The organism is Streptomyces antnestii, assembly GCF_004005495.1.
Taxonomy (GTDB): domain Bacteria; phylum Actinomycetota; class Actinomycetes; order Streptomycetales; family Streptomycetaceae; genus Streptomyces; species Streptomyces antnestii.
In genome coordinates this window covers 115,344-230,686 of sequence record NZ_RZYA01000014.1, presented here as the reverse complement: position 1 = coordinate 230,686, position 115,343 = coordinate 115,344, and the positions used below count along the sequence as shown (strand labels likewise).

Annotated in this window: 99 protein-coding genes and 5 pseudogenes (2 of these 104 cut by a window edge); 42 read left to right on the top strand and 62 right to left on the bottom strand. The window is 69.0% G+C overall.

Annotation, left to right across the window (positions count from 1 at the left end):
• The 4 genes and pseudogenes from EOT10_RS26960 to EOT10_RS26945 all read left to right on the top strand — a co-directional run.
• Positions 1–372 carry the 3' portion of a tyrosine-type recombinase/integrase gene (locus EOT10_RS26960; RefSeq protein WP_127830919.1) on the top strand. 723 nt of this gene lie to the left of the window's left edge, so 372 of the gene's 1,095 nt are visible here — the last part of the coding sequence; the start codon falls outside the window, past its left edge; it ends in the stop codon at positions 370–372.
• Positions 300–680, top strand: coding sequence for a helix-turn-helix domain-containing protein (locus tag EOT10_RS26955; protein WP_127830944.1), 381 nt, complete (start codon positions 300–302; stop codon positions 678–680). The genes EOT10_RS26960 and EOT10_RS26955 overlap by 73 nt, the downstream gene beginning before the upstream one ends.
• A gap of 16 nt (positions 681–696) precedes the next feature.
• Complete coding sequence (locus EOT10_RS26950; RefSeq protein WP_127830918.1) at positions 697–948, top strand: hypothetical protein; 252 nt, start codon at positions 697–699, stop codon at positions 946–948.
• A pseudogene (locus tag EOT10_RS26945) lies at positions 938–1,684 on the top strand (hypothetical protein); the annotation flags it as partial. The gene EOT10_RS26950 and the pseudogene EOT10_RS26945, both read left to right, overlap by 11 nt.
• Positions 1,685–1,977: 293 nt before the next feature.
• On the opposite strand, the gene pip reads toward EOT10_RS26945, so the two are convergent.
• Positions 1,978–2,943 carry a prolyl aminopeptidase gene (gene pip, locus EOT10_RS26940; protein WP_127830917.1) on the bottom strand — a complete coding sequence of 322 codons (966 nt, stop codon included), beginning with the start codon at positions 2,941–2,943 and terminating at the stop codon, positions 1,978–1,980.
• 725 nt (positions 2,944–3,668) lie between these two features.
• Positions 3,669–4,511, bottom strand: a complete 843-nt coding sequence (locus tag EOT10_RS26935; RefSeq protein ID WP_127830916.1) for a DUF6461 domain-containing protein — start codon at positions 4,509–4,511, stop codon at positions 3,669–3,671.
• A gap of 136 nt (positions 4,512–4,647) precedes the next feature.
• On the opposite strand from EOT10_RS26935, the gene EOT10_RS26930 reads away from it, so the two are divergent.
• The gene (locus tag EOT10_RS26930; RefSeq protein WP_127830915.1) at positions 4,648–5,091 is read left to right on the top strand and encodes a hypothetical protein; all 444 of its coding nucleotides are present in this window, start codon (positions 4,648–4,650) and stop codon (positions 5,089–5,091) included.
• Positions 5,092–5,126: 35 nt separating this feature from the next.
• Here the strand turns inward: EOT10_RS26930 and EOT10_RS26925 are convergent, their stop codons facing one another.
• Positions 5,127–6,422: a NucA/NucB deoxyribonuclease domain-containing protein gene (locus EOT10_RS26925; protein WP_127830914.1), complete on the bottom strand. Its 1,296-nt coding sequence runs from the start codon at positions 6,420–6,422 to the stop codon at positions 5,127–5,129.
• Between the two features lie 726 nt (positions 6,423–7,148).
• Here EOT10_RS26925 and EOT10_RS26920 point away from each other — a divergent pair.
• Both EOT10_RS26920 and EOT10_RS26915 read left to right on the top strand, forming a co-directional pair.
• Positions 7,149–8,216 (top strand): tyrosine-type recombinase/integrase, encoded by a 1,068-nt coding sequence (locus EOT10_RS26920; protein WP_127830913.1) that lies wholly within the window; start codon positions 7,149–7,151, stop codon positions 8,214–8,216.
• 197 nt (positions 8,217–8,413) lie between these two features.
• Positions 8,414–8,902, top strand: a complete 489-nt coding sequence (locus EOT10_RS26915) for a carboxymuconolactone decarboxylase family protein (protein WP_127830912.1) — start codon at positions 8,414–8,416, stop codon at positions 8,900–8,902.
• Between the two features lie 134 nt (positions 8,903–9,036).
• On the opposite strand, the gene EOT10_RS26910 is transcribed toward EOT10_RS26915, so the two are convergent.
• From EOT10_RS26910 to EOT10_RS26865, 10 genes and pseudogenes are all read right to left on the bottom strand, one after another.
• On the bottom strand, positions 9,037–9,933 hold the full coding sequence (locus EOT10_RS26910) for a LysR family transcriptional regulator (RefSeq protein WP_223281222.1): 897 nt from the start codon (positions 9,931–9,933) through the stop codon (positions 9,037–9,039).
• 122 nt (positions 9,934–10,055) lie between these two features.
• On the bottom strand, positions 10,056–11,735 hold the full coding sequence (locus EOT10_RS26905; RefSeq protein WP_127830910.1) for an AMP-binding protein: 1,680 nt from the start codon (positions 11,733–11,735) through the stop codon (positions 10,056–10,058).
• The gene (locus EOT10_RS26900) at positions 11,732–13,564 is read right to left on the bottom strand and encodes an FAD/NAD(P)-binding protein (protein WP_189492121.1); all 1,833 of its coding nucleotides are present in this window, start codon (positions 13,562–13,564) and stop codon (positions 11,732–11,734) included. The genes EOT10_RS26905 and EOT10_RS26900 overlap by 4 nt, the downstream gene beginning before the upstream one ends.
• Positions 13,565–13,566: 2 nt before the next feature.
• A complete protein-coding gene (locus EOT10_RS26895) occupies positions 13,567–14,787 on the bottom strand; it encodes a methylaspartate mutase (protein WP_317617364.1) in 1,221 nt (406 codons plus the stop codon).
• Positions 14,788–14,864: 77 nt separating this feature from the next.
• Positions 14,865–15,335 carry a cobalamin B12-binding domain-containing protein gene (locus EOT10_RS26890; RefSeq protein ID WP_127830907.1) on the bottom strand — a complete coding sequence of 157 codons (471 nt, stop codon included), beginning with the start codon at positions 15,333–15,335 and terminating at the stop codon, positions 14,865–14,867.
• A 106-nt stretch (positions 15,336–15,441) separates the two neighbouring features.
• A complete protein-coding gene (locus EOT10_RS26885; protein ID WP_127830906.1) occupies positions 15,442–15,858 on the bottom strand; it encodes a cupin domain-containing protein in 417 nt (138 codons plus the stop codon).
• 35 nt (positions 15,859–15,893) lie between these two features.
• The gene (locus tag EOT10_RS26880; protein ID WP_127830905.1) at positions 15,894–17,384 is read right to left on the bottom strand and encodes a vanadium-dependent haloperoxidase; all 1,491 of its coding nucleotides are present in this window, start codon (positions 17,382–17,384) and stop codon (positions 15,894–15,896) included.
• A gap of 20 nt (positions 17,385–17,404) precedes the next feature.
• On the bottom strand, positions 17,405–18,043 hold the full coding sequence (locus EOT10_RS26875; protein ID WP_127830904.1) for an HD domain-containing protein: 639 nt from the start codon (positions 18,041–18,043) through the stop codon (positions 17,405–17,407).
• Between the two features lie 59 nt (positions 18,044–18,102).
• Entirely contained in the window at positions 18,103–18,714 is a 612-nt protein-coding gene (locus EOT10_RS26870; RefSeq protein WP_127830903.1) for an HPP family protein, read from the bottom strand.
• Positions 18,715–19,238: 524 nt separating this feature from the next.
• Positions 19,239–19,399: pseudogene (locus EOT10_RS26865) on the bottom strand (IS5/IS1182 family transposase); the annotation flags it as partial.
• A gap of 297 nt (positions 19,400–19,696) precedes the next feature.
• On the opposite strand from EOT10_RS26865, the gene EOT10_RS41405 reads away from it, so the two are divergent.
• The gene (locus tag EOT10_RS41405) at positions 19,697–19,888 is read left to right on the top strand and encodes a hypothetical protein (protein ID WP_189492118.1); all 192 of its coding nucleotides are present in this window, start codon (positions 19,697–19,699) and stop codon (positions 19,886–19,888) included.
• Between the two features lie 143 nt (positions 19,889–20,031).
• Here EOT10_RS41405 and EOT10_RS26855 read toward each other — a convergent pair whose 3' ends face one another.
• The gene (locus EOT10_RS26855) at positions 20,032–20,259 is read right to left on the bottom strand and encodes a hypothetical protein (RefSeq protein WP_127830901.1); all 228 of its coding nucleotides are present in this window, start codon (positions 20,257–20,259) and stop codon (positions 20,032–20,034) included.
• Positions 20,260–20,535: 276 nt separating this feature from the next.
• Between EOT10_RS26855 and EOT10_RS26850 the strand changes: the two genes are divergently transcribed.
• Complete coding sequence (locus EOT10_RS26850) at positions 20,536–21,486, top strand: esterase/lipase family protein (protein ID WP_223281221.1); 951 nt, start codon at positions 20,536–20,538, stop codon at positions 21,484–21,486.
• Positions 21,487–21,646: 160 nt separating this feature from the next.
• On the opposite strand, the gene EOT10_RS26845 is transcribed toward EOT10_RS26850, so the two are convergent.
• From EOT10_RS26845 to EOT10_RS26815, 8 genes are all read right to left on the bottom strand, one after another.
• Complete coding sequence (locus EOT10_RS26845) at positions 21,647–21,949, bottom strand: hypothetical protein (RefSeq protein ID WP_127830942.1); 303 nt, start codon at positions 21,947–21,949, stop codon at positions 21,647–21,649.
• Between the two features lie 8 nt (positions 21,950–21,957).
• Positions 21,958–22,113 carry a hypothetical protein gene (locus EOT10_RS41400; RefSeq protein ID WP_189492112.1) on the bottom strand — a complete coding sequence of 52 codons (156 nt, stop codon included), beginning with the start codon at positions 22,111–22,113 and terminating at the stop codon, positions 21,958–21,960.
• 339 nt (positions 22,114–22,452) lie between these two features.
• A complete protein-coding gene (locus EOT10_RS26840) occupies positions 22,453–22,827 on the bottom strand; it encodes a hypothetical protein (protein WP_127830900.1) in 375 nt (124 codons plus the stop codon).
• Between the two features lie 167 nt (positions 22,828–22,994).
• Positions 22,995–24,623 (bottom strand): hypothetical protein, encoded by a 1,629-nt coding sequence (locus tag EOT10_RS26835; protein ID WP_127830899.1) that lies wholly within the window; start codon positions 24,621–24,623, stop codon positions 22,995–22,997.
• Between the two features lie 55 nt (positions 24,624–24,678).
• Positions 24,679–29,331, bottom strand: a complete 4,653-nt coding sequence (locus tag EOT10_RS26830) for a hypothetical protein (protein ID WP_127830898.1) — start codon at positions 29,329–29,331, stop codon at positions 24,679–24,681.
• On the bottom strand, positions 29,328–32,024 hold the full coding sequence (locus EOT10_RS26825; RefSeq protein WP_127830897.1) for a hypothetical protein: 2,697 nt from the start codon (positions 32,022–32,024) through the stop codon (positions 29,328–29,330). The genes EOT10_RS26830 and EOT10_RS26825 overlap by 4 nt, the downstream gene beginning before the upstream one ends.
• Before the next feature lie 22 nt (positions 32,025–32,046).
• On the bottom strand, positions 32,047–35,400 hold the full coding sequence (locus EOT10_RS26820) for a DUF6603 domain-containing protein (RefSeq protein WP_127830896.1): 3,354 nt from the start codon (positions 35,398–35,400) through the stop codon (positions 32,047–32,049).
• Entirely contained in the window at positions 35,397–36,845 is a 1,449-nt protein-coding gene (locus EOT10_RS26815; protein ID WP_127830895.1) for a chymotrypsin family serine protease, read from the bottom strand. The genes EOT10_RS26820 and EOT10_RS26815 overlap by 4 nt, the downstream gene beginning before the upstream one ends.
• A 198-nt stretch (positions 36,846–37,043) precedes the next feature.
• Here EOT10_RS26815 and EOT10_RS26810 point away from each other — a divergent pair, with 198 nt between their 5' ends.
• Positions 37,044–37,259, top strand: coding sequence for a hypothetical protein (locus EOT10_RS26810; RefSeq protein ID WP_127830894.1), 216 nt, complete (start codon positions 37,044–37,046; stop codon positions 37,257–37,259).
• Positions 37,260–37,514: 255 nt separating this feature from the next.
• On the opposite strand, the gene EOT10_RS26805 is transcribed toward EOT10_RS26810, so the two are convergent.
• Complete coding sequence (locus EOT10_RS26805; protein WP_150135863.1) at positions 37,515–38,033, bottom strand: winged helix-turn-helix transcriptional regulator; 519 nt, start codon at positions 38,031–38,033, stop codon at positions 37,515–37,517.
• A 99-nt stretch (positions 38,034–38,132) separates the two neighbouring features.
• On the opposite strand from EOT10_RS26805, the gene EOT10_RS26800 reads away from it, so the two are divergent.
• The 3 genes from EOT10_RS26800 to EOT10_RS26790 all read left to right on the top strand — a co-directional run bounded on the left by EOT10_RS26800 (position 38,133) and on the right by EOT10_RS26790 (position 40,129).
• The gene (locus tag EOT10_RS26800; protein WP_127830893.1) at positions 38,133–38,918 is read left to right on the top strand and encodes an SDR family oxidoreductase; all 786 of its coding nucleotides are present in this window, start codon (positions 38,133–38,135) and stop codon (positions 38,916–38,918) included.
• A 25-nt stretch (positions 38,919–38,943) separates the two neighbouring features.
• The gene (locus EOT10_RS26795; RefSeq protein ID WP_127830892.1) at positions 38,944–39,303 is read left to right on the top strand and encodes a nuclear transport factor 2 family protein; all 360 of its coding nucleotides are present in this window, start codon (positions 38,944–38,946) and stop codon (positions 39,301–39,303) included.
• 358 nt (positions 39,304–39,661) lie between these two features.
• The gene (locus EOT10_RS26790; protein WP_127830941.1) at positions 39,662–40,129 is read left to right on the top strand and encodes an RICIN domain-containing protein; all 468 of its coding nucleotides are present in this window, start codon (positions 39,662–39,664) and stop codon (positions 40,127–40,129) included.
• Positions 40,130–40,202: 73 nt separating this feature from the next.
• Here the strand turns inward: EOT10_RS26790 and EOT10_RS26785 are convergent.
• Positions 40,203–40,347: pseudogene (locus tag EOT10_RS26785) on the bottom strand (IS5/IS1182 family transposase); the annotation flags it as partial.
• A 292-nt stretch (positions 40,348–40,639) separates the two neighbouring features.
• On the bottom strand, positions 40,640–41,059 hold the full coding sequence (locus EOT10_RS42145; protein ID WP_223281231.1) for a helix-turn-helix domain-containing protein: 420 nt from the start codon (positions 41,057–41,059) through the stop codon (positions 40,640–40,642).
• 217 nt (positions 41,060–41,276) lie between these two features.
• Between EOT10_RS42145 and EOT10_RS26770 the strand changes: the two genes are divergently transcribed.
• From EOT10_RS26770 to EOT10_RS26745, 5 genes are all read left to right on the top strand, one after another.
• The gene (locus EOT10_RS26770; protein WP_127830891.1) at positions 41,277–41,708 is read left to right on the top strand and encodes an ATP-binding protein; all 432 of its coding nucleotides are present in this window, start codon (positions 41,277–41,279) and stop codon (positions 41,706–41,708) included.
• Between the two features lie 612 nt (positions 41,709–42,320).
• Positions 42,321–42,782 (top strand): hypothetical protein, encoded by a 462-nt coding sequence (locus tag EOT10_RS26760; RefSeq protein WP_127830890.1) that lies wholly within the window; start codon positions 42,321–42,323, stop codon positions 42,780–42,782.
• Positions 42,783–42,868: 86 nt separating this feature from the next.
• Positions 42,869–43,165 (top strand): putative ATP-grasp-modified RiPP, encoded by a 297-nt coding sequence (gene tgmA, locus EOT10_RS26755; protein ID WP_127830889.1) that lies wholly within the window; start codon positions 42,869–42,871, stop codon positions 43,163–43,165.
• Positions 43,162–44,127: an ATP-grasp ribosomal peptide maturase gene (gene tgmB, locus EOT10_RS26750; protein WP_127830888.1), complete on the top strand. Its 966-nt coding sequence runs from the start codon at positions 43,162–43,164 to the stop codon at positions 44,125–44,127. Before tgmA ends, tgmB begins: the two co-directional genes overlap by 4 nt.
• The gene (locus EOT10_RS26745; RefSeq protein ID WP_127830887.1) at positions 44,124–45,308 is read left to right on the top strand and encodes a methyltransferase domain-containing protein; all 1,185 of its coding nucleotides are present in this window, start codon (positions 44,124–44,126) and stop codon (positions 45,306–45,308) included. The genes tgmB and EOT10_RS26745 overlap by 4 nt, the downstream gene beginning before the upstream one ends.
• A gap of 172 nt (positions 45,309–45,480) precedes the next feature.
• Here the strand turns inward: EOT10_RS26745 and EOT10_RS26740 are convergent, their stop codons facing one another.
• Entirely contained in the window at positions 45,481–45,897 is a 417-nt protein-coding gene (locus EOT10_RS26740; protein WP_127830886.1) for an ASCH domain-containing protein, read from the bottom strand.
• A gap of 631 nt (positions 45,898–46,528) precedes the next feature.
• Positions 46,529–47,089, bottom strand: coding sequence for a T9SS type B sorting domain-containing protein (locus EOT10_RS26730; protein WP_223281219.1), 561 nt, complete (start codon positions 47,087–47,089; stop codon positions 46,529–46,531).
• 207 nt (positions 47,090–47,296) lie between these two features.
• Here EOT10_RS26730 and EOT10_RS26725 point away from each other — a divergent pair, with 207 nt between their 5' ends.
• Positions 47,297–47,599, top strand: a complete 303-nt coding sequence (locus tag EOT10_RS26725) for a transposase (protein ID WP_127830884.1) — start codon at positions 47,297–47,299, stop codon at positions 47,597–47,599.
• Positions 47,600–47,987: 388 nt separating this feature from the next.
• Positions 47,988–49,097, top strand: coding sequence for a DUF6183 family protein (locus EOT10_RS26720; protein ID WP_127830883.1), 1,110 nt, complete (start codon positions 47,988–47,990; stop codon positions 49,095–49,097).
• Between the two features lie 111 nt (positions 49,098–49,208).
• Here EOT10_RS26720 and EOT10_RS26715 read toward each other — a convergent pair whose 3' ends face one another.
• Positions 49,209–49,406: a hypothetical protein gene (locus EOT10_RS26715; RefSeq protein ID WP_127830882.1), complete on the bottom strand. Its 198-nt coding sequence runs from the start codon at positions 49,404–49,406 to the stop codon at positions 49,209–49,211.
• 67 nt (positions 49,407–49,473) lie between these two features.
• On the opposite strand from EOT10_RS26715, the gene EOT10_RS26710 reads away from it, so the two are divergent.
• Positions 49,474–50,070, top strand: a complete 597-nt coding sequence (locus tag EOT10_RS26710) for a TetR/AcrR family transcriptional regulator (RefSeq protein ID WP_127830881.1) — start codon at positions 49,474–49,476, stop codon at positions 50,068–50,070.
• A 306-nt stretch (positions 50,071–50,376) separates the two neighbouring features.
• Here EOT10_RS26710 and EOT10_RS26705 read toward each other — a convergent pair whose 3' ends face one another.
• The 3 genes from EOT10_RS26705 to EOT10_RS26695 all read right to left on the bottom strand — a co-directional run bounded on the left by EOT10_RS26705 (position 50,377) and on the right by EOT10_RS26695 (position 53,563).
• Positions 50,377–51,021 carry a dihydrofolate reductase family protein gene (locus EOT10_RS26705; protein ID WP_127830880.1) on the bottom strand — a complete coding sequence of 215 codons (645 nt, stop codon included), beginning with the start codon at positions 51,019–51,021 and terminating at the stop codon, positions 50,377–50,379.
• Between the two features lie 135 nt (positions 51,022–51,156).
• Positions 51,157–52,779, bottom strand: coding sequence for a N,N-dimethylformamidase beta subunit family domain-containing protein (locus EOT10_RS26700; protein ID WP_223281218.1), 1,623 nt, complete (start codon positions 52,777–52,779; stop codon positions 51,157–51,159).
• Positions 52,780–53,089: 310 nt separating this feature from the next.
• Entirely contained in the window at positions 53,090–53,563 is a 474-nt protein-coding gene (locus EOT10_RS26695) for a MarR family winged helix-turn-helix transcriptional regulator (RefSeq protein WP_127830879.1), read from the bottom strand.
• A gap of 48 nt (positions 53,564–53,611) precedes the next feature.
• Here EOT10_RS26695 and EOT10_RS26690 point away from each other — a divergent pair, with 48 nt between their 5' ends.
• A complete protein-coding gene (locus tag EOT10_RS26690; RefSeq protein ID WP_127830878.1) occupies positions 53,612–54,076 on the top strand; it encodes a MarR family winged helix-turn-helix transcriptional regulator in 465 nt (154 codons plus the stop codon).
• Between the two features lie 13 nt (positions 54,077–54,089).
• Here the strand turns inward: EOT10_RS26690 and EOT10_RS26685 are convergent, their stop codons facing one another.
• Positions 54,090–54,731 (bottom strand): methyltransferase domain-containing protein, encoded by a 642-nt coding sequence (locus EOT10_RS26685; RefSeq protein WP_223281217.1) that lies wholly within the window; start codon positions 54,729–54,731, stop codon positions 54,090–54,092.
• 179 nt (positions 54,732–54,910) lie between these two features.
• On the opposite strand from EOT10_RS26685, the gene EOT10_RS43195 reads away from it, so the two are divergent.
• Positions 54,911–55,501 (top strand): transposase family protein, encoded by a 591-nt coding sequence (locus EOT10_RS43195; RefSeq protein ID WP_431313326.1) that lies wholly within the window; start codon positions 54,911–54,913, stop codon positions 55,499–55,501.
• Here the strand turns inward: EOT10_RS43195 and EOT10_RS26680 are convergent.
• Together EOT10_RS26680 and EOT10_RS26670 are read right to left on the bottom strand one after the other, a co-directional pair.
• On the bottom strand, positions 55,394–57,037 hold the full coding sequence (locus EOT10_RS26680) for a family 20 glycosylhydrolase (protein WP_127830877.1): 1,644 nt from the start codon (positions 57,035–57,037) through the stop codon (positions 55,394–55,396). The two genes, EOT10_RS43195 and EOT10_RS26680, sit on opposite strands and share 108 nt — an antisense overlap.
• Before the next feature lie 470 nt (positions 57,038–57,507).
• Positions 57,508–59,871 (bottom strand): hypothetical protein, encoded by a 2,364-nt coding sequence (locus tag EOT10_RS26670; RefSeq protein WP_127830875.1) that lies wholly within the window; start codon positions 59,869–59,871, stop codon positions 57,508–57,510.
• Between the two features lie 271 nt (positions 59,872–60,142).
• Between EOT10_RS26670 and EOT10_RS26665 the strand changes: the two are divergent.
• Positions 60,143–60,585: pseudogene (locus EOT10_RS26665) on the top strand (transposase); the annotation flags it as partial.
• Between the two features lie 38 nt (positions 60,586–60,623).
• Here EOT10_RS26665 and EOT10_RS26660 read toward each other — a convergent pair.
• The 6 genes from EOT10_RS26660 to EOT10_RS26635 all read right to left on the bottom strand — a co-directional run bounded on the left by EOT10_RS26660 (position 60,624) and on the right by EOT10_RS26635 (position 72,904).
• The gene (locus EOT10_RS26660) at positions 60,624–61,403 is read right to left on the bottom strand and encodes a FadR/GntR family transcriptional regulator (RefSeq protein WP_127830874.1); all 780 of its coding nucleotides are present in this window, start codon (positions 61,401–61,403) and stop codon (positions 60,624–60,626) included.
• Between the two features lie 299 nt (positions 61,404–61,702).
• Positions 61,703–65,284 (bottom strand): putative Ig domain-containing protein, encoded by a 3,582-nt coding sequence (locus tag EOT10_RS26655; RefSeq protein WP_223281216.1) that lies wholly within the window; start codon positions 65,282–65,284, stop codon positions 61,703–61,705.
• 276 nt (positions 65,285–65,560) lie between these two features.
• Positions 65,561–69,271, bottom strand: coding sequence for a discoidin domain-containing protein (locus EOT10_RS26650; RefSeq protein WP_189492109.1), 3,711 nt, complete (start codon positions 69,269–69,271; stop codon positions 65,561–65,563).
• Between the two features lie 412 nt (positions 69,272–69,683).
• Complete coding sequence (locus EOT10_RS26645) at positions 69,684–70,562, bottom strand: carbohydrate ABC transporter permease (protein ID WP_127830872.1); 879 nt, start codon at positions 70,560–70,562, stop codon at positions 69,684–69,686.
• Positions 70,559–71,512 (bottom strand): carbohydrate ABC transporter permease, encoded by a 954-nt coding sequence (locus EOT10_RS26640; RefSeq protein WP_127830871.1) that lies wholly within the window; start codon positions 71,510–71,512, stop codon positions 70,559–70,561. Before EOT10_RS26640 ends, EOT10_RS26645 begins: the two co-directional genes overlap by 4 nt.
• A gap of 78 nt (positions 71,513–71,590) precedes the next feature.
• Positions 71,591–72,904 (bottom strand): ABC transporter substrate-binding protein, encoded by a 1,314-nt coding sequence (locus EOT10_RS26635; RefSeq protein ID WP_223281215.1) that lies wholly within the window; start codon positions 72,902–72,904, stop codon positions 71,591–71,593.
• Positions 72,905–73,322: 418 nt separating this feature from the next.
• On the opposite strand from EOT10_RS26635, the gene EOT10_RS26630 reads away from it, so the two are divergent.
• Genes EOT10_RS26630 through EOT10_RS26620 form a run of 3 tightly spaced genes read left to right on the top strand, consistent with a single transcriptional unit; the run spans position 73,323 to position 76,910 of the window.
• Positions 73,323–73,991: a ThuA domain-containing protein gene (locus tag EOT10_RS26630; protein ID WP_127830870.1), complete on the top strand. Its 669-nt coding sequence runs from the start codon at positions 73,323–73,325 to the stop codon at positions 73,989–73,991.
• A complete protein-coding gene (locus EOT10_RS26625; RefSeq protein WP_127830869.1) occupies positions 73,976–75,085 on the top strand; it encodes a Gfo/Idh/MocA family protein in 1,110 nt (369 codons plus the stop codon). The genes EOT10_RS26630 and EOT10_RS26625 overlap by 16 nt, the downstream gene beginning before the upstream one ends.
• A gap of 55 nt (positions 75,086–75,140) precedes the next feature.
• The gene (locus EOT10_RS26620; protein WP_189492106.1) at positions 75,141–76,910 is read left to right on the top strand and encodes a glycoside hydrolase family 35 protein; all 1,770 of its coding nucleotides are present in this window, start codon (positions 75,141–75,143) and stop codon (positions 76,908–76,910) included.
• 62 nt (positions 76,911–76,972) lie between these two features.
• Here EOT10_RS26620 and EOT10_RS26615 read toward each other — a convergent pair whose 3' ends face one another.
• Entirely contained in the window at positions 76,973–78,142 is a 1,170-nt protein-coding gene (locus EOT10_RS26615; RefSeq protein ID WP_127830936.1) for a Gfo/Idh/MocA family protein, read from the bottom strand.
• 430 nt (positions 78,143–78,572) lie between these two features.
• Here EOT10_RS26615 and EOT10_RS26610 point away from each other — a divergent pair, with 430 nt between their 5' ends.
• The 3 genes from EOT10_RS26610 to EOT10_RS26600 are packed head-to-tail and all read left to right on the top strand — an operon-like array spanning position 78,573 to position 80,750.
• The gene (locus tag EOT10_RS26610; protein WP_127830868.1) at positions 78,573–79,337 is read left to right on the top strand and encodes a FadR/GntR family transcriptional regulator; all 765 of its coding nucleotides are present in this window, start codon (positions 78,573–78,575) and stop codon (positions 79,335–79,337) included.
• 30 nt (positions 79,338–79,367) lie between these two features.
• The gene (locus tag EOT10_RS26605) at positions 79,368–80,411 is read left to right on the top strand and encodes an enolase C-terminal domain-like protein (RefSeq protein ID WP_127830867.1); all 1,044 of its coding nucleotides are present in this window, start codon (positions 79,368–79,370) and stop codon (positions 80,409–80,411) included.
• Positions 80,412–80,420: 9 nt separating this feature from the next.
• Complete coding sequence (locus EOT10_RS26600; RefSeq protein ID WP_127830866.1) at positions 80,421–80,750, top strand: L-rhamnose mutarotase; 330 nt, start codon at positions 80,421–80,423, stop codon at positions 80,748–80,750.
• Positions 80,751–80,821: 71 nt separating this feature from the next.
• Here EOT10_RS26600 and EOT10_RS26595 read toward each other — a convergent pair whose 3' ends face one another.
• The 6 genes from EOT10_RS26595 to EOT10_RS26570 form a co-directional block, all read right to left on the bottom strand.
• Positions 80,822–81,664, bottom strand: a complete 843-nt coding sequence (locus tag EOT10_RS26595; RefSeq protein WP_127830865.1) for an amidohydrolase family protein — start codon at positions 81,662–81,664, stop codon at positions 80,822–80,824.
• The gene (locus tag EOT10_RS26590) at positions 81,661–82,680 is read right to left on the bottom strand and encodes an aldo/keto reductase (RefSeq protein WP_127830864.1); all 1,020 of its coding nucleotides are present in this window, start codon (positions 82,678–82,680) and stop codon (positions 81,661–81,663) included. Before EOT10_RS26590 ends, EOT10_RS26595 begins: the two co-directional genes overlap by 4 nt.
• 51 nt (positions 82,681–82,731) lie before the next feature.
• Positions 82,732–83,487 carry an SDR family NAD(P)-dependent oxidoreductase gene (locus EOT10_RS26585; RefSeq protein ID WP_127830863.1) on the bottom strand — a complete coding sequence of 252 codons (756 nt, stop codon included), beginning with the start codon at positions 83,485–83,487 and terminating at the stop codon, positions 82,732–82,734.
• 95 nt (positions 83,488–83,582) lie between these two features.
• A complete protein-coding gene (locus EOT10_RS26580; protein ID WP_127830862.1) occupies positions 83,583–84,419 on the bottom strand; it encodes a carbohydrate ABC transporter permease in 837 nt (278 codons plus the stop codon).
• Positions 84,416–85,414 carry a carbohydrate ABC transporter permease gene (locus EOT10_RS26575; protein ID WP_127830861.1) on the bottom strand — a complete coding sequence of 333 codons (999 nt, stop codon included), beginning with the start codon at positions 85,412–85,414 and terminating at the stop codon, positions 84,416–84,418. The genes EOT10_RS26580 and EOT10_RS26575 overlap by 4 nt, the downstream gene beginning before the upstream one ends.
• Complete coding sequence (locus EOT10_RS26570) at positions 85,414–86,652, bottom strand: ABC transporter substrate-binding protein (RefSeq protein ID WP_223281213.1); 1,239 nt, start codon at positions 86,650–86,652, stop codon at positions 85,414–85,416. Before EOT10_RS26570 ends, EOT10_RS26575 begins: the two co-directional genes overlap by 1 nt.
• Before the next feature lie 1,202 nt (positions 86,653–87,854).
• Between EOT10_RS26570 and EOT10_RS26560 the strand changes: the two genes are divergently transcribed.
• A complete protein-coding gene (locus EOT10_RS26560; RefSeq protein WP_223281229.1) occupies positions 87,855–88,121 on the top strand; it encodes a helix-turn-helix domain-containing protein in 267 nt (88 codons plus the stop codon).
• Between the two features lie 248 nt (positions 88,122–88,369).
• On the opposite strand, the gene EOT10_RS26555 is transcribed toward EOT10_RS26560, so the two are convergent.
• From EOT10_RS26555 to EOT10_RS26510, 10 genes are all read right to left on the bottom strand, one after another.
• Positions 88,370–89,146 (bottom strand): IclR family transcriptional regulator, encoded by a 777-nt coding sequence (locus EOT10_RS26555; RefSeq protein ID WP_127830859.1) that lies wholly within the window; start codon positions 89,144–89,146, stop codon positions 88,370–88,372.
• A gap of 288 nt (positions 89,147–89,434) precedes the next feature.
• The gene (locus tag EOT10_RS26550; protein WP_127830858.1) at positions 89,435–90,403 is read right to left on the bottom strand and encodes a PDR/VanB family oxidoreductase; all 969 of its coding nucleotides are present in this window, start codon (positions 90,401–90,403) and stop codon (positions 89,435–89,437) included.
• A gap of 57 nt (positions 90,404–90,460) precedes the next feature.
• Positions 90,461–90,691, bottom strand: a complete 231-nt coding sequence (locus tag EOT10_RS26545) for a hypothetical protein (protein WP_127830857.1) — start codon at positions 90,689–90,691, stop codon at positions 90,461–90,463.
• The gene (locus EOT10_RS26540) at positions 90,691–91,758 is read right to left on the bottom strand and encodes an aromatic ring-hydroxylating oxygenase subunit alpha (RefSeq protein ID WP_127830856.1); all 1,068 of its coding nucleotides are present in this window, start codon (positions 91,756–91,758) and stop codon (positions 90,691–90,693) included. Before EOT10_RS26540 ends, EOT10_RS26545 begins: the two co-directional genes overlap by 1 nt.
• Positions 91,759–91,972: 214 nt before the next feature.
• The gene (locus EOT10_RS26535; protein WP_223281212.1) at positions 91,973–92,800 is read right to left on the bottom strand and encodes an SDR family NAD(P)-dependent oxidoreductase; all 828 of its coding nucleotides are present in this window, start codon (positions 92,798–92,800) and stop codon (positions 91,973–91,975) included.
• Positions 92,797–93,165, bottom strand: a complete 369-nt coding sequence (locus tag EOT10_RS26530; protein WP_127830855.1) for a hypothetical protein — start codon at positions 93,163–93,165, stop codon at positions 92,797–92,799. Before EOT10_RS26530 ends, EOT10_RS26535 begins: the two co-directional genes overlap by 4 nt.
• Before the next feature lies 1 nt (position 93,166).
• Complete coding sequence (locus tag EOT10_RS26525) at positions 93,167–94,318, bottom strand: hypothetical protein (RefSeq protein WP_223281211.1); 1,152 nt, start codon at positions 94,316–94,318, stop codon at positions 93,167–93,169.
• Positions 94,315–95,037: a UGSC family (seleno)protein gene (locus EOT10_RS42650; protein ID WP_127830854.1), complete on the bottom strand. Its 723-nt coding sequence runs from the start codon at positions 95,035–95,037 to the stop codon at positions 94,315–94,317. Before EOT10_RS42650 ends, EOT10_RS26525 begins: the two co-directional genes overlap by 4 nt.
• Positions 95,038–95,280: 243 nt before the next feature.
• Positions 95,281–96,243 carry a PaaX family transcriptional regulator gene (locus tag EOT10_RS26515; protein WP_189492104.1) on the bottom strand — a complete coding sequence of 321 codons (963 nt, stop codon included), beginning with the start codon at positions 96,241–96,243 and terminating at the stop codon, positions 95,281–95,283.
• A gap of 125 nt (positions 96,244–96,368) precedes the next feature.
• A complete protein-coding gene (locus EOT10_RS26510; protein ID WP_127830852.1) occupies positions 96,369–97,661 on the bottom strand; it encodes a phenylacetate--CoA ligase family protein in 1,293 nt (430 codons plus the stop codon).
• A gap of 424 nt (positions 97,662–98,085) precedes the next feature.
• On the opposite strand from EOT10_RS26510, the gene EOT10_RS26505 reads away from it, so the two are divergent.
• The 6 genes and pseudogenes from EOT10_RS26505 to EOT10_RS26480 all read left to right on the top strand — a co-directional run.
• A complete protein-coding gene (locus EOT10_RS26505; protein ID WP_223281210.1) occupies positions 98,086–99,534 on the top strand; it encodes an MFS transporter in 1,449 nt (482 codons plus the stop codon).
• Between the two features lie 82 nt (positions 99,535–99,616).
• Positions 99,617–101,224, top strand: a complete 1,608-nt coding sequence (locus tag EOT10_RS26500; RefSeq protein ID WP_127830851.1) for a GMC family oxidoreductase — start codon at positions 99,617–99,619, stop codon at positions 101,222–101,224.
• Entirely contained in the window at positions 101,221–102,702 is a 1,482-nt protein-coding gene (locus tag EOT10_RS26495) for an aldehyde dehydrogenase family protein (RefSeq protein WP_127830850.1), read from the top strand. The genes EOT10_RS26500 and EOT10_RS26495 overlap by 4 nt, the downstream gene beginning before the upstream one ends.
• 16 nt (positions 102,703–102,718) lie before the next feature.
• Positions 102,719–103,837, top strand: coding sequence for a zinc-dependent alcohol dehydrogenase (locus EOT10_RS26490; RefSeq protein WP_127830849.1), 1,119 nt, complete (start codon positions 102,719–102,721; stop codon positions 103,835–103,837).
• Positions 103,838–103,932: 95 nt separating this feature from the next.
• Positions 103,933–104,967: an amidohydrolase family protein gene (locus EOT10_RS26485; protein ID WP_127830848.1), complete on the top strand. Its 1,035-nt coding sequence runs from the start codon at positions 103,933–103,935 to the stop codon at positions 104,965–104,967.
• Positions 104,964–105,635 (top strand): annotated as a pseudogene (locus EOT10_RS26480) (LLM class flavin-dependent oxidoreductase); the annotation flags it as partial. The gene EOT10_RS26485 and the pseudogene EOT10_RS26480, both read left to right, overlap by 4 nt.
• Here EOT10_RS26480 and EOT10_RS42125 read toward each other — a convergent pair.
• On the bottom strand, positions 105,599–106,516 hold the full coding sequence (locus EOT10_RS42125; RefSeq protein WP_262985443.1) for a PaaX family transcriptional regulator: 918 nt from the start codon (positions 106,514–106,516) through the stop codon (positions 105,599–105,601). The pseudogene EOT10_RS26480 and the gene EOT10_RS42125 sit on opposite strands and share 37 nt — an antisense overlap.
• 194 nt (positions 106,517–106,710) lie before the next feature.
• Here EOT10_RS42125 and EOT10_RS26470 point away from each other — a divergent pair, with 194 nt between their 5' ends.
• The 5 genes from EOT10_RS26470 (at position 106,711) to EOT10_RS26450 (ending at position 111,764) form a co-directional block, all read left to right on the top strand.
• Positions 106,711–107,613: an SDR family NAD(P)-dependent oxidoreductase gene (locus EOT10_RS26470; protein ID WP_127830845.1), complete on the top strand. Its 903-nt coding sequence runs from the start codon at positions 106,711–106,713 to the stop codon at positions 107,611–107,613.
• Between the two features lie 15 nt (positions 107,614–107,628).
• Positions 107,629–108,513 carry an amidohydrolase family protein gene (locus EOT10_RS26465; RefSeq protein WP_127830844.1) on the top strand — a complete coding sequence of 295 codons (885 nt, stop codon included), beginning with the start codon at positions 107,629–107,631 and terminating at the stop codon, positions 108,511–108,513.
• Positions 108,514–108,579: 66 nt separating this feature from the next.
• Positions 108,580–110,091: an acyl-CoA synthetase gene (locus EOT10_RS26460; RefSeq protein ID WP_127830843.1), complete on the top strand. Its 1,512-nt coding sequence runs from the start codon at positions 108,580–108,582 to the stop codon at positions 110,089–110,091.
• Positions 110,088–110,552 (top strand): MaoC family dehydratase, encoded by a 465-nt coding sequence (locus EOT10_RS26455; protein WP_127830842.1) that lies wholly within the window; start codon positions 110,088–110,090, stop codon positions 110,550–110,552. The genes EOT10_RS26460 and EOT10_RS26455 overlap by 4 nt, the downstream gene beginning before the upstream one ends.
• 72 nt (positions 110,553–110,624) lie before the next feature.
• On the top strand, positions 110,625–111,764 hold the full coding sequence (locus tag EOT10_RS26450; protein ID WP_127830841.1) for an acyl-CoA dehydrogenase family protein: 1,140 nt from the start codon (positions 110,625–110,627) through the stop codon (positions 111,762–111,764).
• Between the two features lie 59 nt (positions 111,765–111,823).
• Here EOT10_RS26450 and EOT10_RS26445 read toward each other — a convergent pair whose 3' ends face one another.
• The 4 genes from EOT10_RS26445 to EOT10_RS26430 all read right to left on the bottom strand — a co-directional run.
• A complete protein-coding gene (locus tag EOT10_RS26445; RefSeq protein ID WP_127830840.1) occupies positions 111,824–113,044 on the bottom strand; it encodes an RNA-guided endonuclease InsQ/TnpB family protein in 1,221 nt (406 codons plus the stop codon).
• Positions 113,045–113,352: 308 nt separating this feature from the next.
• A complete protein-coding gene (locus EOT10_RS26440) occupies positions 113,353–114,771 on the bottom strand; it encodes an MFS transporter (protein WP_127830839.1) in 1,419 nt (472 codons plus the stop codon).
• Positions 114,768–115,232, bottom strand: coding sequence for an aconitase X swivel domain-containing protein (locus tag EOT10_RS26435; RefSeq protein WP_127830838.1), 465 nt, complete (start codon positions 115,230–115,232; stop codon positions 114,768–114,770). The genes EOT10_RS26440 and EOT10_RS26435 overlap by 4 nt, the downstream gene beginning before the upstream one ends.
• Positions 115,229–115,343 carry the 3' end of an aconitase X gene (locus tag EOT10_RS26430; RefSeq protein WP_127830837.1) on the bottom strand. It continues 1,166 nt past the right edge of the window, so only the last 115 of its 1,281 coding nucleotides appear in the window; the start codon falls outside the window, past its right edge; it ends in the stop codon at positions 115,229–115,231. Before EOT10_RS26430 ends, EOT10_RS26435 begins: the two co-directional genes overlap by 4 nt.

Below are 115,343 nucleotides of genomic sequence, written 5' to 3'. Positions count from 1 at the left end.
TTCGACGACGACCACACCCGCCCCGGCGCCCCTCTGTTCCCCTCCGAGCGCAGGAACACCGACAGCTCCTCGCGCTGCGTCGGCGACGACGCCTTGCGCAACGGTTTGGCCACCGCGGCGAAAGCCCATCTGCCCGGCTGGGCCGACACGCTGACTCCGCACGTCCTGCGGCACTTCTGCGCGTCCGAGCTCTACCTCGGAAGTCTTGATCTGCTCGGGATCCAAGAAGTCCTCGGACACTCATGGATCGCCACCACGATGCGGTACATCCACGTCCAGCAGACGCGGGTCGAGGATGCCTGGGTGACCGGGCAGCAGCGGGCCGCGAAGCGGCTGGAAGGACTGATGGGAAGAAGTGGAACCTGCGGCTGACCGCCGCGAACAAGGGGATCTGGAAGGCCTCCGAGCTCCAGCGGAGCCTGGCCGAACACGGCTTGGTGATCTCGGCCGGGAAGATGTCCGGCCTGTGGTCGGGTCAGCCGGTCTCCCTCAAGCTGGAGGACCTGGACGTGATCTGTGTCGTGCTCGGCTGCGAGATCGGCGATCTGCTGATTCCCGAGCCAGGGAAAGTCACCCGCCCAGGTCAGCAGGCTGGAGTCCAGGAGGCCACGACTGGCTCGATGGTGGCCCCGGCCGTCGTGCCAAAGCGCCGCGACGCCCGTTCTCTGCCGCCGTTGTGACCTGGTCACCACCATCATGGGGAAGATCAGTGAGAACAAGTCGGCGGCCTCCTGCTCGGGCTGTTTCGCCTGGGGGCAGCTGCCCGGCCGGTTCTGCCGCGGCTGCTATACCTACGGCCAGCAACACGCCGTCGGCGAGTGCGTCGGCTGCCGGCGGCAGGTTCCGGTCGATGACAAGCACGGCTACTGCCGCCTTTGCCGGGTTCAGGCGACCTGGGCGATCAAGGCCAGCGGCAAGGCTTCGGTGATCGATCCGGGTTCTGGGTGACGAGTATGCGGGATTCCCCCTGATGTACCACTGGCGGGTTCTGCCTGACTCCCCTCCCGAAGGATTCACCGACGAGTTCGGGGGCCTGGAGGGGGCTGTCGCGCACTGGGAGGGATCACCCGCCGTTCGTGACCGGCTGGAGGCCATCGGTCAGGCCTCGTACAGCCTGGTGGTCTTCCTGGAGTACGTGCCGCACACACTCGCCGGATGGCTGGCCGACCACCGCAAAACCGCCGTTCCGGAAGGCGGGGACGGCTCGCCCTTCCGCTGGGTGGAGGAAGCCCTGATGAGCGGAGCTGCCTTCATGAGTTCTCGCGGACTTGTCCACTTCGATGCTCACTTCGACAACATCCTGACCGATGGACGCCAGCTCTACTTCGCTGACTTCGGACTTGCCCTGAGCTCCCGCTTCGACCTTTCGGCGGACGAGTCCAACTTCCTCTCGGACCACCTCACGTACGACCGCTGCTACACCGCGAGCCACCTGCTCCAGTACCACTTGCTCGACGGCGTGCGCGGTGACACGGAACGCGAAGCCTTCCTGCACGACTGGATCGAGGGCCGGCGACCTGGCGACATCCCGCCTGAGATCACGGCCATCATCGACCAGCACGCACGCCCTACCGTCGTCGTGGACTCCTTCTTCCGCCGTCTGCTCACCGAGAGCAAGCAGACGCCGTTCCCGGCCGCGGAGATCGAACGACGGTTGGGCGCTGGCGCCACAATTCCGAGCTGATCTACACCCTCGCCTCGACTGTCCGGCATCGGCTGCCACGGCCGCTGCCTACCGACGGGCATTTCGGCGCATCTTCCCGGGCTCTACGACCACCCGGCAGTAGCTCGGGTCACCGTGTAGCTGAGGCCTCGCTCTGCGGACTACGTGGGCCAGGCACTGTCACCGCAGCAGCACCGGCGCGAGGTTCGGCCAGTTGTCGTCCTCACCGGCGGCCCCGGCCGCGGCAGCAACGGCCACGCCTCAGCCGCCCCGACCTGGCGCGACCAGGAGAGCACAGCGCAGTGCGGTGCCAGTCACTGTCCGCTATTACCGAATCGCGCGATCGCTTCCAGGGCCGCGTCCTGCATCGCGGGACTGCCTGTGTGTCCGGAGTCGTCGATGACTTTCAGCTCCGCGTCTGGCCACGCTTTGGACAACTCCCACGCGGTCTTCAATGGGCTGCCGAGGTCGAGTCGGCCGTGGATCAGCACCGCCGGGATACCGGCCAGCCGGTGTGCGTCACGGAGCAGTTGTCCGTCCTCCAGCCAGGCGTCGTTCGCGAAGTAGTGCGCGCAGATCCGGACGAAGGCCATCAGTGCGTTGTCAGTCTTGTCACTGTAGGCGCCCGGATGACCGAGTGCCTCGTGGGCGATGACAGCGTCCTCCCAAGCGCACCAGGCCCGCGCCGCCTTCACCCTGACCGCCTCATCAGGGCTGTTCAGCAGCTGGTTGTAAGCGGCCACGAGATTGCTGCTCCGGTCCGCCTCCGGCAGTACGTCGCGGAATGTCTCCCAGGGGCCTGGTAGCAGGCGTCCGACGCCGTGGTAGAGCCAGTCGGTCTCCTCCGGCCGGGTCATGGTGACACCGACGATGACGACCTCGGAGACCCGCTCGGGATAGCGCTCAGCGTAGGCGAGGATCAGTGTTGAGCCCCAGGAGCCGCCGTAGAGGAGCCAGCGCTCGATGCCCAAGTGCTCGCGTAGCCGCTCGATATCGGCGATGAGGCGGTCGGTGGTGTTGTGATCGAGGCTGATGGACCGGTCGGAGGCGTGAGGCTGGGATTCACCGCAGCCACGCTGGTCGAACAGGACGATCCGGAAGACCTCGGGATCGAACATGTTGCGACTGCCGCGGCGCCCTCCGTTGCCGGGGCCGCCGTGCACGCACAGGGCCGCCTTCCCATCGGGGTTCCCACTTGTCTCCCAGTAGATCTGGTTTCCGTCGCCGACATCGAGGAGGCCGTGCGCGTACGGCTCGGTGGGCGGGAACGGCTGGGCCATGAGGTCTCCTCCTGAGGGCGCGAAGAACAACTTCGCGAGGCTAGTCGCCCACCGGAACGACGTCTCCTGATTTACCCTCAGCTCGCCCGGCGGGGTACGCGGCCCAGTCACGTCTGGCATAGCCGACCCAGCGGAGCGCGGTGTGGCGGTGCATCCCGGTCACGTCCGCGAGGATCGGGCTGGGGAGATCAGCACCGAGGTCGGCTGGCTCCCCGTCCTACTGCCGCCACGGCTTGCCTGCCCGGCCGCACTGCTTGCAGGTGTAGGCGGCGGCGAGCCCGACGCATGGTCCGCAGACCTCGGCGCCGTGGTCACCCCTCGCGATCAGTGGCTGGACCATGCCGCAGCGAGGGCACTCGGCTGGTGAGCGGAGCACGGCGGTGTAGCAAGTCACGCAGACCGGCCCAATAGGCCAAGGGGTGTTGACCGGCTTGGTCCAGCTACAGCGGGCGCACGGCTCGCCGGTGCGATGGCGCTGGTAGCAGGTGGCGCAGATCGGTTGGCCCTGTTCGTCGCTGCTGGCGCAGGAGCGGACCTGGCTGCAGATTGAACAGGTTGCGTCGGGACCCTGGTCGCATCCGTCGCAGAGGTCCGGCTGCCCGTCGCGCATCTGCTGGCGACGGCTCAAGAAGGCTGCCGGACCATGATCGCAGAAGCCTCCGTGGCGGCAAGTTCCCTTGTAGAGGGCGGCGAGTACGCCGGGGCGCCCTCCACACGCTCGCTCGCTACTCACCTGTCTCGTGCTCCGAACGATCCATGGCCGGCGGCTCGTTGTAGGTGATCACCACCGGCGCGTTCGCCTCCGCCCGTGCTCGGTCCGACGCCGTCGCGATCTCCTCGTAGGTCCATTCCCTGTGCAGGCGCTCCCCGTGGGCATCGGTGATGTCGATGACCACGCCGGTCCACTCCTCGGCGGGCTGTTCGGGGACGAGTCCCAGCTCGTACGTAGCGCCCTGGAGGAGGGATTCGGTGACGCGGATGCCGGTGAGTCTCTCGGCCAGAGCGAGGACCGCCGCCTTCCGGTCGATGTCCGGGGCGCTCTCGTCGTGCTCTCCCTCGGAGGTCAGAGGGAAGCCGACTTCCCGCAGCAGGGGGACCAGTTCATCGGGAGTGTTGCCGTCGCGCGACGAGGGGCCCTCGAACGTTGTACGGAGCTCACCGTCCTCGAACCAGTGGAAGAGGTGGATGGGCTTGCCGCCGTTGGTCGAGTGCGCCACGACCCGGCCGCCCTTCGACAGAGTCTCCACGCACGGCGCCGCTATCCCCAGGCCACCGTCGAAGCCGAGGACGAGTGTCCAGTCGCCGTCCTCGCCCGGAGCACTGAAGGCGCCCGCCACGTAGGACTCGTCCCAGTAGTCGTAATCCACCTCGGCGCGGTGAGCGTCGTCCGCCTCGATCAGCCCGGCCGTTCCCTCCCCGGTGCCGCGGGGTTCCGCCTCCATCGCGCGCAGCACCTCGCGCGGGGTCCGCCCCCGTATCAGTGTCAGGGTGTATCCGCTCGCCATCATGTGGCGGAAGAGCGGCGAGGTACGGATCCAGGCGTAGTCGTGCGCGGTCACCAAGTTCATACGGCGCAGTGTGCCTGATGTCTCTGACAACGCCCGGTGCGAGCCGGTTCTTACAGCTGGAGCTGTCGCGCCGCCGAGCCCATGTCAGCAAGGTGATCGTGTTACGAGCTCCAAGCCGTCACGCTAGATTGATCGCATGGAACCGGAAACGAACTCTCAGAGCAGCCTGTTCGGGAACACGGGGCCGTGGGACGTCGTGTACGACGACTTTGTCATCTCATACAGCCAGTTCTGGGTCGCCGCGCGTGATGGTGCGGACTTCACGACTGCGATCCCGGCAGGGGAAGAAGTGAAGGGGAACGGACAAGCAGTCGGCATTCCCGCTGCTTCCCAGGAGACGCGCGTGGAAGTTGCTCTCTCGTACTGGCAGAGCACGCCGCCTGATGGTGTCGGAAAGTACCTTGGGTCCGCCGTCCTCGATGTACCTAACCGCGAACTCCGGTGTCTCAACGTCGAGGGTCGAGAGGAACCAGCAGTTCTGGTGCTCCCCGATGATGGCTCACATGAAGTGAAGGTCTGGCGCAGGAACGACCTACCAGAGCAATACGACATCCGCGTCTCGGAGTGCCCCGACGACTAGAGCCGTCGGGGCACGAGGTAGCCAGGTTCTCTAATCTATCGGGCGATCGCCACGTAGAACCTATCGCGATGCAGGATGCGGTCTACCTTGTACCAGTTTCCGAGTGTGGCGCCCGCAGAACGGTTCTGCGAGGTAGAGAGGTACCTCACCGAGAAGTTGGGGCCGGCGGCCGGTCCTTCCCATGTGGACCCGAACGGATACTCGTCACAGTCCAGGTCGGTGGAAGGGTTCGGCTTGATCGGGGCGCAGGCCTTGTCCTTGGCGGAGACGTTCGCTGCGCGCTGGGCGCTGGCTTGCGCGTCCCAGTCCGGGTAGAGGCGCGAGAGGGGGTGACCCGACCCTTGGCCTCCCGGGATTATCTTTCCCGGAGTTGCGGGATCGGTGGTCTGCGGGAGCGTCTGGGCGGTTTCGATGTGATCGGCAACAGCACCGTGCGCAGTGGACGACAGGCTGTACGTCATTTCCGGGACGATGCGATCGAAGATGGCCCCACCTACGGTTCCTTCGAGATAGGACGCCGAGTCCTGACGTAGGCCATTCACGAAGATCTGGACGCTCGACTGGCTGCCGTTCGCTGTCGTGACGCGGGTGTTCGTGGCGAAGGAGCAGCGGGAGAGGAAGTCGCGACCGTACCCATCGGACTTCAGAGAGTCCACCACATGCACGGCGTACAGGTTCGTCGTCTCCCAGGTCTTGAGGTCCTTGGGATTGCCGGCGCTGGAAATGACGTTGCACGGCTTGTTAGTGCCGTCCGTCCCGTTGTATCCGCCAGTCGTGACGAACACTTCCAAGCCAGGGACATCGAACGTGGTCCCTTCGCGCTGGAAGCTCTCGAGGCTTGTCGTGAAGTAGTTGTTGCGCTCGTCGCCACCCGTCGAACCGACCGTGATCTGGTTCCATCCCACCCGGCCGACCTTGGTGCCACTTTGTATCACGTCGTAGTAGACGTAATACATGCTGCAGAACAGGAAGTGATTGACGACCTTGTCACCATACTGTCCGCCCAGCTGCTGCTTGCAGTCCTGGATCGGATCGTAGGCGGCCAGTTGCCCACCCGAACGCGGAAGGGTCTTTTCGACGTTGTCGGCCTCGACCGTGTAGGTCTTGCCCTCGCGCTGCGCCGTCGCGTCCCCGTGCTCTGTGAGCGCGGGAAGTTCCTTCGGGGCACTGCCCAGGGAACGCGCACGACCTATTTGCTCGTCCGTCAGCTTGGCACCGTTTTTCGGTCCCGGGTGGCGATTTTCAGCTACCTGCGGAGCCGTGGCGATTAATTCGCCACCAGCTCGCGCCACTGCAGACGGGGCTTGCAATGCCGAAAACACGATCAGCACCGCTGCAGCAACGGCGGTTCTTCGAAGCTTTAACACAGCTTTCCCTTCACTGAATCGATCCTTGCGCGTTGGGCAATGAAAATCACCCGGTGAATGCAGACTGCCATGTACACCCAAACATCAAGTCAGCAACAAGTAAAGCGGTTTCACATTACGGAAGAATCCAACACGCATAGGGGTAATTTCAGCCCTCATTGAGGATAAATCAGCGCGATCTCACGATATGCCCACCACGGATAGGCCAAATGAAGCCAGCTCGACCTGAAACGATCGGCACTTTATGGCCAATTACTCACCGGATATATTTATTGAATTTGCAAGCAGAGGCGCCCCTGACTGCGCCCTATGTACCACCGCCCCGGGGTGCAGTCATGTGCCCCGTCACCCAAGGCGGCGAGTCTCCGGCCTCGGTCTGTCGGCGTGAGCGAAGTTCGGCGCGGCGATGGCCGAGGCGAGCGCGCCACCGCCCACGAGGGCAGCGAGCTGCGCCAGTGGCCAGCACCCCTGCTTCAGGTCGTCGACTTCGGAGCACAATGCCCTGAGATGGCCACCGCAATCGCCACATCCCTGCGCCTGCGCCGCGATCACACCTTCGCTTAGGATCGCCCCTGACGAAGAATCGAACAGATCGAACAACTCCCCTCCCCCGCCTTCGCGTCGGGCAGCCAGCGCCTCTGATTCCCGATAAGGTCACATCTCACCAATGAGAATCGGGAGGGAAGTGACGTGAGAGAAGACGAGATCGTCGACGCCGAACTGGTCGACGACCGACCGCTGCCCGTCCCCGCCGCGCCGCACCGTCCCCCGCCACCCGCCGAGTTCGACGACGACCTGCGTGCCCGCCTCACCGCCCTGGACACCGCGTCCGACGAACACGCCGCCGAACAGCGCCCCGAGAACACCACCCGCTCCTACGCCTCGGACTGGAAGACGTGGACCGCGTTCTGCACCGGGCTCGCCATCCCGCCGACCGCCGCCACCCGCGGCACCCTGCGCGCGTTCGTCAAATGGCTGTGGGAGGAGGAGAAACGCGCGTACTCGACCGTCGACCGCAAGCTCGCCGGCGTGACCGTGACCCTGCGCCAGCAGTACAGCGTCATCGTCAACCCCGAAGCGACCCAAGCGGCAAGGGAGTTGCTGAAGGACTACAAGAAGAAGGCCGAGGCATCAGGAGAACCCACCCGAGGCCGGGGCAAGGCCCCCGCCATGCGCCTGGACGACCTGCGCCGCATCATCTCCCTGTGCGGCACGGACATCTTCGGGCTGCGGGACCATGCCATGCTGCTGCTCGGCTTCTCCATCGCGGCCCGCCGCTCCGAGCTCGCCGGTCTCCGGCTGCGCAACATCCGCGACGACGACAACGGGCTCCTGGTCCACGTCGCCGTGTCCAAGACCGCCCCGCGCACAGTGGCCGTCCCCTACGGCAGGAACACCGACACCTGTCCCGTACGCGCCTGGAAGGCGTGGCAGGACGCCGCGCAGATCCTCGAACCCGACCTGCACGCGTTCCGCCGCATCCATCACACCGGGTCCGTGCAGCCGCAGGGACTCTCCCCGCAGCGCGCCGGCGACCTCATCACCGCCGCGGGCCTGCGCGCCGGGTTCGAGGACCTGTTCACCGGTCACTCGGTGCGCTCCGGCCTGGCCACCGAGGCCCGCCGCGCCGGGAAGGACCGCAAAGCCATCGCCGCGATCACCGGGCACGCAGACGGCTCCAAGGTCCTGGACGGCTACATGCAGATCGTCGACCAGTGGGACGAGAAGGACAACGCCCTCATCGGGATCGGCCTTTGACCAACGACCAGCCCTGCGAACGCCCCGCCCCGTGACGAAGAAGGGCAGCATCTGCCGTCGGCAAACGCTGGGGAAGACAGCGTTGTTACCAGGTCCGAAGCACGCCCGAGAACTTTCCGGATTCCTGTCACATCTGCGTGCGACGTTCCGTCAGTGCTGTGAAGACGCCGACCAGGCCGATGCGAAGGAGAGCAGCCATGACGAACACCTCCATCTCCCGGATGCCCAACCCGGCCGAGTTCGTGCCCGAGCTGAACGACATCAGCGCCGCCCTCTTCCGGGCCACGGGCAACCACTCGGTGCCGCGCGCCACGATGAATCTCGTCCACCTGCGTGCCGGGCAGATCGTCGGCAACACCTACCTGACGATCCTGAACACGGGCTTCCTGCGCAAGGCCGGGGAGTCCGAGGAGCGCATCACGGCCGTCTCCTCCTGGATGGACGCCCCGTACTTCACCGACGCCGAGCGCGCCGCCCTCGCCTTGGTGGAGGCCACCCTCCAGCCCGCCCCGCACGGCGAGGAGCGCGTCTGTGACGAGCTGTACGCGGAGGTGGCGAAGCACTACGACGAGAAGGCGCTGGCCACCCTGACCATCGCGATCGGCCAGATCAACTTCTTCATCGCCCTGGCCGTCATCGGCAAGCCGCAGCCGGTCAGCTCCCTCGCGGACGAGCAGTGGGACTGACTGTCCGCCAGTCCCACGAGCACGGCGAACGCTGGCTCAGCTGATCGCCGAGCTCCCCGCCAACACGTCGGGAAAACTCTGGGCGGTCGACCCCGTACAACAACAGCAACAGGGACCAGCCCGGCAGGAAGATGCTAGGTCCACTGCTGGGCGCAGCGCAGCAGTTCGGTGTGCACCTGGGAGAGCCGGTAGTCCTGGAGCGCCCCGTTACGGACCGCCAGGTACAAGGTGTTGATCGGCGGCTCCTCGGGTTCCAGCAGCGTGACCAGTTCCCCGGTTGCCAGGGCTGTGGAGCACAGGCAGCGTGGCAGAACGGCGATTCCCGCGCCGGCCGCGACCGCAGCGAGGATGCCCCGCAGGTCGGGGATGACCGCGCCCACGTGGACATCGGGGTCGCTGTCGAAGACGTGCCGCCAGTATTGCCGTACCAGCGGCAGGGTTTCGGCGTAGGCGATCAGGGTGGTCTTCGCCAGCCGCTGCTCCGGATCATCCCCCAGCCCATCAGGGAAGACTTCCGCTGTCAGCTGTGGTGAGGCGACCAGGACCAGCTCCTCGTCACACAGCGGGGTTGCTTCGATGCCGCGCCTGCGGGGGCGGGTGGTGGAGATCACCACGTCCAGGAAGCCTTCGCCGAGGCGGGACAGCAGATCGTGGCTGATGCCGGTGAGGACCCGGACGTCGATGCCTGTGCTGACGAGGCTGGCCAGGGGTGGGATCACGCGGGTGCTGGCGAGTTCGGCGGTGGTGCCCAGGCGGAGCGGGCGGTCGGTGTCGGTCGGGGCGAAGTGCCGGTCGATCGCCGCGTTCAGCTCGCTCATGGATTCGCGGATGTCCTGCGCGAGGATCGTGCCGCGCGGTGTGGGCACTGTGCCCTTGGTGGAGCGTTCGAACAGTAGGTGACCGATCTCCACTTCCATGGTGCGGATCTGCTGGGTCACGGTGGGCTGGCTCACGCCGAGCTGACGTGCCGCCTTGGTGAACGATCCGGTGTGGTAGACGGCCATGAACGTTTGAAGCCAGGACAGTTGCATCGAGTAGCCGGCCCCCTGTCTCCGGCTGTTCGCACGACGCGCCGTTCGGCGTGGTCCGTGCCGTGTCCCTGGCGGGCAGGGCTCCCGGCGTTGCCGGGTCGGCCTGTCCGCCAGGGGGTGTCTCATGTCGCAGGTTCGAACTCGTGCCCCCCGGTGGCGGGTTGGTCGCGCAGCACGCTGCGCTGAACCTTCCCTGAAATGGTCGTCGGGAGGGCGTCTGTGAAGTGTATGGCCTTGATCATCTTCTCTGGAGGGAGAACGGTGGCCGCGTGCGCGAGAACACACCGCGCGGTCTCCTCGTCCGGCTCACAGCCGCCCGCGAGCACCACGAACGCCTTGGGGATGAACAGGCCCTCCTCGTGGGGGGCGGGGACCACGGCGGCCTGCGCGACCGCCGGGTGTCCGAGGAGTGCGGTCTCCAGTTCCAGCGGGGCGATGCGGTGATCGAACGACTTGAACATGTCGTCGTCGCGGCCCTGGTAGGAGAACGCCCCCGAGTCGGACTGGGTGACGAGATCGCCTGTGCGGTACAGGCCACCGGCGAACGCCTTGCCCGTCTGCTCGGGGTCGCCGAGGTATCCGGCCATCATCCCTGCCGGGCGGTCCGCCAGGTCGACGCACAGCACCCCCGGCGCCCCAGGCTTCGCGGGCCGGCCGGTGGTGTCGTCGATGACCCGCATCCGGTAGCCAGGCATCGGCCAGCCCATCATCCCCGGCTCCGGCACCCTGCCGGGCGGGTTGCCCACCTGGCAGGTCGTCTCGGTCTGCCCGTACCCGTCACGCACCCACACCCCCCACTCGGTGCGCACCGTGTCGATCAGCGACGCCTCCAACGGTTCACCCGCGGACGTCGCCTCCCGCAGCCCTGTGGGCCGTGGCCCCAACCCGGCGGCCAGCATTCCCCGCCACACCGTGGGCGGCGCGCAGAACGCCGTCACGCCTGAGGCACGCAGCGCGGTGAGAATCCACTCCGGGCGCGGGGTCGGGTCCCGGAACGCCAGCACGGTGGCTTCGGCGTTGAACGGGACGAAGAAGGAACTCCAGGCGTGCTTGGCCCATCCCGGTGCGGAGATGTTCAGGTGCAGGTCGCCGGGGCGCAGCCCGTTCCAGTACATGCCGGACAGGTGGCCGACGGGATAGCTGGTGTGGGTGTGCACCACCATCTTCGGCAGCGAGGTGGTACCGGAGGTGAAGTAGCAGAACAGCGGATCGTCCGCGCGAGTGCGCCCGTCGGGTTCGAAGCCGCGCCCCTGATCCTGGCGCGACGCCTCGTACGGGATCCACCCGCGGGGTGTGCGGCCTGTGCAGATCGGCGTCCACTTCTTCGGCGCCTGCCGGAATTTGGCCGTGAGGGACGGTTCGGTGATGACGTGCCGGACTTCCGCCCGGCGGATGCGGTCGGCCAGGTCGGGGGCCGGCGCCGACGGGTAGGTGGGGACGAGGACCGCGCCGAGTTTGATCCCGGCGAGGATCGTCTCCCACAGGGCGACGCCGTTGTGCAGGCAGATGAGGATACGGTCGCCACGCTGTACGCCCTGGCCGCGCAGCCAGGTGGCGACCTGGTCGGAGCGGACGGCCAGGTCCTGGAAGGAGATGCTTTCCTCGCCCTGCTCGGACAGGACCCGTACGGCGGGACGCGCGTTGTCCGAGGCGATGACGTCGAACCAGTCCAGCGCCCAGTTGAAGTGGGTGAGCTCGGGCCAGGTGAACAGGCGGTGCGCGTGGTCGAGTTCGGTACGGTTTTCCAGCAGGATGTCCCGCGCCGCCCGGAAAGCGGCCGTGGCTCTCGTGTCGTTGTTCACGCCGTCTTCTCCAGGATGTCGGCGTGGTCGAGCATCGCTTCGGCGATCGCGGCGGCGTCCTGTCTGAACAGGGTGTTCAGGCCGGGCTTACCGCTGCCTACCTGGGTGAACCAGCGGGTGTGCTCGGTGGGGATGCCCAGCGCGTACAGGTCGTCGTGGAAGGCGCCCTCGGCGTCGATGACGTGGAACGGGGAGCGAGTGATGTTCAGTCCGCCGGTGGGGTGGCTGTCGCCGAGCGGCCCGGTACGCCGGTACTCGGATATCACCCCGGACGCCAGCAGGGACCGCGTCAGCCGGGACGTGTCCCGCCGCAGGTCGGGGGTGGGGACACGGGCATCGATCAGCACGCGCGCCTGGCTCAGGGAGTCCGTCACGCGAGGAGAGGACACGGTGAACCGGCCGGACGTCTCACAGATGTCGAAGCGAGTGTCGGGGCCGGCGATCTCGACGGTGCCCTCCTCGATGAGCGCCACCAGCTGCTCGACCCGCTCGACCGGCGGACCGGCGGACAGCAGCGCGTTGCCGGGCAGGAATTCCCTCACGAACTCGTCGTGGTGGCTGGCGGGCAGCAGCCCGCCGTAGTCGACAGCCAGGCGGACGACGGCACGGGTGTCCCGCAGAACATCGAGCGCGGCCTTCAGCGGACCACGGGCGTTCCCCAGGTACGCCTGCTGAAGGTCGTCCCGCATCACCTCGAGCAGCCGCTCATGGAACGTGGCAGGTGAGGCAAACGCTTCACCGGTGAAGGGGCGTGCCAGGGCGTCGAGGTCCAGCGGCGGCAGCGGCTCCTGGCCGCCGCTGTCCCGGTGGGTTTCCTGGTAGACGAGGTCCAGTTCCTTCAGGATCAGCGGCAGCACGTGCCGGTTGAACGACAGCTGGCCGTGCCCATGGTCCCGCTGCTGTTCCTGCTGCGCCCCCAGGATCGTCTCCCTGGTCAGGAACACCGGAGCGTAGGTGTGGTCGGGTGCCTTCTGGTTCACACCGCGTGCGGGGATCGGCAGGGAGCTGCGTGACCCAGCGACGATCTTCGGCTCCTGCCCGGACGGCAGGTAGGTGAGAGTGCCGTCGGTGCCCCGCTTGAACTCGCCGCCCCGGCCGGTGGTGAGGGCCAGCATGACGTCATAGAACGACAGCCCGAGCCCCTTGACCGCGACCGTCGTACCGGCCGGGATCGTGTCGGTGCCCAGCGGCATGTCGGCAGCGGAGTCACCGTGAAGGTAGTGCACCCCGTCACGGGCGCCGGCGAAGTCGAGCATCCGCTGCTCGAACGGGTCTGGGGTGTTGACGGGGTGGCCGGTGGCGAGGAGGACCTGATCAGCGGCCACGAGGAACGGCATCTGGTCGAGCTCCACCAGCCAGCCGCCCACCGGCCGCCGCTCCAGGGCGATCACCCTGCGGTTCAGCGCGATCAGCTCCACGTGCGGGGGCAGGCTCTCCCTGATCGTCGCGAACACCGACTTCAGGTAGCGGCCGTACGTTTGGCGGCCTGCGTAGTCGTCCGGCCCCAGATCTGCCTCCCCCTCCGTGGCACACGCCCACTCATCCAGCGCGGGCCCTGCACCGGGGCGCCACGGGCCGCCGTCCGGGACACCGGAGTACATGGTGATCTGTCCGGCCACGGTGTTCATCGTGTACCAGTCGTCCTGGTCGGTACGCCACACCCGTCCGGCGCCGACCTCGGTGTCATCGATGGCGTAGATCCGCAACGGCTGGTCGGGGTCGCTGTGGGCGAGGCGGGCGGCCATGGCCTCCAGGACGGAGATGCCGCGCGGGCCGGTACCGATCACGCCGAGGGTGCACGGCAGGCAGCCGCCACGAGAGTTCGTCATCATCAAGCCTTCGAGGAGGAGGTGAGAGGGAAGCGCGCGCGGCTGTGGAGGACAGGTCCGTCGAAGCGGTGCTGTACGTGGGAAAGCATCGTGAGGAAGCCGTCGGCGGTCAGCCGGGAAGCGCCGGCCGGAGCGACGGCACGCACCGGCATCGCCCCGGCGGCCAGCCATTGCAGACGCCCGGTGGAGTCGACGTAGGCGCGGGTGTTCCCGGCGTTGTCGGCGTGCAGGCAGAACGGCACATCGAGCACCCCGCGGGCGAATGCCCCCAACAGCGCCCGGCCCATGTCGGTGTCGAGTTCGAGAACGGCTTCCACCAGGGCACGTGCTTCCTCGTACAGGCCGCTGTCGTCAGCCTGCGAGGCCTGGGCGGAGTCGGCAGTGCGCGCGGCCGCGGCGGCTTCCTCCAGGGCCTGGACGTTGTCGACGACGCTGGGGATACGGAACGCCTCGGCCGCCGTCTTCACGATCATCCGCTCGGTGCCCGTCACCTGCGCCAGCACGGCACTGGAGCGAAGCAGCGCCATCGCCCCGGCTTCGGTCTGCGGGAAGACGCCCATGTACGTGTACAGCACGACGTGCCACGCCACTCCGGTCAGGTACTCGCCGGCCAGGCGTCGCAGAGCAGCGAGCGCTTCACGGTCCTGCGGGAAGCTGGTCTGCTGCGCGTAGGACAGGGAGACGCTGGTCAGCCCGTGCTGTTTGAAGAAGATCCCTTCCAGGACGCTGATGGCGACGAGCAGGCTGGGCGGGCACATCTGCCCGAGCATGCAGCCCCCGAACGACTCCAGGTGCGCGCCCGGAACTTTCTCCGCCAGGAGTTCGCAGGAGCGGGCCCAGGCGTCGACGGCTTCGTTGAGGGGGGTGCGGCTGTAGGGCAGGCAGTAGGAGACGGGGCCGCCTTCGGTGGCGTCCAGTCCGGCATCGGCGAGGGCCTGCACGATCCCGAGCGGCAGGGGCGAGCCGTGCCGTACCTGGATCGCGAAACCCGGGTCGTCGAGTGCGCCGAGCATGCGGCGGGTGACTTCCGCGCCGTGCGCGACGATCGGGAACCCGTTGAGGTCGCTGCCGTCGGCGAGGGCTCTGCGGGCGGAGGCGTGATCGCCTACGCGGGTGTAGCTGTCCAGGGTGATGGTGCCCACCGTTGCCGCGCGGGCGGCGCGCACGGCGGCCAGCCCGGCTTGCATGTCGGCCACCAGCGGCATGCCCATGCGAGGCTGCACCACCAACTGTCCACGTGCGGCAGCAGCCGCCACAGCGGTCCCGAAACGCCCCTGCCGGGGCGCGGGTACGGAGGCGGTCACGCGGTGGCCTCCAGCTCCGCCGCATGCGGGGCCAACTCCAGGTAACTGCGGAACGGTTCGATGCCGGCGGAGTCCTCAAACACCGCATCGAACCCGGCGTCCATCAGGTGCCGGCCGAACACGGAGGAGCCACGGGTGCCGAGCTTCCCTCCGATCACGACAGGCATCCGGGCGAGATCCGGCTCGGCGCGCAGACGGCCGATCATCCGCTTGCCGTCGAGAAAGCCGTGACCGTTGACGCTGGAGATCACCACCACGTCCGGGCGGTGGCGGCGGCACTCGGCTATGAGGAGCTCATCGGGTACGCAGGCACCGATGTTGATGACCTGGTTGCCCATCTCTTCCAGCATCAGCTGAAGGAAGACCAGGTTCCAGGTGTGCGAGTCGGATGAGGTGCTGGAGACCAGCACCCGCTGTTTGCCGGTGTGGGCCGGGCGGCTACCCTGCGCGGGTGAGGGCAGAGCCATGATGTCACTCCCAAGGTGCGTGATCGGTTGTGCCTGTACCAAGGGGTGCGCCCCAGGTTGTCCAGGACCTGGGGCGCACCGTGTTTCCGCGACCGTGCGGGGGATGTCAGGCTGCGGCGTTCACCTCACGGATCGGCTTGGTCGGGGTGCGGGCCTCGGCCGGCTTCGTGCGGATCGCGAGGACCGTGCACCCGGACGACGACGACATGCGGTGCTCGGTGCCGGGGCCTTCGACCGCCAGGTCGCCCTTGAAGTAGGAGACGCCGTCGGAGTGGTCGAGCTGTCCGTCGAGGACCAGCATCAGTTCGTATCCGGTGTGCTCGTGGAAGTCGCCGTGCGCGGTCGGCGGGAACCGCAGCAGCAGGCCGACGGAGTCCTCGCCGTTCTCCGCGTCCGGTGCCCACAGCACGTGGTGCTCCACGCCGATCCGGCCCGGCTCGTCCCACGACGACCATTCGATGTCGGTCAGTTCGAAGCCGCTGCGGAACACGTTCTTGATGTACTGGATGGTGTCGGTGGCCATCGCCTTGTCACGCTCCTTCAAAAGGGGATGAGGGTTCAGCGGCCGTTGTGGTGGGTGCCGTTGAAGTAGGTCTGCGCCTCACGCCACACGTCGCGGGCCAGCTTGCGGCCCTGCTCGTCGGCCACGGTGTGGTCGAACTCCCAGTGCACGCCGCCGTACAGGCGGGAGTAACCGACCTGCTTGGCGGCGGCGCTGAAGGTGTTCCACTTCAGCGGGATGTCCCGGCTGGGCATGTTCGTCTCGATCTTCGAGCTGCCCGCCTTGATCAGGCCGGTGCCCCCGTAGGCGTCGGAGCCGGTGAACTGCTTGAGTATCTCGGCCCCGGCTGCGGTGAACCCGGTGTGCCCGGACCCGTACGCTGCAAACGCCGGCGTCTTCAGGTAGGGCTGCCAGGTGGCGCCGTCGATCGTCCGTGTGCCCTTGTTCGGTCCGGCGTACCCGCGGATCTGCTGGCCCGCGTAGGTGTAGCGGATCATCGTGACGGGCCGGCCGTAGTCGTAGGAGACCTTCGTCTGCCAGTCCGCGCGGGCCTCGTCACCTTCGGCGATGTTCAGCGCGAAGAACAGCTTCACGTCGTCGTCGAGGGTGTGGTGGTCGCGCCGGGAGACGAACGCTGCCCACTCCTGCGGGATGGACGAGGACGTGGTGGCCCCGTACTGCCAGTATTCGGCGAGCGCCTTCTGCTTCTCCGTCAGGTTGGCGTTGCGTTCCATCTGCTTCGCGATGGCTTCCTGTGATTCCTTGCTGCCGTACTTGGGCGGCGGCGGTGGCAGGTAGCTGTCGGTGTCCTTGATGAGGAACGGCGTCATGGAGGCGAACTGCGGGGTGAGGAAGTTGTGGACGCTCCCGTCCGGCATCCTCTGCGGCGCCCACCGGCTGGGGTCGACCAGCTTCGTCTTGTCGAAGTTGTTGATGTCCTGTGGCGGGTTCACCGGCGCGTAGTAGCCGTCCGGTACCGCATAGGGGGTGGGGCCCAGCTGGTTGGAACCATCTGTGTGGCGGACCTTGGTGATCGCCGCCACGGCCTGGACCGCCGCATCCACCGGGGAGCCCGGGGTGGGGCCGGCGGCTTCGGACGGGTCGTAGCCGAGCGCGGTCAGTTTCGCGTCGAACGCCGGCTTCTGCCGGGGGAACAGGTCGGTGAGGGCGAGCGCCGCTGCGAAGCTGATGGCCTTGCGCTTGTTGTCGTAGGTCCGCTCATCGGCGGGGCGGCGCAGCCCTGCACCGAGCTGCGTGCCGACAGCCTTGTTGTCGTAGGGGGCCCACGCGTCGTAGATCGCCTCGTGGACAACGGCGAGGGTGCGGCCACCGACCGGCGGCGGCGTGGGGTGCGGGGATCCCTCGTGGTTGACGGAGAGCGCGGTGGATATCTCCTTGTTCCACTGGAGGACCACGTTCTCCGTGTCGGCCTGGAGCTGCCGGTGGTGCGGGACGGAGCCGGAGGCCTGCGAGGGCAGCGTGACCGCCGTCAGGGCGACCGCGACAGCTGCGGTCAGCAGCGCCCGGCGGGAAGAGAGGGTGCTCATGATCGTTGGTGTCCTTGCTTCTATTCGGCCCAGGCGGAGTTCTTGATGACGTCCACGAAGTTCGGGCGGACGTAACCGTCGGTGTAGGCGGCGAGGACATCGGCCTTGACGTTGCCGAAGGTGGTGGCCGGCCGGCGTGTGATGCCGTCGTTGAACGCCTGGAGGATGTTGTTCTTGAAGTCCGGGCGGGGGTGCGCGGCGACCACCGCGGCACGGGTCTCGTCGGTGACGTCGTGGTAGCCGATGCCGAGGACATCGAGTTCCACTCCGGCGGTGACGAGGGCGATCTCCGGCGCCATGTGGGCGGGGATCTCCGGGGTGGTGTGCAGGGCGATCGCCTCCCACGCGATCCGCGCCTTGTCGCCGTCGACGCCGTGGGCGAGGAGGAACGTGCGGGCCTCGTCGGCACCGTCGATCTCGAAGCGCTGGGCGTTGTCGCGGTAGGCCTCGGTCAGGCCCAGGTCGTGGAAGAGCGCGGAGACGTACAGCAGTTCGGCGTCGAAGGTGAGGCCGCGGTTGGCGCCTTGGAGCGCACCCCACACGAACACGCGGCGGGAGTGGTGGAAGATCAGGTCGTCGGTGGCCTCGCGGATCAGCTCCGTCGCCTCGTTCGCGATCTTGCTGTCGGGGATCTTGATACCGGCGATCTCAGTAGCCATGACGGTGTCCTTTTCGAAGGGGTGAGAAATGGGGTGGGGGTGAAATGCGGTGCGGGGATTTACCACCAGTAGGCGGGGTATCGGGAACCGGCCGGGGTGCGCCCGGCGATGATGCCGAACAGAACCAGGACCACCGTGGCCAGAACCAGAAGCGGAAGGAAAACTGCTGCTTCCGGATTGGTCGCCACCACGATCACGGCGGTGGCGGCGGCCGGCGAATGCGGGGTGCGGGCCATCTGCATCACACCCAGAGCCAGGCCACCGGCCACGGCCGCACCCCACACCGAGCCGCCGGCGATCCACAGCACGACGAACCCGGTGAGAGCGGACAGGAACTGACCACCGATCACACTGCGCGGCTGGGACAGCGGCAGCCCGGGGGCGCCGTACACCAAGGCGGCGCTCGCCGCGAGCGGCGGGATCAGCACCACCCGGTCCATGCCCTCGCCTATCCCGGCCAGGGCCACGAGTCCGGCAACGGACACAAGGGTGGCGGTGACGATCACGCCCCAGGCGGGGCGCGGCGGTGCCTTGCTCGCCAGGGCTTTGGCCGGGGTCTTCGGCCGGGCCACGGTTTCTTGCTGTGTAGATGTCTCGGGCGTGGTGATGGCGTCTCCATTGGTATCTGCGGATACGGAGGAGAACACCCACCAGAAAGCGGCAGAGAACATTCCGGTATGGGCTACGGGAATGTAACGCCGGCGTGTGTGCGGGTGAAGACCTGCTGGGGTAAGTCCTCCGTTTTGCAGCGCCTTTCGGCAGTGATCCAAAACTACGTGATGGCTAATGAGCCTTCAAATAAATGTCTGCACGGGGGGGCATAGGCATGCATGTTCACAAAGGTTCTCTATGACCCCTGCAGATTTGCCTATGACCGCCCGGTAATAACGGCTGACCTGCACCGGAGCCGACTACGCCCACCGCTCTTTGCAGCGCGATCACACCGTCACGCGTCCACATACCGAACACTCACCCGCGCGTCACCTCCTTCAACCAGCAGGTAGGTGGAGCATTTTGGGGGCAGTCAGGTGTAGTGACACGGAGCCGAGTCGTGCGCCGGATGGCGTGACACCTGACGTGGTGTAGTTGGAACCGGAGTTGAGGGCCGGGCCCTTCAGGATCGTGACGGCGCCGTGGTCGGCGTGGCCGGTCGTGTCGCCCTCGCCGGGCCGGCTGGTCACGATTTCCGCCTGGCCGGGTATCCGCCGTCGGCGATGGCCGTCGTCGACCCGGCGGCGGCCTTCGCGCCGGGCTCCTCCCACGGCCTGCAGTCGTTACGGTTCCCGGTAGGAGCCTGCCGACCACAACGACGAGCCGAGTGTCGGCATCGATGACGACCTGGTGGTTGGTGGAATAGCTCGCTTTGACGGTCTGAGTTGGCTCCACTTTCCGGTTTGAGTTGGCCCCGCTGGTGGGGGCGTACGGGAGCATTCGGGGGTTGTTCCGGTCTGCTCTGGCCCCACCGGGCGGCGGGTGGTGGGCCACCGCGTGGGGGCGATGCCGGATGGAGTTGTCGAAGGAAGAGCTGTTCCTGCGGATCCGTCGTGACTCCTGGCAGGAGGGGTTGTCGATGCGGGCTTTGGCCCGCAAGTTCGGCGTTCACCGTCGGCTGGTACGGGAGGCACTCGCGTCGCCGGTGCCCAGCTCGACCGCGTGGCGCAGACTGCGGCGTCGCATGGCTATTCCGCGGCCGACATCAATCAGATCTACAACCAGCTGTTCGTCGAATCGCATCAGCTCGACGCGGGAATGCTGCGATTCGACGCTAATCCGCATATCGCCAGGGCCTGGGAACGCCTTCAGAACGGAAATCCGCATCCCAGCGATTTGATCACCCGACGGTGATCGCTCCACCGGCCCCACGAGTACCACCGCGAGGTAACAGCGACTCCAGCCGATCCCATTCCGCGTTTGTCAGATCACCACGACCCATACCGCCAGCCTGACCCCAACTCCCCACTCATGTCGGGAGATCCGCGAAACAGTGCCTAGACCTCTTCGAACTGGTGGGAGGTCAGCTCCTCCGGGGCGTGGTCTTCCCACTCCGAGACGGGCAGTTCAGCGGTGATCCCGAACCTGCTGTCGTACTCATCGAGTGGGCCTGCGTCTTGAGCCCGCTGCCACTTGTCGAGGGCGGCTGCTGTGATCGGGGTCAGTACTGGCCCCTGGAGCTCGATCTGCCAGGTCACCCAGCCTTCGGCGTCGAGACCGGACACTCGTCACGGTGAGGGTGCCTGTTACAGCCGCTTGGCGTCACCCGCGCTCTCGAGGTGAATTCCGCGCATATTGCTGGGGGCAAGGGGTCGCAGGTGTCGTAATTCGCAGGAGCGTGGCGATGTGGGCCTCGGACAAGGCGTGTCGGGGTGCCGTGCGAAGAGTCCGATTCGGCCATCTCGCTCGAACCGGTGTCGAACCGATCACCCCTATTGGATACTTCCTCTATCCAATCGACGGAGATGCTTCTCTAAGGGGGACTCGTGAGGCGAGCCGTCTTGCACATACCCAGATACGTCAGCGCCGTCTGTGCCGCCGCGGCGACGGTCTTGGCCACCTCCACCACCGCGGCAGCGGAGACCGGCCCCGAGCAGGACAATTTCCTTCCCGCCATGGTCCATTCCATCCTCCACCTCGACATCGATCCGCCGGGTGCCAACGACTGGAACTGCCGTCCCAGCGCCGCCCACCCGCGTCCGGTCGTCCTGGTCCACGGCACCTACGAGAACCGCTACAACAACTGGGCCCGGATGTCCCCCGAGTTGAAGGCCCAGGGCTACTGCGTCTACGCCCTCGACTACGGCGACACCGACGACGCCGCAGTGGCTCTCGCTCCCACCGTCAAGGGCTACGGAGACATCAAGGAGTCCTCCAAGGAGCTGGCCGCCTTCGTGGACAAGGTGCTCGCTGTCAGCGGCTCCGACCAGGTCGACCTGGTCGGCCACTCCCAGGGCGGGACCCTGGCCCGCTGGTATCTCAAGGCCGACGGCGGCGCGAACCCGGCCGCCCCCTCGAAGAACAAGGTCAAGAAGGTCATCCAGCTCGGCGCGACCAACCATGGCACCACCATGAGTGGCATCTCGACTCTCGCCGACAAGCTCGGGATTCTGGAACCCGGGCAGGTGTCCGTGGGAAAGGCAGGCGTCCAGCAGTACGAGAAGTCCGACTTCATCAAGGAGCTCAACGCCGACGGCGACACCGTTCCCGGGGTTGACTACACCGTGATCGCCACAAAGTACGACGAGATCACCACCCCCTGGCAGAGCACGTTCATGACGGCGGGCCCCGGAGCAACGGTGCAGAACATCACCTTGCAGGAGGGCTGCCCGGTCGACCTCTCCGCCCATCTGAGCATGTCGTACAGCCCGCGCGCGATCGGACTGGTCAAACGGGCCCTGGATCCCTCAGCCCCGGCAGCTCCCTGTGTGCTGAGGGCGCCGGCCTTCTGATTCCGGCCCCAATGTCCCTTAGCGAAACCTTCTCCCACGACCGCGTCGCCCTGCCCTCCATGCTCGGCGCCAGCGAGGACCAGTACGTGCATGTCCACTCGCTGGCGCCCCCGCCACTGACCGGACAGCGCAATACAGCGGGTGGACCCCGACGATGCGATCACTCGGGCCGAGCCGCGATCTGCCGACGGGCCGTGTCCCAGACCTCCTCGAATTGGTCGGAGGTCAGCTCCTCGGGGTCGTGGCCCTCCCACTCCGAGATGGGCAGTTCAGCTGTGATCCCGAAGCTGTTGTCGTACTCATCGAGGCAGCCTGCGTCGTAGGCCCGCTGCCACTCGGCGAGGGAGGCAGCCGCGATCGGGGTCAGCTCAGGCCCTTCGAGTTCAACCTGCCGGATCAACCGGCCTTCAGCATCGACTTCGAAGTAGAACCAGATGTCTTCTTCGCCCCAATGGCATCGCATCCACATCGTCACCGGCCCATGATGACCGTGCCCTGGTCCGGCTGGCCGCGGGCGCCGCCGCCGGACGCGGTCTTGAGGATCTGCGCCACCTGGCCGCGGTTGATGGGCCTTCCGTTCTCAATTAACCGAGCTGCAGGCGCACGCCCCAGGCCGAAATCAGCCACGCTGGGGCAGCACCTGGAAAGCGACCGCAGTCCAACGCTGCTCGATACAACTTCGCCTGGCGTTGCACGACACCCTGACCGAACACCCTACCGGGCCGCCCAGCCGTCACGGCGGGTGACCAACGCGACTGCAGGCTCGCGAACTTCGACCCGTCTTTGTGGCGGTGTTCGACGGGATCCGTGTGGAGCGGAAGGCGTCGCTGCCCTGGACGGCGAGTGTCACGACGGGCAGCACCAAGAACGCCTCGGCCAGCCAGTTGAACGCCGGCCGCCGGTAGCACTCGGGTTTCCGACTCCCCGGCCCCACCGCCCATGACCGAAGCAAGCATCACTACGCGCCTACGCCTGCGAGAGGATTTCCGCCCGCAGACGTTGGTACTCGGCACAGGCAGACGGCTCGTCATCGAAGTAGTCGTCCCAGAAACCTGGGCGTTGCCATTCCTTCGGTGCCAGCGTCAGCTGGCCGTCTCCCAACTCTGCGACCCAGCAGCCGGGCAGCCGGCTATCGACGACAGTGAACATCGCCGCATCCCACAAGCCAGGAGTGTCCCGCCCTGCCGTAACGTCGGGTCGCTCAGGGATCCGCAGCAGCACGCCGCGCACGGTCGTGATGACTTCGAGAACGGGGTACTCCACGCCGATCCGGATCCCCGGGTGATCACTGACCACCTCACGGCTCGTCGGGCTGATGATCTGAACACAGCGGACGATCATTCGGGCAGCCTACGCTCGCTCAAGCAGCACCCGCCGCGTCGCCTTGCACAGCACAGAGACACACCCCGCGGGCGGGGGCAGGCCCGTGCCCTCGGTGGCCCTCCGGCCGGGGCGCCGTCCCCGGATACACGGCTGGGCAGCCGTCATCAGGCCCACGGCTTGCCGGGTCACGGGGTCGGGGTCGGTGTGGGTGCCGGGGCGCGGCCGTCGGCCAGGACGTCGAAGCGCATGGTGGTGCCGGGCGGGTTGAGGGAGGGGGTGCGGCGGCGGGAGCGCCAGAGGAGGGGGCGGCCGAGGACGTCGCGGGCGAAGTGGTAGCGGCGTTCCAGGACGACACCGATGGACGGCAGGGTGGCCGGCGCGATCTCGTGGACGACCTCGGTCGCGCCCCCGCGCACCCGCAGCAGTTCCGCGGTCGGCGCGGGCAGCAACTCGGGTTGGGTACGGGAGAGATCAGCCATCCTGCGCTGGACGAAGCGGCGCCGCGGGACCCCGTCGGCCCCCGGCAGGTCGTCGATCTCGTACGGGTGCCAGTACGCGGTCTGGCCGCGGCCGGACACGTAGGTGAACCACTGGCGGTCGCCGGGTTCGCCGCTCCGGTCGGGCAGCGCGAACGTCGGGTTGGCGGCTTCCTCTGCCGGAGTGCGTTCGGGGCTGGCGAGAGTGTGCCCGGCGACTTGCTGCTCGACGGCCCATAGGACGTCGCTGTACTCGTCGAGGCCGAGCAGGACGTGCTCGATGACCGGTCCTTCCGAGGGCGTCAGGGTGCGCAGCCAGACCACCAGGGAGTGGTCGTCGAGGCCGGTGCTGCGGAACAACGACCAGTCGGCGGGCGGCGCCAGCGGGTAGGTGCGCCCGAACCCGTCGGTGACGGTGGGCTGGTGGACGGTGAGCAGGTGCCCGGCCTGGGCGGGGACGGGGAGGACGAACCAGTCGTCGCTGTGCGAGGCGATCAGGTCGATCAGCAGGGTGGTGGCGAAGTGGCTGGTGTCGGGCGGGTATCCGCCGATGTCGACGGCCGCGTCCTCGATCTCCCACCAGCGGGGCAGCGGCGCGCCCGGGTACTGGAGCTGAGTCGGGTAGCAGGTGATCGCTCGGGACACCGTGTCGGCTGCGGCGCCGCCCGCGGGTGGGGAGGTCTCGGCGTCGGCGGCGAACCAGTCGACCCGGCCGCCCCGGTGGCGGTGCAGCCGCAACTGCCGGCCGTCGGCGGGGTCGCCGACCGGGAATCCGGCTTCGTAGACCAGCTCGTCGCTCTGCCAGTGGTCCGCGGGCCGGGCGGCGGGGATGCCGAGCCCGGCGAAGTCGGCATCGGTGAGGCCGAGTTGGGTGCGGTCGCGCCAGAGGGCGTAGCCGTCGAAGCCGCCCGCAAGGCGGCCGTACGGCGGGGGAAGCCGGCGGCCGTAGTCGCCGTACGGGGGCGGCGGCCCGGCCAGCCGGTACTCGGGGCCGGTGTCGGCGAGGGTTGCCGCGGCCCGTGCGGCGACGGCCGCGCCCACGCGGATGCGGCGGCCGACCGTCCACCACTCGTCGGGTTCGGCCTCCACGATGGCCTCGGCCGGGACCGTTGTCGGGTCGCGGTCGGGGCTGCCGGGTTCGGGACGGATCGGCGTGTGGACGACGGTCAGGTCCACGGCGACCGGGGTGCTGGCGTTCTCCCCCTGGTGTTCGCCGAGTTGCCACTGCCGGGCGAGGAACCAGAGCGGGTCGTGCAGCGTGGCGGCGAAGCCGGCCGCGAAGGTCCGTGCGCGCGGGTCCGGTTCCAGGCGCCGGTAGGCGTCGAAGCGCTGGGCCATGGGCCGTTCCTCTCGGTCGGCGGAGCGGGGGCGGGAAGGGAGCGGGGCGCGGGGGCTAGTCGGGGAACGCGATGCCGGTGCCGAGCGGGACGGCGGTGCTGCCGGTGGCCGTGAGGGTGATCGTGGGGGCGACGGCCAGGTGGGCGCCGAGCGCGTCGGGTTCGACGGCCCGCGCGTGCGCCGACTCCCGTGTCTCCGCCAGCACTTCGACGAGTTCTTCCGTGTCCAGGGCGGCGCCGTACCCGCTGCCGAGGTCGGCAGGGACGGCCAGCAGGATCGCCTGCGGAGCGCGGGCGGCGGGGCCGTTGAAGCCGAAGGCGGCGGTGGTGACCTGGTCCGGGTCGGGCGCGGTGTCGCTCCAGGCGTCGATCAGCGCGGCGGCGACCCGCCGGCCGGTCTGCCAGCCGGGTGCCGCGGCGGTGTAAGCGGCGACGAAGCGCGGCATGGGCTCGCGTGACCGTCCCGGCTGCCGGCGAAGGTCCCGGAGGGCGGCCAGCGCAGCGGTCTGCCAGGGGTCGGCCGGCGCGCTGCTCCAGGCGGTGAATCCGGGGAAGCCGGACCATCCGTGGGACTCCGGGGATCCGGGAGATGCGGCCTCGGGACCGCCGGCGGCGGTCGCGGCGGCCAGTTGGAGGGCTTCGACGGTGGCCAGCCGCGGGTGCACCGAGGCGACGACGGTGAGCCACTCGGTGTCCAGGTCCGGCTCGGGAGCCGCGGTGTGCAGGCCCGCGATCCGTGCGAGGACGGCCGCGTCGATCCCGGTGAGGACGGCCAACCGCCCGCCGGGCGCGGCCAGTTCGGCGATGGCCTGGCCCAGCGGCTGGGTCGTGTCAGGCGGCGGGGCGGCCGCGAGGCGGGCGCGCATTGCCTCCTCGGCCCGCTGGGCCAGGCCGGCGGCCTGCGGCTCGGGGGCGGCGGCGCCCGGTGGGCTGGTCAGCAGCCGGAGCAGGGCCCGCGGATCGTCGTCGTCGGCGACCGGGGTGACGCCCCAGCGCAGTGCGCGGAACAGGGCCTGGCGCAGCAGGACGGGGTCGGCGGCCGTCCTGGCCGCGGCGAGCTCGTCGCTCATCCGCTGCGCGCCGGCGCGCAATGTGGCGTAGCGGGTGCGGAGTTCGGCGAGGATCTGCCCGTCCAGGGTGCGGACCTCGTCGGCCTGCGCCGGGGTGAGCGCGGTGGGTGCCACGTCGCGGAGGAACAGCGGCGTGCCGCCGAGGGCCTGCACGACGTCGCGGGCCAGCTCGTGGCGCTGGGTGCCGGTGCCGGTCAGCGCTGTGCCGGGGGCCGCGCCGAGGGCGGCGCGGGCCAGGTCCGACAGCAGGTCGGCGGAGAGCGACAGGGTGTCCGCGGGTTCCAGGCCGAGGCGGTCGAGGGTGACGGCGCTGCCGTCGGGCGCCTGCCAGGACCAGTCCGCGGCCGCGCCGGCCAGCGCGGGCAGAACGTCGGCCACCGAGGCGTCGGCGAGGCGGGCCGGCGGGACGGCCGGGTCGCCCGAGTCGGGACCGGTCGGGGCTGGCACGTAGGGGATCACGCTGACGGCGGCCGTGGTGAGCGCCTCGCCTGCCAGCGGGGTTTCGGTGAAGGCGAGCGTGGGCGGCCTGGCCAGTCCGGCGGCGGAGTCCATGGCGGCGCCGGCCCGGTCGGCCTGACCGCTGACGACCTGGTGGACGGCCTCGGCGACGAGTAGGTCCCCGTAGGCGTCCAGCACCGGCTGCAGTTCTCCGAGCCGGTCCCGCTGGGCGGGCGTCACGATGACCGGCGGCCCAGACGCGAGCAGGCCGGCCAGCGCGTCAGGCCCGTGGCAGACCCGGCCCCGGTCGTAGCGTCCGGTCGTCATCGGGTAGGTGCGCCGCAGGGTGTCGATGCGGCTACCGGCCTCCTGGGCCACCGTTCCCTGCACGGTGCGGACGCCGATGATCTGCTCGACGCGGCGGCCGAGGGCCTCGAAGACGTGGCTGCCGAGCCGCACTTCCTCGGCCAACTCCTCCGCGAGGCGGACGCGCTGGGACTCGAGCCGCATCGACCACCGGTCGGAGGCGCCCGAGGTCTCGGCGCTCTCGGTGACGTACTTGTCCCGCAGGATCGCGGCGGTCAGTGCCTGCGGATGCGACGGCGCGTGCAGCAGCCCGCCCTCGGTGGGGCCGGGCTGTCCGAGCAGCGGGCCGTCGAGCCAGCCGTATACGCCGAGGCGGAAGCGGCTCTCGGGCTGCTCGCGCAGGAACTCCAGGCGCCGGGCGGCGATGCCGGTCAGCCAGGGGTCGAGCCGGTGGGTGGCGGTGTCCAGGGTTGCCCGCAGGGCCCGTTCGATGTCGTTGAGGATGCCCGCTCTGGGCGGTGTGCCGGTGCCGGACGCCGCCTCGGCGATCGTCTTCCAGAGGTGGTTGACCCCTTCGAGGACCGATGCGCGGACGCGCCCGGCCGGGTGGTCGTGCGAGGAGTTGGGATCGTACTGGCTGCTCAGGGCCTGCAGCACGGTCGGCTGGGTGTCGTCGCCGATCAGGGGCTCGAGGATCGGTTCCGCCAGCCCCGCGTTGAACTGCGCGACGCCGGCCGCGCTGAGCGTGGCCGAGTGCAGCGCCAGGCGGACCAGCAGGCTGTCGGGCAGCACCCCGCGCCACTCCTCGTAGAGCTGGCCGGGCCGGTGGCCGTACCGCTCCACGTCGGTGAGCAGCCTGACCAGTCCGGCCTGTGGGGTCATCACCGGAACGGGGTTGCCGTCGGCGTCGGTGGTCACACTGCCGTCGGGGTTCTCGTAGAACCAGTACGGCCACCTGGTGGGGACGACCAGCGGGGTGGCGAGGGGCTCGACGTCACCGAAGGTGACGAGTTGCCGGATGCCGGGCGGGTCGTCGGGGCCGCGTCCCAGCAGGTCGTACAGCGGGGCGAAGGTCTCGTGCACCCACGCGTCGAAGAGCTGCTGGTCCAGCAGCTGCATGCTGCCGTACACCGCCGCCCACAACTCGACGGCCAGGAACGGGCGGTGGGCGTAGCCGGCGGATACCCCGTCGTGGGCGACGAGGTCGAGCAGGCGCTTGGTGCTCGCGCCGACCGAGGTGCCGGCGTCGCGTGCGGTCGCCGCCCACAGCGCGCGCATCGGCAGCAGGGCCGAGCGCAGCCGCCCGTCCTGCGCGGCGTCCGGGCCCTCGTCGGGCGCGGTCGCCCACTGCTCCAGCGCGGCGGTCGGCAGCAGTCCGTACGGCTGCGCGGCGATCCGCAGGGGCGGCAGCGGGCCCTCGGGGCGCAGGTGGCGGGTGGCCCACTCGGCGAGCACGTCCCCGTCCTCGGCGCAGCCCCACAGGTCGCGCAGCGTGTGCCCCCACAGGGCGGGCCACAGGGCCCGGACCAGGGTCTGGTCGAGTTCCTTGGGCCCGACGGCCCTGGGCAGGGGCGGCAGGTCGGCGCCGTCGCCGGCGAGGGACCGGGTGAGGTCGTCCTCCTCGGGGAGCGGGCTGCCCAGGGCGTGCAGCCTGGCCTGTGCGATCGGCAGCCATGTTCCGGGGTCGTCGCCGAGCGGGGCGGCCTGCCGACCGTCCACGGCGTTGGTGGGTGCGCCGAGCGCCAGGGTGGCGACCTCTCCGGCGTCGATCTGGGCCCGGAAGAGTTGCTCGGGGCTCTCGTCGCCGATCCCGACGAGGTAAAGGGTGCGCAGGTCGTCCGGGGAGCGGCCGGCGGGGAACGGGATCTCGACGCCGAGGCCGGCGTTCTTGGCGGCGGTCCAGTCGGCCCACCAGCGGGTGCGTTCGTCCTGGCCGCCCGCGCTGCCGTGGCCGGTGGCCCGGTCGGCGCCGATCACGTCGAAGACCAGTGCGTCCAGGTCGGGTTGGGTGGACGTCGCCGGCTCGGGGGCGTCGCCGCCGAAGGCCCACCACACGTCGAGGCGGGCGGGCAGTTGGCCGACGCGGTTGGCGGCCGGCGGCGTGTCGCAGACGCGGCTGGTGTCGATGGTGACGGTGCCGCCGGCGGCGGTGGGCGGGCAGGCGGTGGTGAGCCAGGCTGCCCGCGCGGCGCCGACGTGCGAGCAGAGCGCCGCGAACGCCTGGCGCCCGGCCGGCTTGTCGAGCCAGTCGTCGAAGCCGAGGGCCCGTTCGGCCGGGGTGAGGGCGGCGGCGGTCTCCTGCCACATCGCGGCGAGCCGGGACGCTTCCGCCGGCTTGGGGACGGGGTCGTCGCGCAGGATCGACGCCTCGTCCGGCACGATCCGCAGCCACAGCGTCCGGTCGTCCTCCGGCGGGATCATCGTCTCAAGGCGTACGGGGAGCAGCACTGCGACATCGCGTTCCAGGTAGGGGCGTTGGATCGCGGGGACGGCGAGCCACAGGCCGTGCACGACGCCGGCGAGCTCGTCGAACGCGTCGCTGCCCGCCGCGGCCCGCAGCGTGGCGACGTCCTCGAGCCCGATCCTGCCGCCCGCTGCCGCCCGCTGCCGTGCGGTGGTGACCAGTGCGGTGGCCGCCTGTGGGGTGATCAGGGGTGCGCGGCCGAGGGCGGTCAGCGCCGCGTCGCCCGTGAGCAGGTCGAGGAGCTGGGAGCCGTCGACGAGGTCGGGGCGCGCGAGGTGCGCAAGCAGCGCGAGGCAGCAGGCGCGATCGGTGAGGTCGCGTGCGGCGGCCTGCGCCAGTCGCTCCGCCTCCGCGAGGGCCTGCTGCGCGGCGGGTCCGTTCGTCTGGATGGCCTGGTTCAGCAGCGCCTTGCGGCGCTCCGCGATCGTCATGGCCGCAGCCCCAGCTCCTGGAGGTAGGGACCCGAGATGGCCACCCGGGTCTTCTGGTCGATGGTGGCGATGGCGTACTGGGCGGCGCTGGCAGCGGTGCCGCCGAGCGGCGTGCCGGTCTGTCCGTCGCGGGCCCGGAAGCGCAGTTCGGAGGGTGGTTCATCCAGCACCAGCCAGAACTGGGCGAGTTCGGCGGGGTCGACGTCGAACGCGAAGAAGACGACGTCGCGGCTGACGGCGCCCTGGAAGGTGGGGCCGATGAACACCCGGGCGTCGCGGCCGCCCGCGGGGAGGGCGAAGTCCGGGGTGGTGGAGAGCGTCGCGTCGTCGGCCGCGTCGGTGGCCTGGGCGCGGACCAGGTAGACCTGGGTCGCGGGATAGCGCCAGAACAGGTCGGATCGGAAGACGATGACGAGGTCCTCCTTGCCTGTGGTGTCGCCCGGCTGGCGCACCTGGTGCTGCACGTCGCCGAGTGCGGTGGCGGCGTCCCATGCGGCGACGGGCCGGATCTCGGCGACGCGCCGGCCCTGCGCGAAGTCGACGTGGCCCCAGAACATCAGCAGCGGCGTACCGGTGCGGTCCACGGGGACGTTGCGCCAGTGGAGTTCGCCCAGGAGTTGCTGGTTGAGGCCGGTGAGGTAGGCGTCGACGAAGCGAGGGTTGGTGCGCAGCGCGACGATGCTGTCGCGGGGCAGCCGTTCGAGGCCGGGCAGCAGCCACTGCTTGGCCTGGTCGCGCAGCAGGGTCCAGGTGGGGAAGTCCAGTCCGAGCGGCACCTCGGGCGGCCGCAGGTCGCCGATGGGGAGCCCGCCGATCCGGGATCCGACGCGGCGTCGCGCCGGTGCGTCGGCGCCGTGGGGGTCCACGGCCTGCGTCACCACGGCCGCCACCTCGTCGATGCCGACCGGCAGGCACGGGTCGGGCGGCGGCGCCGCCAGCATGCCGCCGACGGCCCCGCGCAGCCTGCCGATGTCCACCGGGTGATCGCCTACGGGCGGCGGGTCGGCGTTCGGCTCCCAGCCGGTGGCGAACAGGCAGGCGCGGGTGGCGGCGACCAGGAGTTCGCGGGTCGCCGTCTCGCCCATGTGGTCCTGGAGCAGCAGGACGTGCAGCCCGCAGCGGCCGTGCTCGGCCTCGATGGCGGCGGTCAGCTCCGCGAGGTCGGTGAAGAAGTCCTCGTCGATGGTGCGGCCGGTCAGGTCCTCGACGGCGCGTTCGGTGCCCCAGCCGAGCGGGCGCAGGTCGAGCACGGACGGGGCCTCGACGGGACCTTGGCCGAGTGCCTGGCCGAGCGTGTCGGCGTGCGGGAGCCCGCGCGGGAGCCGGGGCGGCCGCGGCGGGCAGCGGTTGGCGGCGGCGAGCAGCTCGTCGCGGCCGACCACACCGGAGGCGCTGTGCCGGACGGCGGCACGGCCCCGGTGCAGGGCGCGGCGGGCCGCGGACGAGAAGAGGGCGGGGTCGAGGGGGCTGTCCGGGCCGGTGACGGCGCCCATGGCGGTGCCGCCGGCGGTCCGCATCCGGCGCATCAGCGGGGCGAGCAGGTGCACTTGGCGGGCGGGTTCGGCCGGCAGCCGGCGGGTCCACAGCGACTGCGCGGCCAGCAGCCCGCAGGCCAGGCCCTCGATCAGGTGCGCGGCCGCGCGGACGCCGCCGAGCTGTGCCGTCGCCGCGTCCAGCAGTTCCTGCTGGCCCTCGATGCCCATCCAGGTGCCGAGGCCGGCCGTGCCGCGCAGGCGCGGGTCCGCGTTGAGTTCGCCGCCCCAGCCGGTGGCCTGGGGGTCGGCGGTCCAGGGCAGGCCGTAGCGGGGCGGCTGGACCACCTGGCGGTGCAGCGGGTCGGTGGCCGCGAGTGCCTGCACCGCCGCTTCGTAGGCGATCAGGTCGGCGCGGGCGGCCGCCTCGGCGGGACCGTCGGGGGCGCCGCCGAGTCCGGTGATGGCGCCGGGTACCTCCAGGTCCTCGGCGAGCGCGCCCCGGCGGTAGGCGAGCGGCGCCCGGCCGAGACCGGGCACGGCGGCGGGGGTGAGGGCGAAGGCGAGCGTCTCGAAGTCCCCGGCCGGGCCGGTCCAGAACCGCCAGGTGCGGAAGGCGGGGAGGCCGGCAGGGACCTGGCCCGCGGCGGGGTCCCAGGCGAAGCCGCCGCTCTCGTCGAAGGCGGGCACCAGGGCGGCCACGTAGGCGGTGTCCGGGAGGAGTTCACGCGGGGAGATGAGCCGGGACAGGGGCTCGGGGCGCTTGCCGTCGTCGTGCACGTGCGCCCACCGGTAGGCGTCGCCGGGCGGGTAGGCGTCGAAGACGCCGGGGCTGTCGATGCGCAGCAGCGGCCCGTCGATGCGTACCTCGTCGGTGGTGCCGACGAGCAGGGCCAGCCAGGGCGCGAGCCGGTCCCCGGCGGCCAGTTCGGGCGTGTAGCGCCAGGGCAGGTCCGGTTCCGCGAAGTCGACGTGCACCAGCTTGGTGGCCTCGACCTCGTGCGCCAGGTCGCCCGGCACCGTGCGCAGCACGGCTTCCCGCACCAGGCCGGCCACGTCCTGCGGGGCCATCAGGTGGAAGTCGACGCCACCGGTGGCGGTCTCGCCGGTGATGTCGTCGGCCAGCGTCAGCGGAAGGTGGCCCACGAGGCGTCCGTCGGTCAGCGCCGGGCTCGCTACCATGGCGAACATCGACGAGCGCTGCCAGCTCAGGAACCGCACGGCCGCAGCCTCCCCTTGCCGCTCACAGCGCGACTTCCGTGTCGGCTGAGGGAAAGGCGGTGCCGAGTCCGGAGCGGGCCAGCTGGAAGGCTTGGAACGGTGATTCGCCCAGCCGGCTCGGCGAGCCGTCCGCGGCGTACACGTCGGCGGTCTCGGCTGCGACCGTGACCTTCGGCGGGCCGGGGTCGATCCGGGGTGTCATGGTGCGGTCCTCCAGCGCGGAGTGCAGCGCCACCGTCAGATAGGGCTCGGCGAGGAACGGCAGCAGCCGCAGGCGGGTCGGGCGCTTCACGAGGTCGATCTTCTCCGTGTAGGTCTCGGCGGTGGACGTCCTGTCGGCTGCCGCGCCGAGCCGCAGCCCGGACGGCAGTTCCTCGAAGGCGGCGTTGTTGAGGGTCTGCGAGGACTGCAGGTCCAGTTCCGCGAACGTGCCGGGGCTGAACCAGTCCGTCTCGTCGCTCGCCTGCCAGCCGGCGGGTGGCACGAGCCGCACCTGGTGGGCGCCGTCCAGCGGCACGCCGCCGAGCCGCTGGATCAGGGTGTTCAACGGGATGCGCTTCTGCTCCCAGACCATGCGGCCCTTGGGCGCGATGAGGACCCCGGCCACCGCCGGCCGGTCCGGCGCCGGCAGCACCGACGGATCGCCGCCCTCGGCGCGCAGGTTGCGCACCTCCCCCAGCTCGGGCGCCAGTTCCTGGACAGGGCTGGTGATCGGGGCCGGGTGGTCGGCGTCGTGGCCGCCGAGTTCGAAGGTGGCGCTGCCGGAGACCTTGATGCCGAGCCGCCGGACGCTGCCTTGGGCGTGCACCACGACCGGGCCGGGCCCGCTGATCGTGCCCTTGACGTTGACGCTGGCGAAGGAGACGCCGAAGGCCTCGACGGAGAACCCGGCGCTGAAGTCCGCCTGGAAGTGGAACGGCCGGAACTGCAGCAGCGCGTCGAAGACGAAGTGGCCGCTCGCGCTGAGCGGTCCCAGTTCCAGCCCGGCCTCCACGCGGGCGCCGGTCTGCAGGGTGTTGGAGGTGAACGCGAGGTAGAACTCCAGCCGCACGTAGGCGTGGGCGACGACGTGGACGTCCAGCGCGGCGCCGACCCGGTCCAGCCGCGGCAGGTCCAGCGGCCCGGGGTCGAACCGCGGGTGGAAGCCCCCGACGGTGAACAGCACGTACGGGTTGTCGCCGTAGGCGAGCCGGAAGGCCATGGAGCCCGACAGGCGGAAGACGCCGAGGGCGTGCGAGCCGACCAGCGCGGCGTCCAGGGAGATCCGCCGGCCCGGCAGGTCGACGATGCCGAGGACGTCCATCCGCAGGTAGAGCAGCGCCGCGGTCTCGTCGGCGCCGATGAGCGCGCGGATCGAGCCGAGGATCACCACCCTGCACGGGCCGGGCAGCTCGATGATCAGGCCGAGGTCGATCCGGACGATCGGGGCCAGCCAGCCGATCTGCACGGTCGGGCCCACCAGGAAGCCGCCTTCGGCCGCCGGGAAGAGCGCGCCGAGATCGCCGAGCAGCGCGGGCGCGTTGCGCACCGGGTCCTCGCAGAACAGCACGTTGCCCGCGGTGCCGCCGGCCAGCCGCTCGCGCAGCAGGTCCACCTGCGCGCGGCGGTTCATGCCGACCAGCCCGCCGAGGCCGGTGAGCTCGAAGCCGAACCCGAGCTGGATGCCCGGGGTGAACCGGATGCCCAGCACGGCGACGAACGACGGGTGGTCGCCGGCCTGTTCGTAGATGCCGTAGGCGGTGGCCTCCAGGAACGCCAGCTTGAGGCGCAAGGCGCCCCCGAAGCGGTTGGCGGGCGGGTCGAAGAGCAGGTAGCCGCCGCCGGTCACCGGCCCCGCGTCCAGACTGGCGCCGATCCCGGTCGGCGCCTTGAAGCCGTACGTGACATCGAGCGGGCCGGCGTTGCCGCCGCCAGGGGGGAAGGCCAACTCGGCGGTGAGGCCGATGCGTTCGACGAGCAGGGCGAGGGGGCCGAACCTCGCGAGCAGGGTGGCGGACAGTTCCACCGGCAGGCCGCCGCCGGTGCCCGGCGTCAGCGCCACCGTGACGGTCTGCACGTCGACGGGACCGAGCGAGAGATGGACCGGCAGGTCGGCCTTGAGCGCGGCGCCCCCGCGGACGTAGATCCTCCCGTCGGACCAGCGGACGGCGAGATCGAGGTCGGCCTGGACGGCGTCCTTCTGGATCAGCGTCTTCAGCAGGCTGCTCGTGCCGCCGAGCTGGAGCACGAGCCGGCCGCCTTGGAGGGCGAGTTCCAGCGTCGGCGCGGCGTGGGCGGATCCGCCGGCCGCGTCCTTGACGAAGTCCGCGCGGGCGGACGCCGACACCGAGGCTGCTTCCAGCCGGGTCTGTCCGGCCTCGCCGAGCAGCACCACGGAGGTCTGCGGTGGCGCGGTGCCGATCACCGCCTCGGCGCTGACCGTGCCGGCCACCGGCGGGGCACCGGCCGGCGGGGTCAGCAGCAGCGCCCCCGGCGGGACGAGTCGCACCGCCAGCCCCGCGGGCAGGTCGGGTCCGGTGACCAACCGCACGTGTGCGCCCGGCAGTTCGATGGGCGGCTCGTAGGTGAGTCCCCCGGGAACCGCGAAGCGCAGGACGGCGCCGAGCCCCGGCGGACTCGTCGTCGTGTCGACGGTGACCGTGCCGCCGAGGAGGTCGAGCAGGGGGCCCGTCGGCGTGTCTGTGAGCACGGTGGGGAGGGCGGCGAGTTTGCCCGCCTCGGCCAGCGCCGACAGCAGCGCACGGCCGTCGAACGCGAGGGTGTTCCACCCGTAGAGGCTGGTCAGGTACGCGCCCGGGGAGCCGAGCAGGGGGCCCAGCCGGTCCAGGCGCAGGCGCCGCACGACGAACGCCGGCCGGGCCGGGTTGCCGGGCACGCCCGGGTCCTGGTGACGGTCGACCAGGCCGCAGAGGGTGAGCGCGTTGCACGCGCTGCGGTTCGCGCGCTCCAGATGGCTGATCGCCATCAACTCAAGTACTTGGGTGGGAAGTTGGGTGGCGAACGCGGTCACCTCGTCGGCTGTCACGCCCGTGATCGCCGGCGCGAGGGCGGTGAGCCGGTCGCCGACGGCGTTCAGCCGGCTGCGGAGCACGCCCACCCGCTCGACCAGTGCGGTGGTGCGCAGGACGACGCCTGCCGTGTCGTCGGCGGCGATCGCCGTACTCAACTGGTCTGTCAGATCGAACAGTTCGTCCGCCGTGTCCCGGGCGGCGCCGACCGCCGTCTGCCAGTCCGCGTCGTCGAGCACCTGCTGTGGCAGCCCGAGGCCGAGGCCGGCGACGAGCACGCCGACCTGCTCCGGAAGGAGGGCGACGCGGAGGGGTGCCAGCGCCCTGCCCAGGCCCCGGCAGAGCAGCGCGAGGGCGCTCGCGCTCACGGCGACGCCTCCAGTCCCGCCGCAAGACCCGCTTCGAGACCTGGTTCCAGGCCCGGTTCCAGGCCCGGTTCGATACCCGCGACGAGCTCCAGCACCTGGCCGTACGTGCGGCCGCCGAGCCCGGCCACGAGCGGCACGACCCGGTCCAGGTCACGGACGAGTCCGGGGCTGCCGAGGCCGCGCAGCGCTCCCGCGAGCGCCTCCACCCGGTCCGCCCACGAACGCCCCTCGACCTCGGCGGGCAGTGTCTCGGCCCGGCGTTCGGCCACCGCGGTGAGCGCGCGGACGAGGTCCGGGCCCCGCCCGCGGTGCCAGGCGACGACGAACGGGCGGCTGTCTTGCAGCAGGGCCCGGACCTCGGGCTCGTGCCGCCCGTACAGGTCGAGGAGTTCCCGCCCGAACGCCGTGCGCGCCAGGGCGTGGTGCGGTCCGGTCGGCGTCGGGGTGACGACCGGCCCCCAGGTGGACGGCGACGTGGCGGCGACGCGGATGTTCAGCTCCCGCTCCACTTCCCGGATGGGGACGGCCCAGGTGAAACCGATGTCGTCCGGGGTCTGCGCTCCTCCCCACAGGAGGCCGATCACCCGCCTCCTGCCGTCGATGATCGCGGCCCCGGAGTCACCGGGCTTCGAGAACGCCGACGCGTCCTTGCCCGTCGACGAAATGAGGATCGACGGCACGGTCACATGGGTCCAGGCGGGCACGAAGGCGACGTCGACACAACCGACGAGCCCCTGCGTCCACCCGGTCTCGGCTCCGTACTTGTGGACTTCATACGAAAGGTTCTTCAGTGCGGGCAGCACGTCGCCGGGCAGCGTGGACCAGTCGAGCAGCGGACTGACGTAGGCGACGCCGGCCAGCTTCACCCCGTCGATCTTTCCTTCGTCCACATCCCAGTCGTCGTTGATCGTCGCGATCGACGCGTCCACCTTCTTGACGCCGCGCAGCACCCGCCCGACGTCGGGCTCGCAGCACTCCGAGCAACTAACCTGCACGACCCGGCCGCCTGGCTGGTCTCCGAGCACGTGGCGGCACGAGAGCAGCACGTCGGGGCGCTTGCCGTCGGGCACGTTCGCGGTGCGGGCGGTGATGCCCAGGGTGCCCTGACCCACTTCCCGCTCCGGCTGGCCGGGGGCCGAGGCGGTGTACCCGCGGACCGAGCTGCCGCCGGCCACTCTCTTGCTCTGGAGCTCCGGCTCGCTCTTCTTCATCTCGACGACATGCGTCTTGACGCCATTGAACAGCGGGGGGACGACCTGTCTGATCGGGGGCAGCCCTGAGCCCGGCTGCGATCCCGCGATCACCCAGATGGCAAGCTCCCCGGTGGGGTGACCGTTCGCGTCCACGTTGCCGCCCAGGCCGACCCCGTAGATCCTCGTGTCCAGGTCAAACAGGGACACCTGCCCGTCCCGCTTGATGCGCAACGTCTCGTCGTCGCTGGGCACTGCACCTCCCGCCGGTGAGCAAGGTGCACCCAGGGTAATTGATAGCCTTTGTCCGTTTCCCTGCCTTGCCGGGGGAATCACCCGTTGGTGATGTCCGCCGGCGCACCGCCCCGCGGGCCGCCGCGTGGCTGCACGACGAGGCCGGCCCGTTCCTGCCGCTCGACGAGGCGCAGCGCGCCCGCATCGGCCGTATCGCTCGTGAGGCGGCCCGGCGTATCGAGCGGACGGTCGGAATCGAGCAGCGGCGCGCGTACCCCATGGACGACCGACCGTGCCCATGGTGCGGCGCCGCACGAGCTCGTCGCCCTCGAACAGGCCCTCGCCGCAGCCGAGCCGCGGCGCAAGCGGGCCGAGGCTCGGCGCCGGCAGCGCGCGGCCGCGAAGACCAGCACGAACGCGGACGCCGCGGCGTAGCCTCCACACGTCAGTGCCCCCACCGAGTCGGCTCGGCGGGGGGCACTGATGCGTACAGCTATCAGCCTGCGGCGGCCCTGATGGGGATTCTTGGAAACGACCGGTGTTACTCCTCGCCTCACTTGATCCAGTTCTCAACGGCTGGGGAGGGTTGGCAGGTATCACGCCGGCGACAAGCCGGTGCCGCGAGACCGGTCAGGTGCAGCCCGTGCTCGCGGCCCTGCTCAAGGCTGTACGAGGCTCTTCCGGGCGGACTTACGCCTCTTCCGCGGGAATGGCCGGCCGTGCCGCGTAGCGGCTGCGCATCGCGTCGCTGGCTGCGGGGCCCGCGGTGAAGACGTAGGCGGCGCTGTCGTCGAGTCGGCGGCCGGTTTTGGCGTCGACGACGACGGGCTCAACTTCCTCGCCGCTGTGCGCGTCGACGAGGATCATGCTGCGCTCCGTCGGCGTGAGGCGGGCATTGCCCCACGCGGCCAGGGCGACGATCACCGGGCGCAGCGAGCGCCCGAGTTCGGTCAGGACGTACTCGTGCCGGACAGGGCTGGTCTGGTAGGGCCGGCGCTCCAGCAGGCCATCCGCGACCAGGGTCTTCAGCCGGGTGGTGAGCATGCTGGAGGAGATGCCCAGGCTCTCCTGGAACTGGTCGAAGCGGGTGTAGCCGTCGAAGGCGTCGTGGAGGATCAGCAGTGTCCACCACTCGCCGACGTGTTCCACCGTTGTGGACAGCGGGCACTCCCGGTCCTCCAGCCTGATCCGGCTTGCCACGGCGACCATCCCCTCAGTTACTGCTAAAGTCGAAGTTAGTAGCTTCGATTTTAGCAGCCAAGACGGGGGCGGTGCCTCGCATACTCGCGCCCGGGAACGGAGCACAACGTGACCACATCCATCAGCGAATCCCTCGAAGGCCGACGCGCTCTGGTCACCGGCGGCACCAAGGGCACCGGAGCCGCGATCGCCCGACGGCTCGCCGAGGCCGGCGCGACCGTGCTGGTCACCGCCCGCAGCCGCCCCGACGACGTCGAGGAGAAGACGTTCATCGCCGCCGACCTGTCCACCGTCCAGGGCGCCGCCCACGTCGCCTCCGAGGTGGACGCCCGCGTGGGAGGCGTCGACATCCTGGTCAACACGCTCGGCGGCTCCGAGGCACCGGCAGGAGGATTCGCCGCGCTCGGCGAGGACGACTGGACCAGGGAGCTGAACACGAATCTGCTGGCCGCCGTCCGCCTGGACCGCGCCCTCCTCTCACACATGATCGCCAAAGGCAGAGGGGCGGTCGTACACGTCACCTCGATCCAGCGCCGCATGCCGCTGTGGAACGGAACTCTGGCCTACGCCGCCGCCAAGGCCGCCCTGACGACCTACAGCAAGGGCCTGGCCAACGAGGTCGCCCCCCACGGCGTCCGCGTCAACACCGTGTCACCCGGCTTCGTCCAGACCTCGGCCGCTGACAACCTCGTCGCCCGGATCGCCCACGACGCCGGTATCACCCAGGAAGCGGCGCTGGGCCGGCTCATGGACTCCCTGGGAGGCATCCCGCTCGGCCGTCCCAACCAGCCCGAGGAAGTCGCCGAGCTCGTCGCCTTCCTCGTTTCCGACCGCGCCTCGGCCATCGTCGGCGCCGAACACGTCATCGACGGCGGCACCACCCCCACCGTCTGAACCCGCCACCACCATCAGGAGCGTCATGCACGACAACCAGCCCCGGACCATCACCCCCGACGACCTGCCCGAGGTGATCACCCGCTACCTCACAGCCCACCGCGCCCACGACACCGCCACCGCGGTCACGACGTTCACCGACGACGCCACAGTGATCGACGACGGCAACACCTACCAGGGCAGCGCCGCGATCGAGCGGTGGCTGGACCGAGCCGCCACCGAATTCACCTACACCATCCACCTCACGAACGCTCAGGAGACCAGCAAGGCCCACTACATCGCCACACACCACCTCGAAGGCAACTTCCCCGGCGGCACCATTGATCTCCGCTATCGGTTCACGCTGCGCGACGACCTCATCGAACACCTCGCCATCGAACCCTGAGCCCGCTCCCACACCACCTGTTGCCCACGAGAAAGACCCCACCCACCCCAGACCGCCCCCTCCCAGCCCTCGCGCCCACCCAGCTACCCGACCAAGAACCAGCCTCAAGTTCGGCATCCACCCGCAGATCAGCACTTGCACGCCTGAGGAATCAAGGCGAGCAACTCCGGACCCATCCTCAGCACAGGGTGAGGAGATTCAAAGATCCCCATCAGAACGGCGCGACGTCCCGCCGGAAACCGCCTCCTCTCGGACCTTCAGGAGTCGTCAGCGCGTTTTCCCCATTTTTCAGGCATAGGCGGTGGTGTTCGGGGATCCTGTTGAGGTACCTCTGAAAACCACTGTGAGCAGACCCCCAGTGCGCGGCCCGCCCCGGAAAGCCTTCGCCGCCCTCATCGCCGCAGCCGGCCTCCCCCTCCTCACCCCCACACCCGCCTCGGCTGCCACCGCCACCAGCCGCTTCGCGAACTACCGCTACGGTGACTGCCTGCGCGAGACCGACGAAACCGGCCTCAAGGGCGACCGCTGCGACACAGGACGCGGCAGCCTCCTGTGGCAGTGGAACGGCCGCCTCAACACCAGCACCACCCTCAAGAACAACTTCTGGGGCCGCTGCCTCGACAGCAAGGACCGGGGCGACGTCTATCCCCTGCGCTGTAACGGCGGCTCATACCAGAAGTGGCGCACCGTCCAGCCCGCCGCCCGCAGCGCCATCATGCTCCAAAGCGTCGGCACGGGCCGCTGCCTCTGCCGGCAGGACAACGGCTACTACCGCACTGCCCGCTGCGACCGAGGCGCCCGGAACCAGCGCTTCACCATCGGCTGAACGGATCTCCCGACCGCTTCAAGATGCCGCCGGGCGAGCAGCTCTACTTTTACGCGAGGCCGGAAGGCGGTCCGTTGCCCGCGGTGGTGATGACCTTGAACGGGGTGCCCTTCCCGTCGCAGATCAGATGGTGTTTACTGCCCGTCTTCCCGCGGTCGACCGGTGACGGGCCGGTCGCCTCGCCCCCTTTTTTTCGCGCGGATGTGGGAGGCATCCACGAGTTCGGGCCGAGCTGCTTGCGCGCGGATCGGGTGAGGCTGAGGCCCTGCGCCGCGTTGCCTGAGTGCGCCTCGAACTGCGCGAGACTGCCCAACTGATAGGCAGCCAGCAACGGGTTACCCGCGCGTCGGGCCGCTTTGATCGACGAGCCGTACCACGTTCGGGCTGACCCGTTGTCACCCATGTCCCAGTGAAGCCACCCGGCGAGGCTCGCGACTTCGCTGCCGACGGCCGCGAGTCTCGCGCGCTCGTCTTCGCCCTCGGCATCCTGCGCGATCGTCTGCGTCAACTTCAGGTGCGACAGCACCGGTCGACGAGCTGCCGCGACGGCGTCGTACCGTCGAGGCGCCGAAATGCGGTCGTCGCCACGCGAAGCGTGGCCGCTTGTCCGGTCTCGGCTGCGTGCGCCCGCTGCGTGGGCGCCATGGAGAGCGCCGGCGCTGCGGCGACTGCCGCGACCCCTCCGAGGAAGCTGCGCCGTTCCACATCGGTTCCGTTTCCATCCCCCCGCCCAGCGTTCGCCGCTGTGTGGTCGGCTAAGCCGACGAGGTGCGGGGGAATCTGAAGATGGCTTGCCACCCGCGACAGTTGAGCCGTTTCGTACGATCCCGCGCCCCTTCCCTCAAGGCGCGAAACCGCGGACTGGCTCGTCCCGCAGCCCTCCCCGAGCTGCTCTTGCGAAAGGCCAGCTGCGACCCGGGCGAGTTTCACCACCCGGCCGTAGTCGCCTGCTCGTGCAGCGTCGCGGATTGCTTGCGCGGACCAGTTCACGGATTCCTTCTCCCCCTCTTGCTACGCGGCATCGGCCGAAAGTGGTGCACCGGTATGCGCCGCACGAATTGCCGTATGCAGTGTGCGGGTAGTTCGTGGCCTCTACAGGATGCAGCGGGGTTGAGTGATCGCACTACCCGTCACCAAGAGGACACTCATGGTCGACATGCGACAGGGCGCGCGACTCCTCGCCCCGAGGCTCGATCAGCGGCAAGAGTTGGTGTTGTCGGGCGAGCCTCGATCGGCTCGCGCGGCACGGCAGTTCGCCCGCGAGCACGTGATGCAGAGCGAGCCGGACGCCGCCGAGGATTACGTCGACGCGATCGTGTTGGTCACGAGCGAACTCGTCACCAACAGCATTCGCTACGGCACCGAGCCCGGCGATGCCCTCGCGCTCACGCTCCACAGTGGCAACGGCCGCACACGGATCGAAGTACGCGACCCGGTCCGCCGGCATCCCCAGCCGCGGCCCGAGTCGCACAAGCGAGACCGCGGCCGAGGGCTGCTGATCCTTGACGGGCTGTGCCAATGGGGCGTTGATGACGCCGCGTTCGGCAAGACCGTGTGGGCCGAGGTGATCGCGAAGTGACACCTACCGAGCAACTCGCCCCGGCCGTCCCGACCTCTGGCGTGATCGCGTCTCTGTCTGTCCGGCCGTGGGTCGACCGAATCGGCGATCGCGGGTTCGCGCCCATGCTGATCACGCACCCGATGCCGCGACGCGACGCCGACACCACAGCCGCGATCGAGTCCCGCATGCTCGGCTTTGCGCACGCCCTCGGCGCGGCCCCCGCTAGCGCCACGCTGCCCGACGTGGGCGAGCGGATCGCCGTGCATAACGGCGTCGTCCTGGTCCGCCTCGACGGCACCCCGCACGCGCTCACCACGCGCGCCGGGAACTGGGGGCGGGTGATCTGCGAGATCGGGCACGTGCTGCTCGCCGTCGGCCTCGCCCCCCCTGTCGACTACTGCGGTCGGCCCTGCGGTGAACGAGTACATCACCGCCTGGATCGCCGCGAACCGTTTGTACTTCGCGGCCGCAAGCGTCGCCGACTCGGCGCAGCGCATACATACCCGGGCGCTCCCCTAAGACAGGGTCGCTCGGCGGTCGAGTCCTCCCCCGTGGCTCCCGCCGAGCGGCCCGACTTCCCACCCCATGCGCACGCCCCCACGATTCCCGCCCCGCTGCGGAGGTGCCACGGTGCCCAGACGCTACGCCTACCGGTGCGAGTTACTCGCCCGCTCCCTCGACGGCACGTACGAGGCGATCCTCGCGACGTACCGCGCGACAACGCCCCGCCTCGCCGCCCGATGGGCCCGGCAGACGACCGGCCGGTACGCCGGGCTGCTCGCTCCCACACCGGCTACGCCGTACCTCTCCCGCGTGCCCCTGGTCAGGGCCCCTGCCTACGGCCCGCGGCCCGACGCCGTTCTGCGCGCGTGGGCAAACACCCCTGAACGGTACGAGCACGTGCTGCTCGCCCTCGCCGAGGGCCGCCCGTACGCGTTCACCGTCACCGACTACGGCGCTCGCTACGAGCTGCGCGTCGACCCGCTGCCGGCCCGACGGGCCCCGCAGATACCCGCGTTCACCGGTCGCACCCGGCCCTCGACGGACCGGGGCAGGCATCGGCGGCCGCGCTTGCTGCGGCCCGTCCCCTGATCTCCGCCCCCGCCGCTGTACGAGCTGCCGGCGGGGGCGGTTGCTCCATCGCACGATCCGACCGAACCACCAGCGAGAGGAACGCGATGTTCAACTACGCGGAACGCATCCCGACGGGAACCCCACTGCCGCAGGGCCACCGCACGCCCCGCCCGTGGGGAACCCGCCGCTTCGTCCCGTACCCGGCCGTCTACGGCGAGCAGACCCGCGTCGAGATCGACCCGGCGACGCAGACCGGCCGCTACTTCAACATGGCCGGCGTCCCGGTCGCGTCGCCCGGTCACGGCACGAGCAGCGGCACCAACCCGTCGACTGGCACCTCGCCCGACGGGCAGGGCGGCGGCAGCACCGACTCGGACACGGGTAACGACACCGACCAGTGACACACGCTGATGCGCGTCCGGTCGCGGTCGTCACGAACGATGACGACCCGACGGCCGACTTTGTGATTGCCGAGCTGCACGGCCGGGGCGTCCCGGTCGTGCGGTTCGACTCCGGTCACTTCCCCGCCACCCTGACGTGCTCCGCCCACATCGGCGGCGGCACGACACAGTGGCGGGGCAGTCTCGCGACCCCAACCCGCGTCTCCCAGCTCGACGGCGTGCGGGCGCTGTACTACCGGCGCCCGTCCGGGTTCGCTTTCCCTCACCTCGACGACCAGGACGCGCGCTTTGCCGCAGCGCAGGCCCGGTACGGGCTCGGCGGCGTGCTCGTGTCGCTGCCCGACTGCCTGTACGTGAACCACCCACACCGCATCGGCGACGCCGAGTACAAGCCGGCCGGGCTCGCCGCCGCGGCCGAGGCCGGGTTCGTTCTGCCGCCGACCCTGATCACGAACCGGCCCGACGACGCCCGCGCGTTCGTCAAGGAACACGGGGCCGTGATCTACAAGCCGCTTGCGACCCCGCTGTACCTCGTCGACGGGCAGGCGCAGACCGTACGCGTCGACGAGGTCACCGAGGACGAGATCGACGACGGTGTCGCCGGGACCATGCACCTGTTGCAGGCCCGTGTCGACAAGGTCGCCGACGTCCGCGTGACCGTGATCGGCGAGCAGGTGTTCGCCGTACGGATCGACTCGGGGCTGCTCGACTGGCGCACTGACTACACCACCCACACGTACACCCCGGTCGCCGCGCCGGCCGACGTCGAGCGCGCACTGTTCGCGTACCTGCGGCACTTCGGGCTCGTCTTCGGCTCGTTCGACTTCACTCTGTCCGACGACGGCACGTGGACGTTCATCGAGTGCAACCCTTCGGGACAGTGGGCATGGATGGAGCCCCCGACCGGGCTGCCCATGACTGCCGCGCTCGCCGATCTCCTGGAACGAGGCAACCACTCATGACCGAACCCGTTCTCGCGAACGAGCTGCGCCACCGGTTTGCCGAGCAGCTCGCCGCCGAGGGCAAGCTGCCGGCCGACTGGCGGGCCGCCGCCGAGACAGTGCCCCGACACCTGTTCACCACGAAGTTCTACGTGCCCACGGACTCGCCGACCGGCGTCACGCGGTACGTGCCCATCACGCGCGAGCTCGTCGGCACCGAGGAATGGCTGCGCCGGGTCTACAGCGACCGCACGCTGATCACGCAGTTCGACGGGCAAGACGTCGACTGGTCGGACCCGCAGCCGCTCGACGGGGGCGACCCGACGTCCTCCTCGACACTGCCCTCGCTCGTCGTGCAGATGCTCGACGCCCTCGACGGCGACGACGAGACGACCGTGACCGAGTACGGCACGGGCACCGGCTACTCGACCGCCCTCATGTGCCACCGCTTCGGCGATCACCGGGGCACCTCGGTCGAGACCGACCGCGGCGTCGCCGCCCGGGCCCGGGTCGCCCTCAACTACTGCGGCTACTCCCCGGGCCTCGTCGTCGGGAACGGCCTCGCCGGCGCCGGGCTGCGCACCCCGGCCGCGCGGACGATCGCGACCATGGGCGTGCGCGGCATCCCGTGGGCGTGGCTGCGCGAGACGACCCCGGGCGGGCTCGTCGTGGCCACCCTGCGTGGGTGGCTGCGCTCCCTCGGGCTCGTACGCCTTGAGGTTCAGGACGACGAGCACGCAGTCGGGCAGTTCATCGCGGCCGAGCCCGGGTTCATGATGGCGCGGCAGCAGCAGGCGCCGGCCAACCTCGGCATGCTGCCCGGCGACGACGACGGCAAGACCCGCGAAACCGAGGTCGGGCCCGAGACGCTGCACATGCCTGACAGCGGGTTCGTTGCACAGCTCGCCATTCCGAACGCCCGCAGCTTTTTCATGCCGGGCGACGGCGGCCGCATGCGGGCGTACGTCCTCGACGCGGCCAACGGATCGTTCGCCGTGCTGACCGAGGACGGCGACGGCTGGTCGGTCCGCGAGGGTGGCCCGGTGTCGCTGTGGGCCGAGGTCGAGCAGTCCCTCGCGCTGTGGCAGGCGGCGGGGTCGCCGCACGCGACCGAATTCGGGGTAAGCGTCGAGCCGGACCGACAGCGGGTGTGGCTCGACGACGCCGAGGACGGCCCGAGTTGGCGGCTGCCGGTCGCGTGACTCGCGCCCGCGCCGCCCCCGCGTCATGGGCCGGGGCGGTGTCGTTCGCCCGGCGAACACCCGCAGCGATCCGCGCAACTGCTGCTTCGGTCGAGAGATGTTGATCACGTACCCAATAGGGGAACCTTCCGTCGCCCTTGCGTTAACGACGTGGTGAGCGATAGGCGGATGGTCAATCGACAGGGTGAAGATCGGTGATGAGGCGGAAGCGTTCCAGAACCGCCAGCGTCGTGTCGTCCACGGCGAATTCGGGGTCCTCCAACCCCGCGCGCATCTCCTCGCTGTGCCAGGACCGCTCGTGGCCCGCCCGCCACTCGGCCACGCTGGTGTCCCCCTCCCCCTCGTCCACCACGTGAGCGAGATCCACCTGCGCCAGCGGGACGACACGCACGTAGGTGACCTCGATGACCGCGACCGGACGGTCATCCGAGTCGATGACCACCGAATGGCTCCCGACTTTCGGCAGGGGCTCCCCTTCATGCTCGTAGTCGACAAGGAGTCCTGTGGTGGAAGTCTTGGAACCGTTGAGCATCGCTGCGACGAGCTGGTCGCGCAGCGGGCCGGGGAAGGCGAACTCGGCCCTGGGCATCGATGCGAGGTTCGCGGGTGGGGTTGATGGCGATTCTTGAAAATGGCTCTGGCCGGAGTTCCGTGAAGCGCCAGGACGTCGGAGTGGAGGTAGTGGGGATCCAGCGGCCCACTTCGCAGGTCGCTACCCAGCAGCGACAACCGGGCCAGCCGTGACCTGAGGACGGTTGGGGAGCAGCGACGAGAGGCTATCCCGTACGAAGTCCGCCGCCCGGTTGATCGACTCTTCGGCCCCGGATTGGTCTTCAAAGACACTGGTAGAGACCATCACTCCGTCCCCGGCGTCCACCCAGTAGTAGGCCACGAAACCGGGGACTCGGCGGAGTAGAGGAACGAACCCCTCGTCCACTCGGCGTCCTGCCTCGGCGGAGTCAGTCACTCCTTCGTAACGCCGAATTACTGCGTACATAGCTGATCTCCTCATGGATCCCAAGGTCACCTTGCGCGAAATGAACTACCCCCACCGGGCATCTCTGACTCGGGGGGCGCCCGGACATGGCCCGGATAGGCGCACCGGTGATCCAACCCCGGGTCTGCTTTGGCTAGGGCTGGGCGAACCGGACTTCACGGAAGTTCGGTCAGAGCCTTGAAAATCCCCAGGCTTGCTCTTCGTTCCTCATTTCGTTGACCTGTCACCGTTGGGCCTGAGCCTCTTGCCTGGAACGGTCAGGCCCGTTCCTCGCTATCAAAAGCGTCCTCGGTGGCTCCGCCCTGGTGCCAGGCATGACGCGGACGGGGTCGAGGTGGAGTTCGTTGGGGCCCAGGCAATCGGCGGCCCAGGTGGCCAGGCGTGAGCCGCAGGCGCAGGCCAGGTTGGGGCCATGCGCCCCGGTGGAACCGCAGCACCCGGTCCAGTTGTCCCCACACGTGAAGGGGGCGAGGCGGGGCAGGACATCGTCTGGGTGGATGACGACGCTGTGGCGCTTGCCCGCGGAGACGGTGGCCCCGGTGTCGGGCCGCAGCAGCTCGCGTCCCGAACTGCGGGCGTGCTGGCGGAGTGCGGCGGCGGGGACGAAGGGCGCGCCCCACGGGTCGGGGTCGATGGCGTAGTGCCCGCGCGGGACGGTGGAGCGGGCCCGCCCGGTCTTCTTGTCCCGGCCGTCGTCGGGGTCGTCGACGTCCGGGACTGTGGGCAGGGCCACCAGTTCCCCGGTGAGCGCGGTCCCGCACTTGGCGCAGTAGAAGACAGTCACACGTCGGGTTCTACCGCCTGGCGGTCCGGCCCGTCACGCGGAAAATCGCCTGGCTGACGGGAGCGAGTCGGGAGAGCCGCCGTTGTGCCGCAGCTCAGCGTCCTGCAGGTGGGGAATCCGGGCGAGCAGGTCTGTCCCATCCCTGAGCAACGGGTGAGGATTTTCAACGAGCCCCATCAGGGTGGCGTCAGTCGTCATGCGGTCACGGTGACTGCCCATGCCGCGCGGACCGACAGGGTCGACGCCGGCTATCTGGGCCTGGCCAGAGACTTCCCCTACCAGGTCGAGGCGCCCCCGAAGAAACCGGGCAAGGACGCCACCCCCGAGGAATTGTCCGTCTGGGAGGAGGCCCGGCGCCAGCAGTCCTCGGAGCGGATCGGCGTCGTGCACGGCAACGCCGAGCACAAGCAGTGGCGCCCCCTGCAACGCTGGATGGGACGCCGCGATTACTACGACGAGACTCACTCGGCCATCGCTGGCCTGGTCTCCGACCGCGCCGCCGAGAGGTGACCACCCACTCGATGACTCGCCAGGCCAGCACGCCCCACCCTCAATCGCGAACCACGTTGTAAGCGCAGGTCAAGGGGGCGCGGTAGAGCCTGTTGCCATTCGGCGACATGCCCGTTACGTGCAGTGGGCATTAATTCACACATAAACTGTGTATGTCTTGAGCGTTCCGGGTGAAGGCCCGGGTCGAGCCGGGGTCGTGGCTTGACGCTCCACACGCGAGGCGCGCCACTCCGTCCAGATGACGGGGCCGCGACCCCATGCGACCCCCGGGCCCCGCCCCGGGGGCGGTACTTTCTTGGGCGGGCTGTGCGTTTGCGCAGGTAGGCGAGGGACCAGTTCCGGACAACGTAGGCCGCTGGGGTGTCCGCGGGGCATAGGCTGACAGACCGTGAAGGAAGCCAGGGACGATCTCGGCGATCTCGTATGGGGCCAGGCCGAAGAGCGCGCCGCGCAGGGCGACACTCTCTACGTGCGCGAGCTGGGGGCACAGTTGGCCGACCTGCATGCGACCGCTGTCGAACAGATACGGAACTACGAGCGCCATCTGGGACATGTGGTGCGCGTGCTCGCCCTGACCCCTGGTCGCGACAGCGTGGTGCAGCTGCTCCAACTCCTCGACGAAAAGCGACCTGCGGGGCCCGGCGCCCGGCCGCAGCTTGTCGCCTCGCTCCTGGCGGAGCATCAGCACGTCGCTGACCTGGCAACCACCCTCTTCGAGCGCAGCGAGCGGGATCGGCTGGACGAGCTGCGAGGCTGTCTCTTCCACGAGTTGGTGCTCCGCGGCGTGGACCTTGACGCGTTCCCGCAACTGCGTTCTTGGCCGCTCGTGCAGCCGAGTTGGCATGCCCTGGCCTGGCTGCCGGCGCACCTCAGTGACCTTGAGGCCCACGTCGACTTTCCGAGCCGCTCGATACGCGGCGCTTCCAGCGAGATGGATACCGAGCTGCCGGCCGAGGGCCGCATGGACCCGCCGACACCACGTACCGCAGTGCGGTCCGGGCTTTGCGACGTCGCGACCCTGGAGGTGCACGAGACCATTACCGCCGCCGTGGAGGCGGGTGGCTGGGGTGCTTGCGGTGCGTGGGTCTTCGTGCTGGACGAAGCCATCACGCCCAACCGTGTGCCTGCTCTGCTGCCGACCCTGCCCATGCGCTGTGTCGACGGGCTCGGTCCCACAGATCGCTTCGAGATCGCTCGCCGCCCGGTGGAGGAGATCTGGAGCCTGCTCTTCGCCACCGCGTCAAAGGGCGGCATGTACAGCTCGGGAGCTCACGGCGCGTTCGGCCGGCTGTCGGCATGGAAGTCGATGGCGGGACTGAGTAGCGCCCCGCCGGACGCGAACGCGCAGCAGGTGGAACGCCAGGCCCGGCAGAGCACATGGTTCCAGTTCGAGGCTGATGCGGACTGGTTCCACAACGAGATCTACGACTACGGCATAGCCGCCCTCTCGCCCGACCGCCGCCGGATCGCGGTCCTTGCAGCGACGGACACAGACTGAGGGCCGCCGATGCGTTCGTTCTCCGCCGTCAGGTCCGCACCCCGGGTGAAGCCCACATCCCAGGAGCCGAAGGGGCCGCTGCCCGGGGCGTATCGGCCGTACCGGCCGCCGCTATTCGCGGCTGCGGGGCGCGAGGAGCGCGTGCAGGGCCGTGCCGACAGCGAAGCCGATCGCCAGCACCACGAAGAACAGGCCGACGGTGACCGCGGTGCCCACCTGTGAGGGTGGAAAGAGGACTTGGCGAGCGACGTTGAGTCCGGCGATGACGACGACGTAGATCCACCATGGAGCCCAGCGAATGCTGGTCATGATCGGCCTCCTTTTTTGACACAGCCGTACTAGAAACAATGTAACACGCGTGTGTGATAATGGCTTGGTGCCAAAGGTCGTAGATCACGAAGGGCGTCGCGCAGAGCTGGCTGTCGCCTTGTGGCGCGTCGCGTTGCGCGACGGCTTCGACGCGGTGTCCGTCCGCTCGGTGGCCGAGGAATCCGATTGGTCGGCCGGAGCCCTGCGGCACTACTTCCCGAACAAGACCGAGATGGTGCTGTTCGCCATCGACTTCGTGGTGGAGTCCGTGCGGCAGCGGATCGGCCAGGCCGACGCCGCCGCGGACTCACGGTCGCCACAGCTGGTACAGGCCCACCTGGAGCAGTTGCTGCCGCTGGACGACGAGCGCCGACTGGAATCCGAAGCCTGGTTTGCATTGGTGGTGCTCGCCCACCGCGACGCGTCGGCCGCGCAGCGCCGTGGCGAGGTCGACGAGCTGATCCGTGGCGCGGTGGAGAGCGCCGTGGCCGCATTGGAGGAGCTCGGGGCGCTCGGCGCAGGACGCACCCGTGCGGCGGAAACAGCGCGGCTGCACGCCCTGCTGGACGGGATGGTCGTGCAGCTGCTGGCCCGGCCGGCGCGGCTGAGTCCGCAGCAGGCGCGGGACATGCTGGTCCAGCATCTGGCGGAACTCGGCGCCTGAGGCGAGGTTGGGTAAGTCGGCGCCGAGAAAACCGGTGCCGGCCGACGGTCCCGTGCCCCTTCTCCGTGAAGATGAATGCAGGACCTGTCCGCCCGGCCACCGCGTGCCGGTGCCAGTCTCGCCGCAGGATTCAGACCGGGTCAGCCCTTCGTGCCGTTGCCCCACCCAGGAATGCCGGGGGTGGCTGCAAGCCCTCTGCCACTGGTGGCTTTGACTGACTGCCCGCCCGGCACCCCGGCGCAACGTGTCGTCATCCTCTGCGGGCGCGGCGTCGGGGTGGCGGTGGCCGCGCGGCCCCCGCCGGCTTCAGTCGCCGCTTGCCATGCCGCGGTCGGGTGCGCTCATGTCCCCCGTGGCGGGCGTGCCGTCGGCGAGCCCGTAGCGCAGGTACACGATGCCGTTCGGAGAGGTCGCCGGGGGTTCGAGGAGCCTGACGTTGGTGGGCACCGCGCCGTCGTCGAACACCTTTTTCCCGACGCCGAGCACGATCGGGTGCACCCACAGGTCAAGACGGTCGAAGAGCTTCTCGCTCAGGAGGGTCTGGACGAGGTTCAGGCTCCCGACGACCTTGATGTTCTCGTGCCGTTCACGGATCTCGCACACCGCGTCGGCCAGGTTCGGGCCGAGCTGGCTGGACCCGTCCCATGACAGGTCGGGCCTGCCGCGCGAGGCGACGTACTTCGGGACGCGGTTGAAGAGCGTGGCGATCTCGTTGTCCTCGCCACCTTTCTGGTGAGGCCAGTAGGCCGCGAAGATGTCGTACGTCCGCCGTCCGAGCAGGAGCGCGTCCGTGCCTTCGTACGCGGCAAGAATCTCTGCCCCGGTGACCTCGTCGAGCAGGGGCGCCTGCCAGCCGCCGAACGGGAACCCCGACGGGTCCTCTTCGGGGCCGCCGGGCGCCTGCCCTACAAGGTCGAGGGTCGCGAACATCTCGATGTGGACGAGTCCCATGACTTCCTCCCGAAGGGTGGGTTCTGTCTCCGTCAAGAGTCAGACCCGCGGGAGCCCGCAGACTCATCGCCACGCTGGAACCCGGCCTCACCCAGTCGGCCGGAGCAACCGGGAAGCCCCCTCGCCCAGGTCCTCCTACCGATCGGTTTTCTCTGTTGTATGCCCGTTATGCCCGTAGACGCTGCGTACGTTGTCGCGCGCCGGCGGCATGCGTTTCGCGGCGGGGCCGGCCGCGAAGGCGCGGAGCACGTTCTCGGTCGCACGGGTGACGAAGGCGCCGGTACGTGCGTCCATGCCGTGGTTGCCGCCGTTCTCCCTCGTTCCGGCCATGAGGGCCTCCACCCACCGCATCGTCCCCGTGGCGAAGACGCCCGCGCCGCTCGGCACGGTGTAGTACGCGGAGTCGGAGTGGCTGCTCCGGCCCTTGCAGACCAGCGGGGAGTGGGCGACGATCTCCATCGGCCCGGGCGCGGGCGTCTGTGGCATGACGCGGTCGTACTCCACCCCGACGAGGTGGTCGAAGGAGTCCCTCCTCTTCACCCCTGTCCCCGCGAAGATCCAGTGGTCCGTGCCGTGGACGACGTACGGAGCGTCCGTCGGATAGCCCTCGTACAGAACTCCGGTCAGGGAGGATTCCGGCTGGGCCGCGGGCGGCGACCTGAAGTCGTTGGTCGGCATGGTGGGGTGGTTCACGAGGTACGGATCGTCTTTGTAGTCGGATTTGTAGCAGACAACTGTGCGGACGGAACCGGTCTCCAGCGGCTCCAGCCTGACCCGCCGGAAGCAGGTGTTGGCGCCCAGAAAGACCAGGTTGGTCCCCGCGTCGCGCGCCCGGGTGACGTACCGCCGCTGCTCCGGAGTCCAGTACTCGTCGTGGCCGAGCGAGACCACAGTGGTGGCGCCCCGCAGCACCGACGGGGCGCGGTGGATGTCCACACCCGTGGTGTACGCCAGGGGAATGCCGAGCCGCTCCGCGAGAACCACCGCGGCCCGCTCGTAGACCATGAACTTCTCCGCGCCGTTCTTGTCGTACGGCCGGTCGAAAGAGACGGCCAGCGAACGACTCCCGTAGCCTCCGTCCTTCCCCTCGTAGAGGCTGTAGTCGCCCCACCGGTTGTACGCCTGCCAGGTCGCCACGGCATGCACCAGCAGGGTCTTGCCCGAGGCGCTCGCGGAGCGGACGATCATCGGCACGTACCGCTGGTGTCCGCTCTCCGCGTCCAACCGCAGCAGATACGCGCCTTCCGGCCAGCCGCCGGTGGGCACCGCCGTTGTGCGTTCCCAGTCGGCCTGTACGGTCCGGGTGCCGCTTTTCAGTCGCGGCCGGTGCTGGTGTCGGCCCGCCACCCGGCCGGATCTCCAGACGAGCCGGGCCTGGGCACCGCCGTACCAGCCGATCCGATACGCCGAGGCGCGGAAGCCGGGCGCGGTGGTCGAGACATACAGCCCGAACGCCTCACCCGGCAGAACGCTCACCTTGTCGGCGTAGCCCTCGATCGCATCGGGCGGACCCTCGGACCGGATACGCCAGTCAGGGCTTCCGGTTCGGCGCCTCTCCCTGGCGGCCGACGGCTCGGATTCGGTGCGGCCGGGCTCGGCGCCAGGACGCACGCCCGTCGAGGAGTCGCAGCCGGTCACCCCGTAGGCAGCGAGCGAGAAGGCCCCTGCCGCCGTCACCCCGAGGAACCGCCTGCGGTCGAAGCCGTCCGCGGCAATGTCGCGCGCGGCGCGGTCACGGCCCTCCACATCGTCGTCCATCGACTCTCTCCCATGCTGCCCGCCGCGCTGCACGCCGCGTCGCCAGGACGATCCTGAAGCGGCGCCCGTCGACAGGCGACCGCAAGAGGGCCACTCGCGGGTACGCGCACACACTCCCGGGCCACCTTGCGCACCGACTCGGGGCACACCGGGTTGTCACCGGTTCGGCGATTCAGGACCAGTTCGGTCGGGCGAGAGCAAGGCCTGGCCCGGAGAGGATTCGCACACGATGCGGCGCCGGTGGGGTTCCCCTACCTGTCCACTACCTGTCCACGCAGATGCACCCTCAGTTCCAACCGGTCCTGGAAGCTCAATCGACGCCGGGGACCACTTGAGCGAAGGAGGTGACGAACGCGGTGATGAGTCGAGCGAACTCGGACCGGTCGGCGTCCGGCCAGTCCGCCATCACCCGCGTGAAGATCTCCTGCCGGAACCGGTGTGTGCGGTCGAGTTGTTCCCGCCCGGAGTCGGTCAGGGCGAGCAGCGTGCGCCTGGCGTCGGACGGGTCGGTCCTGCGGTCCAGCCACCCTTCCTCGACGGTGCGGAGCACCAGTCGGCTCGCCCTCGGTTGATCAACGCCCAGCGCGGTGGCGACGTCGGAGACGGAGCACGGTTTGTCGCGGTCCTCGATGACGTCCAACACGTTGAACAGCGTGGGGTCGATCGGCTTGCCGCCGTCGGGTGGCGCCAACCGCCCCAGCGATCGGCGGGTCTGGCTGCGGCGGATCGCCACCATCGCCCGTTCGACGTCGGCGATCGCCTTGTCCTGTTCCTTCTTCGACATACATGCTAGATTACAATAGTTGTCAAAAGGCATGCATTGGGGGTTGTCATGACCGACCTGACTCAGCTGCCCGACGTCCGCGAGCAGCGCCCGCTCGGCTACTGGTTGAAGCACATCGACGGGGCGATCGAGGAGAGCATGGGCCGGCTGTTCGCCACGGACGGCCTGAACCGGCGAGGGTGGCAGGTGTTGAACACCATCTCGTACGCCCCGATCACCATCGCCGAACTCGATGAGACCTTGGCCGCGTTCCTGTCCACCGACGAGCCGACCTTGCGCCCGTACGTCGACCGGTTCATCGAGCGCGGCTGGGCCCACGCGGCTGACGATGGCTCGGTGGCGCTGACCGGCGAGGGCCGGCGGGGGCACCAGCGGGTTTCCGAGCAGGTCGGAGCGTTGAGGGTTCGGATGATGGAGTGCCTCTCGTCCGAGGAGCACACGGTGCTGATGGAACTGCTCCAGCGGGTCGCCACCCACCTTGACGCCCTGCCGGTTGAAACGCCCTGCCAGTAGAGGTGCGGGTCGTTCAGTGACCACGGCGCAGGACAGCCCAGCTGCCCCAGCCGGCATCGGCCTCGACGGCCAGCCAGTCACCGGGCAGGGCGGCGGCAACCTCTGTGGCGGGCACGTACAGTGGCCCGTCCTCACCAAACTGGTTGATCCACAGCACCACGCCGTGGGGGGCCAGTACGCGGGCGGTTTCCGTGGGGAACAGCAGCATGTCGATGGCTGCCACGGCCGCGACCTGGGCGTCCGCCAGCGGAAGGCTGACGGCGTCGGCGCGCACGCGCAACGGCGAGCGTCCCGCGGCCTGCTGCAGCATCTGCTCAGAGAGGTCCACGCTGATCACGCGTGGGAAGACTCTGCGGAGCAGTGGGGTGAACAGGCCGGTTCCCGAGCCGAGTTCCAAGCACGGACCGTCAGGGAAGGGGCCGCCGCGTTCCAGGGCGTCGCGCAGAGGGTCGTCTCGACCGGTGGCACGGGTGGTGTCCCATTCGGCGGCTAGCTGGTCGAACTGGGCTGCGATGAAGCGGGCTGTCTCGGCGTCCCAGGAGCGGCGACCGGCAGCCAGGTCACGGGCGAAGGCGCGGAAGACCTCGGCCGTTCCTGTGGGCGGGAGCGGCTTGTTGTCGGGGCTGGGCCAGATGCGGGGCAACGCGGCAGTCACGGACTCATTTCAGCAGACGGGCTCCAAGGAGAGATCAATCCTGGGGTGGACAGCCAGACTCAACCCCGGGGTGGAGGAAAGGAGTTCGGACCAGCCGGGGAACTCACCCTGGCAGGCAGGGCCGTGTCCCATCGGGCAGGGGGACGGCCGCCGTTCGAGGGCACAATGCTCCCTGCGCCGTGGCCGTCGACGAGGGCTCTGGTCCACTTCGTGTGGTTGGGTACGCAGAGCGACTGTTGATCTTCGTGTGGCGGCGGTTAGGGTCGCCCGAAAATCGCCCGGCTGGATGGCGGTGCGGTCGACAGCCCTCCGTCGTGAGCGATGTACTGCCGCTGCTAGATGAGCTGCTGTTTTCCTCGGTCGAGGGCGTGTTGGTGGAGTCGGTCGAGGTGACCGACACGGTGGTCCGGGTCGAGGCTCGTGCGACCGCGGGACGGGCAGCCAGTCCGGAGTGCGGATACTGGTCGGGGCGAATACATGGTTCCTACCTGCGGTTTCCTCACGATCTGCCGACAGCGGGCAAGCTGGTCGTAGTGTCGCTGCGAGTGCGGCGGTTCGTCTGCGCGGAGGGCTCATGCCCGCGCACGACGTTCGCTGAGCAAGTCCCTGGGCTCACGCGCCGGTTCGGGCGACGGACCGAGCGGCTGCGATCGACGTGCGCGTCAGTCCCAGATGTGGATCACAGGCGCTGTTCCCACCCGTTCCGCGACCTTGACCCGGAATTCATCGAGTGTCGCAACCGGCTTGGGAGAGCCCCATGTCTGCTGTGAGAACACCTGCAGCCACTCCTGCAGCAACCGGGCCACCTCGTCCTGCCCCATAGACTGCGGTGAGTCGCACCATACGGACAGATGGGCGCCGAACACCGGTTGGTACTCCGGCAGGTGGTAGTCGCCCGCGCTGCCCGCGGCTCCCATGAACGTCCGTGGGGTCCAGCGCTCGTATATCCCCTTCGGGTTCTTGTAGGGCCCCGTCCCAAGACCGTTCGATGTGAGGATGAAGTACAGGTAGTCGCCATTGGAGTTGATGACCTCGTGTCCGGCGGCGACGTATTGCCCGGCGTTCGGTTTTGTCGGGTTCCAGCGTATCCAGACGTCGACCTGGGTCTGTGGGTCGACACGGTTCACCCCTTCTCCCGGGTAGACGTCGTCGTTGAACATACGTGCTGTCTTGCCCTTGGAGCGGACGAGGTCGGCGAGTTCATTCATGTAGAACTCGTATCCGTCGTGAGCGGTCGCCGACGGGTTTCCAGTCATGTCGCGTGCGTATTGCAGCAGTTGCGGAGCTGTACTGTCCGAGATGACATCGGGTCCCGTCCCCTGCCACGGGGCTGGGAAGAACTCGTCGCCGCCGAGGTGGAAGACGGGTCCGTCGAACAGGTCACACATCTCGCCGACGATCTCGTGGACGAGCCGCCGCGCGTCGGGCTTGCTGAAGTCCAGCGCACCATGCTGCCGAGTGCCGTTGGCGAGCACGAGTTGGCACTCGGGGTGGAAGGACAGGATGTGGTCCATGTGACCGGGAGTGTCCACATCCGCATTGACACGTACGTGGCATTTCTTAGCGAATGCCAGGATCTCGCGCACCTCCGTCTTCGTAAGGTGCTCCTCCGAGACGATCTCCGGATGCGTCTCGCATGCCACGCGGAAGCCGAGCCCCTCGGAAATGTGGAGTTGGAGCGTGTTCAACTTCAGGAACGACATCTCGCGGATGAGAGCCTTGATCCAGTCAGGCGTGAAGTACTTCCGGCCTATGTCGAGCATCAATGACCGTTCGCTCAGGGTCGGCCAGTCAACGATCCTGCCGACGGGCATGCCGCTGCGCAGCACCTGCACCAGCGTCCTGGTGCCCCAGAAGACACCGGCGGCGGTCGGTGCCGTGACGGTGACCGTCTGGTCGGTGACGATCGAGTAGGCCTCCGGATTGTCGACCTGGTCCACCGCGCCCAGTTTCAGAACGATGTCGTGCGGCTTTGTGTCCCGCGACAGGACCACCTGTGGAGCCCGAGACAGATGCCCCTCGGCCACCAGTTCCTCCGCCAACACCTCCGCTGCCGACCGCAGACTCGCTGCCGAGTCCGGGTGCAGAACGATGCGCGTCGCCGGAACGATTTCCTTCGCCACCGTTCCCGCGTCGAATCTCTGCACGGCCGGTAGGACCGTCGGCGGTGCCGCTACCGAGGTGGCAGGCCGCGCACTCCCGTCAGCAGCGGCATCTCCGAAGGCATTCGTCTGAAGTCCGGCCAGAATCGGAAGGGACAGCCCGGCGACCACAAAGCCCCGACGGCTGATTCTCGGTTGCTCCATCGTCCGTGTGCTCCTTTCGGTGGAACCTCGTCCGAGGCGTGGGCGACACTACCCACAACTGGTCTAGTCCACTAGGCCAGGGCCGATGCGTTTTCGCTCGACGAGATGCGCTGACCACGTGCGTACGCACCGGCCTGGTCAGGTTGCCCCTGCTGGAGACGGCGAACTCGGCCTGCATGACCGGTCCTCGACCCCGCATCGTCAGCCGACGCCAACCCAGGCCGACGTGGTCGCAAGGATCGAGTGCGTCGCACCCGGAAGTAACTCGCAGCCAGGACAGCGTTTGATAGCGCGACAAGCCCGCTCCGAAGGTGCCGGTGCCCTCCACCCCGGCCCGGCCCGGCGCACCGTCCCCCGCTTGCGATCCGCCTCCCGCGTCGTGATCGCTGGGTGGCCGGCAGAGGCATGGCGGGCGGTGTCCCTGATCACACCCGACGATCGACCCCGAGGTCGATGGCGGATCAGTCTTGCTATGTGACCTTGCCGTCGCTCGTGACGTTCACAGTGACCTCTCCGCCGGCCGGAACTTCGACTCGAGGCCACTCGAGGAATGCTGTGTAACCGAGAGGACGGGACGCTTGGCGAGCCGTTTCCGCCAGCACCGACACCCGTGCCGCATAAGGCGTGTCGTTCGTCAGGCGGAGCACGGTGGATCCGACGTTCCCGTCGATACGCTCAACCCTGACATGGTCAAACGTGAAGAGGATGTCTTCCCCGGGCCGGACGTAGATTCCGGGAAGTTCGAGCGCCATCAGGATGCCGTCAGTCTCGGTCCAGGAGTTTCTCGTCCAGATGAATTTTCCGATACTCTCCTTGCCCTCGGCATCGCTGGGCTGGATCCGTTCCATGCTCGAACCGATCAAGTAGTCGGTTGTGATGTGCCCCGGCATGTTGACGGCCTCGGCATGAGCGTGCTGGATATCGCTGATGAGCTCTGCGTACTTCTTCTGCCCGGTTGCTCGATACAGCTTGAACAGATGGTCGGCGGAAGAGGTGCAGACGCCCGGCGCAGCGTGCTTGTTCTGACTGCTTGCCCAGACGGCGCCGGCCATCCTTCCCTCCAGTCGCGCAATATCGCTGCCTGCCGGGAACTGCGGATCGTACGCAAGCGTCCAGGACGAGCAGAGTGCGGCTTGCACCTTCGCGCGGTCCAGCCAGACACTCTTCCTGGTGTACTGGTACAGCGCCATGAATGTCTCCAGGAGACCGAACGCCGTTTCGGAATCCGCGTCCTGCGAAATGTCCGCGCATCCGCCACCGGTGAAGCCACGGGACTTGACGTGACGCTCGTAGTAGAATTCGGCGGCTTCCTCGGCCACGGCCAACCAGCTCGGAGTCCGGAAGTATTCCGCCGCCAGAGCGAGTCCGGCCGGGACGATGGCTCCGGCGGTCGAGTTGTAGACGGCTATCTCACCCGTTTCGGGAACGATGTACTGCCCGAATTCGCCGCGCCCCCGCCAGGTTCGCGCGAAGGCCGCGGCCAGATCGCTAGCGGCCGATTCCCAGGCCTCTTTGATGGTCCCGCCATGCCCTTGCGCCTTCAAGATCATGAAATGCTTGATGAGCCAGAAGAGGACGTCGCCGTTCTTGCGCACCATCGCCTGTACGGCCGGGAAATCCGGGTGAGACTTCTCCGAACGGATCTTGCCGCCTGATTCGATGTAGCCGAAGAAGAATCCACTTCTTCCCTGCATACGAGAGCAGATGAAGTCGAGTTCCTCTGCGACCCTACCGCGCTCCTTCTCGTCGTTCAGGGCCAACATGGGGTAGGTGTTGATCATTCCGCTGACCCAGCCCAGCTGGAAGTCCATCGAGTTTTCCGGGAGGTAGTACTTTCCAGCCTGGGTCTCGGTGAAGTTTCCGCGGCAGATGTCGGTGCCGAGCTCCGCCAACTTGCTCATCGGAAGCAGGTTGCGGGGCACCGTGACCCCCGTCAGTGACTTTCGTACGTCCATGAATTCTTGCAGGTGTTCCGGGATGCCGTCGGCATCGAAAGTGAAAACCTGGAAGCGCATCGACACCGAGTCGTCGGCAGACCAGTTCGGCGCGCTGTCCCCACTCGGGCGAAAGTCGCCGAATCCGGCGGCCAGTCGGCGTACGACAGGTGCCGAAATGCTGAAGTTGCAGCTTTCCCTGCTCGCACTCTCCTCGACGGAGAGTCCGCTGTTTCCCAGTCGCGTGCCCTGCTCCGTGAGGACGATCCACCCCTTCTTGAATCTGGGCGAGAAGAAGCTCATCGACGGAGCAGCAGTCGAGCAGGTCTCCAACTCGATCCGTGAGGGCTCGGAGGCGTCCAGGGCGAGTCGCGGATTGTTCGATATCGTCGTCGCCACTCGCGGGTTGTAGTACATGTCCGCTGGATAGTCTGGATTGTATCCATTTCCGATGGCATGGTAACGATTGCCGCCATAAACTATTCCGGGAATCATCACGTAGTTCGCGGTCTCCCAGTTCTCGAACGGGAAATCGACCGAGATCGCGCTTTGCTGCGCTTCTCCCCGCCCCAGAGTGCACGTCAGGGTGACGTCCCAGCCCTGACGGCCGGGTATGCGTCGCACTTTCCACGCCAGCTGCCACTGCTGCTGGCCATCGATCAACGTGTCGCCGTCGAACTCCCGGGTCCGGCGCAGCGTGGTGCCCTCATACTTCCGAACTGACACCCGAAGAGAGCCGCGAAGCTCTCGCATAGATTTGAACAATCCAGCCGCCCGATCGCCGACACCCTCGGCCTCCGAGGGAATCGACTGAGCTCGCGCCGGGCTCGGCTCGAGAGCGAGCTTCGTACCGACGCCGGCAGCCGCCAGTAGGGAGATGTAGTGCCTCCGGTTGAGCATGTCACACCCGTCCTCACGTACCTGTCGTCTGGGACTGGAACCTGCTTCGAGGCCTGCACTGTGCCACGGCTGGCAAGGAGCGCACAAGAATAGATGCGAAATATTTGAGTCACCCCATGCGCACTGATGCTGACGCACCGGCGCATCAGCATCAGTGCGCTTCTTCGAGTTGGCCACCGAACGAGCGATGGGCCGTGAAGCGCAACAAGCGAGGCCCCCGGGCTGTTGACCGAGATGTCTGACGTCTCAATCACATTGCTCGGGGGCCTCGTTGGTCATCCATCCTGCCGTAGTCGACCTGCCGCATGCACTGGTGTACCTGCGCGAACACACCACTCTGGCAAAGATCGCCGCCGGGTTCGGGATCAGCGAGTCCACCGCCCATGCCTACACCAGCGCGTCGTCGACCTCGACGGCCGGACCGACTACTCTCACAAACACCGGCGCCACGGCGCGAACGTGCAGGTCGTCACCGATCCCGGCGGCCGGTTGCTGTGGCTCTCACCCGCCCTGCCGGGCCGCACCCACGACCTGACCTCCGCCCGTACCCACCGGATCATCCGGATCTGCGAGCGCCAGGGCGTCCCCAACCTGGCCGATCTCGCCTACCAACGGTGCGGCCCATGGTTGACCACCGGCACCAAGCGCAAGCCCCTGCAGGACCTCACCCCCACCGAAAAGACCCTCAACCAGGCACTGGCCGCAGCACGAGCGCTCACACTGGAGCGGCAACGCTGAAGAAGCTCAGAACGTCACATACGGGTGTCGTCGCCAGGAACGACGCGCCGCCAGATCTCCTGCTTGAACTGCTGGGCGGTCATGTCGATGTGTTCGGCCATGAGAGTTTCCGCACGGTCGGTCTCGCCGGCAGCGATCGCCTCAGCGATGGCAACGTGCTGCTGGGCGGCCACCTGCAAAGATCCACCTGCAACGCCGGCCAGGCCAATGGTCGTGACCTGGCGCTGCAAGCGCCTCATCGCGTCCACCGTAGAGGCGAAGAACATGTTGGCCGCAGCGGCCGCGATCCCCGTATGGAACGCCTCATCGGCAAGCGTGAAGGCGTCCAGGTCGCCGTGCTTCGCAGCTTCAGCGGACTCCTGTGCGGCTTCCCGGACCGCCTTGACCTGCGCCGGGGCAGCTCGCTGCGCCGCCAGCAGCGCCGTCGTGGTCTCCAGATGGCGCCGGAACTCGAAGAGCTCATCGACCTGCCGCAGGTCCGCAGGGAGAAAGTTGGCCAGTGACTGCTGCCAAGAGGACTGCTCGGGCATGGACACATAGATGCCCCGGCCCTTCTGCACGGACAGCCGCCCCAGCGCGGAGAGGATCTTTACCGCCTCCCGCACCACGGTCCGGCTCATCTGCACCTCGTCGGCCAGATCCTTCTCCGTGGGCAGACGGTCACCCAGCTGCAGGCCCGCCCTGACCACGTATTCGAGGATCCGTTCGGCCGCGACCTCGTATCCCGGGCGGTAACCACCCTCCGCACCCGTCGACTTGGACTCGGACACCGAGATCTTCTCTGAGCCGGTCAACAGCTCACCCTCGCTTCCTCCTTGAGGCCACCGGCCGGAAGCCGTCACCCCTCACGCAAGCCATGTTTCGGATATATCCTGCGGCTTGGGCCAGTGAACCACACTCACACGCCTGACGCCCAGAATTCTACAGTCCCACCCTCGCAATCCCAGGCTGCTTCGAGAGTGGAACGACTCATCGAGCACACGAAGACTGGGCGAGCACGGCCCCAGTAGCCGGGAAATGTATCAGATGCATCTTCGCTCTGCCGAGAGGCCACCGACACAGACGAGTCGGTGGCCCCCCTGTCAGACCGAGATCAGTCGCCCGCCGAGAAGGCTCGGACCTCCAACACATCGACCGGACTGCCGTTCTGTCCACCGCCGGGGAACGAGACCCTCACGTAACGAGCCTTCACGCTGGACCGGTCCGGATCGACCGGATAGTTGTAGTAGAGGCCTTCCTGTTCCCAGCCGTACAGCGTCGTGTCGCTCTGCGGAACGGCCCGCGTGTCCTTCGCCGTCGGCAGACCCGCGCCGGACAGGGTCGACGCCTCATGGCCCGTGGTCCACGTGGCGCCGTCTTCGCTGTACTCGATCTTCACCTTCTTCGGCACGTTGTAGTAGGTCACGTTGTCGGCGTTCGGCATGTGGTGGTTGAAGAAGACGTTGACGCGCGTCAGGTCATGCACCTTCCGCAGGTCGTAGGTGATGCTCGGAGCCTCGTCACCGGCCGGCGCGACCCACTTGTCGGCATTGCCTCCCGACGCGTCGTTGATGGTGCCGTCGGACAGCGTCTTCGCGTGCTTGCCGTCCGTGGACACCTTCGGCGTGATCCCCTGCGCGACGTTCGCATCGGGGGTGAGCGTCAGGAAGTTCCGGGTCGAGGTGTAGGTCTTTCCGTCCACCGTGATGTCGGCCCAGTAGCTGTACATGGTCGGCTTGGTGACCTTGCCGGTGAACTTCATCGTGTTGCCCTCGACGACGAACGGCGACTGGTCGGCCGGCACCTCGTCGACCACGATCTTGCCTGCGGCGTTGTCGCGCCTGCCGTCGACGGTCGCGTAGTGGTACTTGATCTTGGAGGCGTCGAGGATGTCGACCGCACCGCCCTTCTGCGTGAAGCCCTTGAAGGTCACGGGAAGGTCCTTGTCCGTCGCGAACTGCCCCCAGAATGACGCCCCTTGCGTGAACATGTTCACGCCGACCAGCGGGAGATCCGCCGCGATCGCGCCGCCCCGCACCTTGACCGGATACGTATCGGTCTTCACCTGAGGGGCGTTCACGCCGTCGTCGTAGGTTGCGGTCACCTTGATCGTCGCGCTTCCGTCGCCGACGGGAGTGACCCGGCCGGAGCCGCCCACCGTCGCCACCCGCTCGTTGTCGCTCGTGTACGTGAGCTTCGCCGGCGCGAAGACATTGGTGTAGCCGTTCATATAGCACTCGGCCCTGAGCTGCAGGGCCTTGGTCGAGGTCTGGCTGCTGAACAGCTTGACGCTCGACATCGTGTAGTCCCTGACCGGGCTCTTCGTCCTGATCTTGATGACCGTGTCGATGGGGTCCGCGGTCACCTTGGACGTGTCGATGTCGATGTAGTACTTGCCGTCGTCCCGCTCCGTGGTGAACGGCAGCGAGGTCCCCTTGTTCAGCCACTCCACCGCGTCGACCTTGTAGTCGAACGGGCCGATGCGCTTCATCTGGTCCTGGCCGCTGAAGCCCGACTTCGGCACGCCGGAGATCTGGTTCTTGACCATGTGCATGTACGTGTACTGGTCGCGCGCCATGGCATAGCCCCAGTCGGGACCCTGCCCGTGGGCGATGGCCTTCTGCGGATCGGTGTACCAGCCCGGCTTGCGCGTGTAGTCCATGGTGTACGGCGTGGTGCCGTACAGGGACTCGCGCAGATCGGGCCCTGATCCGTTGTCCATCCAGTGCACGATCGACCCGCGCATGTCCGAGAGCTGCTGGGAGGAGACCGGCACCATCGAGAAGATGTTGGTGTTGTCCAGGTTGCTGCTCAGGTTGTCCATGCCACGGGTCACGGTGATCGAGGAGTCATAGTTCATGACATAGCCGTGGCCGTACTGGTTAATCAGTTCCTTTGCCGCTTCGGACCAGTCATCCCGCTCGTTGCCGTTGGCGTAGATGGTCCAGACGTCCAGGGCCGTGGTGTAGGGGTCGTTCCATTCCTCGTGGGCGACCTTTCTGCCCTGCGGCAGGACTCCGTCGCCCCAACCTCCCTCGTTGTACGGTTCGCCGTTCCAGAACGGCCGCTCGTGCAGCGTGATGTCCTGGTCGCCGGTCTGCGCGTTCGGGTTCGCGTCGATGAGCACCCGGTCGTTGTAGTTGCGGGCCGAGCTCCACGCGACGTCGGTGTTGGAATAGGACTCGGGGCCGCCGTCGGCGAAGACGTACCACGGGTTGTAGCGCGCGACCAGGTTTTGGATGTCGCTCTCGAGGATGTCCGACCCCTCGTACAGCGACGAGAGATAGACACCGAACTTCAGGCCGTATCGCTCGGCCGCCTCCTTGGCCTGCTGTACACGGTCCTTCACGTGCCAGGTGCCGTCATCGGCCTTCTGCAGCGCGTTGTACTTGTACATCTTGTTGCTGTCGCTCGGCGTCAGGTTCGCGTTCGGCGACGGCCAGTAGTAGATGGTGTTCTGGATGCTCTCTGTCGAGAGCATCGTCATGCCCATCTCTTTGGCCCGCTGGGCCCATTCGTCATAGTTGAAGTTCGGGTCGTACAGGTTCGGCATGGTCCCTGTGGTGTGCGACAGGGCCGACATCTTCCCGTCGATGAACCAGTCGACCGGGTTCTTCTTGACTGTGATCGTGTACTGCTTCGTCGCGGTGGCGCCCTGCGCGTCGGTCACCTTCAGGGTGAAGGTGTAGTCCTTCTGCGTCTTGCCCTGCGCGCCGTCCGAGACCTTGCCTTCGATGTGGCCGTCGGCTGCCAGCTCGAGCCCGGGCGGGAGTTGGCCGTCGGCGACGGTCCACTTGTATCCGGGGGCTCCGCCGGCTGCCTGGAAGGTGAAAGGAGCGGCCTGCGGGGCGATACTCGATGTGTTGGGCTTGCCGTCGATCGTGGCGACCATCTTGACGTACGGGTTCTCGTCATAGGCGTACGGCAGGGTGTTGGACGGATAGTCGTTCGCCGGCGTGTTCGCGTTGCGCTTCTTGAACGCGTCGCGGTCGACGCTGAGACCCGTCGTGACGACGGAGAGCCGGTTGTCGGACGTGTTCGGTCCCGTCACGGAGTTCGTGAGGTCGGGGACGAGGTTCCCGTCGCCGTCGCACAGCCTCGTGTAGAAGCCGAGGAAGTTCTTGTTCTTGCCGGGGTTCTTGTGCTGAATCTCGATCAGCAGCTTGTTCCAGCCCTGCTTCAGCTGAACGGGATACTTCTTGCCGTTCTTGCTGACCCGGTTCGCGACGCTGTCCTGCCGGCCGACGGGAGCGTCGTTCGCGAACAGCCGGTAGACGCCGGAGCCGCCGACCTGCCACTGCACGTCCTGCGTTGTCGGGCTGTAGACGTAGCTCGCGGCCAGCACCCACTTGTCGGTGGTGGCTTGGCCCTGCTTGACGTCGAAGTAGCCCATCAGGTCGTTGTAGTCGTCGTAGTTCCGGTTGAAGATACGGTCGTCGAAGTACTGCCAGGTCGACTTCTCGTTGTTGCCCTGGTCCTCGAGAGAGGTGCCGATGGCGGGGACGACGGGTCTTGCGGACCCCTCGACGACCTGATCGGAATAGGGCCCTGCGACCGCCCATTGGTTCACGTACGGTGCTGTGCCTCCGGTTTGAGCTGCTTGGGCCTGCGGTCCGATGAGAGCGGAGCCGACCGCCGTGGCGAGCGCTATCGCAGTCGTTACGACGCAGCACTGGATCTTGCGCAATCTGTTCATGAAACCTCCTCGTACTTTTCGAAACAGCTGATGCCAAGCCGTCCTCAAGTCACGACAGAAGGGCCGGCCGGCGCTGTGCGCGGAAGCGGAGGGCAGAGCCGGACACGTCGACGCCCGACGGGCAGACAACACGAAGCAGCCTCAATGGCCAGTCGAGGAGTTATTGATCGACAGGTCCCTGCACAGGCTGAGGCGCTGGTACCGGCTCTCCTTCGTTGGCAACCGGTCAGCGTCGTGACTGTGAAAGACCACGACGCCGACCGACTACCGTGTCACCTACCTGGCATTGATGGCGACTTCGAGCAGGTCGGTAGTTGACCCGTTCGAGCCTCCGTCGAACACCAACTTCACGTACTGGGCCTGTGCGCTGAGCGGGTACTGGTCACTGAACCCGAAATAGGCAGTGCCCGTTGGGCCATTGACGGTGCCGGCATCATTCCAGGTCACCCCGTCGACACTGGTTTGGATCTTGATCGTCTTGGGCGTGTTGACGTATCGCTGCTCCAGCGTGTTGAAGTTGATGTCGAGGTTCGAGATATCAGACTTCGCGGGAAGCTTGAATTGAATCCAAGCCTTCTCGCTTCCTGGTACCGACCACTTCGACTGATCGAAGTGATCGCCGTCGATGAGCCTGCCGTCGGTGAGGTTCGACACCTCATCCTGACCCTGGCCGGCCGTGATCTCGGCACCCTTCGCAAGGTTCCGGTACGGCAGCAGGTCCATGAAGACCCTGTTTGTCGTGTAGGTCTTCCCGTCCAGCGTCACATCTGCCCAGACGACTCCTCTCGTGGATGCCTCGACCTGCGGAGTGATGACCTTGTTCCCCTTGAACGCGAACCCGTCTGTTTCCTTGATGGCGACCGGCTTGTACTTGTCACCGCCGGCCAGATCGACGACTCCGCCGTGCCATTTGACCTGTGCCGCGTCCAAGCCGATAGGCCCGCCTGTGGCCGACCTGCCTTCGAGCTTGTACGCGAGCCCGTCGTTCAGGCCGAACTCGCCGTACGCCTCTTTGCCCTCCACCATCAGCGATGCACTGATCATGTCGGCGGCATAGACGAGGCCATCCTTGACCGTCACCTTCAGTTCGCCTTGCTTGGTCACTCCTTCGTAAGTGCCATGAACCGTGATGCTCGTCGTGCCGTCCGACACCGGATGCACGATTCCGCTGGGGAGAACCTTCGCTATCCCAGGATTCGCGCTGCTGTAGGACACGCGCGAAAGCTTGGCCTTCAGGGCGGGATACGTCATGTAGCCCTCGGCATTGACCTTCAACACCTTCGGCGCCAGCTGCTCACCGGTCACGTCGACGTTGGTCAGCTTGTACTTGCGCTCAGGATTGTCGGTCACGATCTTGATGATCGTGTCGATCGGATCTTCCTGCACATCGGCCAGATCGATGGTCAGGCTGTCGCCGTCCTGCTTGAACGACGTGACCGGGAGGTCACTGTTCAGCCATTTCACCGATGTGACCCGATCCTTGACCGGGCGAATGGTCAGGGACTTACCGTCAATCGCGCCGAAACCCTTCTTGCCGTCCGGCCCCTTCATGATGTGAAGGTAGACGTTGTTGTCCCGGGCGGTCGCGTAACCCCATTGCGGGCCCGTCGTGCTGTTGGGGCGAGCGAACTTTTCGTAGTTTCCTCGTCCGTCGTCCTCGTAGCCGTAGCCGGCCAGGAAATACGGCGTCGTGCCTGTCGTGGACTCGTGCCGCTCCGGCTTACCCTTCGCCCCGAACCAGCTGGCCAGCCCTTCTCTTACATCGATGAACTCCTGTACAGCCTTCGGGTACCTCGTGGCGATTTCCTTGGGAGAGTCCCAGTTCGGCCCCCGGCTGTCGATAACACTTTGATCGTTGTTGTCGACAAGGCCTCGACCAGCGTTCATGAGCATTTCTTTGGTGACCTGCCTGAAGTCGTCGCGCTTTTCGTAGTACGGCGACAACATGTTCTTCGTGTGGATCATCTTCCACGGTTCCATGACCGTCCGCTTCAGAAGATGATTCTCATGCACCGGGGAGTAGATGCCTGACGCCTCGTCGGTTCGCAGGTCCGGATCGCCGTACTCGACGCCCCAGGCGTTCGAGTTCACGACGATCTCGTCGCTGTAGTTGCGAATGAGGCTGTACATCACGTCGTAATTGGCGTTGGGCATCGCCTGCGGACCGTCGAAGTACAGGTAGTCCGGAGAGTAGCGGTGGATGAGATCCTGCACGTTCTGCACGAGCACATCAGTGGAGAAATGCTGCAGACCGCCACCCTCGGTTGCGTAGTACAAGCCGAACTTCATGCCGTGCCGCTTTACCGCTCGCTCGTACTGCCTCAGTCCGTCCACTACCTTCCCGTTCTCATCCTTGGGAAGATACTCCGCCCTGATGTGCTTCGGGTCCGCGAACTTGGACGGCCAGAAATAGTTCTGCTGCAGCGATTCGACCGACACCAGCGAGTGCCCTTCACGCTTCGCTCTCTCTGCCCATCGGTCAACGGAGTAGTTCGGATCCACGAAGTAGTTGTACGTCGGGGTGGAATGGGTCAGTGCACCGACCCTGCCTTCTTCGAACCACTTGTTGGGGCGCTCCTTCACCGTGATGGTGAAGTCCTTCGAAGCAGTCTTCCCGTCCCTGTCGGCCACCTGGACGGTGAAGTGGTAGTCGCCCGGCTTGGTGTTGATACTGATGATGCCCTTGGTGCTGTTCAGATCGACTTTCCCGTCGACCAGTCCGGTCGTGATGGAGCCGTCAGGATCCAACTCCAGACCATCAGGCAACTTCCCGTTGACGACCTTCCACTTATAGTCCGGCGCGCCACCAGCGGCCATGAACTGGAAAGCCGAAGCGGAGACGCCGTACTTGTTGGAGGCCACTGACTTGTTCCAGACGTACGGCCATTCCTTGTAGCCGGTCGGCATGTTGCCCTGCGGAAGCGGAGTGTGGACCGCATCGTCGGTCGAGAGTCCTTGCGACACGATCTGCAGGCTTCCCGACGGCCCGGCCACAGAATCGACCAGATCATCGATCTTGTTGCCGTCCTGGTCCGTCACCCGGCCGTAGAACCCGAGATAGGCTACGTTCTGGTCCTTGGCGATCGGCACACCATTTGCATTCACGTCCTCCGTGTAGGTGTGCTTGATCTGAATCATCAGCTTGTTCCAGCCGGCATGCAGCTGAACAGCTTGCTTCGTCAGATCCTTCTGCACCTCCTTCGGAGTGCTTGGGGCCGTCAGACAGCTGTCGTTCGCATACAGCCGGTACGAACCGCTCGCCCCGACGTTGAAATATGCCTGCCGATCGACCGGGCTGTAGACGTACGTGTGCGCGTACACGTACTTGTTCCGCGTATCGACACCCTTCTTTACGGAGTAGTACCCGTAGAGATCCTGGTAGTCGTCGTAGGTCCGGTTGTAGATGCGGTCGTCGAAGTACTCCCACTTGGCGCTGTCGTCGCCGAAGCTCAACGACTCGCCCACCTTCGGGGTGATCTTCGTCTTCCCCTCGACCGGGGTGTAGCCGCCGCCGGACGGCAATCCCGCAGAGCCGTACAGGTTGACCTCGGCGGCCGCAGCGAAGGGTTGCCCGTTTTGCGAACTCAGGGCCCGCAGCCGCACGTGCTTGGCACTGACCGGTGGGAAGGTGACCGTCTTCATTTCGGTTCCGGCGTCGAACGTGCCAGTGGCTACCGGTGGGCCCCACGAGACGCCGTCGCTGCTGACCGACACCTCGTAGTTCGCGATGTTCCCGTTGGTGCCGCCGCCCTGCCGTGGCAGGTACGTCAGCTTGTCGACCACGTGCGGCTCGGTCAACGTGATGTCAATCCAGTGAGGCATGGGTGCGGCACCGTCGGAGTACGCGGTGTGCCAGATGGTCGATGGGTCACCGTCGACGGCGTTGGCCGCCGCGCCGTTCTCCGCCGCGGTCTCGGCACTGTCGGCGACAGCCGACCAACCGGGCTTCGGATCACCGGCTTCACAGTCGTACTGCTTGTCGACCACCGGCGAATCGAACGGGCCCGACACCAGCCACGAGTTGATGAACGGAGCGTTCCCTGTCACCTGTTGCGCAGATGCCTGATGTGTCGCCGATGCGCCAAATAGGAGTGACGCAACGATCATCACCCCTAGGGCGGATGCAATCTTTCTACGACCTTTTCTCACTGCCGAGTGATCCCCTCTTCATCAGTGATCATTCCGCGCCCCGCCATTGCAGGACGTGCGGGAGTGACAGGCGCGCGACGCGTCAGGAATGGCTCCCACCGTTGCGGAGGTGAGGTTGAACCTGTCGGCGTTCCTTCACTCAAAACACCGGCGACAGCGCCGGTGTCGTTGTTCAGCACCAGCCGGCTATCTCTGCTGTGAAGGGTCTGGCCTGCCATCGCCGCGGATTCCGTTCGGCCGGTCGTCGGTGTCACTTCACACTTCCCGCGGCCAGGCCGGAACGCCAGAAACGCTGGAGCGGAAGGAAAGCGATGACCAACAGGGTCAGTGACAGGACGGCGCCAGTGAGGGTGACGGTGTAGGGAATACCGTTCTCGAATCCGTTGCGCCAGCCGGCCAATCCCACGGTTACGGGCTGCAGTTTGTCGTCGTTGAGCATCAGCACCGGGAGAAGATAGTTGTTCCAGATGCCGACGAACTGGAACAGGAAAATGGTGACCAGTGCCGGTGACATGACCGGCATCGCGATCCGCCAGAAGATTCGGGCTTCACTGGCGCCGTCCACCCGCCCCGCCTCGAGCAGTTCGTAGGGCACCCCGTCCGCGGCGTAGATCCGGGCGAGGTAGACGCCGAACGGGCTGACGATGCAGGGAAGGAAGACAGCCCAATAGGTGTTCACCAGGCCGATCGAGCTGAACATCAGATACAGCGGAAGCGCGAACATCGACGCGGGAATCAGTACCGCGCCGAGGACGATGTTGAAGGCCAAGTCGCGTCCGCGGAAAGGGTACTTCGCCAGCGCATAGCCGGCCATCGCGGAGATGAGGGTCGCGACGAAGGCGCCACCGGCGCTGTACAGAACGCTGTTGAGGATCCACCGGCCGAAGATGCCGTCCTGCTGGTGGAAGACGGCACGGATGTTCGTCCACAGATCGAAATGAGAGAACCACAGCCCGCCGTCACCGAAGAGGTCGCCGCTGCTCTTGGTAGCGCTCACCAACAACCACCACAGCGGAATCAGCGTGTAGACCGAGAAGAGCAGCAGGACCAGGAAGACGCCGGAGCGGCTGGCCAGTGGCACCTTGCGTGCGGTCGTGCCGGACGAAGTGGCATACCTGGTGGTGGTCATGCGCCGAGTCCCCTGCGTTGAGTGAATTTCATGAATCCGAAAGATGCGACGAAAGTGAGGATCGCCAGGATCACGGATTCGGCTGCCGCCAGGCCGTAGTTGTTGATTCCGGCGGCGTACTGGGCGGCCATGATGGGCGTGTACGTGATGGTGACCGCGGGCGCGTCGTGCTGCAGGATGGCGGGCTCGGTGTACAGCTGCGCGGTGCCGATGATCGAGAAGACCGTCGTAAGGATCAGCGCGGGCCGCAGCAGCGGAACCTTCACGTGCCAGGCCAGGCGCCACCCGGAGCACCCGTCCATCTCGGCCGCCTCGGTCAGCTCCCCCGGAATCGCCTGCAGCGCGGAGTAGAGAATGAGCATGTTGTAGCCCGTGTACGCCCAGGTCATCATGTTGCCGATCGAGACCAGTGCCAGTCCGTCGGAGAGGAAGTCCACGTGCAGGCCGATGTGCTGGAACAAGGCCGTGAACGGGCTGAGGTTGCGGGCGTAGAGAAACGACCACATGATCGCCGCGATCGCGCCGGGCATGGCGAACGGCAGGAAGAAGACCACCTGGAAGATCCGCTTGAACCGCGCGGACCGGGAGTCGAGAAGCAGCGCCAGCAGTAGTGCGAGCCCGAGCATGACCGGCACCTGGACAACCCCGAGCAGCAGCACGCGCAGGATCGACATCAGGAAGTGGTTGTCGTGCAGTGCCGTCGCGTAGTTCGAGAAGCCGGCGAACATCTCGGTCGGCCGGGAAAGCCCGAGCCCCGAACGGTGCGTCGTGAAGAGGCTCTTGTACAGGGAGTAGCAGATCGGCGCCAGCATCATCGCCGCGAACAGCAGCCCGAACGGCAACAGGAAGAGCAGCGCCGAACGGGTGCGGCGTCGTCCTGCCGTCGACCGCTGGGCCGTGGCTGTGGGCTTCGTGGCCCGGAGGTCTGGCTCGACCATGTCGATCGTCATGTTGGTTCCTCGTCCGCGCCGGCCGGACGGAGCCCGACTCCGTCCGGCCGGCGTCCTATAGGGCGTCGTCGATCCGGCCTAGCCGACGGACAGGCCCTGGCTCTTCATCGCCTTGACCGTCTTGGACTGCACGGCCTCGGCGGCATCGGACATCGACGCCTTGCCCTGCGCCACCTTCTTCAGCTCGTCGATGAAGTCCGGCTCGACCTGGCTCATCGTCGGGCCCCACACCCAGTTCGGGTCGGTGTTCTCCGCCCCGGCCTTGAACACCTGATAGATGTTCTGTCCGCCGAAGTAGGGGGACTTCTGGTTCACGGCCGGCAGGTCCATACCGCTCTTGGCCGCCGGGTAGATGCCGGTGTTCTTGATCAGATTCGAGACGCTGTCCTTGTTCGTGCTGAACCAGGTCGCGAATTCGGTGGCCTGCTTGAGGTGTTTGCACCCCTTGAGCACCGCTGTGCTGGACCCGCCGTTGTTCCCCGCGGCCTGCTCTCCCGCGTTCCACTGCGGCATCGGCGCGACCGCCCATTTGCCGGACTGCTTCGGCAGCATCTGCTCGAACATCGGTGCCGCCCACGCGGCGGTGACCACCGAAGCCATGTGGTCGGCCTTCGCCTCCTTGAACCACGCTCCGTCGAGCGGCGCGACACCGGTCTTGAGCACCTTCTTGTCCAGCAGCCCCTGCCAGTACTGCGACACCTTCTGCGTCTGCGGGCCGTCGATCTTCACCTGCCACTGGTCATTCGCCGTGCCGAACCAGTGTCCGCCGGACTGCCAGGTGTAGACGGCCATCTCGTAGGAGTCCATCGGCGCGTTGATCAGGTAGTTCTCCGGGTCCGCGGCATGGAACTTCTCAGCGGCGGCGGAGAAGTCCTGCCATGTCTTCGGAGCGGGCAGGTGGTACTTGGCGAACAGGTCCTTGCGGTAGAACAAGGCCGTCGGGCCGGTGTCCACCGGGATGCCGAAGACCTTGCCCCCGAGGCCGGACTGCTTCCACGCCCACTCGACGAACTGGTCCTTGTCCGTGTTCGCGTACGAGGAGATGTCCTCCAGCGCGCCGGTCGTCACGAACGTCGACAAGGATTCGTAGCCCACCTGCGCGAGGCAGGGTGCGTTCCCCGCCTTCACCGCGGCCTGCATCTTTGTGTAACCGCCGCTGAGGCCGGACGGCACCTTGCTGAACTTGACCTTGACGTTCGGGTGGGTCTTGTTCCACAGCGCAACCGACTTGTCATAGCCCGGCGCCCACCCCCAGAAGTCGAGGCTCACCGGACCCGATGCACGGCTCCCGCTGTCGCTGACCTCCCCTCCGGAACTGCACGCGCTCATCGTCACCAGGGACGCGACCGCGAGGATCACCGCGCCGCCGCGCACCATCCGTCGTGGAGCCATGCGGATTCTCCTTTGTCTCATTGAGCCCGGCAACGTCAACTGGGCGACGGCGAACGGCCGTTGATTCCGGGCGGCACCCCTGTGCGGCAGTGGCTCGCATACGCGGGCCCCACGGAGCAGTTCCCCGCCGTCTACCGCCGAGCACGCTGAGTATGCGAGCCATGTTCACGGCACGTCAAGCGTTAGTTCTGATCTATCTGGGCGTTCATTCACGGAACATATACGCCAGTGCATCTGAGACATGGGGCAGCGAACCGGCGCGGCGCGCAGGAGAGACGGCACATTCACTGCACAGACCCACTGACCAGTAGTTCACATCTATCTCGTCACAGACGGCGTAATAGATCTCATCTGCAGTCTTGACGTGGGTGGTTCCCCGCCGCAGACTCGTGCCGCCCTGACAGATCGGAGATGCAACGTGAACATTTCGACCACAGACACCACCCGGCGGGCGCTCGTCGTCCGCGGCGGGTGGGAAGGGCACGAGCCTGTGGCGATCAGCGACAGGTTCGTGCCCTTCCTCAAGGACCACGGCTGCGCCGTCGATACGTCCGAGGATCTCGCGGTCTACGACGACGCCGAACGGCTGCTCGCGACCGACCTGGTCGTGCAGTGCTGGACCATGGGCACGATCACCCGCGAGCAGAGCGACAACCTCGCCGCCGCGGTCCGTGCCGGTACCGGACTGGCCGGCTGGCACGGCGGCATCATCGACTCCTTCTTCGACCACGGCTACCACCTGCTCACCGGCGGCCGGTTCGTGATGCACCCGCCGGGATACCTCGACCACACCGTGCATCTGCTGCCCGAGCGGGCCGAGCACCCGGTGATCGCGGGGCTGCAGGACTTCGACGTGCACACCGAGCAGTACTGGGTGCTCACCGACCCGCACATCGAGGTGCTGGCCACCACCACCTTCCCGCCCGACGAACTGCGGGACCGCCCCACGGTGATGCCCGCGGTCTGGACCCGGACCTGGGGTGCGGGGCGGGTCTTCGTCTCGGTTCTCGGGCACAAGCCCGACGACTTCGACGTACCGGAGGTCCGCGCGATGACCGAGAGGGGACTGCTGTGGGCCAGCCGCTGAGGGTCGGCATCGTGGGCGCGGGAAAGATCAGCGGCGCCTATCTCACCACGCTGAATCGCCTGACCTCCGTGTCGGTCACCGTGGTCACCGATCTCGACGTGGACCGCGCCCGTGTCCTCGCCCGGGACGCGGCGGCCGGAGGCCCGCGGAACGAGGTAGAGGTCGCTGTCGTCGGGTCCGTCGCCGAACTCGTGGCCCGGGACGACGTGGACGCCGTACTCAACCTGACCATCCCCGCCGCCCACGCGGACGTCGCCCTCACCGCGCTCGGCGCCGGCAAGCACGTCTACGGGGAGAAGCCGCTCGCGGCCGACCGCAAGGAGGCCGAGGCGGTGCTCGCCGCCGCCCGCGCGGCGGGACTGCGGGTGGCCTGCGCCCCCGACACCGTCCTCGGCACCGGCACCCAGACCGCCCGCAAGGCCGTCGACGACGGCCTGATCGGCCGGCCCATCGCCGCCACCGCCTTCTTGACCGTTCCCGGCCACGAGAGCTGGCACCCGGACCCCGAGTTCTACTACCGGCCGGGCGGTGGCCCGCTGCTCGACATGGGCCCCTACTACCTCTCCGCTCTGGTCCATCTCCTGGGCCCGGTGGTCAAGGTGACCGGCGCCTCGTCCCGGCCGCGCGACGAGCGCACCGTCGGCAGCGGCCCCCGTGCCGGACAGACCTTCCCGGTGGAGGTGGACACCCACATCACCGGTGTCCTGGAGCACGCCGGCGGCGCCCTCAGCACCCTGGTCATGAGCTTTGACGTCAGGGCCGCCCGCCTGCCTCGGATCGAGGTGCACGGCACCGAGGCCTCCCTGTCCGTGCCCGATCCCAACGGCTTCGACGGGCCCGTTGAGATCAACCGTGGAGCCGACTGGGAGACCCTGCCCGTGAGTGCGGGTCATCGGGACGCCGGGCGCGGTACCGGACTCGACGACCTGGCCCAGGCCCTGGCCGAGGGGCGCCCGCACCGCGCCTCCGCCGAACTCGCCGCCCACGTACTGGACATCATGCTGACCCTCCTGGAGTCCGCGGATCAGGCACGCACGCTCCCGGTCGCCGGCACCTGCGAGCGGCCCGCTCCGGTGACCGGCCCAGGCAACTGACCGCCTCCGAACGACCGTCACCGCCACCGCCACCGCCTGAACAACAGGAAGAGCTGTGACCACTCCCCATCGCGCCGACGAACTGACCGTCACCGAGCGAGGTTTCCTGCGCGCCGGGCGCCCGCACCAGATCATCTCCGCCGCCATCCACTACTTCCGTGTCCATCCCGAAATGTGGGAGGACCGGCTGCTGCGCCTGCGCGCGATGGGCGTCAACACCATCGAGACCTACATCGCCTGGAATCTGCACCAACCGACGCCCGGCCGGGCCGACTTCACCGGTCCCGCCGACGTCACCCGCTTCATCCGCACCGCCGCCCGGCTCGACCTGGACGTCATCGTGCGGCCGGGCCCCTACATCTGCGCCGAGTGGGAGTTCGGCGGACTCCCCGCGTGGCTGCTTGCCGAGCCCGGGCTGCGGCTGCGCCGCACCGACGAGGGCTATCTGGCCGCTGTGGACGCCTGGTTCGACCAACTGATACCCGTGCTGCGCCCGTTGCTGGCCAGTCAGGGCGGTCCGGTGATCGCCGTCCAGGTCGAGAACGAGTACGGCAGTTACGGCCACGACACCCCCTACCTCGACCATCTGCGGCAGGGCCTGATCCGACGCGGCGTGGACTGCCTGCTGTTCACCGCGGACGGCGCCAGCGACGGCGTACTGCGCGGAGGCGTACTGCCTGGCACCTTGGCCACCGCGACCTTCGGCTCACACCCCAAGGAGTCCCTCGCCACCCTGCGCCGCCACCAGCAGGACGGCCCGCTGATGTGCTCCGAGTACTGGCACGGGTGGTTCGACCACTGGGGCGAGCACCACCACGTACGGGACGCCGTCGAGGCCGCCGCGGACCTGGACTGGATGCTTGCCCAGGGCGCCTCGGTCAACATCTACATGGGCCACGGCGGAACCAACTTCGGCTGGTGGAACGGAGCCAACCACGACGAGACCGAGTACCAGCCCACCTGCACCAGCTACGACTACGACGCACCGGTCGGTGAGGCCGGGGACCTGACCGAGAAGTTCCACGCCTTCCGTACGGTGATCGAGCGGCACCGCGGCCCGGTCCCGTACCCGGTGCCCCCGGCCCCGCCCCGGCTCGCCCTGCAGACCGTGCGGCCGAGCGGTGCGGTGGCACTTGCGGACTGTCTGGACGTGCTCTCCACTCCTCACCAGCGCCTCTCCCCCGAGCCGATGGAGGCGCTCGGCCAGTCGCTGGGACTGATCCACTACCGCACCCGGATCCACGGCCCGTTCCCGGACTCGACTCTGCGCGTGCACGGACTCGCCGACCGGGCCCAGGTGTTCCTCGACGGCGAGCCGCTCGGCGTCCTGGAGCGGTCCGGACCGCTCGACGCGCTGCCGGTCAGCGTCCCCGAGGCAGGCGCCGAACTCGACCTGCTGGTGGAGAACATGGGGCGGGTCAACTACGGCCCGTGGCTGGAGGACCGCAAGGGCATCAGCGGCGGCGTCCGGATCGACACCCAGTACCAGTTCGGCTGGGAGATCCGTCCCCTCCCGCTGACCGATCTGACCGGCCTGCGGTTCGGAGCCGCCGAGGCAGTCGAGGGCCCGGCCTTTCACCGTGCGGAGGTGGAGATCACGGATCCGGCCGACGGGTTCCTCGCCCTGCCGGGCTGGACCAAGGGCCAGGTCTGGCTCAACGGCTTCGCACTCGGCCGCTACTGGGACCGCGGCCCGCAGCGCACCCTGTACGCGCCCGCCCCGGTGTGGCGGGCCGGCCGCAACGACCTCGTGATCCTGGAACTGCACGGACGGGGCGACCGGATCGAGATCCGCGACACCGCGGATCTCGGCGCCACGGGCTGACTTTCGGACTCCTCGCGGTGGCTCCGACCCCTTCTCGTGGGGCCGGAGCCATCGCGACGCAACTACTTCAGACCGTCGCCGAAGTACGCGGCCACCTCGGGATCCGTGCCCTCGACGTCCATGGCCCTTCCCCCGTCTCGCAGCGACATCGTGGCCGCGTAGCCGGCGGCCACCGCCTCGCGGGCCGCGACGGGCGAGGTGACCGTGGCCCCGCCGTCCCGTACGAACCGCAGGAACTCCGCGACCAGTAGCGGATCGGCGCCGCCGTGCGTGCCGGTCGGCGTGTGGACGGGCACCACGAGATCGGCCTCGACACGGCCGTCATGGCGGCGGTTCCACACCCGGATCTCCGCCCCTTCGGAGTCACCGAAGTTCTCCAAACGGCCCTCGGTGCCGATCACCGTGTAGTTGCGCCAGTAGTCCGGGGTGTAGTGACACTGCTGGTAGCTGGCGAACACCCCGTTGTCCAGCTGCATCTGCATCATGCTCAGGTCCTCCACGTCCACCACGGAATGGAGGCCGGTATGGCTGAGCGGCGGCCAGTTGTCCGTCGACAGCCAGTCGGTCATCCGCTGGCCGTCGCGGTCGCCGCGCGAGGTGATGTCCCCGTAGACGGTCAACCCGCCCATGGCGTTGACCCGCCGCGTGTAACCGCCTGCCAGCCAGTGGATGACATCTATGTCGTGGGCCCCCTTCTGCAGCAGCAGACCGGTGGTGAGGCGTCGGTCCGCATGCCAGTCCTTGAAGTAGAAGTCCCCGCCGTGGCCGACGAAATGGCGGCACCAGATGGCCTTGACCTCGCCGATAGCCCCGTTGACGATCAGTTCGCGCATGGCCGCGATGACGGGCATGTGCCGCATGTTGTGGCCCACGTACAGCGGGGTGCTGTGCTTGCGGGCAGCTGCGAGCAGCCGGTCGCAGCCCTCGGTGGTGATCGCCATCGGCTTGTCCAGGAAGACCGCCACACCGGCCGCCAGGAAGTCGAGACCGATCTGCTCGTGCGTGTGGTCCGGCGTCAGCACCACCACACCGTCGAGTCCGGCGTCGAGCAGGTCGTGGTGGTCCACGGAGGTCCGCACCTGCGTACCGAACCGCTCCTCGGCGCAAGCCAGCAGTCGTCGGTCGCGGTCGCAGGCGAACGCCACCACCGAGCCCGAGCCGGGCCGATGAGCCAGGTCGGCCAGGTCGCTGCGGTTGCCGAGACCGATGACGCCAAGCCTGATGTCGCCCAAGTCGTCCAAGTCGTCCAAGTCGTCCACAGTGCTGGCCCTTTCAGGAGTGTTCGACACAAGGTCGGGATGACTGAGAGATGGATCTGAGTTATGTCCGGTCCACGGGGGCATCATGTGCCGATCTCTAGGAGGTTGTGGTGGCAGTAGGGGTGGCTGACCACCCCTCCTCCCCGATGACGCCTCGGTCGGCGTGAGGAGGGAACTACCTCGGTGAAAGGCTGAGTTTGGCCACCGACTCGGAACGGAACGAGTCTGGGCTCGCCGCATCCTGGCGTCAAGGGTTTGCATATGATTCACTGAGCCCGGATGCCTTGATGTATCCGAAACATATGAGCACGGGGGCAGGCGGCTCACCGAACGGCCTCACATCCGACACGAACCGCCGTGACAACAACCGCCGAGACGTGAAACGCCGCAAAGGGGAGCGCCGTTGATCCGGGCAGAACACAACACCGCACCCATACCGGAGGCCCCGGGTTACCGTCCTGGCTACGAGGTCGCGGCCGAACGCATTCTGGAGCATCTCGTCCGGGCCGGCCTGGGGCCCGGCGCCCGACTGCCCACAGAGAAGGACCTGGCGGACCAGGTGGGGATGAGCCGGACCGTGGTCCGCGAGGCGGTGAAGATCCTCTCGGCGCTTGGCCGGCTGTCCGTGCACCGAGGCCGCGGCATCTACGTGGCCGAGCGCGACCTGTCCGCCTGGCAGGAGTCCCTGGCCCACTTCCTGCCCGCCGACCTGCACCAGGTCGACGAACTCTTCGAATTCCGCCGCCATTTGGAGACGACCACCGCCCACCTGGCAGCCCAGCGCGCCACCCCCGCCCAGGTCGGAGCCGTCCGCGAAGCCGCCCGGCGGAGCACCCGGGCGGCCCGGCGCGGCGACATCGACGACTTCACCCGGGCCGATGAAACCTTCCACACCGCCATCGCCGCCGCTGCCAGGAACACCTTCCTCACCGCCACCATCGACACCCTGCGCCGTTTGCAACGCCAGGTCACCGCCATCGGCCTGGCCGGCCTCGCCGGCGGCTCCCTGAGCGACGCCGCTGCCGAGCACGAAGCCATCGCCCACGCCATCGCCGACGGTGCACCCACTGACGCCCACACCCTCATGGCTCACCACATCGACCGAACCACCCATCAGTTCCAACGAGAGATCCGGCACCGCATCGCCCCCGGCCACCCTCACTCCTGAACCCCACACCACCACACTTGAAGGACACCCATGCGAATCACCGACGTGACTGTGGAACTGGTCGATCTGCCCGCTCAGCCGCCATTCCGGTGGCGGGCCGGGCTGCCCGGTTCGGAGCCGGCCGTGGTGGGCGGGATCCTGCGGATCCACACGGACGAAGGCCTGGTCGGCGAGGCGCACACGAGGCGCGGGCTCATCGTCGTCGACCTGGTGGACCGTCGCATACGTGGCGACCTGACCGGCCGCGACCCGCTGATGCGCGAGCTGCTGTGGCACCGCCTGTGGGAACTCGACCGGATCGAGGAGCTTCCCCTCTACGCCCTCGGCCTGGTCGACGTGGCGCTGTGGGACCTGGCGGGCAAGGCGGCCGGCATGCCGGTGCACCGTCTGCTGGGCCCGTATCGCGAGGCCATTCCCGCGTACGCGAGCACGGTCACCTTCGGCAGCGTGGAGGAGTACCTCGATGTGGCTGACCAGTGCCTGGAGTTGGGCTACCCCGCCATCAAGTTGCACGCCTGGGGTGACGCGCGGGCGGACGCGGAGCTGTGCCAGAAGCTGCGGGCCCACGTAGGTGACGACGTCCCGCTGATGTACGACGGCTCGGCCGGGTTCGACCTCGCGGACTCGGTGTACCTCGGCCGCGCGCTGTCCGAGGCGGACTACCTGTGGTACGAGGAGCCGATGCGCGAGTTCAGCGTGACCGCCCACCGGTGGCTGGCCGAACAGGTCGACGTTCCGCTGCTGGTCGCGGAGACCTCCGACGGCGCGCATTTCAACACCGGCGACTTCATCATGGCGGGCGCGGCGGGCCGGGTCCGCACCAGCGCGCAGCTCAAGGGCGGGATCACTGGAGCCCTGCGCATCGCGCACCTGGCCGACAGCTACAACCTGCGGGCCGAGGTGCACGGCAGCGGAGTGGTCAACGCCCATCTGTGCATGGCGATACCCAACACCACCTACTACGAGTCCCTCGTGTACACCAACCCTGTGCAGCGCGAGCCGGCGGTGGGTTCCGACGGGCTGGTGAAGGCTCCGACGGCCCCGGGCATCGGCTTCGACCAGCAGGGCTGGTGACCGCTCACCATGACGGTGCAGCGCTACGCCTCGGTCGTACGGCTTCGAGCGGACCTGGAGGCCGAGTACCGCGCCCTGCACGCGGCCGCCTGGCCCGAGGTTCTCGCGACCCTCAAGCGCGCCCACATCGGCAACTACTCGATCTTCCTGCGTGACGGGCTGCTCTTCAGCTACCTCGAGTACGCCGGTGAGGACTTCGCGGCAGACAGCGCGCGCATCGCCGAGTGCCCGGTCACCCGGGACTGGTGGGCCCGTACCGAGCCCTGTCAGCAGCCGCTGGACAGCGTCGGCGACGGGGAGCTGTGGGCACCGGCCGAAGAGGTCTTCCACCTTGAATGACAACGCGGCAGGCAATGGGAGGGGGCGGACGCATCTGCGTCCGCCCCCTCCCATTGCCTGCCCGCTTCGGGTCACACGCCGTACACCCGCGCAGCCGTGCCGCCGAACACCGCCGTCCGCTCGTCCTGCGACAGGTCCGCCACGAGCTCGCGGCTGGCGGACACCACCTGCGCGTACTCGCCCGCCAGCGTGCACACCGGCCAGTCCGAGCCGAACATGAGCCGCTCCGGGCCGAAGGCCTCCAGCGCGACCGCCACGAACGGCCGCAGCCGGTCGGGGCTCCAGGCGTACCGGTCGGCCTCGGTGAACAGCCCCGAGAGCTTGGCCACGGTGTTGGGGAGCCGGGCCAGGGTACGCAGCTCCGCGGCCCAGGTGTCCGGTCGGCGCGGGCGCACCGGCGGCTTGCCCAAGTGGTCGAGAACGAAGGTGAGTTGGGGCCTGGCGCGGGCCGCCACGACCGCCGACGGCAGCTGTTCGGGGCGCAGGACGAGGTCGTAGGCGAGGCCGGCGGATGCGACGGCGGACAGGCCGCGGCCCATGTCGGGGCGGAGCAGCCAGTCCGGGTCCGCCTCCCCCTGGACCTGGTGGCGGATGCCGACGAGGTGGTCACCGCCGGGCTGCGCGCGCAGTTCCGCCAGGGCGTCGGCGACCGCGGGCGAGGTGAGGTCGGTCCAGCCGACGACGCCGGCCACCAAGGGGTCGCGCGCGGCCAGCGCCAGGAACTCGGGAGTCTCCTCGGGAACGCAGATCGTCTGCACCAGCACGGTGGCGTCGACGTCGGCGGCCGCGGCCTGCGGGCGCAGGTCGTCGAGGGTGAAGTCGCGTCGCAGTGGCGCGAGTTCGGGGCCGGTGATCCAGTCCTGGTCGCGGACCGACAGATCCCAGACGTGCTGGTGGGCGTCGATGGTGGTCATGAGAGCTTCCCTTCCATGTGCCGGCGGATGCCTCGGACCGGTACCGGCACGTCCGGCTGCAGCAGGCCTCGGGAACGCAGCGCCCGCCACATCGCCGAGGGAACGGGGTGGCGGAGCATCGCGGCCGCGTCCGCCACCTCGGCGGCGCGGCGTGCCCCGAGCAGAACACCCGCGACCGCCGGATGCCCGTACGGGAACTGCAGGGCCGCGGCCCGCAGCGGGACGTCGAACTCGGCGCACACGGCGCGCAGTTCGAGGGCCCGCTCCAGAACCTGCGGTGCCGCGGGTGCGTAGTCGAAGTGGGCACCCGGCCGGGGATCGGCCAGGAGGCCCGAGTTGAACACCCCGCCGATCAGTACGGACACCCCGCGTCGCGCCGCCTGCGGCAGCAGTACGGCCAGAGCGCTCTGGTCGAGCAGGGAGTAGCGGCCGGCGAGCAGGACCACGTCGATGTCGGTGTCACGGACGAACCGTGCCGGCATCTCGGTCTGATTCATGCCGACACCGATCGCGCCGACCATGCCCTCCGCCCGCATTCGCTCCAGCTCGGGGTAGGCATGGTCGAAGGCCGCACGCACGTGGCCGTCCGGGTCGTGCAGGTAGACGGTGTCGACACGGTCGAGACCGAGTCGGGCAAGGCTCTCCTCGACGCTGCGGCGTACGCCGCCGGCGCTGAAGTCCCACACCCGTTCGTGGGTGGCGGGGACGGCGAAGCCGTTCGCCAGGTCGTCCCCGGGTAGTGGTCCCGTACGTCGGCGCAGCCTGCGGCCGACTTTGGTGGAGAGCGTGTACTGGGCACGCGGCCGGCTGCGCAGTGCGTCTCCAAGCCGGCGTTCGGACAGGCCGAGGCCGTAGTGCGGGGCGGTGTCGAAGGCGCGGATACCGCAGGCCCAGGCGGCCTCGACGGTGGCGGCCGCGTCCTCGTCGCTGATCGCGTGGAACAGGTTGCCCAGGGCGGCAGTGCCAAGTGACAGACCGTCAATGGCTGTGGTGCGCCCAGGTGTTGGGGAGTGCATGGGGTGAGGGATGCCTCTCATGGAAGGGGCACGGAACGAAGTGGATCGAGGTCAGCCCGCGGCGGGCCGGAGTCGCAGGCCGGCCATCCCGCCGTCGACGGCCAGCGCGGTGCCGGTCGTCGATCCCGCCAGCGGGCCGGCGAGGTAGGCGATCGCGGCGGCGACCTCCTGCGCGGTGACCAGTCGGCCGTGCGGTTGGCGGGCGTTGAGGGCGGCCAGCTCGGCCGTGGCGTCGGGAGAGCGGTCGAGGAGCCGGGTCACCCACGGTGTGTCCACGGTGCCGGGGGTGACGCAGGTGACGCGGATGCCCTCGTCCATGTGGTCGGCGGCCATGGCCAGGGTCAGCGCGTACACGGCGCCCTTGCTGGCCGAGTACAGCGCCCGTCGGGGCAGCCCCGCGGTCGCCGCGATCGAGCAGGTGTTGACGATCGCGGCGTGTGCCGAGCGGCGGAGGTGCGGGAGCGCGGCCCGGGTGGTGCGGACGACGCCGAGCACGTTGATGTCGAGCACCTGGTGCCACTGCTCGTCGGTGTTGTCCTCGACGGTGCCCGCCGCCCCGACCCCGGCGTTGTTGACGAGGATGTCCAGGCCGCCCAGCGCCGCGGCGGCCGCGTCGACGGCCCGTCGCACGCCGGTGTCGTCGCCCACGTCGGCCGTGAAGCCGATCAAGGGCGCCGGTACGTCGCCGGGGGTGAGGTCGAGCACGGCCACGGTGGCGCCGCGCCCGGCCAGCAGTTCGGCGGTGGCCAGGCCTATCCCGGAGGCACCGCCGGTGACGATGGCCCGCAGGCCCGCAAGTTCCGTCATGGTCTTCCTTCACGCTGCTGTGCGGATGTGCTGTCGGACCAGGTCGGCGCGGGGCAGGGGACGTCACTGGTCCCCCCCGCCCCGCGCCGGCCCGCTCAGCCCTTCGTCGCCCCGCCGGTGAGGCCCTTGACGAACTGCTTCTGGAAGGCCAGGTAGAAGATCAGGATGGGCAGCGTCGCCAGGAACATCAGGGCGAAGACGGAGCCGTAGTCGGCCTGGTGCTCGCCGATGGCGCGATAGATGCCGGCCGTCACCGTGGTGCCGTCGGCCGGCCCCAGGATGATCAGCGGGTTGAGGAAGTCGTTCCAGATCCACACGCCGAGGAAGATCAGCACGCTGGCCGACGCGGGGCGCATGAGCGGGAAGACCACCTGCCAGAACGCGCGGAACGCTCCGGCGCCGTCGATCGCCGCGGCCTCTTCGAGTTCCCGCGGGATCGTCTTGGCGAAGCCGGCGAAGACGAACACTCCGAACGGCATGTAGTAGCCGATGTACGCCAGCACAAGGCCGGGCACACTGCTCATCAGCCCGAGGGCCCGTAGCACTTCGGTGATCGGGGTGAGGATGACGGCGGGCGGCACCATGAGCCCGCACAGCAGCACGACCATGGCGGCCTTGGAGACGATGCCGGTCGTGCGGGCCAGATAGTGGCCGAGCATGGCGGAGATCGCGGTGATGATCAGGATGGAGATCACCGTGACCTCGGTGCTGTTGATCAGCCCGTACCAGAAGAGGTGGTCCGGGCGTGACAGTACGCTCTGGAGGTTGTCCAGGGTGGGCGGGCTCGGCAGACCGAGCGGGTCCGACACGATCGACGAACCGTCCTTGAACACGTTGACCAGGACGACGTAGATCGGCAGGAAGAAGAGGATGCCGGCGAGCAGCGCGCCGGCCGGACGGAGCCAGGTTCGGGCCTGATGGGGACGGTTCACGACGTCACCTCGCGCTTCTGCAGCAGCCCGAGCGCGACGACGGAGACGGCCGCGACCAGGACCAGCATCACCACGGCCATCGCGGAGGCGTAGCCGACGTGGTTGCCGTTGAACGCGGTCTGCACCACCTGGAAGGCAAGGGTGGATGTGGTGCCGGGACCCGGGCCGCCGTTGGTCAGGACCTGGATCTGGTCGTAGGCCTTGAAGCCGCCGATCAGCGACATGACCGTGTTGATCGTGACGGCGGGCGCCAGCATCGGCCAGGTGACCTTGCGGAACCGCATGAGCGGCCCGCAGCCGTCGATGGCCGCCGCCTCGTACAACTCCTGCGGGATTCCCTGGAGTCCGGCCAGATAGATCACCACGCAGAAGCCGAGCCCCTGCCAGGCGATGACCCAGGAGACCGTGTAAAGGGCGAGGCCCGGGTCGGAGAGCCAGCCCGGTGGATGGTGCACGCCCAGGTCCCGCAGCATGGAGTTGAGCAGGCCGTCGTCGACGAGGATCGACTGCCAGATGACGCTGACCACCACGGCGCTGAGCACGACCGGCACGAAGAACACGCTGCGCAGCGCGTTGTACAGCCAGCCACGCCGGTCGAGGAGCAGGGCGATCGCGAGCCCGCCCGCGTTGGTCACGAGCGTCACGATCACGGTGATGACGACGGTGTTCTGGAGCGCTTTGAGGAACTCGTCGTCGGAGAACAGCCCTGTCAGGTTGTCCAGACCCACCCACCGGGTCGGCGGGTTGAACGGGTTTCTGTTGGTGAGGCTGTAGCCGGTCGTCATCGCGATCGGCACCAGCACCAGGGCCAGGTAGACCACCAGTCCGGGAGCCGCGAAGACGGCGAAGCGGCTCAGCCCTCCTTTCGTGCGCGCGCGGCGCGGCGTCGGAGCGATCCGCTTCGCGTGCGTGTCCCGGCCTCGCTCCCCCGCGGCGCTTTGCTTCACGGGCGTGGCAGACGGGGCCTCCGGTCGATGTGGGGTACCCACGCGCATCACCGGGTGGCCTTGTCCCACTGCTCATCCATGTAGACGCCGAACTCCTTGGCCGTCATGCCGCCGCTGAGGAGTTTCTGCATGCCGATGGCCGCCTTGTCGGCGACGCCCGGCGGCAGGGAGCCGTCACCGGTCTCCTGGGAGAAGGAGTTGACGATTCCGTCGTCCTTCTGGGCCTGCCGGTATGCCTTCAACGTCTCTTTGTAGACGGGCCCCATGGTGGTCGGCGGGGTGTAGCCCTTGATGTCGATGATGAGCCCGTCGGCCTTGACGGAGGCGTCCAGGTTCTTCTGGTCCTCCATGAACGCCTTCGCCCACTTCTTGGCCAGCGGCACGTCGGGCGCCTTGGAGCTGACCGTCATGCCGCCGCCGAGGACGCTGGGCAGCGCCGGGGATCCCTGGTCGGTGGGCCAGGCGAACACGCCCGTGTCGAAACTCGGCTTCTTCGTGTCGGCCGAGGCGGAGAACCAGCTCCCCATCGGGTACATCGCACCCATGCCGTCACGGAACGCCTGCTCCGTGTCGGCGTAGGAACGGGACAGGCCCGCCCGGTCGATATAGCCCTTGCCGGCGAGGCCTGCGACCTTCTGGGCGGCGGTCACGAAGGCCTTGTCGGTGAACTTGACCTTGCCGTCGGCGCGTTGGGACAGCCAGTCGGGCGTCTTCTTGTAGACGTCGGTGGCCACCGTGCAGATCAGCGGGAACATGTCGGCCCAGGAGTCCTTGCCGCCACCGCCGACGACGAAGGGGTTGATGCCCTTCTTCTTCAACTTGACGCTGTCGTCGACCAGTTCACGGTAGGTGCGGGGCGGGGTGTCGATCCCGGCCGCGGCGAAGTCCTTCTTGTTGTAGTAGACGAGCGTCGTCTGCGCGGCATACGGCAACTGGTAGACCTTGCCGCCGTACGGGTTGGCGTGCGGGTCGCCGTAGGTGGCGAGTTCCTTGTCCGTCCAGGGCGCCAGCTTGCCCGCCTCGGCGAATCCGGCCGGGTTCAGGCCGATCATGACGTCCGGGAACTGGCCGGTGCTGTCGAGCTGCTTCGCGTATCCGGTGCGGTCGGCGCTGGGTGACACCAGCTTCTTGATCTTGACGCCGGGCACCTTCGCCGAGGCGCGGGCGATCGCCGCGTCCCAGTACTTCGCGTCGAGGTTCGGCGTTTCGAAGGTGAGAAAGGTCAGGGTGACCTTGTCGCCCTTGGACGCACTCGTACCGGAGCCGCCGGCCGTGCACCCCGCCAAGAGCAGAGCACCTGCGAGGGCGGCGGTTCTCGTGAGTATCGGATTGCGTGTCATGCGCTACTTCCCCTACCCGTCAATGTCGCGGGGCGGTGCTGAGTAGCTGTCTTGTCGTACCAAGACGAGAGGGGGAGTCCCGCTGCCAGCCGTCCGCCGAATCTGTCACATGGTTCAGACTCTTCTCAGAGTCCGGCTCATCTTGAGGACCACCGCTTCGTCTGGGCGTTCGTCCTCCAGCGCGCACTGAGTATCGAAGTCCGCGTGCACCCATGTCAAGAGATAAAGCAGAGCCATCACCCATTCCCGAGCTCAATGGATCCGATACATCCGATACATCTGGTGCAGCCTCCCGGGACTCCCACACTTGCCCTGCACGGGAAACGAGGCCGACGGCGTGTCGTTGCGCGCACCTGGCCGCAGGGCCGCCGATCTGCGCAGCATGCCCAGCAGCGAAATAGATGCCAACTAAGCCCTTGACGGGCCTTCCGGCTCCCTGCACGCTAGGTCGCACTTGCGCTGCGGCAGTGGATCCACGAGACGTAAGCGGCTCCTCCCCCCTGTCCGCAGAAGAATGCGAACTATCCAGCGGCATCGTTCGTCGCTCGCCCGCATGGCACCCCGCGCGGTCCCTTCGCCCGGAGCGGTTCACGGGCCTTGATCGGTCGGCACGCACTTCATCGAAAGTCGCTCCGCTCGCGGCCTGGCTCGCCGAGCGGCCCGGCATCGAGGTCATCTGCCGTGACCGCGCCCCCTTCTTCGCCGAAGGCGCCACCCGCGGAGCCCCGCAGGCCCTCCAGGTCACGGACCGATGGCACCTCGGGCACAACCTGGGAGAAGCTGCCGAGAAATGCGTCTACCAACACCGCGGCTGCTTGCGCCCCACTCCGACGCCGCCGGAGAAACCACAGGAAGAAGCGGAGCCGACTGAGCCGTCGCCCTGGCTGACAGGCCACCGGTTCGCCGAACGCACCCGCGCCAAGCACGCCACCGTCCATGCTCGGCATGACCCTCAACACCACCCTGCGCTTCTCCCGCGCCACCACCCCGGGGAGTCGACCGCCTGATCACCGGGCGGGTGGGCATGGACGTACTGGTGCGCAGCACGGCCGACCTCGCCGGCTGCCAGGTCGGCGTGCACGCGCCCGGTCGGGGCCTGTCGCTGCGCGCGGACGGCGACGCGGCCGACACGACGCCCGGGACAGCGCCTGCCCGGGCCGACGTCCGCGCCCTCGACCCGCTCGCCACGGAGCCACCACGGCGAAGACACCCTCTCCGCGCTCGACGCGCTGTGCGCGACCGGTTCGGCCCGCAAGGCCGCGGCCCTGTTGCACCGCCACCACAGCACCATGCCGGCGCGGCTGACCCGGGCCGAAGCCGTCCTCGGCTTCGAGGTCGGCTCCCCGGCCGGCCGGTTTCGGCTGCACCTCGCGCTCATGCTGAAACGGCTGCGGGACAACGCCGACCTCTGCTGACCGTCCACGGGGGACCTCAGCTTCCGCCACGCGACGATCGTCCGCCCGCGGATATCCCGGGGCTCCAGGCGCATCGCCCCGGCGTCCCGTCAGCCACCTGCTCGGCCGTCTCGACGGTGTACGGGCGCAGCCGCAGCCGGGCTGTTTCCATGCTGAACGATGTCACTGCCTCTCATTGTTCTCCCTGGCCGGGGTTGTTGCCCAGCTTGCTGGGCGGGTCGCCGTCGCCCTGGCCCGCCATGCGTCGGTCAGGCGACCGAGGACCTGAGCCGTGCCCCGAGGGACCGTGAGATCCCGCGTGCCGCGACCTGCACCAGCGGAGCGAGGGCATGCGGGGTCACGGCGTCGGCGTGGGCAACGACCGAGACGGCCGCGACGACGGTGTTGTCCGGCCCGTACACCGGGGCCGCGATCGACACGGCGTCCATCGTCACCTGCCGGTCGCTGGTGGCGACTCCGGTGCGGCGCACCTCGGCGAGGACGCGGCGTACCTCGTCCGAGGTGCACAGGGTTTTCTCCGTGTGCCGGACGAACGGCCGGGACAGCACCTGTTCCTGGACCTCCCGGGGTGCATGGGCGAGGAGGACGAGGCCGACGCCGGTGGGTGCGAGGTCGAACCGCCCGCCGACGCGGGTAAGGACTTTGACCGCGTCCCGGCCTGCTAGGCGCTCCACGTAGACGACGGACAGGTCCTCGCGGACGGCGAGCTGCACGTTCTCGCGGGTGATGTGCCCGAGGTCGGAGAGATACGGCAGTGCGGCCTCGCGCAGGCCGAGGCCGCGCGGGGCGAGGGAGGCGATCTCCCACAGCCGCAGGCCGATGCGGTAACCGCCGCTCGGCTCGCGTTCGAGCGCGCCCCAGCCGGCCAGTTCCCTCACCAGCCGGTGGGCGGTGGTGAGGGGCAGTCCGGTGTGGCGGGAGATGTCGGCGAGCCGCAGCACGGGCCGCTCCGGGGTGAAGGCTTCCAACACCTGCAGGGCCCTGGCCGTCACCGAGCAGCTGTCGGTCGGGGCTCGGCGCTGCATACGGACCTCCTCGTCCGGGCACCGGCCGCTCCACTGCGGACTCGGGCACGTCACCGAAAAATTAGGCAGATCCCTGACGGTCGTCAATGCTCTGGTGAGCAGTACCCGGTGCCGGGGCAATCGCGGCGAAGGCCCGGTCGATCAGCGCGGCGGGGTCCTGGGCACCGTCGCTGCCTGATCCCTGATCCCTGATCCCTGAAGCCGTCGCCGGTCCCCAGCCGTCGGCTGTCGAACCGGCGCGTCACGCCAGGCCAGCACCGCTCCGTCACGCCGGCCCTCGCGCGGCCGTCAGAGATCCAGGACGAGCCTGGGGCACGCAGCCCTGGAGACGCAGATCATCATCGTGTCGTGCGTCTCCTGTTCGGCGGGGGTGAGGAGGGAGTCGCGATGGTCGACCGTGCCCTCGAGCACGGCCGTCTCACAGGTGCCGCACGTGCCCTCCTGGCAGGAGGAGAGGACCTGCACCCCGGCCTCCTCGACCGCCTGCAGCACGGACTTGTCCGGCGGGACTGTCACCGTGATGCCGGTCTGCGCCAGCTCGACCTCGAACGCGCCGTCCCGCACGGGCGCCTGAAGCTCCTTCGGCGCGAACCGCTCGACGTGGAGGGTGCCGGGCGGCCAGTCGGCGCACCGCTCCTCGACGGCCTTGAGGAGCGGTTCCGGACCGCAGCAGTAGACGAGCGTGCCGGGCCGCGGCGTCCCCAGGAGCGCGTCGAGGTCGAGGAGCCCGTACGCGTCCTCGGGCCGGACCCTCACCCGCTCCCCGTACCGCGTGACGAGGGCGTCGCGGAAGGCCATCGACGCGAGGGTCCGCCCTCCGTACACCAACTCCCACGCGGATCCCTGCCGTTCGGCCTGCTTCAGCATCGGGACGATCGGGGTGATGCCGATGCCGCCGGCGATGAAGAGGTACCGTTCGGCGCGCTCCAGGGGGAAGTGGTTGCGCGGGCCGCGCACTTGGACCGGGTCGCCCTCGGCCAGCTTGTCGTGCACGTGGAGGGAGCCTCCGCGCCCGTCGTTCTCCCGCAGGACGGCGACGCGCCACACGTGGGCGTCCTCCGGCGAGGAGCACAGCGAGTACTGCCGTACGAGATCCGGGGCGAGCAGCAGGTCGATGTGTGCGCCGGGTGTCCAGGCGGGCAGGGGGGCGTCGTCGGCCCGGCGCAGGTCGAGGGAGACCACACCGTCGGCCTCGTCGGTGCGGCGGGCCACGACGAGGTCGAGTTCGGCCTGGGGTGCGGTGGTGCTTGTGGTCATCAGAGGGTCCTTGAGTACGCAAGTACGCCAGGTGCGCAAGTACGCGAGTACGCGCGGTCAGGCGCCGACGAGGTGGCGGGGGCGGGGCGCGGGACCCGGGGCGGGGGCGGTCCCCCGGCCCGGGTGCCCGTCGGGATGGGCGAGCAGCCACTCCCACAGCTCCACCGGGTCCTCGGACTCCCGGGACTCGCCGCACCAGCACCAGCCGCGCAGCCGGTCCGTGCCGGGAATCCACACGATCCGGTGGACCGTGTCCCCGTCGAGCATCGTCGTGGGCTGCGGGCCCATCAGACGGCCGCCACGGACTCGGCCGCGCCGGCCTCGACGAGCCGCTTGAGGATGCGGCGGGCGGCCAGCCCACCGGTGTCGATGTTGATGCTGAGCTCCTGCGTCCCGTCCGGCTCGGAGGCGATGACCTGCTCCAGCTTGTTCAGGGCGACGACGTCCTGGAGGACGACGGTGCGGTTGCTGTCGTACAGGAAGTCGGAGACCTCCTGGTCGTCCAGGGCGAAGTCGCGGGCCACGGCCCAGAAGTCGTGGGTGCTGTGCTCGGTTTCGGGGGTGATGGCGTAGACGACCTCGACGTGGAAGGCGTCCGGGTCGCTGCCGTCCGCGCGGGGGCCGGGTGCGCCGACAGGGGCGATGCGCGAGTGCAGGAGGTACAGGCAGGGGGCGTGGTACTCGATGTCCTGCCAGCGCGTGATGCGGCCGGTGACGCCGGTGGACCTGGCGTAGAACGGCGGGCAGGCCGCGTCGTCCATGTGCCGGCTGACGTACACGACGCCCGCCTTCTCGTCGGCCTCGGTGGTGATGGGGGTCTCGGCGACCTCGGGGGTCCCGATGTAGCCCCCGTGCAGGTACGTCTCGTGGGACAGGTCGAGCAGGTTGTCGACGAGGAGCCCGTAGCGGGCCGCGAGCGGTTCCATGCCGCGGACGGTGGTGTAGTCGGGCGAGTCCAGCCAGGGGGCGCGGGGGATCAGGGCCTCGTCGGCCTTGTCCTTCTCGCCGATCCACACCCACACGAAGGAGTCCTGCTCCTTGACGGGGTAGGAGGTGAGCCGGGCGGTGCGGGGCACGCGCTTCTGGCCGGGCACGCTCACGCACACGCCGTCGGCGCCGTAGGTGAAGCCGTGGTAGCCGCAGACGACCGTGTCGCCGTCCAGCCGGCTCGGGTTCTCGGAGAGCGGGAAACGGCGGTGTACGCAGCGGTCCGCCATAGCGGTGACCTCGCCCGCCTCGGTGCGCCAGAAAAGGATCGACTCGCCGCAGACGGTGCGGCTGAACAGCTCCCGCCCGATCTCGCTGCCGTAGGCGGCCACGTACCACTGGTTGCGCGCGAATGACGTCGTCGTCATCGTCAACTCCCTTGCGTTCGGGTGGGCCCGACGCATCGACGGATTGCGGACTGGGGACTGGGGGTGATGGGTTTCGGATTGCGGGTTTACGGGTTTCGGATGCCGGTTGCCCCGAGGGGCCGGGGGTGGAACGCCGACGGTTTCCAGAGTGCTGCGGACACGGGCCTGCGAACAGGGCGCCTTCCGTTGAGCGGAAGGCCGAGGCGGGCCCCGTTCAGCGGGGCGGGCGGCCCATGCCGCCGCCCTCGACGGTGAGGATGTGCCCGGAGATCCAGCGTGCCTTGTCGCTGGCCAGGAACAGGGCCGCGTACGCCGGGTCCCAGGGCGTCCCCTCCGTGCCGAGGACGATGGCGCGGCGGCGGGCCTCACGGGCCTCGGCGGGGATGTTGCGGGCCGCCATCGACGACCAGATTGCCCCGATCTGCACGCAGTTGACGCGAATACCGCGCGGGCCGAGCGTGCTCGCCACGCCCTTGGTGAGGTTCTCCAGGCCGGCCTTGGCGACGCTGTAGACCATGCCGGGGCCGGGCCTCTGGGCACCCACGGAGGAGATGTTGACGATCGCGGACCCCTTCCCCATCACCGGCTCCGCGTGCCGGGTCATCAGCCAGGCGCTCTTGAGGTTGACGTCCATGAGGTGGTCCCAGTCGTCCGTGCCGACCTCGAAGAGACCGGACCGTTCGCCGGAGGCCACGTTGTTGACCAGGACGTCCAGGTGTCCGCCGAAGCGCTGGGCGCAGGCGGTGACGGCGCGTCGGCAGTCCTCGTCGCGGGTGGCGTCGGCGTCGACGCGGAAGGCCTCGCCGCCGTCCTTCCCGATCGCCTCGACGGTGCGGTCGGCGGCTTCCGGGTCGCGGTCCAGGACGGCGACGGCGGCCCCGTGCCGGGCGAAGACACGGGCGATCGCATGGCCGACGCCGCCCTCGGGTCCGGTGAGTCCGGCCCCGGTGACGAGGGCGCCGCGGCCGCGCAGCCACTGGCCGTCGCCGGCGGGGTCTGCGGCGGCGATCGGGTCGTCCGGGGCGTCGAAGTCGGCGGTCACCTGGCGGTCTCCTCATGTGTGTCGGTCCGGCCGAAGGTGTCGTCCGGGCCGGGGATGTCGTTTGAGTCAAGGGTGTCGTCCGGACCGAGCGGGTCGTTCGAGCCGGGGGTGTCGCTCGGGCCGAGGGTGACGTTCGAGCCGAGGCTGTCGTTCGGATACGTCACGTCGACGGACTCCGCGGGGATGCCGAGGGCCCGCTGCAGGATCTGCCGTAGGACGTCCTTGGGGACGAGGCAGTCGCCGCAGGTCCCGGCGTCGGCGGTGACGGTGACGTGCAGCCGGTCGCCGTCCTTGCGGGCGTCGAGGTGGAAGCCGTCGGCCTCCAGGGTGCGGCGGACCTGCGCCAGCGCGTCGGTGTCGAGCATGTCAGGCCTCCTCGAGGTGATTCGGGTCCGGTTCGCTGCGGACGACGGGGACGGCGCTGCCCGACCAGGCGCCGAAGACCCGGCCGACCATGGACATGGCGGCCCCGTGGGCGCCCGCCACGAGGACGGGGATCGACTCGGGCGAGGGCAGGAACCGTACGAACTCCTCGCCGCCGGGGGCGTCGGGGGCGGTTCCGGTGGCGTACCGCACGCCGTTGTCCTCGCCGACCCCGTCCTTGCCGGCGCGGCGCAGGTCGGCGACGGTGCGCCCGGCGTGCTCGTACAGCCACCGCTGCACGTCGCGGCGGCCGTACCCGGCGTCCGCGAGCATGCGGGCGTGGTCGGGGCCGAGAATGAGGGCGCAGGCGGTGTGCCGGAAGATGATCGAGCCGGTGGCGGACATGGCGTCGGCGAGGTCCCACAGGACCTGTTCGGGGTCGGCGGTGTGCCGGTTGTCGACGTAGGCGCAGGTGCGCAGGAGGGTGGCGGTGACGGCGTCGGGGGTGCCGACTCCGAGGCCGGTGCTCGCGGCGAGCGGCTCCCAGGGGCTGTCCTCCTCGTTCTCGCCGACGCACAGGGTCCAGCGGCCCGGGACGCCCTGGGTGGACTGCTCGAGTCCGTGGGGGCGCAGCCCGAAGGCGTTGCGGACCATGAGGCCGAGGGCGCGGGCGACGGTGGCGTTGGCACGGAAACCGGGGCCGAGGGCGCCGCCGGTGGAGTTGAAGCCGAGCTCCTTGCGGATGGGGCCGTTGACGACGATCAGCGGGGAGGGACCCGAGGTGGACTGCCAGGCCCCGCCGCGCGCGGCCCGCTCGAGCATGAGCGCGTCCCAGGCGGCGAGGACGACCGGGAAGTGGGCGGGTTCGCAGCCGGCCATGGCCGCGTTGACGGCGGCGAGTTCGACGGTGCAGGCCCGGCCGAGATGCTCCATGCGGCCGATGACCTCGGCCGGGTCGCGGGGCGTCGTGGCAAGGAAGCGGTCGACGAGGGCGGGGGTGACGGGGACGAGCGGCAGCCCGTCGGACCACTCGCGCGCGTAGCCGTATTCGACGGCCTGTTGGGCGTGGTCGGCGTCGAAGGAGACCTCGATGCGGGGAGTGCGGGAGGTGCCGGGGGTGTGTGGAGTACCGGGAGGGTGGGGGGTGCGGTTCACCGGGCGCCTCCGGTCGCGGCGGCGTGGGCCGGGGTGGCTGCGGTGTCCTGGCCGGTGCCGGTGCCGGTTCCTGTGGCGGCGGTGGCTGCGGCGCCCTCGTCGGTACCGGTGCCAGCAGCGGCGGTGGTGCCCTCGCCGGTGCCGACGCCCCCTTGAGTGTCGGTCACCGCGTCGCGGGCGGCCCCGGTCAGCCGGGCCACGATCGCCGGCAGGAGCTGCCGGGCGCGCTCCCGCACCTGGTCGGGGGTGAGGGAGGCCACGGGATGAGAGGTGGTCAGGTACGGGAAGTCGCCGTCCCCGATGAGTTCGGCCATGGCGTCCGCGCTGGCGGTGAACGCGTCGGAGCAGATCACGGCCGTGGGCACGCCGTGGCGTTCGAGGAGGATGCCGTCGGCGACGGCGGAGCCGCTGCACGAGCCGCAGTCGCCGACGCCGGTGATCACGGCGTCGCAGCCGTCGGCGAGCTCGTGGAGGAGGCCGTCGGGCAGGGGCACGGCGAAGTTCCGCTTGGTGTACGGCACGACGGTGGCGGCGTGGTGCTCGGCGGTCAGCAGGGCGCCGAGTTCCTGCAGCAGGAGGGCCGCGTTGTGCTTGGTGTTCTCCAGCAGTCCGATGTGGGCCCCGCGCAGCCGGACGGCCGTCGAACGCGGGGCGGGTCGGCCGTCGTCGGGCGCGGCCGGGGAACTGGCTCCGGTGGGGTCAAGGATGGTGCTCGGCACCAGTACCTCCCTGGTCGGGGCGGGATGCTCGCCGGATCAACTTCTCATCAATAAGCGACACTTGCTGTGACGAGCGTGCATCAATTCACCGCCAATTGATCGGCGGCGTCAAGGGGTACGCGGCAGTGGTTCGGGGCCTTCGGCCGACCGCCCGTGCCACATGCAGGCATGCCGCCCGTGCCGCGTGCGGGCATGCCGACGACCCGCCCGGCACGCGGCACGGGCGGGTCGGACGCGCGCGGTCTACAGTTTCGCCAGGTCCGCCACGGTGTGGTGCGTCGCGAGCCCCGCGAGCTCCGCGTCGTGCAGCGCGATGAGCTGGCGCACCCGGAACTCGGCGAGCGGTCCCAGCGCGTCGTACACCGCGACGAAGACGGCGCGGGCCGCCGCGAGCGGCCAGTGCGGCGGCAGCAGCTGGGGTGGCAGCGCCGGGTCGTGCGTCATCAACACCCTCCACTCGGTGATGAGTTCGGTGCGGGCACGCAGCGCTTCCGAGGGGCTGACGCCGCCGTCCTCGGCGCGCTTGCGCCACACGCCCCACCGCCGGGTGAACCGCTCGAAGGCCGCGGCCTGCGCGTCGAGGTCCCAGGCCGAGAGCGGATCACCCGCGGCCGGCGAGAGCGCGGAGGGTGTGCCGGTGAACAATGTCGCGGTGGCCACGCCCAGTTCGGAGAGGACGTCGCGCACCTCCTCCTCGCGCGCGTGCGGCGAGATCCACACGCCGTCGTAGAGGGGGGCGTAGCCGAGCCAGCGGAGTTGTTCGCGCAGGGTGTGGCGGACGGCGCGCTGCTGTTCGGGCACCGAGAACGCGACGAGCGACCACTGGCCGTCCCACGTGCGCGGCGCGCCGTCGGCGCCGAAGGCAGCGATGCGCCCGCCGGTGTCGGTGAAGTGGCCGAGGGAGCGGGCACTGAGCCGGTAGTACGTGCGGCGGCCGCGCTTCTCGACGTCGAGGAGGCCGCGGCGGGACTGCCGGCTCAGCGCGGCGCGCGCGCCGACCTCACTCACCCCGAACTCGGCGAGGAGGGCGACCAGCGCGGCGGACGGCAGCGCCTCGGGGCGGTCGAACCAGTAGTCGCCGAGCAGCATCATGAGCAGGCGCTGAGGGCCGCGGGCGCGTCCCGAGAGGTCGTCCGGGGGTACCTCCGGCTCCGCCGCGTCGTCAGGACCCGTGTCGAAAACGTCGCTGTCGGCTGTCTCGGTCATGGTCATAACGTAGCTGTCCTCCTCGTCCGGTCGGCGGGCCCGGAGCTCCTGGTGCCCGCGCGGCAGCGGGCTCTCTGATGCAGATCCCGCGGTCAGCGGCCCCGGATGCTCCCGGCCCCACACAATCAACTGCCGTCGGCGACGTGTACGAGGCGGGTCTTCATCTCGGACCGCCCGAGGGAGCCGGGCGGGACGAGCCGGACTGAAGTGGGCACGGTCAGACGGGACTTGACCAGCTGTTCCACCTCGGCGGCGAGGGTGGCGTCCGTGCCGTGCGTGCCCTGCTCCACCTCGATCCGCAGCGGCGGTTCGACGCGCGGTCCCGGGTGGTCGAGGAGCATCCGCAGGGCTCCGGTGGTGCGCGGGTGGAGGGCCTGGACGATGTCGCGTACCGCGGAGGGGAAGACGTTGACGCCGAGGACGATGAGCATGTCGTCGGTGCGTCCGACGCAGCGGATCAGCGGGGCGCCATCGGTGTCGCGGCCGGTGACGGTGACCCGGTCGCGGGTGCGGAAGCGGACCAGCGGGCAGCTTTGGCGGTTCAGGGAGGTGTAGACGAGTTCGCCGCTCGCGCCGGGCTCGGCGGGGACGATCTCGCCGGTGTCGGGGTCGATGAGCTCGACGAGCACGATGTCCTGGGCGGTCAGCCGCATCCCGCCGGTGCCCGGCGACTCGGCGAAGATGATCGGCGCCATGTCGGCGTTGCCGAGCCCCTCGGTGACGACCGCGCCCCAGTCCGCCTCGACCTGGGCGCGGAAGGCCGGCTCGCCGCCTCCCGGCTCCCCGCCCACGATGATCTTCCGCAGGCCGAACGCCCGCGGGTCGTGGCCGCGTTCGCGCAGGTAGTCGGCGAGATAACGGGCGTACGAGGGGGTGGAGTGCAGCGCGGTGACGTGCATCGACTGGAGGGCGAGCAGCGCCTTCTCGGAGGCGCCGGTACCGAGCGGGATCAGGGTGGCGCCGATCCGCTCGACGGCGTCGCGGACGGGCAGGCCGCCGACGAAGAGGGTCAGCCCGGAACCGTGGATGACGATGTCGTCGCGGGTGAGCCCTTGGGTGCGCAGGGCGTGCGCGACAGCCTCGGTCCAGCCCTCGGCGTCGGAGCGGGTGACGCCGACCCAACTGGGGCGCCCGGTGGTGCCGGTGGAGGCGTGCAGCCGGATGACGTCGGCCATGGGAGCGGCCGCGTGCTGGCCGAGGGGCGGCGCTCCGGCCTGGCTGTCGCGGAGCATCTGCTTCTCGGTGAAGGGCAGCCGGGTCAGGTCGGCGGCGGTGCGCACGGCTGCGGGATCGGCGCCGTGGCGTTCCCAGAGGCGGGCGTAGAACGGTGAGTGGGCGGTGACGTAGGCGAGTTGGGCGCGCAGGGCCGCGTCGGTGCGGTCGGCGGCGGACTCGGGGATGAAGCCGGGGACGGTCATGGACGGCAGGTCCTTCCTCGCTGCGGGCGGGCGGTCCGATCCCGGGACGGATGCCGGGGCACGCGCGGTCGGCCGGTTGGAGAGCTGTGGTCGGAGTCGCGGGGCGGGAGTCGCGGTCGGACAGGCAGCGGGCGGCGGTCACAGCGCTGCCTTCGGCTCAACGCCCGGCCGTGTCACCGTTCTCTCCAGCTCAACGCCCGGACGCTTCCTCGTCCGGGAACCTATGCACATTCATGACAGCCGTCAACATAAAAGCATGACGAGCTCATTGACATCCGTCAGAGAAAACGTCTTCCATAAGCGTGGCGCAGGACACACGCTCCGCTGCGTCAAGCCGCTCTCGTCCTCGTCGGCGCCCCAACCCCCGTACTGCGCCGACCCTTTCGCAGCACGACCCGTCCATGCGTGAGAAGGGACATCTCCCGTGCCGATCAGCCCTGCCCGCTCCAGCGGCAGTTCGGAGCTCGTCGACCTCGTCAACGCGCGCATCGACCGAATGCCCCGCTGGGGCCTGGCCCGCGTCGCGTTCGTGATCCTGGGGCTCGCCTACTTCATCGACATCTACGACGTCACCATCGTGGGCTACACCCTCACGGCCATGACCGGCCACTTCCACCTGAGCACCACCGAGGTGACGGTCATGCTCACCGGCAACGCCATCACGACCGCACTGGGCGCCATCCTCTTCGGCACCCTCGGCGACGTCCTCGGCCGCCGCCGCACCTACATCGTCGGCATGGCGGCGCTCGGCCTCACCGCGCTGCTGTGCGCGCTCGCCTGGAACGCGCCGTCCCTCGTGGTCTTCCGCGTCCTCTCCGGTTTCGCCACCGGTGGCGGCCTGGCCGTCTGCACCTCGTACGTCCAGGAGTTCTCCCCCGCCAAGCGCCGCGGCCGCTACGTCTCCATCACCGTGCTGGCCTCCAGCGTCGGCGGCCTGGGCGCGGCCCTGCTGTCCGGCTGGCTGGTCCCGCTGAGCGCCGACGGATGGCGCTGGGTCTACGGCGTCGGCGCGCTCGCCTTCGTCCTCCTCATCGGCGCCCACCGCCGCATCCTCCCCGAGTCGGCGCGCTGGCTCGCCCTGAAGGGCCGTACGGCCGAGGCGTCCGCGATCGTCGACGCGATGGAGGAGCGGCTGCGCCGGGCCGGAGAGACCCTCACCGTGCCGGTGGTCGAGGCGTCCGAGCAGGCCCCCGAGCGCTTCCCGATCCGTGCATTGCTGCGTCCTCCGTATCTGCAGCGGCTGCTGGTCGCGGCCGCCTTCTGGTTCGGTGTGCAGTGGTCGGTCCGCGCCACGCTGACCTTCCAGCCCAGCATCCTTTCCGAGTACGGCATGTCGCTGACCACGGTGACGAGCATCACGAGCGTCGGGCAGGTCCTGGGAATCTGCGGCTATCTGCTGATGCCGATGGTCGTCGACAGGGTCGAACGGCGCACGCTGATCGTGACGGGTCTGCTGATCGCGACGGCCAGCGCGGTGGTGATCGCGGTCGGGCACGGCAGCTTCCCCGCCTACCTGATCGCGGCCGGCATGCTGCACGGCTTCGCACCCCTGATCTTCGTGCCGGGGTACAACTACGCGGCCGAGATCTTCCCGACCTACGCCCGCACCACCGGCGCCTCGCTGGCCGGAGGCCTCGGGCAGGTGGGCGGCATCATGCAGTCGCTGGTGCTGGTCTCGGTGATCGCAGCCGTCGGTCCGGGCACCTCCCAGCTGCTGCTGGGCTCCGGCTACGCCTTCGGTGCGCTCATCGTCTTCATCCTCGCCATCCCCACCACCGGGCGGGCACTCAGTGCGATCAGCGCCGACCCCTCAGCCGCCCGCAGCACCTCCCCGGCCGACCAGAAGCCGACGGCCGCCGCCGAATCCTCCTGAGCCTTCCGAAGCCTTCCGAGCCTGAGGCCTTCCGGACCTGAAGCCTTCCGAGCCTGCTGAGCCGACCCTGGAGCTGACGCACATGACCACCGCACCCCAGGACTACGACTACATCGTCGTCGGAGCCGGATCGGCGGGCGCCACGCTCGCCGGACGGCTCAGCGAGACCACCGACGCACAGGTGCTGCTGCTGGAGGCCGGTCCCGACCGGCGCACCGCGACGCTCCCGGAGGCGTTCCGCACCGTACGGCTGAACATGGACCCGAAGTCCCACCCCGAGTTCTGGTGGCAGAACGTCACCACGATCCGCAACCCGGCCCAGGCCGAGGGCCCCTACGGCCGCGGCCGCGGCGTCGGCGGCACCTCCAACGTCAACGCGATGTTCGCGATCCGCGGGGTGCCCGACGACTACGACCACTGGGCCCGGCTGGGCGCCGAGGGCTGGTCGTACGACGACGTGCTGCCGTACTTCGTGCGGCTCGAGGACGAACTCGACCACCCGGACCGGCCCTACCACGGCACGGGCGGCCCGATCCCGGTCGGCCGCACCCCGCAGGACGGCTGGGGCCCGCTCGACCTGGCCTTCACCGAGGCCGCCCAGGACTTCGGGTACGTCTGGTGCGCCGACCACAACGCGCCCGGCACCACCGGCATCGGCCCGTTCGCCCTGAACATGCGCGACCACCGCCGGGTCACCACCGCCGACGGCTACCTGGAGCCCAACCGGGGCCGCCCCAACCTGACCGTCCGCGGCCACGCCCAGGTCGCCACCGTCACCCTGGACCCGGCCACCGTCCCCCACTCTCGACTTCGCTCGAGCGGGGGGACCCCCATCGCCCGCGGCGTGGTCCTGGTCGGCGGCGAGGAGATCCGGCTCGCGCCCGGCGGCGAGGTGGTGCTGTGCGCGGGCGCCGTGCACTCCCCCGCGCTCCTCATGCGGTCCGGCATCGGCCCGGCCGCGCACCTGGCCGCGCTCGGCATCGAGGTTCTCGCCGATCTGCCCGTCGGCCGGAACCTGCAGGACCACGGCATGCTGATGGTGCCGATCCCGACCCGCGCCGACCTGCCCACCGACCCCGACCGGCCGGTCACCAACTGCATCCTGCGGTACTCCTCCGGGCTCGGCGGCGCCGGCGAGAACGACATGTTCATGGTGCCCAACAACGGCATGTACGACAGCCAGGGCCGCTCCCAGGGCCGGGGCATGCTCGTCGCCCAGCAGGAGCAGGTCTTCTCCCGCGGCGAGCTGACGCTGCGTTCGGCGGATCCGCTCACCGAACCCCGTATCGAGCAGCGGGTGTTCACCGACCGGCGCGACTTCGTGCGGATGGAGCAGTCGCTGGAGCTCATGGCTCGGTTCGCCGCCCACAAGGCCGTCCGGGCCCTCCTCGACGGCCCGGTCGAGCTCCCCGGCTCCGCCGACATCCTGCGGACCGCCACCGACAACCGGCACCTGTCCGGCACCTGCCGGATGGGCGCACCCGGCGACCCGGCCACCGTGGTCGACCCGGACCTGAAGGTGCTGGGCACCAGCGGCCTGCGAGTCGTCGACGCGTCGATCTTCCCGGACACCCCGCGCGCCAACCCGCACCTGTCCGTGGTCATGTCCGCGGAGCACGCGGCCGCCCGCATCACCGGCGCCCACGCCCCTGCCCGCAGGGCCACCCTCGCCACCGAAGGAGCACGATGACCACCACCGCGCCCGCCCCGCTCGACATCCCCGCACTGCTGTCCGACGGCACCCACCTCATCGGCGGCGAGTGGGTCCCGGCCCGCAGCAAGTCCACCCTCGACGTGGTGAACCCGGCCACCGGCGAGGTACTGGCCCGGGTCCCGCGCGGAGGCGCCGAGGACATCGACGACGCCGTACACGCCGCCGAGGCGGCCCTGCCGGCCTGGCGCGACACGAGCCCCTCCCGCCGCGCCGACCTGCTCTTCCGCTGGGCGCAGCTGATCCGCGAACACGAGGCGCAACTCGAGCAGTTGGAGGCCACCGAGGTCGGCCGCCCGGTCGGCCCCTCCCCGCTCGCCCCGCAGCTGACCTTCTTCGCCGGCCAGGCCGACAAGGTTCAGGGCCACACCCTGCCCTCGCACACCCCCGACGTCCTGGGGCTGACCCTGCGCGAGCCGTACGGCGTGGTCGGCATCATCATCCCCTGGAACGCGCCGGGCCCGATGACCGTCTTCAACGTCGGCCCTGCGATCGCCGCCGGGAACACCGTCGTCCTCAAGCCCGCCGAGGACGCCCCGCTCACGCCCCTGTACCTCGCCCGGCTCGCCCTGGAGGCGGGCATTCCACCGGGGGTGCTCAACGTCGTCACCGGGTACGGGAGGGAGGCCGGCGCCGCGCTGCCCGCCCACCCCGGGATCCGCCGGGTCAGCTTCACCGGCTCACCCGTCACCGGCTCGGCGGTGATGGAGGCCTGCGCCCGCAGTCTCGTGCCGCTCCACCTGGAGCTGGGCGGCAAGTCCCCGCAGATCGTGCTGGAGGACGCCGACCTCACCCGGGCCGTGCCGACGATCGTGCGCACCATCACCATGAACGGCGGCCAGGTGTGCGCCGCCGGTTCGCGAGTGCTGGTCGCCCCCTCCATGCACGACCGGCTGGTCGAGGCGCTCGCCGACGGATTCCGCTCGGTGCGGGTCGGCCCGTGGCACCAGCCGGTCGACATGGGCCCGCTGATCAGCGCCCGGCAGGAGCAGCGCGTGCTGGACTATCTCCGGATCGGCCGGGAGGAGGGCGCCGAGGTCGTGGTCGGCGGCGGCAAGCTGACCGGCGAGCCGTACGACGGCGGCTACTTCGTCGAGCCGACCGTCTTCGACCGGGTGCGCCCGGAGATGCTCATCGCCCAGGAGGAGATCTTCGGTCCGGTGCTGTCGGTGCTGACGTACGAGGACGAGGAGGAGGCCGTCTCCGTCGCCAACGGCACCCGCTACGGGCTGACGGCCACCGTCTGGACCCGGGACGTCGGCCGCGCGGTGCGGCTGGCCCGCCGGGTCGAGGCCGGACAGGTCTCCATCAACACGTTCGGTTCCGGCGGGCCCGTCGGCGCGATCGGTGCGCCCTTCGGCGGCTACAAGCACAGCGGCTTCGGTCGCTCCATGGGCGCCGACGCCGTCGAGGACTGGACGCAGGTCAAGGCCGTCGTCATCAACGCGGGGAACTGAAGGAGGCTGAGGGGAGATGAGCAGCGTGACACCGAACACCGTACGCGCGGCCGTGCAGACCGGGCCCGGCGCGATCGAGTTCCGTGACCTGCCCCGCCCGCGCACCGGCGCCGACGACGGGCTGCTGCGCATCGAGGCCAACGGCCTGTGCGGCAGCGACCTGGAGACCTTCCACGGGCGCGTGCCGATGCGCGGCGGCTACCCCGTCGTACCCGGGCACGAGCCGCTCGGGATCATCGAGGAGATCGGCGACGCGGCGGCCGAACGCTGGGGCGTGCAGGCGGGCGACCGGGTCGCACTGGAGGTCCTCGTCCCGTGCCGGGCCTGCCGGCTGTGCCTGTCGGGCCAGTACATGTCATGCAGGAACCGCAGGGCCACCCACGGCTACACGCCCCTCGACCGGGAACCGGGACTGTGGGGCGGTCTGGCCGAGTACGTCTATCTGCACCCGAACGTCGTCCTGCACAAGGTGAGCAGCGCACTGCCGCCCGAGATCGCGGTGATGTACAACCCGCTGGGCGCGGGGGTGCGCTGGACCGCGCACCTGGGGCAGGTCGGACTCGGTGACACCGTCCTCATCCTGGGCGCGGGGCAGCGCGGCATCATGGCCGCCGCCGCGGCGAAGGCGGCCGGCGCGGCCACGGTCATCGTGACGGGCCTCGCCGCGGACGCGCACAAGCTGGCGCTGGCCCGGGAGTTCGGCGCCGACCACACGATCGTCGTCGACAAGGAGAACGCTGAAGACACAGTCGCACGGGTCACCGAGATCACCGACGGCGAACTGGCCGACGTCGTCCTGGAGATGACCCCGATGGCCGCCCAGCCGCTGGACGACGCGCTGCGCGCCGCCCGGCACGGCGGCCGGATCGTCGTCGCCGGCCTCAAGGGCGGCACCAAGATCCCGCTGGACTCCGACCTGGTCGTCAACAAGGCGCTCACCCTGGTCGGGGCGTACGGGGTCGACTCGCGCGGCTACGCGGAGGCCATCCGGATCCTCGAGTCCGGCCGCTTCCCGTTCGCCAAGCTCCACACGCACACGTTCGAACTGGCCGACACCGTCAAGGCGCTGGACACGCTCGCCGGGGAGATCCCCGGCGAGCGGGCCGTTCACGTCGCGGTCCGCCCGGCCGGCTGACGCCCGTGCGTGGCCCGTGGACACCGTGCCGGTGCTCGGCGGCCACGGGCCACGCGAACAGGAAGACAACGCCCCGACCTCAGGAGCCTGACCCGTTGATCATCGACTCGCACGCCCACATCCTGCCGCCCGCGCTCCCGCAGCCGACCGCCGGCGCGGACCCGGACACCTGGCCCTGCATCGGCTCCGCCGAGGCCGACGGCTCCCGGCTGCTCACCGCGGGGGCCCTGCGCTACACCGCTCGCGACGTGTTCTTCAGCGCGGAGCGCCGCATCGAGGAGATGGAGAAGCTCGGCATCGACGCCGAGGTCCTCTCTCCCATGCCGCCGCTGCTGAACTACACGATCCCCGCGAAGGCGTCGCGCGACATCCACCGGGCGGTGAACGAGTTCCTCGCCTCCCTCGTCTCCCTCGCCCCGGCCCGCTTCCACGGGCTCGGGGCAGTGCCGCTCCAGGACCCCGATCTGGCCGCCAACGAACTCGCCGAGCTCAAGGAACTCGGCCTGCGGGGCGTGGAGATCGGCACCAACATCGCCGGCGCCTCTCTCGGCGACGCGCGCTTCCACGGCTTCTACGCCGAGGCGGAGCGGCTCGGCCTCGCGCTCTACGTCCACGCGCTCAGCCCCGCCCTCGGCGACCGGCTCCCGGCCTCGGCCACCGGCACGTACGGCTTCAACACGGAGTCGTCACTGGCCGCGGCCTCCCTGGTATCCACCGGTACCGCCGAGAAGTTCCCGGACCTGAGGATCGGCTTCAGCCACGGCGCGGGCGGCTTCCCGCTGATGCTGCCGCGCGCCCGCTTCTTCTGGGGCGGTACGTGGAACGAGGAGCCCCCGGTCCGCGAGGACCGTGCCGCGCTCTCCCCGCTCGACCTCGCGCGCCGCTTCTTCTACGACGCCCTGGTCTTCGACGCGCGCGCCCTGCGCTATCTGATCGACCTGTTCGGGCCACAACAGATCATGCTCGGCAGCGACTTCCCCGCCATGGACCGCGAGACACCGGCCGACCGCACCCTGCGCACCCTCGGCCTGACGGCCGAGGACCACGAGGCCGTCACGTGGGCGAGCTGCCACCGCTTCCTGGGTCTCGCGCCGCAACCCGGTCCCGGGAGTCCCCAGAGGGCCCGATGAGGCTCCGGATCCTGCTGGAGCCGCGCCACGGGGCCGACTATCACGCGTTCCTCGCGCTCGCGCTCGCAGCCGAACGGCTCGGCTTCGACGCCTTCTTCAGGTCCGATCACCTCCTCGGGGTTGACCCCGAGGACCCGCACACCGTGCCGAGCGACGCGTGGACCACCCTCGCCGGGCTGGCCCGCGACACCCGGCGCATCCGACTCGGCACCCTGCTGACCGCGGCGACGTTCCGCTCACCCGGTCTGCTGGCCGTGATCGCCGCCACCGTCGACACGATGAGCGGCGGGCGCGTCGAACTCGGCCTGGGCACCGGCTGGTACGAGCGCGAACACCGGGCCTTCGGCATCCCCTTCCCTGCCACCGGGGCCCGGTTCGACCGGCTCGAGGAGCAGCTGGCCATCGTCACCGGCCTGTGGAGCACCCCCGCCGGACAGCGGTTCTCCTTCGAGGGCAGCCACTACCGGATCGAAGACTGCCCTGCGCCGCCCCGCCCCTGCCGGTCCCCGCGTCCACCCCTGATCGTCGGCGGCGCGGGCACCAGGCCGCCCGCCTCGCGCAGCTCCGCGTACCGCGGGCACGGCGCGAGTACGTCGAGGCGGGGGCCGTCCACGGCGCCGGCCGGCATCCGTCACTCTCGCAGCGGCATCGTCTCCAGCAGCTCCTCCGCGAGCGCCCGGGACGCCGCGTCGACGCGGGCGTTGGCGCGGCGGAAGACGTCCTCCGCCACGGCGGCGGGCCAGTCGGCCGGGAGATGCTGGATCGGGAGGTGGGGGTCGGCGCGGACGATCTGGAGCCACTCCGTCAACAGGCTGAGTTTGACTGCGAGTTCGTCGACGTCGGACGCGCCGCGGCCGTCCGCGAACGCGGACCAGCGGTCGAGGAAGGCGGTGTGGCCGGCGGACAGAGTCGCGAGGTCCCAGGTCTCGTGCACCATGCGGGAGATGTCGGTGGCGGGGTCCGCGGTGGAGCGGAACACCCTGATGTGAGGGCCGAGTTCGGGGTCCTCCGCGATCGCGGTGACGTCCGCCCGACCCGGCGCGATCCACAGGCCGCCGATGAGCGGGCCGAAGCCCGCCCAGGTCAGCTGGGAGCGCAGGTCGTGGCGCTGCCGCTGGCTGGCCTCGGGCAGGGAGAAGGCGAGCAGCGTCCACGTACCGTCCCAGTCGTCGTTGACGGCGCCCTGCTTCCAGATGCGGTGCTCGCCGTCGCGGAGGATCGCCGCCGCCCGGTCGGTGAGGCCGAAGTACATGCGGCGGCCCTCGCGGCGGCGCTGCAGCAGGCCGCGGCCCACCATGCGGGTCAGGGTGGAACGGGTGGCGTGCTCGCCCACGCCCGTGCGGCCGAAGACCTCGATGATGCTGCCGGAGTAGACGCAGACGTCGCCGCCCAGCACGAAGTTGCCGAGGAACGTGAGCATGAGGGACTGGGGGCGCAGGGTCACCTCGGAGCCCGGCCCCGTTCGGAGTTCGTCCCCCGTGGCCTCGTACACCGCACCCTCGTCCCGCGCGGCGTCTCCGCCCGTCGCGCCGCTTCTGCCGCCTGCCATGCTGCCCTCCCGCATCACGCCACCGTCGTACGGCACCAATGTTACGCACTCTCTTGACCGTCGCAAGGAGAATGCCTAGCGTTGCGCGCAGATCGAACGAGCGGACAGGACCGGGCACACCCCGTGGAGCTGTGTCACCCCCGCCGCTTCCTCCTGCGCTCCCCCATCTCTCCGCCCCTCAAGGAGATACACCCATGGACCTTTCCGGCAAGGTTGCCGTCGTCACCGGCAGCGGGCGCGGCCTCGGCCTCGCCTACGCCCGCGCCCTCGCCGCCGCCGGCGCCTCGGTCGTCGTCAACGACGTGGACGCCGAGGCGGCCGAGGCGGCCGTCAAGCAGATCACCGAGGACGGAGGGCGCGCGGTCGCCGAGGTCGTCGCCGTCGGCACCAGCGAGGCCGCCGACGCCCTGGTGAACCGGGCCGTGGCCGAGTTCGGGCGGCTCGACGTCATGGTCACCAACGCGGGCGTGCTGCGCGACCGCGTCCTGTGGAAGATGTCCGACGACGACTTCGACACCGTCCAGCACGTGCACCTGCGCGGCACCTTCACCTGCGCCCGCGCCGCCGCGGTCCGGATGCGCGAGCAGGGCGAGGGCGGCCGCATCATCGTCGCCGGCTCCCCCGCCGGACAGCGCGGCAACTTCGGCCAGACCAACTACGCCGCCGCCAAGGCGGGCATCGCCGCGATGGTGCGTACGTGGGCCATGGAGCTGGCGAAGGCCGGCATCACCGCCAACGCCGTCGTCCCCAACGCGGCCACCGAGATGACGAAGACCATGCCGCTGTTCGCCCCCTACATCGAGGCGTACGCGAACGACGGCACGCCCTTCCCGGACTCCCTGCGCAAGGGCATCGCCTTCGGTACCGCCGAGGACTGCGCGGGTCTGGTCGTCTTCCTCGCCTCCGACGCGGCGAAGGACGTCACCGGCCAGTGCGTCGGCATCGGCGGTGACAAGCTTTCGCTGTGGTCGCACCCGCAGGAGGTCTCGGCCGCGTACGCCGACGGCGGCTGGTCGGCGGACGCGATCGCCGCCGCCTGGCCGACCTCGATGGGCCAGCGCCCGGAGACGTACGGCATCCCCGCCCCGCAGTTGTAAGGAGACGACCGCCAGATGACCGGCATCGACATCGACGCGATCACCGCGATCGACGTGCACACCCACGCCGAGGTCTCCTCGCGCGGACGGGGCTCGCTCTCCTCCGAGCTGGAGGAGGCGTCCAGCAAGTACTTCAAGGTGGAGGACGGCCACCGCAAGCCGACGCTCCCCGAGATCGCCGCGTACTACCGCGAGCGGAAGATGGCGTGCGTCGTCTTCACCGTCGACGCGGAGGCCGCGACCGGCGTCCCGGCCGTCCCCAACGAGGAGATCGCCGAGGCCGCCGCCGAGAACCCGGACGTCATCATCCCGTTCGCCTCGATCGACCCCGCCAAGGGACGGGCGGGAGCTCGGGAAGTCGGCCGCCTGGTACGGGACTTCGGGGTGCGCGGCTTCAAGTTCCACCCGAGCGTCCAGGCGTTCTACCCCAACGACCGGTCCGCGTACGTCCTGTACGAGGCGATCGAGGAGGCCGGTGCCGTCGCCGTCTTCCACACCGGCCAGACCGGCATCGGCGCGGGCGCACCCGGTGGCGGCGGCATCCGCCTGAAGTACTCCAACCCGCTGTACATCGACGACGTGGCCGCGGACTTCCCCGGCATGCCGATCATCATGGCCCACCCGTCCTTCCCCTGGCAGGACGAGGCGCTGTCGGTGGCCACGCACAAGCCGCAGGTCTACATCGACCTGTCGGGCTGGTCGCCGAAGTACTTCCCGCCGCAGCTCGTCCAGTACGCCAACAGCCTGCTCAAGGACAAGGTGCTGTTCGGGACCGACTACCCGCTCCTCACCCCCGACCGCTGGCTGAAGGACTTCGCCGCGCTGCCGATCAAGGACGAGGTCAGGCCGAAGATCCTCAAGGAGAACGCGGCCCGGCTGTTCGGCTTCGTCAAGGACTGACCCCGTCCGTCCCCGCAGCTCTCGGAGACGCACCCGCAGCTCTCAGGGACGCAAAGGAGCTCCCGCATGCGCAACCACGGCATCGGCTCCTGGACCGCACGACGCGCCCGCAAGAACCCCCACCGCCTCGCCGTCGTCCACCAGGGGTCCCGGTACACCTACGCCCAGCTGCACGACCGCACCACCCGCCTCGCCCACCACCTGCGCTCCCTCGGCATCCGCCGCGGAGACCGCGTCGCCTTCCTCGGCCCGAACCATCCCGCGTTCCTGGAGACCATGTTCGCGGCCGGCCAGCTGGGCGCCGTCTTCGTCCCGCTCAACATCCGCCTCGCGGACACCGAACTGAGGCACTGCCTCACCGACTCCGGTACGTCCGTGCTCGTCCACTCCCCCTCGTTCGGCGCGTTCGCGGCCGCCTCCGGCACCGGCCGGCTCGTCGCCGTCGACGACACGTACGAGAAGGCGCTGGCCCAGGCCCCGGACTCCCCCGTCGACGAGAGCGTCGCCCTCGACGACCTCGCGATGATCATGTACACCTCGGGGACCACGGGCCGCGCCAAGGGCGCCGTGCTCAGCCACTCCAACCTCACCTGGAACAGCATCAACACACTCGTCGACGCCGACTTCGCCTCCGACGAGGTGACCCTGCTGTCCGCACCCATGTTCCACACGGCGGCCCTCAACATGACCTGCCTGCCGACGTTCCTCAAGGGCGGCACCCTGATCCTCGAGGAGTCGTTCTCGCCCTCCCGCACCCTCGACCTGGTCGAGGAGCACGGCGTGACGGTCATGTTCGGCGTGCCGACCATGTTCCAGCAGATCGCCGCGGAGGAGCGGTTCGCCGCGGCCGACCTGTCGTCCGTGCGGAAGATGATGTGCGGCGGCGCACCGGTCCCCCGGGCGCTGATCGGCACGTACCAAAAACGCGGCCTGCGCTTTCTCCAGGGCTACGGCATGACCGAGGCCTCCCCCGGCGTGTGCCTGCTGGACGCGGAGAACGCCCTGGCCAAGGCGGGCAGCGCCGGCGTGCCGCACTTCTTCAACGACGTGCGGATCGCCGATCCCGCCGGGCACGACGCCGAACGCGGCGAGCGCGGCGAACTCCTCGTCGAGGGCCCCACCATCATGTCCGGCTACTGGGGCCTGCCGGACGCGACCGCGGCCGCCTTCACGGACGGCTGGTTCCGCACGGGCGATGTGGCCATCGCGGACGAGGACGGGTACGTCACCATCGTCGACCGCGTCAAGGACATGATCATCTCGGGTGGGGAGAACATCTACCCGGCCGAGGTGGAGAAGGCCCTGTACGAACACCCGGCCGTCGCGGACTGCGCCGTGATCGGCGTACCCGACGAGAAGTGGGGCGAGGTGGGCCGCGCGGTCGTCGTCCTCGCGCCGGACGCGGCGGCCGGCGCCGACGAGATCCTGGCCTTCCTCAACGGCCGCGTCGCCCGCTACAAGATCCCCAAGTCCGTCGTATTCGCCGACGCACTGCCCCGCAGCGGCGCCGGCAAACTGCTCAAGCCCCGCATCCGGGAAACCCACGGAACCACCGACTCTTCTGGAGCCCACGCATGACTGCCCTTCGCACCGTCACCGGCCTCGACGAGATCAAGGCCCTCGACGGCGCCGACCTCGGCCGCACCGACTGGCTGGAGATCACCCAGGAGCGGGTGAACACCTTCGCCGACGCCACCGGCGACCACCAGTGGATCCACGTCGACCCCGAGCGCGCGGCGGCCGGCCCCTTCGGCGCCCCGATCGCCCACGGCTACCTCACCCTCTCCCTCGTCATCCCCCTCTTCAACGACCTGCTCGCCATCGAGGGCGTCTCGATGAGCATCAACTACGGCCTGGACAAGGTCCGCTTCCCCAGCCCGGTGAAGGTCGGAGCGAAGATCCGCCTGCACGGCGCCGTGGACTCCGTGGAGGAGGTCAAGGGCAACGGCGTCGAGATGCGCCTGACCTTCACGATCGAGGTGGAGGGCTCGGAGAAGCCGGCGTGCGTGGCGTCGGCGATCTACCGGCACTACGCGTAGAACCGGCACTACGCGGGGAAGTCCGCTCGCCCGCCGAACCGCCCGCTCCCCTCCCGCATGCGAGGTGCTGTCATGCATTCCCGTCTCTTCACCGAGGACCAAGAACTCTTCCGGGACACGGTCCGCGAATTCGTCGACCGCGAGATCGCCCCGTACGTGGAGGAGTGGGAGCGGGCGGGCCGCATCGATCCGAAGCTGTGGCGGACGGCGGGCGGGCTCGGGCTGCTCGGTCTTGCCGTACCGGAGGAGTACGGGGGCGATGGCACGGGCGACTACCGGTTCCGGTGTGTGCTCATGGAGGAGCTCGCGCGAGTGGGGGCGGCCGCCGTGAACGTCGTGTTCGGCGGGTTCGACGACCTCGTCGGGCCGTATCTCGTCGATCTCGGTACGGAGGAGCAGAAGCGGCGGTGGCTGCCCGCGCTGTGCGCGGGCGAGCTGAGCGCGGCGATCGCCATGACCGAGCCCGAGGCCGGCAGTGACCTGCGCGGGATCAGGGCCACCGCCGTGCGCGACGGCGACCACTGGGTCCTGAACGGGAGCAAGACGTTCATCACGGGCGGCGCGCGGGCCGATGTCGTCGTGACCGTCGCCCGCACCGGGGAACGGGAGTTCAGCCTGTACCTCGTGGAGGACGGGATGCCCGGGTTCACGCGCGGCCGCTGCCTGGACAAGCTGGGGCAGCGCGGCGAGGACGTCTCCGAGCTGTTCTTCGACGACGTCCGCATCCCGACCGGGAACCTGCTGGGCATCGAGGGCGCCGGGTTCCGGCACCTGATGGAGCGGCTACCGAAGGAGCGCATGTCCATCGCGTACTACGGGCTGGCCGCCGCCGAGGCCGCCTTCGCGTGGACGCTCGCGTACACGAAGGAGCGGCAGGCCTTCGGCAAGCCCGTGGCCCGGTTCCAGCACACCAAGTTCACCCTGGCCGAGCTCGCGACGGAGATCGACGTCACCCGCGCCTACCTGGACCGCGCCGTACTCGCCCTCAACGAGGGCACGTTGACCGCCGTCGACGCCGCGAAGGCCAAGTGGTGGGCCACCGAACTGCAGAACCGCGTCGTCAGCCGCTGCCTCCAACTCCATGGCGGCTACGGCTACATGCGCGAGTACCCCATCGCCCGCGCCTACGCGGACGCCCGGGTCACCACCATCTACGGCGGCACCACCGAGATCATGAAGGAGATCGTGGGGCGGGAGCTGGTGGGCAGGTGATCTCCCCTGCACGAGCAGCCATTTGGCTTCCTCCCCCTCCTGAAGGGAGGGGGCTTCCCCTATGAGGGGGTTCGGCCGGTCGCCCTGCCTACGGGTTCCTGCTTCGCGGACCGGCTGGCGCCGAGGTCTCCACAAGCTGACACGGACTGCCCGCCCGCGTGTTTGATGTTGACGGCCGCGTTCACGTCGGCGTGCGCGATGTATCCGCAGCCTTCGGCTTTGCACACGAAGACCGATTGGCTCTCTCGGTTTTCTTCGCAGGCGAAGCCGCAGGCGGAACACCTTTGCGACGTGTACGCGGCATTGACCTTCACCACGGTCGTGCCCGTGTACCGGGCGGCGCCCACGAGGGCGAGTTCGAGGCGGTGCCATCCCTTGTCGAGGATGGCCCTGTTCAGGCCCCGTTTCTGAGCGACGCGGGAACCCGGCGCCTCGATCGTGCCCGAGGCGGACGCGGACATGTTCTTGATCCGCAGGTCTTCCAGCACCACCAGAGCGTTCTTCGCGACGATCCGGGAAGCGGTCTGCGCACAGAAATCCGCACGCCGGTCCGTGACCCGACCCATGATCCGGTTCATCGCCGCCCGGGTCTTGGACCGGTTGGCGCTGCCCTTCTTGGCGCGGGCGAACTGCTGCTGAAACCGCCGGTACCGTCCAGCCTCACCGGCGGTGATGAACTCCCGGTCGTGGAAGTCGCCGTCGGAGGTGACAGCAGCAACCTTGACGCCCCGGTCGATCCCGACCGCTGTGCCGGGCATCGCATGCTTCTCGGGTGTGACGGCCTGGTCGTCCACCAGGAAGGAGACGTACCAGCGCCCGGCCTTTCGGGACACGGTCGCGGACCGGATCTCCCCGCCCAGGGGGCGCGACCAGCGGAAGCGGACCGAGCCCAGCTTGGGCAGCTTCGCCCGGCCCCACTTACGGCCCAGACGTTCCACCTCGATGTGGTTCCCGGCGGGGAACCGGAACGAAGGCGACCAACGCACCTTCGACCGCCAGCGCACCTTGAACGTGCCATGATCCCGGCACGCCCGGTCCAGGTCCCGCAAAGTCTGCTGCAACACATGCGACGGCGCGGCCTTCAACCAGGGGTGTTCCCGCTTGGCCTCGGCCAGCTCGGCGCACTGCGGCACGTAGTTCATCCACGCCCCGCGCCGCCGGTACTCGCGGCGCTGGTGAAGGCCGGTGTTCCACACCGACCGGCAGATGTTGCCGAACTCCTCGCACATCTCCGCCTGTTCGGACGTCAGCTCAAGCCGATACCTGCGGCCCGACAGCATGAGAACACCCCCCTCCAACTGATGTGACCACTCTATCGGCGGCCACTGACAACGCAGCGAACTCCGCCGCTGCGCGGCTCCGGCACGAGGATGAGCTAACCCCTCCCGGAAGGGAGGGCCTGCGCTCAAGAATTCCGGTCACCGAGCCTTGCCTCTTTGACCGGCGGTGCCGAGCGTCGCCTCAGCGATCTACCGCCGCTCCGCATGACCGCCGACATGCCGAAGGGTCCCGGCCGGGGAGGCAACTCCCCGGCCGGGACCCTCGTGCGTACCTCACCTGCGGATCACGTCAGGGACGGACCCGCCTGTCAGGAGGGGACCACCGTCCTCACCGGCGTCGCGCCGGTCGCGGGTGCCTCCGCGGACAGTGCGCCCTCCGCCTCGGCCGGCAGCCTGCGCTGGACCCGGCCGAGCGCGAACAGCACCAGCACCATCACGGCCGGGCAGACCGCGAACACGGTGAACGCTCCGCGCGCTCCGAGACCGGCGTCGAGGATGACGCCGCCGAGCCAGGGACCGACCATGGCACCGATCTTGGCGACCGAGGACGCCCAGGCAGCGCCGTTGGCGCGGATCGCCGTCGGATAGAAGGTGCCCGCGATGCTGGTGATGCCGCCATGGCCGCCGTTGACGAACATTTTGGCGCCGATGACGAAGGCGACGTAGACGGCCGGACCGAGCGCTCCGGCGCCCAGCACCAGCATGCAGACGACGGCCGCGAGGGGCATCCACAGGATGGTGCCCGCGCCCTTGCGGTCGACGAACCGGCTGATGAACAGCTGCCCGACGGCGCCCGCGACGCTCGCCAGGGCGGCGATGGTGGCGGCCGCGCTCACGCTGAAGCCCATCCTTTCGTTGATCATCGGGGTCCAGAACACCATGAAGTAGATCAGCGCCGAGGAAAGGAGGTAGACCAGCCACAGCAGGGGTGTGATGCCGGCGAGATGGCCGCGGAAGAGCTGAGCGGGGGTGAACCGCCTGCCGGAGTGGGCCGGCTGCGGGTCGCCGGCGGTGAAGCGGGTCCCGGGCTCGATGGACAGGTCCGGCTGGAAGCGGCGCAGGACGCGGGCGATGCGCTCATCGCTGCCGGGGCGGGCCTTCAGCGCCAGGAACTTCACCGACTCGGGCAGCAGCGGCAGCACCGCGAGGACGGTGAGCAGGGAGCAGACACCGCCGACGAGGAACACCGAGCGCCAACCATGCTCCGGGACCAGCCAGTTGGAGACGGGACCGCCCGCGGCACCGCCGAGCGTGTAGCCGACCATGATGATCGACACGGCGGTCACCCGGAACCGCTTCGGCGCATACTCGGCCGCCAGGGCCCACGTCAGCGGGAGCACCCCGCCCAGGAAGAGTCCGGAGACGAACCGCAGGGCGACCAGGTGTCCGTAGGTGTCTGCGTAGGCGAAGCCGAGCATGAAGAGGCCGAAGCCGGCGACCGACACGGCGATGGTGGGACGGCGTCCGATCCGGTCCGCCAGATAACCCATGATCAACGCACCGATCATGGTGCCGAAGAGGCCCACCGTGCCCAGGGTGCCGAGCTGGGTCTCGGTGAGCCCGAAGTCCTTCCGGATGTAGGTGGCGGCGAACGACAGGATCTGGAAGTCGAAGCCGTCGAGGAAGGTGATCAGGCAGCAGACGGCGTACATCAGCAGCCAGGAGCGGCTCGCATGCTGCCGCTCGACGATCGGGGTCAGTTCCAGGACGGGTGGTGCGGCGCTCATGGACGTCTCCTCGTCGTTGAGGGGTGCGTGACGGTGTGTGGGGCCGGTGCGGGGTGCACCGTGACGGTGCCGAGGTCGGCGTCGATGCGGACCCGGTCGCCGGTGCGGATGACGGTCAGCGGGTCCTGGTCCAGGCCGGTCACGGTGGGGACGCGGGTGACGACCGCGCCGAGGGCGGCCTTGGTGGTCGTCGTCACGAAGATCATGCCGAGGGGTGCGGTGCCGGCGAGCCGGGTCGCCTGGAAGAAGCCCGCCCAGCCGGAGGAGCCCTTGGCGCCGGGGAACACCAGGATCCTGCCGGCGAAGGACTGGCCGTACAGCGGGTGGCGGCGCTCGATGACGATGCCGCGGGCCGGGTCGATGCCGCCCCAACCGGAGATCGTCTCCGGCGATACGAGCGCCTCGCCCTCCGCGAGGCCGGGGACGACGGTCCGCCCCCGCAGGACGACGGCGGTGCTCATCGCAGGTCTCCCTTCCAGGTGCCGGTGACGGCGGCGTCGACGCAGTCGGCGAGTGTGCCGAACCAGGCCTCGATGCCGAGGATCGCGGGCAGGTAGTGGGCCTGTTTCGCC

Excerpts from the sequence above, each read along its gene's own strand:
- EOT10_RS26605 (WP_127830867.1), top strand. The coding sequence starts at position 79,368 with ATGCGAATCACCGACGTGACTGTGGAACTGGTCGATCTGCCCGCTCAG.
- EOT10_RS26460 (WP_127830843.1), top strand. The coding sequence starts at position 108,580 with ATGCGCAACCACGGCATCGGCTCCTGGACCGCACGACGCGCCCGCAAG.
- EOT10_RS26575 (WP_127830861.1), bottom strand. The coding sequence starts at position 85,414 with ATGCGCGTGGGTACCCCACATCGACCGGAGGCCCCGTCTGCCACGCCC.
- EOT10_RS26490 (WP_127830849.1), top strand. The coding sequence starts at position 102,719 with ATGAGCAGCGTGACACCGAACACCGTACGCGCGGCCGTGCAGACCGGG.
- EOT10_RS26770 (WP_127830891.1), top strand. The coding sequence starts at position 41,277 with ATGGTCGACATGCGACAGGGCGCGCGACTCCTCGCCCCGAGGCTCGAT.
- EOT10_RS26500 (WP_127830851.1), top strand. The coding sequence starts at position 99,617 with ATGACCACCGCACCCCAGGACTACGACTACATCGTCGTCGGAGCCGGA.
- EOT10_RS26655 (WP_223281216.1), bottom strand. The coding sequence starts at position 65,284 with ATGAACAGATTGCGCAAGATCCAGTGCTGCGTCGTAACGACTGCGATA.
- EOT10_RS26635 (WP_223281215.1), bottom strand. The coding sequence starts at position 72,904 with ATGGCTCCACGACGGATGGTGCGCGGCGGCGCGGTGATCCTCGCGGTC.
- EOT10_RS26550 (WP_127830858.1), bottom strand. The coding sequence starts at position 90,403 with ATGACCACAAGCACCACCGCACCCCAGGCCGAACTCGACCTCGTCGTG.
- EOT10_RS26915 (WP_127830912.1), top strand. The coding sequence starts at position 8,414 with ATGACGAACACCTCCATCTCCCGGATGCCCAACCCGGCCGAGTTCGTG.
- EOT10_RS26680 (WP_127830877.1), bottom strand. The coding sequence starts at position 57,037 with ATGGAGCAACCGAGAATCAGCCGTCGGGGCTTTGTGGTCGCCGGGCTG.
- EOT10_RS26715 (WP_127830882.1), bottom strand. The coding sequence starts at position 49,406 with ATGACCAGCATTCGCTGGGCTCCATGGTGGATCTACGTCGTCGTCATC.
- EOT10_RS26870 (WP_127830903.1), bottom strand. The coding sequence starts at position 18,714 with ATGTTCTCTGCCGCTTTCTGGTGGGTGTTCTCCTCCGTATCCGCAGAT.
- EOT10_RS26555 (WP_127830859.1), bottom strand. The coding sequence starts at position 89,146 with ATGCAGCGCCGAGCCCCGACCGACAGCTGCTCGGTGACGGCCAGGGCC.
- EOT10_RS26840 (WP_127830900.1), bottom strand. The coding sequence starts at position 22,827 with ATGATCGTCCGCTGTGTTCAGATCATCAGCCCGACGAGCCGTGAGGTG.
- EOT10_RS26670 (WP_127830875.1), bottom strand. The coding sequence starts at position 59,871 with ATGCTCAACCGGAGGCACTACATCTCCCTACTGGCGGCTGCCGGCGTC.
- EOT10_RS26515 (WP_189492104.1), bottom strand. The coding sequence starts at position 96,243 with ATGACCGAGACAGCCGACAGCGACGTTTTCGACACGGGTCCTGACGAC.
- EOT10_RS26950 (WP_127830918.1), top strand. The coding sequence starts at position 697 with ATGGGGAAGATCAGTGAGAACAAGTCGGCGGCCTCCTGCTCGGGCTGT.
- pip (WP_127830917.1), bottom strand. The coding sequence starts at position 2,943 with ATGGCCCAGCCGTTCCCGCCCACCGAGCCGTACGCGCACGGCCTCCTC.
- EOT10_RS42125 (WP_262985443.1), bottom strand. The coding sequence starts at position 106,516 with ATGGCAGGCGGCAGAAGCGGCGCGACGGGCGGAGACGCCGCGCGGGAC.
- EOT10_RS26510 (WP_127830852.1), bottom strand. The coding sequence starts at position 97,661 with ATGACCGTCCCCGGCTTCATCCCCGAGTCCGCCGCCGACCGCACCGAC.
- tgmA (WP_127830889.1), top strand. The coding sequence starts at position 42,869 with ATGTTCAACTACGCGGAACGCATCCCGACGGGAACCCCACTGCCGCAG.
- EOT10_RS26880 (WP_127830905.1), bottom strand. The coding sequence starts at position 17,384 with ATGAGCACCCTCTCTTCCCGCCGGGCGCTGCTGACCGCAGCTGTCGCG.
- EOT10_RS26470 (WP_127830845.1), top strand. The coding sequence starts at position 106,711 with ATGGACCTTTCCGGCAAGGTTGCCGTCGTCACCGGCAGCGGGCGCGGC.
- EOT10_RS26935 (WP_127830916.1), bottom strand. The coding sequence starts at position 4,511 with ATGAACTTGGTGACCGCGCACGACTACGCCTGGATCCGTACCTCGCCG.
- EOT10_RS26445 (WP_127830840.1), bottom strand. The coding sequence starts at position 113,044 with ATGCTGTCGGGCCGCAGGTATCGGCTTGAGCTGACGTCCGAACAGGCG.
- EOT10_RS26805 (WP_150135863.1), bottom strand. The coding sequence starts at position 38,033 with ATGGTCGCCGTGGCAAGCCGGATCAGGCTGGAGGACCGGGAGTGCCCG.
- EOT10_RS26875 (WP_127830904.1), bottom strand. The coding sequence starts at position 18,043 with ATGGCTACTGAGATCGCCGGTATCAAGATCCCCGACAGCAAGATCGCG.
- EOT10_RS26455 (WP_127830842.1), top strand. The coding sequence starts at position 110,088 with ATGACTGCCCTTCGCACCGTCACCGGCCTCGACGAGATCAAGGCCCTC.
- EOT10_RS26545 (WP_127830857.1), bottom strand. The coding sequence starts at position 90,691 with ATGGGCCCGCAGCCCACGACGATGCTCGACGGGGACACGGTCCACCGG.
- EOT10_RS26835 (WP_127830899.1), bottom strand. The coding sequence starts at position 24,623 with ATGGCCCAGCGCTTCGACGCCTACCGGCGCCTGGAACCGGACCCGCGC.
- EOT10_RS26890 (WP_127830907.1), bottom strand. The coding sequence starts at position 15,335 with ATGGCTCTGCCCTCACCCGCGCAGGGTAGCCGCCCGGCCCACACCGGC.
- EOT10_RS26910 (WP_223281222.1), bottom strand. The coding sequence starts at position 9,933 with ATGCAACTGTCCTGGCTTCAAACGTTCATGGCCGTCTACCACACCGGA.
- EOT10_RS26640 (WP_127830871.1), bottom strand. The coding sequence starts at position 71,512 with ATGACGATCGACATGGTCGAGCCAGACCTCCGGGCCACGAAGCCCACA.
- EOT10_RS26930 (WP_127830915.1), top strand. The coding sequence starts at position 4,648 with ATGGAACCGGAAACGAACTCTCAGAGCAGCCTGTTCGGGAACACGGGG.
- EOT10_RS26540 (WP_127830856.1), bottom strand. The coding sequence starts at position 91,758 with ATGACGACGACGTCATTCGCGCGCAACCAGTGGTACGTGGCCGCCTAC.
- EOT10_RS26695 (WP_127830879.1), bottom strand. The coding sequence starts at position 53,563 with ATGTCGAAGAAGGAACAGGACAAGGCGATCGCCGACGTCGAACGGGCG.
- EOT10_RS26465 (WP_127830844.1), top strand. The coding sequence starts at position 107,629 with ATGACCGGCATCGACATCGACGCGATCACCGCGATCGACGTGCACACC.
- EOT10_RS26745 (WP_127830887.1), top strand. The coding sequence starts at position 44,124 with ATGACCGAACCCGTTCTCGCGAACGAGCTGCGCCACCGGTTTGCCGAG.
- EOT10_RS26705 (WP_127830880.1), bottom strand. The coding sequence starts at position 51,021 with ATGGGACTCGTCCACATCGAGATGTTCGCGACCCTCGACCTTGTAGGG.
- EOT10_RS26845 (WP_127830942.1), bottom strand. The coding sequence starts at position 21,949 with ATGCGATGCCATTGGGGCGAAGAAGACATCTGGTTCTACTTCGAAGTC.
- EOT10_RS26590 (WP_127830864.1), bottom strand. The coding sequence starts at position 82,680 with ATGCACTCCCCAACACCTGGGCGCACCACAGCCATTGACGGTCTGTCA.
- EOT10_RS26645 (WP_127830872.1), bottom strand. The coding sequence starts at position 70,562 with ATGACCACCACCAGGTATGCCACTTCGTCCGGCACGACCGCACGCAAG.
- EOT10_RS26440 (WP_127830839.1), bottom strand. The coding sequence starts at position 114,771 with ATGAGCGCCGCACCACCCGTCCTGGAACTGACCCCGATCGTCGAGCGG.
- EOT10_RS26690 (WP_127830878.1), top strand. The coding sequence starts at position 53,612 with ATGACCGACCTGACTCAGCTGCCCGACGTCCGCGAGCAGCGCCCGCTC.
- EOT10_RS26530 (WP_127830855.1), bottom strand. The coding sequence starts at position 93,165 with ATGCTCGACACCGACGCGCTGGCGCAGGTCCGCCGCACCCTGGAGGCC.
- EOT10_RS26595 (WP_127830865.1), bottom strand. The coding sequence starts at position 81,664 with ATGACCACCATCGACGCCCACCAGCACGTCTGGGATCTGTCGGTCCGC.
- EOT10_RS26885 (WP_127830906.1), bottom strand. The coding sequence starts at position 15,858 with ATGGCCACCGACACCATCCAGTACATCAAGAACGTGTTCCGCAGCGGC.
- EOT10_RS26450 (WP_127830841.1), top strand. The coding sequence starts at position 110,625 with ATGCATTCCCGTCTCTTCACCGAGGACCAAGAACTCTTCCGGGACACG.
- EOT10_RS26600 (WP_127830866.1), top strand. The coding sequence starts at position 80,421 with ATGACGGTGCAGCGCTACGCCTCGGTCGTACGGCTTCGAGCGGACCTG.
- EOT10_RS26795 (WP_127830892.1), top strand. The coding sequence starts at position 38,944 with ATGCACGACAACCAGCCCCGGACCATCACCCCCGACGACCTGCCCGAG.
- EOT10_RS26435 (WP_127830838.1), bottom strand. The coding sequence starts at position 115,232 with ATGAGCACCGCCGTCGTCCTGCGGGGGCGGACCGTCGTCCCCGGCCTC.
- EOT10_RS26495 (WP_127830850.1), top strand. The coding sequence starts at position 101,221 with ATGACCACCACCGCGCCCGCCCCGCTCGACATCCCCGCACTGCTGTCC.
- EOT10_RS26700 (WP_223281218.1), bottom strand. The coding sequence starts at position 52,779 with ATGGACGACGATGTGGAGGGCCGTGACCGCGCCGCGCGCGACATTGCC.
- EOT10_RS26585 (WP_127830863.1), bottom strand. The coding sequence starts at position 83,487 with ATGACGGAACTTGCGGGCCTGCGGGCCATCGTCACCGGCGGTGCCTCC.
- EOT10_RS26740 (WP_127830886.1), bottom strand. The coding sequence starts at position 45,897 with ATGCCCAGGGCCGAGTTCGCCTTCCCCGGCCCGCTGCGCGACCAGCTC.
- EOT10_RS26830 (WP_127830898.1), bottom strand. The coding sequence starts at position 29,331 with ATGACGATCGCGGAGCGCCGCAAGGCGCTGCTGAACCAGGCCATCCAG.
- EOT10_RS26900 (WP_189492121.1), bottom strand. The coding sequence starts at position 13,564 with ATGACGAACTCTCGTGGCGGCTGCCTGCCGTGCACCCTCGGCGTGATC.